This window comes from Cylindrospermum stagnale PCC 7417 (assembly GCF_000317535.1).
GTDB lineage: Bacteria > Cyanobacteriota > Cyanobacteriia > Cyanobacteriales > Nostocaceae > Cylindrospermum > Cylindrospermum stagnale.
Genome location: NC_019744.1, coordinates 1 through 115343 on the forward strand (window position 1 = coordinate 1; position 115343 = coordinate 115343).

The following is a 115343-nucleotide window of genomic DNA, read 5'->3' on the forward strand; positions in this document are numbered from 1 at the left end:
TCCATTGAATCACACAATGAATTGTAATAAATTATAGGACTTACGCAAAATATCTCTCAAACTCTCATTTCTCTGTGTCGCGCCAGTTGCTACAACGGGGGGAACCCCCGCAACGCACTGGCTTCTCTGTGCCTCTGCGGTTCATTCCTCCGTAACTTGTGCGTAAGTTCTAAATTACCAATTAATACCATTTCTTTCTGAGGCTGCGCTAAATTTTCTTGACTTCTTATTTGTTTCTTTCTTTGTGTTCTTTGCGCCCTTTGCGGTTCGTTCCTCATATATAGCGCGTCTTCATAGAGAATTGGTATAAACCAAAACAGATGACTAAAAAACGTAAGAATTTAGGTCATACTAAAATCGCCAAAACTGTTTATATTCATGGTTTTTAGCGACGCAAGATAATTACCAAACATTAATTCCAGAAAATAACTGCCTTCTGTACGAGACACAAAGTGAATAAAGGTGCTTGGTTTGCCACTAAGCACCTCTTCTTTCGTTGATTTACTGACATTACATGGCATTACGTGGACTTTACATTATGAAATTCGCAATTTCTCAAAAAGACCTCACTGATACACTTTATTTGGTTAGTTCCGCTGTACCGAACAAACCTCATCACCCCATCCTCAACAATATATTGTTGATTGCAGATAAACAGGAACAACACATTTTAGTTACTGCTTTTGATTTTAGTTTAGGTATTAGAGTCCAATGCAAATCTAAAATAGAGATAGAAGGTAAAGTTGCCTTACCTGCCAAATTATTCACCCAAGTTATTTCTAGTCTTCCCAAACAAGAGATTACCCTGGAGATTGTAGATAATGCCGCCATTATCACTCACTCCTCTGGTAAATGTCGTATTCAAACAGTTAATCCTCAAGAGTTTCCATCACTGCCAGAAATTGAAGGCAAGAATATTACACTACCAGCAATCAAGTTGTTACAAGCATTAGAAGCAACATTATTTGCTGCTAGTCATGATGAAAATAAGCAAGTTTTAGCTGGAGTACATTTCCAGTTTACTAAAAGCAGTTGGGAAGCAGCAGCAACAGATGGACATCGGTTAGCAGTTGCTTCTGGCACGATAGAAATAGATAAACAATTGACAGAAAATGCACAAAGTGAGGCTGGGTTAGATGCAGTAGAAATCACAATTCCTCAGCAAACACTAACAGAATTACAAAAGATTTTAGGTACTGTAGGAGATAACAGCGAATGTACTATTAGCATTACCAATGGCATTGCGGTGTTTACATTACCCAATATCCAAATTACTACCAGATTATTAGAAGGAGATTATCCCAAATATTCATCTCTAATTCCCCAACAGTTCCAATATCAATTTACTATTGACAGAAAATTGTTTGATAATGCCATAAAACGGGTAGGAATTGTTGCCGACCAAAGGAATAAGATTGTCAAGATTACCTGCGACTACAAGCATCAACAAGCAACATTATCTACAGACTCTTCAGATATAGGTGGTGCTGTGGAATCTTTAAACATTAAGCCACAAGGTGATTATCAGCAAAAATTAGTGATTGCTTTCAATATCAAATATGTGGATCAGGCTCTTAAATTCATACCCACAAATGAGGTATTGATTAATGTCAACCAACCAACAACTCCTGTAATTATTACTCCTGTTGACGGCATTCTCAATCAATTAATTCTGGTGATGCCAGTTGAACTTATTGGTAATAGTGAGGTAATTGCTGATGTGGATGTAGCTGCTGATGAAGATGTCATGGAAGAAACTGTTAATGAGGAAAATAGTGAATTAGCAGCAAATCCTTCTTTACCTAAAACCGTAGGGAAAACTATGGTCAATCCGATACCTCCTGCAAATTCTACTCCTAAAGCTAGAGGCAGAAAAAAGAAAGTCGCAGCTGCATAGGTTGACTGCATTAACAATTACAGAGGGTTGCTTTTGCATTAACCACACCTCCCATCAGTCAGGTCTATTTTACTCCAACTCAAAACTACTTATTACACCCCAAGCTTGTTGCTAATACATGAGCTTGGGGAATTCAACATATCTGCATTTGAAAAACATGGCATATCAACCACTTCACCTTAAATATCGCCCTCAGTCTTTTACTGAACTTGTCGGTCAACGTGCGATCGCTACTACTCTAACCAATGCTATCACATCCCAAAGAATTGCCCCGGCGTACCTATTCACTGGCCCTAGAGGTACGGGTAAAACTTCCAGCGCACGCATCCTGGCCAAATCTCTCAACTGTCAACATGGTGATTTTCCTACCCCCACACCCTGCGGCCAGTGCAATTCGTGTACCGGCATCTCCAAAGGCTTATCCCTAGATGTGGTAGAAATAGATGCTGCTAGTAACTCTGGTGTTGAAAATATCAGACAAATTATTGACCGCACCCACATCATACCTGTCAACAGCCGCTACAAGGTGTTTGTTTTGGATGAAGTGCATAGCCTCAGTTCACAAGGATTTCAAGCTTTACTCAAAACTTTGGAAGAACCACCAAAAAATGTAGTGTTTATCCTCTGCACCACAGAAATTCACAAAGTTCCTGCGACGATTATTTCTCGTTGTCAAAGGTTCGATTTCAAGAGAATTGGTGTGGAGGATATGGTACAACATCTTAACCACATTGTTACTGAGGAATTAATTAATATTACCCCAGAAGCACTACGCCTAGTCGCACAAATATCTTCTGGTTGTTTGCGGGATAGTCAATGTTTGCTGGATCAATTGAGTTTACTAAATATCACCATTGACCAAAATTGGGTGTGGGAAATGGTGGGAAATGTACCTGAATATAAATTGCTGACAATGGTGGAGAGAATTGCTGAAAATGACAGTAATTCAATAATTACTATTATTCGCAATTTATTGGAATGGGGTAAGGAACCTTTAGTAATTCTGCAAAATCTCACTAGCTTTTATCGAGATATGTTGATTGCTAAAACATCTCCTAGCAGTAAAGAAATGGTGATGCTAACTGAAGATACTTGGCAACAATTGTGCCAAATATCTAAAGATTGGGAGACTACAACTATTTTGGCAGCACAGCAACACCTGAGACAATGTGAAGTGCAGGTAAAATTATCTACTCAACCGCAGTTATGGTTAGAGGTTGGTATTTTAGGTTTACTACCTGCTACTAACTCCACAAATTCGAGTCAATTTGTTCCCATTGCTGAAGATCCACCTTGGACGAATTGGAAGACACCTGCTGATGCGATCGCTTGGGGGCAACAGAAATTACCAAATATGAGTCTTGAATCCCTGCAAGAACATTGGAATTCTTTGATTCCAGTCAATGGTAAGAAAGCTCCTATTTGGGTAGAAACGGTACAACAGTTATCATCTTCTCGATAACATTCTATCAATTGGTATAGCAATCTTATCTAATTTTTGAAGATTCATTTATGGAAATAGCCTTACCCAGAGGTGCAAAGAGAATAAATGTAAATTTTAAGAATTATTTAGAATTGCTATATAACCAGCCATTCAAGATGAATGGCTTTTAAATTTTCCATCACATACTAATTCCTAAATTAGCTAATTTCTTACACCAATCTTATGTGAAGCTGCACAGAATCCTAAAATTCATTGTTCTATCTTCATCTGTGTTTATCTGCGTTTAATTATTCCTGATAATTTATTCTATGGAGTTTCATATTAATTTGGAATTACATTATAAAATAACCACAGCAATTATTTTGAAAATCTATTTGTAACAAGCTTTTTAAATATTAGCGTCTAATGCCGTTATAGATGTAAAATCATTCATTTTTTTACAAAATCAAAAGATAAAAACCATTAGTAAATAACTCATAATCACAATGAGCATTAATTACAATCATCGTCATTTTGTCAGCAAAAGCGATAATCAAATTACTGTTGCCGAAGATAAGTTAAACATTTTCTACACAGATGATACTGTTTATCAATCCTGGCAGCCTTTACAGACTATTAAACCTTACAATGCCCTGAAGCAAATGGTTATTGACATTGAAACTTCAGGGCTGATTCCTAGTAAAGATAGAATTTTCGCTATTGGTTGTATGAATGAATTGGGCGAGTATTTTGTATTTATGGATGAAAATGAATCAAAATTACTCTGCCAATTTATTTCCTATTTTCAGTCTATTTCTCCTGATGTAGTTCTCACATACAACGGTACAGATTTTGATTTTCCATTTATCATTACTAGATGCCTAATCAATAACATATCTCACCCATTTACTATCTCTAATCAATCGAGAATTATCAAGACGGCACAGGTATTTGGCAAGCCTATGAATATTTCGGAAATATTCATCAGCACCAGCCAACATATTGATGTGTATATTTGCGTCTTGAGATGGGATTTTGTCAATAAAGCATTACATCAACATTCCCTAAAAAGTGCAGTCATAGAAATGGGATTGCGAGAATCTGCTAGATTAGTTTTAACACCCCAAGAAATTCAAAATTGTTGGGGTGAAGGTGCAGGTTCTCAAGGATGGGAAACAATCAGAAAATACCTAATTTTTGACTTAGAAGATACGAAATTAATTGCTGATAAATTAGTTCCTTCCTATTACTATGAATCGCTGATAGTACCAGGTATGAATTTACAACAACTATCGCTCACTGGTAATGGTACTAAATGGCAGCGAGTTTTAGAAAGACAATATCCAGGTTACAAACCAACAGCTGATCTGAAGTTGAAATTTGAGGGGGGACTGGTAATTTCAGTACCAGGTTTACACAAACACATTGCCAAAATTGACGTTTCCAGTCTGTATCCCAGCATTATGCTTAAATATGGTATTTGCTCCCGCAAGGATACGCGACGAGTGGGGTTAAGTATTCTCGACTATCTCACCAGGGAACGACTCAGACTCAAAGAATTAGGAAAAGCTGGAGATTTAGCAGCTAAACAAGCTGAAGCTGCTCTCAAAGTGTTAATCAACTCGTTGTTTGGCTTTTATGGGACTTCTGGTGTTGGTTTTAACGATATGGAAGCTGCTGCACTGGTTACAGCTTATGGTAGACGTATTCTGCGATTCATGATTGATGTGATTGAAAAAGCGGGAGGTATCCAGGTTGAAAGTGATACTGATGGTGTGTTCTTCTCCCACACTGAACCACTGCTGATATTTGAAAAGCTGCAAAATGCTTTACCTACTGGTATCAAAATAGAGTTGGAAATTCTTGCTAAAGCGATGTTTGTTCCCTCTAGAGGAGCTAAAAACTATATTATCTGGCATGAAGATGGTAAAATTACTACTAAGGGTTCATGGCGGAAAAGAAACCGTTCTCGTCTAGAAAAGGAGTTTCCTTTGAACTACTTGACACGATATCTTCTGTCAAAAGCTAAGGCAGAACAATATTACCAGGAATTAACAAAGGTTATTCGTTCTGGTGATTTTCCTGTGGAACAGTTACAGGTTACTCGCAAAATTAAGAAAGGTGAAAAGGCTCTTCTGGTTCTGGGTAATACTGGGGATGTTGTGACGTTTTATCAAGGAATTTTGGGACTGACTAATTCTGAAGCCTATTCTAGTGGGTATTATTTGGAGTTGATCGCTAAAAAACGAGATGAGTTACTTTCGGTTGTTGAGCCTCAAGGTGATGTGGGAAAGCAGTTGAGTCTGTTTTGAGTGGGGGATTATACTAATGATGAGAGCGATCGTCTATGGTAATGGGGCGATCGCTCTCATTTGTCAAAGTTATCACCAGAGTGGTACAGAAGAATCAAGGTTTCAGCTATGTTCTATCATATTGCAATTGAAGCTAAAAATTCAGGAAAGATAGCCTTAAAAGCGGTTTTTCAGGCAGTTTATTATTCTTATACAATTTGAGTATTATTTTTTCTGATAGTATGGCTCACTATATTCCTTTAGTAAAGAAGATATGTCAAGTTTGTGAGTAACTAACCATTGCTGAATTTTTTCATCACTAATATCTTGAATTTTATAATCCTTAAATTCCTTGAAAAAAGACCTAACATTATCTCTTAAGAGTTTAAGCTTACCTTTTCTCATTATTTCAACTTGATGAGTAAAGTTCCCTTCATTAGAAACCTTTTTAGTAGGGATAATTAATATTCTTTTTACTTTTTCTGTTTTGTATGTATCTTCAAACCACCCACAATGATTATTCATTTGACCAGTTTCAGTTTTAAATATTTCATCTCGTGAGTCTTCAACTTCACTCTTACATTCAAAAATAAAATACTGGCTATCTTCACCACACCAAAGGTTATCTGCTCCCTTCATAAATTCTCTCTCTGGTCTTTGGCTAAGAAAACCAATTGCGCTACCCAAATCTTGAAGAGCTTTTTCAAACTTCTTCGCAGGTTGTCCAAAACTCAAACTTTCAAGAATATCATCTATATTCATCATAAGTTCTTCATAATTTGCATTTAAAGATGTCCATTCCTTTATCCTTTTAATTCTATTTTCACTTATATATTGCAGTTTCTTATAATTAATACCTTCTTTTGGTTTCAAAAGATTATTATTATTTTTAAATGCACTTTTTTGTGTTTTGTTAGATTCTAATTTACTAATTCGATATTGATAACGAGCTAAAATTTGTAGATACCAACCCTTTTCCGTTGAATCTTCTTGACAGAAGGAATCAATTATTTTTTGAATACAAGTTATTGCATTTTCTAGCTCATTGATATGCAAGGAATCTTCTGCTTTTTTTTCCAATTCTAATATTTCTATAAAATCTTTACCATTACTAGATGTAATAGTAGCATCTTCATCCATTTTTTCTTTGTAGAATTCTTTCCATCCTTCATCTCTTTTTAAACATTGATTGATTAAATTCATTACAACATCTAAAGGTTGTTGTTTTTTTTCTCCTAATTCTTCCTCCGCAAACTTCCCAACCTCAATTCCTATTTCTATTTGTTTTCTTGTTTGTTCCGAGAAAAATTTATTTGAATTAATACTTTTAATAAATTTCACCAAATCGTATCCAATGATTAAGATGACACTATAATCTTTCTCCCCTCTTACACTTCTACCTAATCCCTGTTCTATTTTTTGAGCAATTTTAATATTTATCTGCTCACTATTTGATCTGCATTCTTCTTCATATTTTTCTGTTAGTGAACTTGCATACGGTATTGAATCTATTATCAAAATACGACAAGAATTATCAGGAAGGTCTATGCCATCATACCTATTTGCAAGAACAATAGTATTACTGTAATGATTATCTTTCAATTTATTAATTTCTTCAAAAATATTATCTGTATCTGTTACAATAGAACCACATTGTTTGTATGTATTAGCTTTTGGAAAACTGGGAGTTATTACGACTATCCCTACGGTACGTTTAGGGTCTTTTTTGGCAAATCTATTTATAATAGATGTTCTGTCTAAACTGCTGTGAATTAATGAAGGGATCAATATCATTTTTTCACCAGACCATTTCTCATTGTTGTAAACGAGAGGGTTTTTAACTGCTTTCGCATCCAAACCGAGTCCTTTTATAAAAAACGAATCATTTTGAGTAGTTGCTGACATTAAAATTTTATGTTTAGCTTTATTAAAAGTGCCAAATTGATATATGGGGCTTATAAAAGGTGAAATTTCTAATTTTTGCCCACTTATAAAACATTGACAATTCTCAAGACTATCCTTAATTAAATCCCAAGTAAATTGTACTTCTTTATCTTCAGTGTGTTGTGATAAAATTTCGGCAACTTCTGATTTTTTACCTTCCCAACTCCAATAAGGCACTGGGAGAAATGTACTGTATTTACCACTTTGAATTTCTAAAAAACTACCTTCACCTTGTTTTCTTAAATCATCTTCAAATAACTGAATTAGTTTTGTATAAATTTTATGCTCGTTATTTACTGTTATTTTAAAAGAGTTATTTATGTAGTCTATACAAGCATGAGAATCATCTAATAAAATTGTATTAACTTTAGTAAAGTTACCACCTATGCCAAAAATGGATTTACCATTAAAAAGTTTTTGAACATGAACTATTAATATTTTCTCTGAACTTAAAAACTCCTCTGGAAGAGAGTTATCATGATTAAGAGTTACATAGCTGATTCCAAACTTCTCTGCTTCTTGGCAAGTTTGCTGTAGTAAATATATATTGGGACAGACATATAAACATGGTTCTTTGTTTTCATTTAATTTTGATTGAAGCATTAATAATCCAATTAAAGTTTTTCCTTGTCCAGTATGTAGTTTTAAGATCAAGTCCTTGTCTTTTCTTCGATTCAGCCACCAATCTGTAAGCATTTCTTTCTGTACTGGACGAAGATCGCCAGTTTCACTTTTTCTATCTAACACATCATAAATCTCAACTGGATTTACTTTTTTCTCAATTGATTTAAGTCCTAATTTCTTTTTGAAGTCAACCATCTTACTTAGTTAATAAATATGTTTACTGTTTTGTTGATTAAGGCAGTAGAGTAAAAATTTTACAATTAGGTAACGCCTAAAGCCCTAAAAGGGGAAAAAGTGACAAACAATACCATTATAGAGCTAACGCTCATGTACGACAATACAATTGCTGTACTACTATGTCAACATATTTATACTTTGGTGAAAACGAATTCTTTCTAACTCGCACCATCAAACAACTAAAAACCCACACTCTAGATCAACAATGGGCAAACTTCAACTATACAGAATACCCCCCAGAATCTAAAGAAACCATTCCTCAAGCATTATCCGATATCATGACACCACCAGTTGGGAGTGGAGGAAGATTAGTACATTTGCCCAACAGCACATTACTGGGAGTTTGTTCAAAAGAAATTTTGTTGCAGTTGGAGTCCATTCTCCCCAAAATTCCCTCAACAAATACCGTCCTTATCACCAACACTCACAAACCTGACGCGAGAAATAAATCAGTCAAACTACTGCTGGAATACGCACAGGTAAAAGAATTTCCTCTCATTCCCCAATGGCAAACCCAAGCATTAATACAGCAAGCTCGTACTATAGCTGATGAAGTAGGTGTAACAGTCACCACCGATGCCTACACAGTATTGATTGATTACACAGGCAATAATACACGACTGATATTCACCGAACTAGAAAAGCTCAAAACCTATGCTTTGGGTAAAACAGTCAACGGGGATATGGTGAAAGAATTAGTGTCAGAAAGTGCAGCTAATAGTTTACAACTAGCCAACGCCATTCGCTTAGGTGACATTGCTCAAGCATTAGAATTTGTTGAACGCTTAATTAACTGTAACGAACCAGCTTTAAAGATTACCGCTACCCTGACTACTACCTTTCGCACTTGGCTAACAGTCAAACAGATGATCATCACCGGGTGTCAAGACGACAATACAATAACCCAACTTGCAGACGTGAAAAATCCCAAACGCTTGTATTACATCCGCCAAGAGGTTGCTAATTGTTGTGCAAACAAGCTGAAAAATAGTTTGAAAATGCTGTTGGAACTAGAGCTAATGCTCAAATCTGGTGTAGATGAAAAACTCGCCTTGCAAACTCAAATTATCAAACTTTGCTCGTAGGTATTACTTCTTGCAAATGCAATAAACACCTCGGAAATTTAACCTAAAATGCTCCGGTTGTTAGAGGGAAATTAAATTTCTGGAGATGTCTAATCAACAATTTCCAAAACTCAAAAAATGAAGCAACTTGATCTACTTGATCTCACAACAGACCTTTCTGTTTGTGAACCTTCTCAAAGTATAGATTCCGAATCTACACAGCCAATTGCAGAAAACTGGCAGTTATCAAAAATCATTGGTCAAAATTTAGCGGTATCTTTACTCAAAGGTGCAATTACACACAACCGAATTGTCCCTGCTTATTTGTTTGCTGGAGCAGACGGAGTAGGAAAGTCCTTAGCTGCTAAATGCTTTATCGCTGAAATTTTCAACATCCAAAACCTAGCTAACTGTCCTGATAGTTTATGGATTGAACCAACATACATACACCAAAAACAGTTGTTAAATGAAAGTGAAATAGCAGCTTCTGGGGTACTGCGAAAAACTCCATCCCAAATTAGAATTGAGCAGATTCGAGAAATCACCCAATTTCTGGCTACCTCCCCTCTAATTGCACCTTACAAAATTGTCGTGGTAGAAAATGCTGAAAGAATGCCACCCACTGCTGCTAATGCACTCCTGAAAACATTAGAAGAACCAATATCCGGCACAATTATCCTCATTTCATCCCAACCCCAAAGGTTACTGGCTACAATTACCAGCCGTTGTCAACTGATTCCTTTCCAGCGTCTAAACAACGCCCAAATGACCACTGTTTTAGACAATGTGGGACGTTCTGAAATTCTCAATCGCCCAAATGTTATACAGTTTGCAGGTGGTTCTCCTGGGGATGCGATCGCTTACCATGATCAACTTCAATCTATCCCAAAATCACTTTTGCAAGAACTAATTCAACCTCCTAGCAGTCTGTTAACAGCACTAAGTATCGCCAAAGATATTGAGGTTCAATTAGATTTTCATCAACAACTATGGCTGCTGGATTACCTGCAATATTGCTGGAGGGAATTTCTGAGTTATCAAAATTGGCTGTTGAAATTGGAAGATGCCAAAAACTCTCTGTTGAAAATGGCCTCTCCCCGTTTGGTATGGGAAGTTTTATTGTTTCCTGACTAATACCAAAAACTACGTTTTCAACGCAGTCTGTCTAAACTCACAAAAATACTGAACGATGTTTTTGGACAAAAGGATTGCGCTATGCGCTCTTGTGGTGAACTAAATTGAACAAAAAACCATGAGTGCCATTATAAATAATTACCGTCAATTGGATGTAGCTTTTCTCCTGCTCAACGACTTGACAACAAAACTCCGCACGGCTGGGGCAAGAATTTCAGTTAGAAAGGTGGGAAACGTACACAGAATTACTGTGTTGAAAGAACCCACTGTAGCCAGTATTGAGCAAATTCTCAGTTACACCAATGGGGAAACAGAAACCAAAACGGAAATTTCTAGCCTCAGCAGTAGTGATGCAATTACTTCATCAACATCAACTAAACCAAATAATACTCCTACTGAATCTAGTAGTGATACAGTACATACGGTAAGCGAAGAGATTGAGGAGAACTCAGTACCGATGGCGATCGCTCCTCCAACAGCACCTGAATCTACTTCCCCACTAGAAGAAACTCGTAATGAAGCTGGTGATAATACAGTATCTGTGGTGAGTGAAGAAATTGGGGAAAACTCAATAGCAGATGCGATCGCTTCACCAGAATTATTTGAATTGACATCCTCAACAGATGATACTCCTAGTGAAGCTGCTGATAGTACAGTAACTGCGGTAAGCGAAGAAATTGAGGAAAGCACACCACCGGAAGCGATCGCTATACCAGATACAATCGTAGCGATTGAGGATAACTCAGTGCCGAAGGCGATCGCACAAAGCGCACTGCCAGAAACAATCGCTCCTCCAACATCATCTGAATCTACTTCAACTCCAGATGACGGTCATAGCGTTGACAGTAATAATATGATTGCCTGCAACACAGCAGAACTCATCGTCGTTTCAAGTGATTCATCAACACCTGTTAACTCTTCATCAGAAATAACAAATATTTCCAATTCTCCAGAGTTAGCAAGTTTGGCAGATTTACAACCACTAACTCTAAAAAGACTAAAGGAGTTAGCCAAATTCCACAAAATCCCTGGTTTCTCTCGCATGAAAGAAGAGAAATTAGTAACCAAACTACATGGTTTAGCAACCAAGGAACAAATTTTGTAGTTATAAACCTCAAGTCTCAAGCAGATTTGGGGTTATTTTTTTGCAGGGTTTGCGCCCAATGCCGTAAGTAATCAGTGCGCTAGGCGCAATTAGGATTGATACTGGGCTGTTTCCAATACCAGTCCTCAAATCAGCCTGTAGCAAATCATTCATTTGGTTTCATAACTGGAAATGCGCTATCGCGCTATTACCGTGAAAAAAATTGAGTATCCAAGGAAAATATTATGACTCAGCAATACATCAATAAAGTTGATTTAGTTGGTCGCGTTGGTCAACCACCTGAAATCCGCTATTTCGAGTCAGGTGCGATGAAAACAGCCTTGACTCTTGCTGTCAAACCTCCCTACAGAAGTGAATCTCCCCTCTGGTTTGATTTAGAACTTTGGGGAAATATTGCTCAAGTAGCAGCAGACTGGGTTCAAAAAGGTTCTACTATTGGCATCACCGGTGAAATAATCTTCGATAGATGGACAGATAAAAACACAGACGAACTCAGACAAAAACCAATAATTCGTGTCAACAATCTAGAACTCATCAGTTCTGCTCAACGGAAAGATTCTAATGAAACTGGTGATGACCAAAACTCAATAATTAACTCCAACTTCTAGAAAACCAAATACATCCCGCAGCATAGCATTTGCCTGTGGGATGTTTTGGCTGGAAAGCGCAAAGCGCAGTTGTAATGAAAAATTTACAGTTCAATCACAAGGATAGACCATGATTAACTCAACCCAAACTATTCGACTGCTCACTATTGATGAAGCCTTTGACAGTCAAGGAATAAAGATTGTCTATGGTGAATGTGCTTTCTCCTTCTATTCAAAAGATGGAGTAGTAGAAGACACAATTCCTTACAGAACCAAGGGAGCAGCAGCAGTTTCCATCGCTGAATCAGGAGTGAACGCTACTGGTATCGCTATGGGATATTTGGATATTAACGTAGTGGATAGCGGTAAGGGATATAAGGAAAAGAAAACTGCCTTGGTTATCCGCACGTTCATCTGCACTACCACTGGTAATCGCACTCATACACCAACTGCTACCCCTGTTGTTCAACCAACACCACAGGAAAATACTCAACAGCTAGTTGGTGCTGGTGTAGCCACAGCATCTAACAACGGGCATTCTCGGACTACTAATATTTCTAACATTCCCTTCTAATGATCTTACTTCTGGCTGCTTTGCCAGAGGTATTTTTTTCTGTGAGAAGTCCCTTAGTTGTCGAAAAGTGGTTTAATATCCCATCTAGGGACTCACTTTATAAATAAAATATCAGTCGATATCTATATCAAGTAGAAGATTCCAAAACTTGATTGGGACATTCTAAAATTACAAGTCCCCTACCACCAACAAGATTCTAGACAATTCACGATAAACTAGAGTGCAAACAATGATCACAATCTCTTTTTGATTGTAAGATTTAGTAAAAAACCTGATTGTAAGGAGACACCGCATGATTCGCATCATTGCGCTATTTAACCAGTCTGGCGGTGTGGGGAAAAGCACTTTAACAATGAACTTGGGGTATCATTTAGCGCAACGTCATCCTAACCGTGTGCTGTTGATTGACATGGACCCCCAAGCAAGCTTGACCACATTTATGGGGCTGGAACCAGAGAATCTCACAAAAACTGTGTACGAAGCTGCCGTTGGAGAAGAAGCATTAGCCATACATCCTGAACTGATTCATGGACTGTCGTTAGTTCCCTCAAATATTAACTTAAGTGCTGCCGAGCTTGAATTGGTATCTGCCTTAATGCGAGAAATGCGCCTCAAAAATGCGATCGCTCCTGTATTGGACAAATACGATTTTATTTTGATAGATTGTCCTCCGAGTTTGGGTATTTTGAGTGTTATCAGCTTGGTGGCAGCAACCCACGTTTTAGTTCCAATTCAATGTCAATTCAAATCGTTTCAAGGAACGGACTTGCTCTTAAATACAGTAGCGACACTCCGCAAAGCTGCAAATCGTTCTTTGGCAATCGCCGGATTTATACCTACAATGTATGATGCTCGTACTGCTCAGGAAAGCAGAACTTTCAAAGCCATCTCAGAACAACTGTCACCACTTGCGACAGTCTACGACCCAATTCCCAAAGCCATTGCTTTTGCCGACGCTAGTGAGGCACGATTGCCTTTAGCATTATTCAATCGCAAACATCCAGCCGTTGATGTATTAGAAAAAATAGCTTTAGGTTTAGAGAAATTGAAGTGATTACCAATAAAAAAGACCAACCCTATACCAGTCAGTTGAAAGGCGTAGCTGCATTGCTTGGAGATAGCGTTTACCCAACTGAAGATGCTACTAGCACCCCGCATACAATTGCCATCAACTCTATAAAGCTGCCTAATTCTCAGCCCCGGCGCTACTTTGATGCAGAAAAACTAGAACAGCTGGTAATATCAGTTAAAGAACACGGTATTCTAGAGCCTCTTTTAGTCCGTCCTCTACAAGAAGGACAATATGAGTTAGTTGCAGGGGAGCGGCGGTATCGAGCAGCCCTGACGGTAGGACTAGAAGAAATACCCGTTGTTGTTAGAGAACTCAACGATAGAGAAGCCTTGCAGTTATCGCTTGTTGAAAACCTGATTCGAGAAGATTTGAACCCAATTGAAGAAACTGAAGGTATACTTCAGCTTTTAAGTTTGAGATTAAATCAGGATGTCAGTAACGTAGTTTCACTTCTCTACCGAATGCAAAATGAGACTAAAGGTAAAGTTACCCAAAACGTTTTGGGTAGTGATGATTCAGAAGCTATAGAAGCTGTATTTGATGCCTTGGGAATGATAACCTGGGAATCTTTTGTCAGCAGTCGTCTACCGTTACTGAAACTGCCGGAAGATGTACTAGATGCCTTGCGGAAAGGTGAAATTGAATATACCAAAGCCACTGCGATCGCTCGTGTCAAAGACTTATCACAACGAATCGCACTCTTAGAGGCGACAATAGCAGACAGTCTATCACTAACTCAGATTAACGAAAGAATCAAAGCAACTCGTCAGGTAAACCCAGAACCACCTTCACTAAAGATTCGTTATAAGGAAGCATCGAGCCAATTACAAAAAGCGAAGATTTGGGAAAATCCTAAAAAGCTTAAAGCTTTGGAAAAACTGCTGGCTCAGATAGAAGCACTTTTAGTTGAAGAATAAGTAGCTAGGCGCAATTAAATATAAGACGCTCAAGGGCATATCCACCCTTTAAACTTCTAGCCTCCATGCCATCAATGATTGCTATAGCTAAATCATAATTGTTGTCAAACATCTGTCCAGCGATTTCATGAGTTTTTAGTTGATGCCACTCCTCCTCAATTCGATTCATCTCGGAACAATAGGGTGGTAAGAAGAACAGGTATAGTCCTTTTTGTTGCCACTCTTGCCATCGTTGTTTTGCTTTCTTACTTGTATGCAGGGAGCCGTTGTCGTGAACAACAACAGTGATGCGACCAGTTTCAGCTAAAGTCTGTTGTGCTTTGGCTGCAACCCAATCCATAACTTCAATGTAGCGTTCTGTTTTGAAACCACCTTGAACCAAGGCATACTCGAAACTGATCTGGGGCAACCACAAACCCAAAATACTGATGCGACCACCACGACTACCGACTTGTGCCATTTGTTTTTGGCTACCAATACGGCTGTAACTATAGCTGGCTGGGCTCCAACGACAACACCCAGACTCATCAAGATACTTGAGTTCGACATAACCATCTACAGTCGCTTGTTTTAAAGTATCTAGGTCTGCCTGCTTGAGCCGTCGTTTTTCTGGGTCTTGTTTTCCTTTATGACTATGACGCGTGCGTTTCCATCGCCAATTTTTTTTTGAGCAAACGTCGCAGACGGTCTGGACTCAGTTGTACATTTCTGTGTTGAGCCAACTTTTCTGATAACTGCAAACTGTTGTAGGTGCGAGGTTCTACTTCTAAACAATACTCTAAGTATGCTAAGTCTGCCTCCTGCCATTTGCGCTTTGCCCCTCGTCCTGCGGCCTCCCACAATCCTCCCAACCCCAAGTTCTGCCAACGTCGGAGTGTCGCTCGTACTGTGTGTTCGTGACACTCAAAAATTTTGGCAATCGCTGGTACATTCCACCCTTGGGCATTTAATCGAATCATGTGGGCGCGTTAGCGAAGCTTACCGAAGGTATCTCGCGTCCGTTGAGGAACTGTTGTCGCTTCTCGCAACTCCAATAGCGTCAAATTTTCTAAATCTGTTAATGCAACTCGTAATGGAGCAGACATCTTCTAGCACCCATTTTTGGACTCCTTTTATCTTATATTTAATTGTAACCACCTACTTAAACAAGAGAGCCAATCAAACTCAGAAATACCATTTTCCATTTTAGGTACACAGCTTCTGCCCATTCTGGGTGGGAGCTACTCAATTACAGAATCAAAGAACAATACTTCTTAACAAGCGTGCAATTCCCCTATATATTCAGAATATAGTTAGATTAGACGGAAACTTTACTCATTAATGAAACTTCCAAAAAATAAAATTAGACTTGGCAATTGCCTACGGCAGATTAATTAAATCCTAATCTTGATTAAGTGCGGGATTTTATGTTTTTGAAATGCTCCTTTTCATCGAGCAGCTAACTGTGGGAGGATAATGTTAGGAACCCATTAAGTTAAAAATTTAGGTTCTTAGGTTATTTTTATGGAAAACCTGGTTCAAAATCATTAAAAGCCTTATTCTCTAGGCATTTCATTTTAAAACAAGAGCATAATCCTTTATAACCATTGTCCTGTAAGGGTTTTGTTATAATCAATCCTCAGTCACCATAAAAACAACGCAAGAGCCAAAATTTAATTGCGCCAACTTTTTCAACCATAACCTTGCCGTTGCGGCAAACTCAAACTTGAAATCAGATTTTGGGAACAAATTGTGTAGCTATCAGTTGGAAGCTAACGCTTTTTTGAAAGTGAGCAAATAATATGATTCTCACAACAATATGCTACAAACAGTCATTCCCAACTCAAATGAAACCTTCCTCAAAGACGCTGTTGTTGAAAGATACAACTTCTCCAAATTAAACAAAACGCGCATCCGGTTCAAGATTCAGTTAAAGAAAACAACCAAAAGCAATGCTCCAAAATGGGCAGATGTTCTCAAATCGTCTCAAAATGAACAAGAATCAGACTTAGTAAAAGTTACAACTTCAGAAGTTGGTTTAAAAGGCATCAAGGTTTTCAAGGCTCTAGATGAAGCAGCAAACAAATTAAGACAAGAGGTTGCCTCAGTCCAAGAATGGATGAATTATGACAATGGTGATTGGATTTGTTCCATAGACCTAGCACCCATAGTCTGGAGTCAATTAATCGAAATTCGAGATAATATTGCCCCTACTTTACGCACTCAACTGAGAGAAGAGTATGACGAGGGTTACACAGATTACCAAGAACGGATTGATAAATTCCTCTCACTTAATGCTTGGCAGTTATCTGTAGAACAACAAGAAGAAGTTAAGCAAAACTTAGTAAAAGCTTTTCCCTGTTTAGAGGAACTAGAAGACTATTTACAAGTAGTAATTGGTCGTCCTGTGATTATTCCCGCTATCAGTGAGCAATTGTCAGAACAACAAGCTGAATGTTTGGAGCAAATAACTCGATTTATCGAGCATTATGACAGAAATTTAGAACAAACACTTAGAGAATCTGCGATCGCAGGCGGTGAACAACTAGCAGCCCAGTTGCTGGAGGATTTGAGCAATTGGGAACCAGGACGCAAGCCAGTCAACTTCAAGAAGAAGATGGAACGTCATTTCAAGAAAGTTCAAATGCTTTTGGGTAATGCCAGTTTTGAAGCAGGTAGCAGCCTAGAACAAATGATGACTCATCTAGAAAATATTCTCGAAAACGCTTCTGTGGATGCCAAAAAGCTTGATTCACAGGGGCGTTCTCAATTGGAGGAAAAAATGGATGAAATTTACTCCAAGCTTCTGGATGAACAACGTCATCTTCAACGATTAGCAAGTGATGAGGGTATGGGGTTAACCAAAGCTACAGCCATGTCTCTCAAACTTCGGTAGGAAAAAAAACCAAGAGCCTGTCTGTATCATCTTTGAGCAAACGCGAGGTGTGAGGTGTAGATGAAAACAATACACCTCCCCATCTTGCTACGCAATTGAGAGGGGACGTGAGAGAAATATTGGCTCTTTTGTCCATCACTATAAACCGTATTAATTTACCAATTCACAGTAATCAGAGGTAATAGATGTCACATTTCTCAACTGTCACCACAAAATTAACTAATCGTGAATGTTTAGTTGATGCACTACAAGATTTGCAGCTTACCGTGCAAGTTTATGAAAAACCACAATTGCTGAGAGGTTATTACGACGACTCAGAAGGAAAAAGTGCTGAAATTGTTGTTCCTGGTCGTACTTTAAATGTCCGCGCAGATATCGGGTTTATGTGGGATCAAGAAGCTGGGGTGTATGAAATCATTCATGATGCCTATGAAACCGTACCCCGACTGGGAGAAAACTTCTTTTCTCACACCCTAATGCAAGCTTACGGCAAAAACATGGTTCGCGCTAAAGCAGCCCAGTTACAAGAGCAGCTAGGAGAATGCACCATCACTGAAGAAACCAACGGTCAGGTACATACCTTGCGTCTTGCATTCTCAGCACATCAACAAACTCAACAAGTACGGAGGTAACTTATGGAACGGGCAATATTGATACATTTTGACGCTGCTACAGGTGAAGTAAAAATAGAAGCTGAGGGTTTTGATGGATTGTTCTGTGTAGAAGCAACCCAACCTTTTGAGGAAGCTTTAGGGATGGTACAGGGCGAACGCACCTACAAGCCCGAATCTCACCAACAGCTTCGTAGCACCAATACTCATCAACATCGACTGCATCAATAAACTCAAACCAGGGAGGGGGAAACTATCTTCAACATTCCTCCCTCTCCTCATTATCCTTCACGTAAACAAGCTTTGCTATTTCATCAATAAATTTTCACCGGGGAGTTACCAAAATTCCTTATTCACAACCATGAAACTATCAAACCTAATTACCACCATTGATTCTCAAATACCCATCGTGGCTTTAGAGGTTCTATCCCCTGAAGAAGCAACCATTATTCAATGGTTAACTACTGAAGTTATGGACAAACTCAACAGTCCTATGTATTTCTGGAATTTAGGAGTATCCAGCTTAGAACAATGTCTGATTGCTGACGATGGTGGACTGGTATTCAAATCAGTTGAGACTTATAAAAAGCCTCCTCACATAGACCCTCTAATATATGTATTCGAGTACATCAATAATTTCGAGGGGAATGGGGTTTTCATCCTGGGAGATGTTCACCCTTTTGTGGGTAAAAACTCACTGCAATTGAGTTGGGAAGTCCTCACCAGAGTCAAAAACTTGTACCATCGTCTCAAACCAACTGAAAAGCGCATTGTACTTCTGGGTCAAAACATTCAACTGCATGAATCTTTGCTGAGGCTAATTCCTTGCTGTGAAGTGCCTTTACCCAGCATTGAGCAAATTCAAGACCACTTAGAATCATATTTGCTGTATTTGCAAGAATCTGCCAGTGAGCAAGAGGTGAATTTTACAGTTTCTCTGACCACTGAAGATAAAGAAACCTTGGCAAGAGCAGCATTAGGCTTGACACTAGAAGAAATCAGTGACTTCCTGCGGTTGACTGTGAAAGAACGATTAACTTCTCAAGGCATTGTAATTGATGCAACAGTGATTTCCTTGGTTGTCGAATACAAGACCCGGCTATTGGCTCAGATGGGTATTGAATTGGGTAAACCAACGACAATACCTTTTGGCGGTTTGGATTTACTACGGGATTGGCTGCAACGCCGTCGTCGGTTATTTTCCCAAGAAGCGCGATCGCTAAATTTACCCCAACCAAAAGGGGTGCTACTGGCAGGGCCACCAGGGACAGGTAAATCAATAGTAGCGAAGAACATTGCAACTATACTCAATCTTCCACTGTTGCAACTAGATATTGCCTCAATGCTGGGTAGCCTAGTGGGAGAATCTGAAGGCAATGTCCGCCGCGCACTGAGTACGGCTGAAGCGATCGCACCCTGTGTCTTGTGGATTGATGAAGTAGAGAAAGCACTTTCAGCTAATGGCGATACTTCTGGAGTTTCACAAAGGATTCTGGGGAATATCCTCACTTTCATGTCGGAGTGTACGGCAGGGGTGTTTGTGGTGGCAACCTGTAATGACCCAACAGCTTTGCCCATCGAATTCAAGAGGAAAGGACGGTTTGATGAGAATTTCTTTGTTGACCTACCCACAGAACCAGAACGTTGTCAAATTCTCAAGATTCATCTGGAGCGATACGGTATAGAAGTTCCGCAAGAGTATCTGGAAGCGATCGCTGCTAGTACCAACAAGTTTAGCGGTGCTGAATTGGAAACTCTGGCATCAGAAGCCGCACTACTAGCTTTTGATGAGGGAAGGCCGCAGCAGGTGACACTAGCTGACTTAGAAAATTGCCAACAAAATATTACACCTTTAGCTGTTCAGGATGCTGCTGCTGTTGAGCGAATGCAGTCTTGGTCAAAGGTTGCGCGACCAGCTTCTAGTTCTGTGCAGGTTTCTAAGAGAAGTCTTCGTACTTCTAGGTTCCGTACCAATTAGGGGCAGTGTTACGGAAGCTGTCACCAAGTGCAAAGTAATAAGAGAAGTACCGAATTTTATTCAGGAGTCGGAACTTTATGTGTTTTGAGTTCAATTTAGTTAGTTTTAAGGGTTGAACAACGCGGAATTTTCGTCCCCAAGTGCCGACTCCATTGTAATTCGGAACTTTTTAGAAATCGCTATCCCTCATTATCATAAAGGCTGAAACGTTTGTATCGTAGTAATCACAGGCTACGAAAGCCCCCTGTGACAGCTTCCGTAACTATACCCCAATTAGTACGCAAGCGATCGCTATGCGGGTGGGTAGGCCATCTCTTTACTTCAGGACTTACGCAAAGTCTTCCATTTCTTGGCGTCTTGGCGGTATGCCTCCGGCTCCCGAAGGGATACGTAAAAGTCCTATTTCTTCGTACCCTGTGCGTAATTCCTGTACTTGCCACAGACATCTCAGGACAAAGAAGCGATCGCTATCTAATCACCAATTCAATAGGACTTACGCAAGATATGACTGAAAACTTTATTCTTACGTAGCGGTAATTCATGTAGCCATAGACTTCCCGTAGGGTATTACCGCTACTTTCGTTCTGCTTTGCGTAAGTCCTGTTCAACTTTTTAGCTGATTGTTACCATGAAATCTCGCTGTATTAATTATGGAAATATACTTAGTATTTGTAGATGCTGCTCAAAACAGTAACAAATTCTGGAGTGCAAAGGTTGAGCAAGGTAATCTAACTGTTGAGTGGGGTAGAGTAGGCTACAAATCTCAGCAGAAAGTTCACTATTTCGGTAATTCTCAACAAGCAGTTTCTAAATTTCACAATCTTGTTGCTGAAAAGAAAATGAAAGGATACGGAGAAAGCCAACCTCAAATTGATAGCACTTCTGATTCTCTGGAAATCAAAAGAGCTATCCAATTACTGGAAATTTTGCGTCCTTATGTAGCAGGAAGGCAATTTGCAAATAGTAATTATCTAGACTCTTTAAACCAATATCTAAAAATAGTTCCTACACCTTTAGGAATGAAAATAGACCCTTCTTTAATATACCGTAATGTAGGGGATGTTGATCACCAGCTATCACTGCTGAACTCTTTGTTGAAAACTGATTATGTGCTGGCTGATAACGCTACAGAGGAATCTGTTAATAACAGAGTTATCAGTCTCAAAAGTATTGGTAAGAACTTTTGGAGGCATATATAAAACCATTGAGTATAGCTTACTTATAAATGTAAGCTATACTCTTCATTTTTTTATCTCAACGTCAAAGTACAAACAAAAATTATATTATGACGAGTAGCTAGTTAAATTATTAATTTGCGCTATCGCGCCCATTCCCAAAGCTAATTTTTGGAGAATGGGATATGTTGACAATCAACTCAACAATTGAAACCGAATTAAAAACAACTCCCAAACAAAGGTGGGAGAACAACAAACAAGCAATTATCACCCTGCAAACCCTCAGCGGCTCCCCCAACCAAGAGCAACTGCAAATATTAGCCAAATTCAATGGATGGGGCTGCCTACCAGAAATATTTAGCTTAAACCCACAAAGTGGCTGGGTTGCCAAAGCGCAACAAGAACTGAAAAGCCTACTGGGTGAAGATGAATTTAATCATGCCGCCAGCAGCATATTAAATGCCCATTATACAGAACCCACAATTATCCGCAGTATTTGGGAAATGCTATCACAAATCGGATTTACCGGAGGCAGAATCTTAGAACCAGCCTGCGGTACCGGCTTATTCTTTGGATTAATGCCAGAACAAATACGCCGCAACTCAAAGTTATTTGGCATTGAATTAGATAAAATACCCGCTACCATAGCCAAACATCTATATCCTGAAGCTCAATTCTACAATCAGGGATTTGAAGAAGTAAGCTTCCCGGACGCATATTTTGATCTGGTATGTGGGAATTTTCCCTTTGGTGACTATGGAGTAAATGACCCAAAATATAACTTTCTAGGAGTTAGCATCCATAACTACTTCCTCGCCAAATCTGCCGACCTTGTGAGAGAGGGAGGATTAATAGCAGTGATTACTTCTGCATACACCCTAGATGCGCCTAGTTCTCAAAAGTTCCGAGGTTGGTTAGGACAAAAACTAGAACTTGTGACAGCAGTAAGACTTCCCAATGGAGTATTTAACGCAATAGCTAGAACTCAAGTAAGCCCAATTTTGCTGATATTCCAAAGAGTGAAATATCCTAGTCAGTCCAACATATCAAAATGGATGAATACTCAAAAAATCCAAATTGTTTCTCAAGATTGGGGTAATGAAGGTGAAAAAGCTAAAGCCCATCTCAACGAGTATTTCTTAAGTGAATTTCAAGGGAGAAGCTTTGATAAATATTATCAAGAGCATTTGTGGAAATATCCCCAATCTACACATTTCCAACAGAGAATTTATCCTCATGTACATCACTTACTAGGAACACCAAGCATTAACAAACTCTATGGAGAAGGTTTTGCTCTCTTAGATGACGGCAGAGAATTATCTGAAGCTCTAACCAAAATTCCTCTAAACGTTAACTACTCTCCTAAAGAACAAGAAGCAGAACTACTTTTAGTTCCACCCGAATTGCAACATATTAAAGAAATGGCTTTCTGTATTCATAAAAACCAGATTTACCAAAGAGCAAAAAGCCATTTAGCACTGGTAGAAACAGTAGAAAAAAATCGAATTGAAGACTTTTGGCAACTGCGTAGCTGCCTTACAAAAGTTATCAATGCCCAACAAAGAGTAGATGATGAAGAATTAACACAACTCCAACAAAAACTGAAATACAGCTACAACTCATTCATTCAGAGATGGGGCAGAATCAATAGCAAGTACAACCTAGAACACCTGGGGAAAGACCCCAATTATTATTTAGTAAGAACTCTAAAAAAGAGTAATTACAAACTAGCCGATATTTTCTCTAAACGAGTCTGTCGCTCATATTCTGCACCCACCAAAGTCAAATCAGCACAAGATGCTTTGACACATTCTCTCAACACAAAAGGTTGCCTAGATTTAAACTATATCTCACAAATCAGCAACCTCGTTCCAGAGAAGATCATCCAACAACTTGATGCTGATAACCTAATCTTCTACAATCCAAGTACACAGAAATGGGAACTCACTGCTCAGTATTTATCTGGTAACGTCTACAGAAAACTACAAGAAGCAATTGCTGCTAACTTGCCAAAAAACATAGAGGCACTCAAAGCAATTCAGCCATTGCCAATGTTACCAGATGCCACAGAAGATATCAAACTTGCCTGCCTAGAAACATCAAACATTGATTGGAATTCTCTTGCAGATTCCCAAAAAGACAAAATCCTGAATAAGAAGATTCACATAATGCTTGGTACAAACTGGATTAAACCAGAAATCTACCAGCAATTTGCTAGAGAAATACTGAAAATTAAAGTGACAATATCTCACATTACTTCATCCAGCACATCTTTTTGGACAATAGGAGGAAATTCTGACGATATTACAGAATATGGCACTAGTTACTTAGATAGCGCCAAACTCTTGGAAAAAGGATTAAATCGTCAAGACCCCAGAATCATTATTTACGAAAGCAAAGATACCATTAATACTCTAGCATCTAATGAAGCGACAGAAGAAGCCAGAGCTAAATTAGAAGTAATCAAATTTGCTTTTAGAAACTGGATTTGGGAGAATCAGCAAAGATGCGTTGAACTGTATACCTACTACAACACACATATCAACGTTTTCGCTGCCCGAAAATACAACGGTAGCTACCTAAAACTTCCAGGTAGTAATCCTAATGTTCACCTCAACTATTGGCAGTTAGATGCCGTTTCCAGAATTCTAGAAGAAAATGCCACCTTCCTTGCTCATGATGTAGGACTGGGTAAAACATACACCATGATTGCTGCCATCATGGAATGTCGGAGGTTGGGATTAGCTAATAAGCCAATGTTAGTAGTGTTAAATGGCACAGAAAACCAAATTGAAGCAAGCTTTCGAGATTTGTATCCAATGGCAAACTTATTAGTTCCTGATAAGCTAGATGCCGAAGGTAGAAAGATGTTCACTGCTGCCATTCAAACGGGAGATTTTGATTGCACTATCATTACACATTCCCAATTCTTCAGTTTGGCATTATCGGAAGATTATCAACTAGCTTTCCACAACCAAGAAAAAGAAATTCTCCAAAGTTTCTTGAGAAATGAGTCAAATGACAGAATCACCACTAAACAATTGAAAAAGGCATTAAAAAGCCTAGAGAATAAAATCAAGAAGGTGACAGAATCAAGCAGAAAAGACAATCACATCGACTTTGATAATCTGACAGATATGCTGGTGATAGATGAAGTTCATGAATTTAAGAACTTATCTATCATAACCAAGATGTACAACATCAGAGGCATCCCCAACAATTGGAGTCAACGCGCTAGTGATACCTACATGAAAATTCTGCATATTCTGGGAGATATGCTCACAGAAACTTGTTCCCAATTAAAAGGAAAAGTAATTGGCGCAACTGGCACAATTCTGTCAAATACTATGGCAGAATTATTCAATTGGATGCGGATGTTCCAACTTCCTAAATTACGAGAATTGGGAATAGAAACTTTCGATGAGTGGGCTAGTCAATTTGCCGAACCTACCTCCTCTGCTGAAGTTACTGCTAGTGGTAAGTATAAGGTAGTTACTCGGTTTAAGAGTTTCTGCAATATCCAAGCTCTCAGAGGACTAATGGATCAGTTTGTTGATCTCCAAACAAATGATAACATTGGCGATGTCCTGAAACGCCCAAAACCTAAATTTGTAGATGTCGTTGTAGAACCATCCCCAGCACAGCTACAATTTCTCAGGGAAGCTCTCAAAAGGTCTGAGAAAATTCATAATCGGCAAGTTGCACCCAGCATTGATAATATGCTGAAGGTGACGACAGACCTCACAAAAGCTGCTCTAACTATGCGCTTGTTGGGAGAAACGCAGGAAGCAGAGGTCAGCAAGTTGCATGAGTGCGCTTGGAACATCTGGCAAATTTGGAAGCTAACTACTACTGTCAAAGGGACTCAACTGATATTTTGTGATGCCAGTATTCCCAAACCAGACAAATACAGCACCTACTTGTATTTGAAAATGCTGCTCATGGCATTAGGTATCCCAGAATCGCAAATTGCGTTTGTCCATGATTTTAATAAATCCAAGCGCACTAAACTTTTTGAGTTAATTGATGCTGGTGAGGTGCGTGTTCTGCTGGGAAGTACGAAAAAGTTAGGTACTGGTTGCAATGTCCACCGTCGCGGATTATGGGCTATACACCACCTAGATGCCCCTTGGCGACCATCTGACCTGACTCAACGGGAGGGGAGAGGTATCAGGCAGGGAAATGGGGAATTTATGGGTTGTACGCTGCCTTTTGTTTGGATATTTAGGTATGTTACGGAACGTCTAGATGCTCTCAGATGGCAAACTTTACAGTGGAAACAGGAAATGACTGCTAAGTTCCTCAACGGTGAGGATTTAGATAATGTTGAAGATTGTGATAAAGGAATTTATTCCTATGCTCAAATTAAGTCGATGGCTACAGGAAACTCTCTGTTAATTGAGGAGTCTAATCTGCGGAGTGAGTTGAATTCTTTGCTCATTCAACAAAGGAGTCACCAAAGGCAGCAATTCAGTTTGGGGTGGAATATAGATAGCTGGAATCGGAAAATTCAAACTTTGGAGCGCCAAATTCAATTTCTTGAGGAAGACCTCAAAGCTACCAAGCCAGTTTTGACGGGAAGAGAAACGGAGCAACTCTCAAAACGAATATCTCTTGAATGCAGAGATATTATCCAACAAAAAAATATCTCTGCCAGGAAAATTGCTGCTTACCGAGGATTTGATGTGTATGCTTACTATCGTCCAGCCAATAGCAAATTAGGTCTATACATTCAATGCTGTGGTAATGAGTACTATTTTCCCTGGATGTTGAATAACAAAAGAGAAAAGCTGGAATTTCAGCGCTCAAATCCTATAATTGGTCTTGATGCACTGATAGACTCATTGCCAGAATATTTACCAGAGTTGCAAGAAGAACTTGAAAAAGCACACATTGAAAAGGTAAGACTTGAATCTCTTGTAGGACAATGTTTTCCACATTTAGAAAGAATTGATGAAATTTCACAGCGCTTGCAGGAAATTGATGCTGTTTTACAAGAGGATGAGGCGGCTTTGGATACATCAGAACCATTATCTAATGATGAAAATGGTGAGGATAGCGGAGATGATTTCTGGTTAGATGATGACAGGTGCATTCAAGAATGTTATGTTCACCCAGGAATAGTGGGTAAGTTGCTCGGCAGAAGTATTGAAGATATTCAATGGATTAGCGAGATTTCTCTAGCCGTCACCACCATTAAACCTAATACTTTTCAACTTCCTACATCTAGCACAAGTAACAAAATTCATGAGTTTCCTAGCAGTATAAGTAAGGTTGTGGCCGTTCAACTTAGTCTTTTCTGAAAGAAGTACTAGAGTTTTTGGTATTGAGAGAATCTCAGTTTTACAAAAACACTTTTGGGCTTAGTTTTAGCAACGGAAAAATTTTGAGCGTTAAGGCTGAAAAGCTCACAGCATAGTGGTTGTAACTAATCAGCCTTTGCTTTTTATCCTTACCGACTCAGCCACCAGCCGTATGGCTCCGGTAAAACTTTCGGCTCTTCGGTACTTTTTATGGAAAACCAGGTTCAAAATCGTTGAAAGCCTTATTTTGTAGGCATTTCATTCAAAATGATGGCATAATTCTTTATAACCCTTGCCCCATAAAGGTTTTGTTATAATCAATCCTCAATCACCATAAAAACAACGCAAGAGCCGAACTTTCTTGCTGCACGAACTCTGGAACTGTACGAAGCCAGGGGAGCTTACAGCGCCTGGCTCGTGGGACGCTACAGGATCTCTCACGTTAGAATGCAACCAGAGAACACATTTTTTGCCGTTCAGCGACCGGTCATTTGCTCCAGCTTTTCGGGGTATCTAGCCCCTTGCACCGTGATTTTGGCGGCGGCGTCATCGATATCACGCAGATCGTCGGGCGTGAGTTCGACTGAGACTGCCCCGATGTTTTCGTCCAAGCGATGCAGCTTCGTGGTGCCTGGAATCGGAACAATCCACGGCTTCTGGGCCAGCAGCCAGGCGATCGCAATCTGAGCAGGTGTCGCCTGCTTCCGTTGGGCGATGCTGCCGAGCAAATTAATCAAAGCTTGATTCGTCTTGAGCGCTAGGGGCGTGAAGCGAGGCAAGGTGCTGCGGAAGTCGGAACTGTCGAATGTCGTTTTCTCATCCATCTTGCCAGTGAGAAAGCCCTTGCCCAGCGGGCTGTAGGGGACAAAGCCGATGCCGAGTTCCTCAAGGGTCGGTATCACTTCCTGCTCAGGAGTCCTCGTCCACAATGAATACTCGCTCTGGAGAGCAGTAATCGGCTGGACGGCGTGGGCGCGACGAATGGTTTGCACTCCTGCTTCAGAGAGTCCAAAGTGCTTAACCTTACCTTCCTGAATCAGTTCCTTCACCGCTCCTGCCACATCTTCAATCGGCACGTTCGGGTCAACCCGGTGCTGATAGAGCAGGTCGATTGCCTCAACCTTGAGTCGCTTGAGCGAGCCTTCCACGGCTTCCTTGATATGCTCCGGCCGGCTATTCAGTCCTGGTGAACCCTTCATGCCACGGGGATCAGAATTAGGACTCAGGTCGAACCCGAATTTGGTGGCAATGACCACTTGCCCACGGAAGGGAGCGAGGGCTTCGCCCACAAGCTCTTCGTTGGTGAACGGGCCGTAGACCTCGGCAGTGTCAAAGAAAGTAACGCCGCGTTCGACAGCGGCCCCCAGAAGAGCGGTCATCTCCTGGGTGTCTTTGGGCGGGCCATAAGAAAAGCTCATTCCCATGCAGCCTAGCCCGATAGCCGAGACTTCTAAGTTGCTGTTTCCAAGTTGGCGTTTTTGCATTGTTATTCCTTCGAGGTTCCACCTCGGTTATTCAGATTTTAGTGATGCCATATCGATACAGAAGCGGTACTTGACATCGGACTTGAGCAGTCGCTCGTAAGCTTCGTTGACCTTTTGGATAGGGATAACTTCGACATCTGCGGTGATGTTATGCTCGCCACAAAAGTCGAGCATCTCCTGGGTTTCGGGAATACCGCCGATGTTTGACCCCGATAGACTGCGGCGGCCCATGATCAGGCTGAATGCCGAGACATCCAAGGGCTTCTCAGGTGCGCCGACAAGGGTGATGTTGCCGTCGCGACGGAGCAGGTTGAGATAGGCATTAATGTCGTGCTTGGCGGAGACGGTATCGAGGATGAAATCGAAGCTGCCAGCGTGCTTCTGCATTTCGTCAGCATTACGGGAGACGACCACTTCGTCAGCACCCAGGCGGAGTGCGTCTTCTTTCTTATCTGGTGAGGTGGTGAAGACGACGACCTGGGCACCGAACGCACGGGCGAACTTCACGCCCATGTGTCCCAGTCCGCCGAGACCGACCACACCAACCTTCTTGCCCTTGGTGACACCCCAGTGGCGCATGGGCGAGTATGTTGTGATTCCAGCACAAAGGAGCGGCGCAACCCCGGCAAGATCGAGGTTGGTGGGAACGCGCAGAACGAAGCGTTCATCGACGACGATGCTATCGGAGTAACCGCCCTTGGTGACGCCTCCAAGGTGCTTGTCTGGGGAGTTGTAGGTGAGGGTCTGGTTCAGGCAGAACTGCTCAAAGCCAGCTTTACACTGGGGGCAGGTTCCATCTGAATCGACCAGGCAGCCGACTGCCGCGATGTCGCCAGGCTGGTACTTGGTAACTGCCGAGCCGACTTTGGTGACGCGGCCCACGATCTCATGACCGGGAACAATTGGGTAGACAGTAGACGTGAAGCTGCTCCACTCGTTACGCACCGAATGAAGATCGGAGTGGCAGACGCCACAGAAAAGGATGGAGAGTTGCACGTCGTGTTCGGTTGGCTCGCGCCGCTCGATTGTGGTGGAGGCTAGTGGTGATGTTTCACTGACTGCGGAGTAAGCTTTGGTGTTGTACATAAATTGATGCTCCAATCTGGAAGATAAACTGGTTTCCATCTACTTGGTCTTGAATCTGCCCTGGTTAGGACTTACGCAAGAACCCTCTCAAACCCTTATTCCTTCGTGTCCTTTGCGTTCTTTGCGGTTCGTTTCTTCATGATGAAAGCGTAAGTCCTGCTGGTATTGTTCGTCGCTGACCTTGGACATCCAGTCCACGGGCTTGCCGTCGAGTACCTCCTGAGTGGCGATATGAGTCATCACCGTTGTTGCTTAAGGTGGCGATCGCGACAATGGTTTGTTGTCGTACTGGCGACGAACATCACTGCACCGTTTGGCCGCCGTCGATGATCATGGCGTGCCCAACGACGAAGGCAGCCGCGTCCGAGCACAGCCAGACGACGGCCGCAGCGATCTCCTCAGGCTTGCCCATCCGTCCGACCGGCTCCTGGGCAATCACCTTCGCGCGTCCTTCCTCCGTACCGCCTGTGAAGCGACCCATCATCGGGGTGTCGATGTAGCCGGGACAGACGGCGTTGACGCGGATGTTCTGCGCGGCGTAGTCGAGGGCTGCTGCCTTGGTCAGTCCGATCACGCCATGTTTCGCGGCGGTGTACGCGGGGCTACCCTTGATGCCGATGATTCCTGCGCCTGAGGACGTATTGACGATTGCGCCGCGTCCCTGCTTGAGGAGCAGCGGGATCTCGTGCTTCATGCACAGGAAAACGCCTCGGAGGTTGATGTCGATAATCCGGTTCCACTCCTCCTCCTCGTACTCCGCAGTCGGAGCCGCCTTCCTCGGCTCGATGCCCGCGTTGTTGAAGGCGAAGTCCAGCCGCCCGAAAGCCTCAACGGTCTTGTCCAGCGCAGCTTTCACGTCCTCGACCCGCGTCACATCGCACCTAACGGCGATCGCCCGCCCGCCGAGTTCCTCGATCATGCGCGCCGTTTCTTGATTGCCCTGTTCTGAAATATCAGCAACCACCACCCTGGCACCCTCACGGGCAAACGCCAGCGCCGTAGCTCGACCGATACCGCTCGCTGCTCCGGTCACAAACGCTACCTTTCCTATGTAGCTTCCATTCTCGTTCCTTGTCATTTTTTACTCCTTGAATTTTTCACCTAACAAGGTCTTAAAACCGCCGGATGCGGATATCAGTTGTGATATTGCTCGTCGCTGACCTGTTCCATCCAGTCCACGGGCTTGCCGTCGAGCCATTCCTGAATGGCGATGTGCGTCATAGCCGTGGTTGCTGTGGCACCGTGCCATTTGGGTGGCTGTCCCAATCGTAGAGATTGAGCACTTATCGCCTCCTCTATCAATAGGGATGCAAATTTTTTCAGAAGCAAAGTCGTTTTGATACTATATTGGTTGTCAGTAGGCGAATCTCTTACCCAATCAAAACTGAGTTTTCTCTTAAATAAAAATCCAGAATGCTTACAAGAAGCCGGAATCATTTTTCATTGCTTTAGCTTCATTCTAAGAATTCTCAAGGGCAAGCAATAAAACGATCGTCTAAAATTGTTGTACAATCCTGCTTTTCTTAGAAATGAACGCTGCCAAAACGAGTGAAAAGTCCGATATCGATTTAATGAACGACCCGCAGGCAAAGCGCGAGGCAGACAGAGCGCAAGCTAACAGAGATGAACTGACTGCCCGTATTGCACAGGTTATTCGTCGTGATGGGACGATTGAGCCGCTCAAAGGATTGCACTTCAACCGCTCCTCCTCGCCTTCTCCATGTGTTCATAGTGTTTCTATCCCTGCCTTTTGTATAATTGCCCAAGGCAGCAAAGAAGTTCTTCTGGGGTGCGATCGCTATCAGTACGACCCGATGCATTATCTGCTGGCTACGGTCGAACTGCCGATTGTCAGCCAAATTCTGGAAGCGTCCAAGGCGCAACCGTACCTTAGCCTTCGCCTCGATCTCGACCCCACTCTCGTTGGCTCAGTCATGGTTGAGGCAGGGTATCCCTCATCGCGCAGCCGTGCTGATGTGAAAGCGATTGACGTCAGTCCGTTGGATACAAATCTGTTGGACGCTGTGGTGCGGCTCGTCAGGCTTCTAGATTCCCCGAATGAAGCTCATGTTCTCGCACCACTGATTAAGCGGGAAATCATTTACCGGCTCCTGATGGGAGAGCAAGGTAATCGGCTCCGTTATATTGCAGTTCTGGGTGGCTATACTTACCACATCGCCAGAGCCGTCGCGCGACTTCGTAAAGACTTTAAGGAGCCGATCAAGATTGAAAGCATCGCCCGAGAACTGGGAATGAGTGTTTCTGGCTTCCACCATCATTTCAAGTCTGTCACTGCCATGAGTCCCTTGCAGTTCCAGAAGCAACTGCGGCTACAGGAGGCTCGCCGTCTGATGCTGGGGGAAAACCTTGACGCTAGCAGTGCTGCCTACCGTGTGGGTTATGACGATGCCTCCCACTTTAACCGGGAGTACAAGCGGCTCTTTGGTGCACCACCGATGCGCGATGTGGAGCGGCTGCGAGAAGCTGCTAGGGAGACTGCTAGTTCTATATGATGATCTCCTCAAGATGCCCTAATCTTGCCAGAAATCGCTACAACATAGCCTATTTTACCAGCAACAAATACTAAATTTGCGACATCTAAATACTGAAATTGATACAGAAAAAGCATTAATATATCGCTACGCGAAACATTTGTGAAAATCACTGTGTTTTAGGAGAGAATTATGCAATCTGTACTTAATTTCATGATTGAACTTATCTTTGTAACTTTCTTCATAACTATGTTTGTAGAATTTGTTGTAGGATTTTTGCAATTACTACAACATACAGCATCAGCTACACCAGAAAGTGTATCAAATTTAATAGCCATAGTCAATAAACCAACTATCTTTAAACAATTAGCTGACCCTTGGACAATGGAATTTGAAAGCGAAACTTTACACTGCGGAGCTATTAAGATTGAAACAATTGTCTTTCCTCTTCCTACATTGAAATTATTACCACCTGCAAAAGAAATTCAACCAGAACCAAAACGCCGAGGAAGACCTAAAAAGATTAATACAACATCAACTCCAAAAACTACCTCTACACGCAAGCGAAAATCACCTCAAAAAGCTGTTGCATAAATAAAAAAAGGGAATAAATTCCATAAATAATCCTGTTGGAGAATATATTAAAGAAGCCTAAGAGCTAAATAATGCTATTGCTAAAACCCAATTTTATGGGTTAGGTGTTAGTTAATAGGCTTTGAATTCTCCAACAGTATCCTGCTCCCTTTAGGTGGACAAAAATATTTGCCGTCATTGCGTATCCCTTACAGGAGCCGCAGGCATACGAAGCACAGCAATCTCAAACCCTTGCGTAAAGCCTTCGGCATAGCTGCGCTTACCGCGAAGCGTGTCCGCAGGACTTATACTTCATTTCGGGTTGCTTCATTTGCAATGAGATTGTGTAATTAATTATGTTTACCTACTTACGATAGACTACCAACTTTTTACAAGTTTAGTCCCAACGCAGCTTCTCCAAGATTCAATTAGATTCATATCTGATGCTAATCTCATCACTAAAAACATTAACAAAAAACAGAGAATAATAGGATATTCTTACAACCTCTTGATAGTTACAGCACTTTGCGTAACGGTTAGGTACAAGAGTTGAGGACATCAACTGGAAAATAAGATAAAACCTGTGTCAGTTAGTCGCGCAAAGTGTTGTAACAGTTATTCTTGACAAGATGTATTTACTCTGTTTATACTATCGAATATAAGATTGGTGCATTCAATATTCGTATGGTAATTGATGGATAGAAACCATACAACTTTAGTTTATTAAACGACTATAAAGTACAGTTAATATAACTCTACGACTGGAAATCAGCATAGAAAATGTAATTCATCAAAATATAACCTTCTGTAAATAACCTCTGGATAACTATGCAAATTATTTGTCCTAAATGCAAAAGTGATAATTGCCGTAAATTATCCCTAATTCATCAGGAAAATGTAATCCATAGCACAGGCATAATCAGAGGTTCTATAGGCTCAAAGTCCACTGCTGCTTATAAAAATGAAACTAAGACCACATCACTTGGCAAGACAGTAGCTCCACCAGGAAAACCAAAGTCAAATATCATCTTAATTCTTAAGACCATCTTTATTGCCTGGGGAAGCATTGTACTATGTACTGTTTTCAAAGCATTTTTTTTGCTTCAACTATTATTGTTCATCGTTTTACCTTTATATTCATTTTTGGCATTCAAGAAAAACATTTTATACTCACGTAAATATCCTAAGCTTCAGAAAAAATGGGAGGATTCCTTCATGTGTCAGCGTTGCGGAAACATCTTCGATAACATCGAAGTATAGAGTTATTTTAAATAAGTTATTTATCACATTTTTTTATAATTAAGAAGACCTAAAGCCTATCTGGCATTTCCAGAAATCCCTTAGGTTTTTGTGAAGACAAGCTGACAACCTTACTTCCTGAAACAGAAGAAGTATAGCTATTATCATCACTATCTTTCTTGATTAAATTACTCACTCCAAATAACACTTGATACAGCGCCCACACATCTGCTAATCGCACTCCCATTCCCACTTTATCCAGTCCTGGGGGAATCTCTACGCCACCATTCCAAATCAATTTAACATTGCTGTAATAAGTCTCTAACTCCGGCTTGAGGTACTTTGCAGTTCCACCGCATAAAATCATTTCGTCAGTATCACGGGGTACTTCCTGCAATAACCACCGCACCAACGCTCGAAAATATTCATCCCGACTAAGTTTGAGTGCAAATGACATCTCTTGTGCTTCCACCAAAACCTCAGCAGTATTTTTGCGCCGTGATAACGTAGCTAAAGCTTCGGGGTTACATTCAGAGCCTGCTGCTATTATCGCCGCAATTACCTGTGGGTCGTCTTTTAATAAACCACTGCACCGTCTGACAAAATCATCCAACATCCATGACATCCCAAAGGTATTCGATACTCCTGGATTTACTGCACCTTTAGTAGATATCTGCACAGAAGCATTGCGATATCCCAACATCACCACCGCAAGGTTACAATTCTTAATTTCAGCCCCTAAAATAGTACGACGGTGCAGATAAATACCTGAGCCTTCAGGCTTGACATTAAAATATAGTAACTTGACTCGCATTTCACCAGTAGGTGTCTTAAATTTTTTCAATCCCTGTCTTAGTTTCTGCTCTAGTCGCTCCTTGTCCTGATATTCTGATGGTGGCAGCAAAACGGCGATCGCTACTGTTAATTTACTCATCAGCTTTAATTTTTGACACAGCACCCACAAAATTCCGCAAATCTTTGGAACCGCACTTTCCTCTTTCAGTTGCTTCAGTAGCGAATTACCACCATATTTGTACCTTGCGAGAAAACCAACAGCATAATATTCTTCGCCAATACCCACCCAGCAGGTGTTCTCTGGATCTGTTTCACCAGATTTGGTTCTTTCATAGTTTTCCATTGATGCAGCTGATACATCAGCTATCTCTGGTTCCATACACAACAACATAGGAAAGGTATTTTGAGCAGGTACACTAGCAATAACTTTGATTTGAGAACCACCTAAATCTATAGCCAGTCTTAAATCCGGGACTACAACATTTACAGGTTTAGTCATTTTATTACTCCCTGGTAAGAAACTTTTTTGAACTCAATTCAATTACTTGTCCTCAGAGCAATCAGGCTGAGAATAAAAATTATATTTTAGAAAACAAGGTTTTATATTTCACAAATTCTAAAAAAATATGTAGTAGTCTTATAGCAAGAGTTTCGCAAGTTTAACCAGAAGAAATAATAAATTAAGTTTCAAAGATTTTTACTTATTAAAACAAGGCATCCATTTCATCTCTAATAGCCTTCTCTTCGGCAGATAATTCAAGGTCTACTTCTATATCTACGTTATCATCATCCCAAAACTCATCATCTTGTTCAACCTGTTGAGACAAATTAAATTGATTATCGCTGTTAACTGTCTCTGTCAGTCTATTTTCAGAAGCAATAGGTTGTACTTCGTCATTAGAGGTACTCAGAGCTATTTCTAAACCTTCCGTACTTTGTAAGAGTATTTTAGGTGATGGCAAATCTAGCTTTAACTCTATTTGGATATAATTCCACTGTCGTGAAAGCTCGAAAAATGACGATATCGCTAAGTTCTTTATTTTTTTCTCATCGGTACCACCTAAATTGACATATGCCATTGGCAGAAAACACATTCTGGCTGCTTCCCATAATAGTTCTTTTATGTTTTTATCATGGTACTTGAGTAAGTATTTTAATAACATCCCATCTAATGAATGTTCTCTAAACCTAAACCTAAGTCTAGTTTCTAACGATTTTTCTTCGCTCATATAATACTGTGCTTTTAAAGCGAACTAATCTATGTCTAGGGAATACATCAAGCGGCAATAATATTTTTTTGCCTTGCACCAAATATCTTGCAACATTCATCAACAAGTTGAAAACCAACAAAAAGTATAAATCGACTATATTTTTTGATAGATTGTTGCTCGGTCTTGATATAAGCTGTTGTGCTTTTGATTTGCACATCAAGGGCGGGCAAGACTTGTACTGAGCTTGTCGAACGCGAACAGCGTCTCGTAGAGAAGTATGCCCATCCCACAAGAGTTATATTAAATAATGTTATGCAAATTATAGAATTTTCAGCTTACCTTATGCTTTAGTCCTTACTACAAGACCAAAACAGAATTTTTAAGTCTCATCATGCTAAAAATATACTACAAGAGTAGTGCATGATGAGTTATCACAACTAAGTATAATTGCTTAATGTTTGGTGTGGGTCAAAAATGGTCACACAATGGGGACAAAGTGGGGACAACATGGGCAATTTATATAATTTGGGGCAATATAAAATGGTCGAAGAGGTTATTTTGATTCAAAAAATCATTTGATAGTGCCACTTTTTGGGTTCGAGATGGGGACGGCGTGGGGACGATAAATTGAGTCCACTATCTTGCGGATATCACTGTGATAAACCCTTCAAACCTTGACTAAATAAGGATTTAGCTGATGTCAAAACAATAGTATTCAATAGTATTCAATAATACAAATTTCTGCACTGAGCAAGATTCCTGGTGAGACGCAAGCCATGTTGCCTGTATGCGCTGTACGCGCATACCGCCCCCTCAAAAAGGGGCGACGGCAACGGCTTGCTCCTGCGGAGGGCTATTTTTGGAGATAGTCGTGATGTCAAATAAAACGAAGAGGACTGATGGAGTTGCCAGAAAAATTACGCATCCTGTTCGCTTTGCTGCTGATGAGTATGAGCAACTGAAGAAAAAGGCTTATGAAGCCAGGGTGAGCATTACAGAATTTATTCGACGTGCTGCACTAAGGCGGCGTGTTGTGGAATCTCCACCTCCTCCACAGTTAAACTGGAAATTGTACGAAGAACTAAATGCTATTGGGGTGAATCTTAACCAAATAGCTAAAGCGGCAAACAAAGCAGCGAAGTCTGGACAAGATGTGAATATTGATGTTGAACAGCTACAAAATTTAGTAGAATCTCTGCATACATCCATCAGGGAAACCCAGTTGCAATTACTGGAGTGTGGGGTAACAGAGGATGAGCAGGAATAGTTATTTTAGTTATTGAGCGATCGCCCTGGCAAGTCAGTGTGCTTCTCACCATCACCTTCATATCCCCATGTCACCCAATGACCAAGCGATCGCCTCGAAGGAGACTCTTTGATTGGCAAACAGTTCAAAAATCAAAGCTTTCGCTCCACCCTAGACTATGTGCTGGGTAAGGATAAAGCCACCATGATCGACAGCAACATGGGTGGCACTACACCCAGGCAACTAGCCAAGGAGTTTGGTGCAGCCAGAAGACTGCGGCCCAATCTCCAACGTGCCTGCGCTCATGTCATTCTCTCCATTCCCCACCGCGATGCATCTCATGAGAAAGGCATGTATCATGAGCATTTGGAGGATGAGCAATACACTGAAATTGCCCAGCACTGGCTTAAGGCAATGAAATTCCTGGGTGAAGAATTAAATCAAAGCCAGTATGTGGTTGCCCGTCACCATGACACCAATCATGAACACATTCATATAATTGCTTCTCGTATCCGCATGGATGGGTCGGTTGTACCAGACTCTTGGGATTACCGCCGCAGTGAGGTGGTAGTGCGACAGTTAGAAAAGGAGTTTGGCTTGGAGGCAGTATCTTGTAGCAGTGAAAGAGTGGCTACAAAGGTTAAAGAGGAATGTGGTATTGAGACAGCTGTTAGCGAACACCACGCCCAAACCCAAAAGCAGAGACATCACTCTTCCAGTAAACCACCTGTTACCCAACTCTTAGCTGACATCATTGATGAAGCGACAAAAGACCAACCAACTGTTACCCAGTTTATCAAGAGACTCCAGCAGCAAAGTGTTGTGGTTCATCCCCAGTTCAGCACCCAAGGGTTGTTTAAAAAGGCGATCGCTTTTGAGATAGATGGTGTGAAGGTAGCTGGCTACAAATTAGGTTCAGCATATAGCTTTCCTGGTCTTCAGAAAAAACGGGGCGTATCTTATGACCCAGAACGGGACTTGCCTGCAATATGTTCATGTGCTGCTGGTGAATTGGTTGAACTGCTACCACCGGCTATGGAGCAATTGATGGCAGTATCGCCCCCTGGTGAGGAAATGCCAGTAGGGATTACTTCCGATGGTGCATTCCAGACAATAGCTACAGTGAGCGGTGTGATGGGCTACGCCCCGCTGGATGCGATCGCCTCCGGCACTGCGCTCCGCGCGATCGCACCAGAAGGCATGGCACACCAGATGGTAACTGAGGAACAACACCACATTAGTACCATCAGCCCTATTATCCGGCTGTTTTGGCAGAAAGTAGCACGACCAGAAACATATTCAGGAAAATACTACGACCTTCAGCTAGAGAAAGATATTCTCAAGCTGAAACGCAAGAGTGGAGAAGAGATTGCAGAAATTACCCTTGATCCTAGTGCTGAAAGCCAAGATAAAGGGTTGACCAATGAGGATTTGACGAGAATGGAAAAACTGAAGGCGTTGCTGTTGACCCAAAGCCGACAGCAAATGCACCAAAACCAAGTGGATATGGATTAACATCCAGTTACCGTAACTGAATGTAATTCTCACTAATACTAAAAATTGTCCAACCTAATGTCCTTCCAAATATCAGAAACCTGCCACCCTGTCTTACCAACAGATAAAGTCACAGGATTATCACGCACCGGAATATAGTTAGGTTCTTTATTCTCTACATCCAGTTCTGGCTGTTCCTCAACCGCCGGTTCTTCAACATTAATTATATCGGGTTGAAAATTTTGCTCTTTTGCCTCCTCTATTGTTGTTTTTGCTTCCTGGAGCAGTCTTTCAGATTTTTTGATTAGTTTCATATCTCTTTGAATTTTGAAAACTTGTACACAGACAGGTTCAGAAGAATCTGAACATAAATTTTTAGAGAAGTTGTATAATTTTTTATACTTCACTAGCCTCATTATAAAAATTTAGCAAGAAAGCTTCTCTGAAATCTAACCCTTCATTTTTTCTTGACAAAACTTACTCGTCTAACGAGTAAATTGTTTAATAATTGTCCAGTTTTGTTTAAACTTTACCCAACTCTTACGGAAAAAACCGTAGGAATTATCAGAATACCTCAAATTGCCAAAAATATGACTAATTTGCACCATCGGTAACTCTAAATGTAGCACCCTGTGTCATGTCTGCCAAATCCATTGCCTGTTGATGTAACACTTGAATCTGACTCAACTTTTTAATTAAAAACAAATAAATAATTTATACAGCAAATTACAACTTGGTGAGGTACAAATTATCATAAGGGCGAACGGACTTAGCACTTACCCATGTACCTCATTTACCTGAAAAACGCTGTATAAGCATAATTGCTAGTAATATATAGCACTTTGATTTATACCTTTTAATATAAGGGTAGCCAAAACTATAAAACAAAAATATGATTTTTATTAGTAGCCACTTCAGATAAATAATTTATAAAATCTGGCAGGGAGTGAAATAGATATTACCCTGCACAGTTTTTGTTAGTTAGAAGTCATGATGCATTGGATTGTACCCTTGCTGCCGATAGTAATCATCTGGTTGTATATCCAGTGGGAGAGATTCAATCTCTTCACCATTGCGAATATCTTGAGACATGAGCGCTTTGCGTTGCAAATAACTTTTGCTGTCTGCAATTCTCGCTCTCATCTGCTGTTGTCCAAAATTTATGCCTTGTTCGGCATATCCAGCAGACAATTGATTGTAGCTGTCAACATCAATTTTTTTGCGGCGCTCCATTTCTGCAAGCGATTCATCAGTAATACCAATATTCAGAGCATATTCAGCATACTCCCGTTTGAGAGAACCATCAGAATTAAACTTCTGTTTCTCTTCTTCTGTAAAGAAGTCATAAGCAGTGTAATCTACCCACGTTTCTGGTTCACTTTCATCTAATAATTTCAATCGCTCATATTCTATCTTGAGTGTGGCAGCATAATCATCAATTGTTACCCGGTTGATACCTTTATCTAATCGCTCCTTTATGTAATCTTCTCTTAAAGTTCCTTCGGTGTTTACCCTTTTTTGATTCAAATAAAGCCAACGCTTTAATCTTGACATATTTAAATCCTCTTTACTTTTTTTCCACAAAGACAAAGAAATTAAATTATGGCACTCATATTAAAACATTTTGACACAAAATTAAACCAATGGTTACACACTGATGGAGATCCCAGCAATTCAGACTCAATTCTAACTGAGGAATTGGATAACACGCTGCTAGAGTTCTTCTTACCTGAGAAACAGTTCTCTTTTGGACAAATGGATGAACATACAAAAGCAGAAGACCTGAAGAACCATCCAGACAGTCACATTCTGCTATTGTCGTCCAAAACACGATTACTTTATGGGCCACCAGAATGTTTGGAGGTAATTGAAAAACTATGTCCAGATCGTAAAGATAGAGGTGCTTACGGTTCTATCTTTCTAGGTTCGTGTCAAAATGCCATCTACGAAAAGCTAAACATTCTCGTAGTTGATGATGTTACTGGGGAAAACGGGGGAATACTAAATAACGAAGATGCTTGGAAATTAGTTGGAGATTGTTACGGACAAATTACAACAGATTTATACAAAAAACTAACAAAAACACAAGAACAACAGGACAAAACTTATTGTGTTATACAGCATCGTTTTGGATGGATAGATGGAGATGGAGATAACACTAAATTTCGCTTTGGTAAAGGAACACTACGTCCCCACAATTTAACCCAGGTAGAATACGCAGATTCTAAGAACAAACCCCAAATAGACCTGATTATTCCCTTATCAAGCTTCAAGGGAACAGACAAAGATAATCCATCTACACCGATTAAACCCCAAATCAAACCAGGTTTATACAATCAAAGGATTTGGTTAGGTGAAAAATCACAGTCTCAGAAAGGAAAGACTGCTATTTCTCAACTGTTGGCTTCCTTCCCTCAAGGTATCAGAGACTTTACAGAGGAATTAGAAAACCAAGCCCAAGAACTTGCCCAAATCCAAAAAGACCCCAGAAAAGTAGCAAAACTATATTGCGAAAAATATGAAAAGCGTAAAGTATTTATTGGACAGCAACAAGCTAACCCAGAAAATGAAATTGCTCTCCAAGTAGTAAATGAAACAATAGTAAGTCCTGTGGGACTATCTGCTACTAATTCTCAAGCAGATGAGAATTTATATATAGATGATTCACAGGAAGATAATGCCAAGTCTGAGCAAGATGACTTGTTGATGTACAAAATTATTAAAGCAGACATACTTGGTCATGCTCAACTTTTAGAAACTGAAAAAGTTAAACAAGAATTAAGTCGATTTGTACAAAATGAATGGCGGGATATTGCTCTCGGTCGTGTTCTCACCTTTGACCGGGGAATGATTATTCCCTCTAAGGAACTTAAAAACGGAGAAATTTGTGTTCCTTGGATGAATAAAGAAGAAAAAATTCTCAACTTCCGCTCTCCCTTCCTCAACTCCAATGGTTTATGTGTTTCCATCAACAAACACGTTGAAGACTGTCTAGGGCCTGACGGTCAACCCCTAGAAGGTATTATTGTGGTCAATGATGAAGACCACAAACGTATCCAAGCTAGACTTGAGATATTAAAAGCACAAGGCATTAATACTGACGAATTAGAACCACTAGAAACAGAATCAGAACGGCAAGGTCGAGACTTTGATGGTGACTGTATTGGCGTGGAATTGGCAAATAAATATCCTAATTTTACAGCAGAAGCCGAGTACAGAAACCTGGCTGAAAACGCCTATACTCCTACAGTAAAGCTGAAAAAGCAATCTTTTTACAGACAAGATGGTACACAACCAGAGTTTGAAGAAATCGCCATCCACATGAGTGATGGTATCAGCGTTGGTATTATCAACAATCATGTTACAGCGCTGGAAGCTTTAGAGTCAGAAATCGACATCTTAAAAACTTACGGTAATAATGAACAACAAACAGAATATTTAGACCAAGTATCTACTTATTATAAAAAATTATTTACCTTAGAAAATAATCTAAATTATCCTCAACCAATTAGGGAAGAATATAGAGAACAGATGCAGAATTTTATTGAACTAGCATCAGTTCAAGATAAAGATTTTGAAGTAATAAAACAGGCAATGGAAATTAACCGCAATATATATCGCCACATGATTGAGGAAGCTTGTTTCCAAAATCAAATTGCGGTGGATTTATTCAAAAGTGCTAAAAAACCTGATATGGAGGTAATCGCTGAAAACAAGCGCTATCTCTATCGAGATGTCAACTATATTAAAGACAAAAAATTATCCTCTGCCTACCTTAATGAATATATTACTACCACTGGCTACTCACCAGTAGAATTGCTTATCAACCAAACCAACAAGTACTTCCAAGAATCTCATCTAGAATCACGTCCCATAATTCAATTCCAAGAGTTATTCAAAGGTGTAGAGTTTACTCCTCAACAAAAATATCAAGCCATATTAGCAAAACAAGAGTTTGATGATAAATTCAACGAAGCTACAAGACTAAATAAGCGTCGAGAAACTGAGCGAGGCCCTTATGCTATTGTCAAAACCAGCAGTGGTACACAAATTGCTATCACTAACCTCACTCGCTACCAACATCCTGGAATTTGGAAAAGCTCAACACTTAACATCCGTTTGTCAGAAATACCAGAGAAATACCGCTCTTCAGAACGTCCTCATTCACTGTTAGCAATAGCACAAATTGACGGAGAAATGGAAGATGGAGAACCCAAATATCGCCAACTGGGGACAGTTAGCCAGCAATCTATTATTGACCACAAACTCAAAGCTGGAATGACGACTGAGGGAGCAAGATTAGTCGCGCTCAAACCGGAACTCAGGGAAAGCCAAATCAAATTACTATTTCAAGATGCTTATGCTGTTGCTGAAAATTTCTATACTCTAATTCCTGAAAACCAAAAATTAGCAGCCGCAGCAGCTACTTGGAGTATATCAGCTTCTCGACAAGATGAATTAGAACAAGGTGACAATTCAGCCGCAAGTTCTCGAAAGAAAGTATCAAATTTTGTCTTTGCAACTTTTGGAGATGAAATAGTTGCTCGATTAAATGACTTGCAATTTACACAGCTTAAAGTATTAGGAATTGGCAAAGAGGGAGATAATTTTGTCGGTAGAGAATGGAATCCCCTACAAAGATATGACATCGAAATCAAAGCTAGCGAATATCTCCCTGAGCATGAAAGGCATGGTTCTAGACTGGTATTTGTCAAAAACGATGATGGAGAATACAAAGAATTTGCGGTTTTGGAGCAAAGAACTGGACAATTACCAATTGGTACTCAAGCACAAGCATATATTACGCCAGGAGAGGCTTATACTGCCACAGCAACTATTAATTTACCGTCACAAGCACCAATTAATATCACGATTAGAGAGATTAGCAAATTTTCCCATGCGGGAAAGACTTTCAATGGTGAACAAGTAAAACTCACAATTGGTAATGTTCCGGTTCCTGTTGACATAGCCAAAATTAAGTTAGATGGACAAATATTAGGAGAACTGGACGCTGATTCAATTAGAGAATTGAGAAAAATAAATTATTTAGCTAATGATAATCCACTCAAACTTAAGTTTAAATCGATTGGGAATAATAAAGAAGGAGGAGGATTTATTATTGCTGAATCACCTAATGGTAATTTATTAAAAATAAATAAAATTAATCTCTACGATTTTAAAGGGCAGACTTTTTCTGACCAGGAATATAGAACTGCTAGTTTAGAAATACCTACAATTAAAAATCGAGATGCTGTATTTTTAGATGGAGAGCTACTAGGAGTATTACACTACAAAAAAGATAAGGAATTTCTACAAAACCTGGGAGTGCTTAAACCTGGTCAGAAAGGTTCTGTAGACTGCTCGCTCCAAAGCAATTTCTCTCACACTTTTGTTAATCTTGATGCTAGCACGGTACAGTATCCCGAAACTTGGACAAAAGACTCTCAAGCTTTCAAAGACAACTCCCAAACAATTGGAGTTAATAAACAAGAGGTGATGGTTGAAAAGAGTGCGGTATTTCTTCAGAAAATAAAAGAACGTCCCACTATCCTGTTTAGGAGTCAGGAAGATGAAGTTTTGGGACTAATGGGTATGGCGGTAGACAATCACAAAACAGTATTGGTTCAAAATTGGTTAAAATCTAAAGGTGTTGAATTTAATATTTTAAAACCACAAGACGTACCGCTAGAAAGTAAAAAAGGTCTGTCTGTACTCTATTTGGTCAGCAACACAATTCAAGATGATGATATCAATGCATTTAAAACAAAGTTTGGGCAACCTTTGAATGCGAATGGAAAAAATAGTGCTTACTATAAACGTCTCAATTCCCTACCCAATAGACCCCAAATTATCAGGGAAAAATCAGAGACAATTCTGAAGTCAGTTTCAAAGACGATACCTGTTACAGTTACGTCCAATTTGTCAGATAGCAGCCTACTCACCGAAACACCCGTAGGTTCCCAACATCACCAAACGGTATCAGCTGCTAGTCAAGGGCTACTACCTGTTAATACTAGCATCGTATCCAAACCTCAAGAGCAGGATGTTGTGATATCGGGTAAACCAGTGCAGATGGTATTCCCCTTGAAAATGCATGGTGAACCCAATCCTTTACCAGTTAGGACTACTATCGATGCCATGCGGGGGTATGGAAGATGCCACACGACTAGAACATACGAACCGTATAAAGCTTATGGATTTAAAGAGGGGGATATTGCGATCGCCTCCGGCACGTTTTCTCTGCCAGACGCTACGCGAACAACGAACACCTCCAGCACATCTTCTCTAGAGGCTCCACCAACGCGAATGACAAACGCCTCTGGTACGATGAAAAGTGCGATCGCCTCCGGTGGGGCGAAGCCCATCGCTCTTTCTGTTTCCCAGCAAGTTGCCTTCCGGGTAGGTAAACAGTACCGCATCACCCAGGAAATGATTGCTGATCCCGCATACCAACAGCAGTGGGCAGCAATGGAAAAACACAGCGCCCAGGAACTTACCACTTTCAAGAACAAACTTGAAGTGTGGGGACTACAGATGGAACCACTGGGAGATTACGTTAACGGTAAAATCATACCCTTCCCCAACCAAAATGTTGAGCAGTCTTTGCCTGCACCTGCTGTATCCCCCTCTGTGTCTACAGCTACACCCCCCACAACTACCATTAGTTCTCCAGTTAACATCGGTTCCAAAAGTTCTGACCCTCTGGGAGCAGCTCTTGCTAATCCCACTGTTGAAGCCAAGAAATTAGGAAAAATCCAAGGGGACTACCCTGTATCTTTCCGTGATAACGCCGCAGTATCCGCCGGAAAAAATGGGACAGAAACTTATACCCAAGATAAATCTGCTGGAGTTCCTTTTGTCTCTGCTGAACAAGCTTACCAACACTACAAAACAACAGTACCTTTGGAAGAACAACGAATACAGTTGATGGCAGAAATCATCCAAGCCAAGTTAGAGCAACACCCAAAATTATTCGCGGCTATTACTCAAAGGGGAGGAGTGGAATGGTTGGAAAATTGTACTCACTACGTCACCTCTACTAGAGATAACTACTGGGAAGGCAAGGGTAAGGAATCTCCATTTATTCGCGCTTTGATTGAGGGATATTCTAGGGCGTTGGAAAATTCGCTCTTTGTAATGCCGCAAGTTTCCCCCGAATTACAACCAAAGGACTCTCAACAAACAATTTTCACCTCCCCGGAATCACAACCAAAGGACTCTCAACAAACAATTGTCAGTTCTCCCAAAACGTCTAATCCACTTGCTCATCTCCAACCCCTTAATGCTGCTGTAGCACCACATATGCAAAAAGATGTGGCAATGGCCGAGGTAGCTACTCAATTTATTGGCATATCATCTGCACCACCTGAAACACCCTCTAGTACCCGCAATTATCAACAAGCTTGGGGCGATTGCGCGGAGCGCACTGCCGGAGGCAATCGCGCAAACACAGGGGTGTACTCGGCTAATGACACTATTATGGTCTCAGGTTCTGGCCCTTGGCGTGGCGTTACACAGCAGCAAATCCTGGAAACCTTCAATAACCATTATGTCCCACTGATCGATAAGGCGATCGCCTCCAACAGTTCTTTTGTAGTAGGTAATGCTGCTGGCACTGACCAACTGGTACAACAATATCTACAAGCACACGGATACAAACTGGAAACTGTCAGGGATGCTTACACACGCGCAGTGAAGCTAGAACAAGATGCTGTTCTAGCCAACACACAAACACAATCGATTGCACCAGCAATCGAAGAAGTACCATTCCCACCACCTCCTACACAGCCATTTTCTGTGCTGTCACCTGACAACCTAAAATCAGCTACACATGACCCACCACTAAAATCTATAGCCACTTCCTCCCCAAGTATTCCCCAAAAAGGGGTTATGGCTGACACTACCACTCGTTATGAAGAAACAACTATTGAAAACCTGAGAAATTGGTATTCGGCTGCACAAAAGTTAGGTAAATCAGCAGAATATCTCCAGCGCATTGCCGAAGTTGGTAACGAATTTAAATCGGGTGCAGGATTAACAGGAAAAGCATTGATAGCAATGAATAGTGACCTACAAGAATTACGTTCCTTCAATCGCTTTACCCAAATTGCTCAACGAATTGGAGATATACTTGGCACTCCCAAACAAGATGGAGGAATTATTGTGCAAGGTAAAAAATATTCTATTTCCATCAACAACTCCCGTAAGGATTTAACCATTGTCCATAAAAACGGAACTGTTTTACTAGATATTCAATCAGGGCAAGTTAAAAATAATCAAGTATCCACTGAAGTTCTTGATATGTTTGAGAAAATCAATAATAGCATTAATCAATCACTAGCATCAGTTAAAAATGAGTATATTCAAGTTTAATATTTTATAAGTTTAGTTTTTATTAAATTCATTAGCATAAAGCTATGACAACCAATCCCTTAACTACACTCACTGAAGAATCAACCAAAATATCCCCTGATATTTCCCCTGCTAAAGCTGCTTATATGTTAAGTCAACTTCTCGAATATGTTGACTACGACCAATTGGAATCAATAGCGCCAACAGAACCTATAAATCCTGAAGAACAAAGTGATGCTATCAAAACACTTGCATCTATTATTGCCAGTCTTAACTCTGGGATGACAATGGAAGAATCTATTGTAACAGCAATTGAACCATTTGAGATACAGCAAGATAACCAAAAAATTATTCCTGAATTACCAGTTTTGTTAGCAGATAATTTAGCTGTGACTCCAATAGAAGAGGAACCAGAAAATCTAAATCAAATCAATAATGATTCAATTATAGTCTTGGTAGATGAACAACAAGAAAACGAAGCTGAAACATATGAAGAAGACATTATGTTATACGTAATTCCTCTCATGCTGGCAAGACTAATGAGCGTTGAAACTTTATCAGAAGACAGTGAAGATGGAGAAATAAGAATTTACCAATCAGATAAATTTACTGCTTCCCTGCAACTTACAGTAACAGAGGAGCAAATTTTAATCTTGAAAAGAAAGCAAAACCTGTATTCTGAAAACGAAGTTGCTTTAAATGCTTTTAGAATAACAAATCAGGCTCAGTTTCAAGTTACTACAAACCAATTAACGCAAGCAGAGATTGAAAAATTTAAAATGATAGCATTACTAGAGTATAATCAAAGTATAGAAATCCCTAACAACAGAGAAGAGTTAGGAGATTAAAAGGTAAGCATTCAGCCGTCAGCATTCGACTGATATAGCGATCCTAAATAAGATGTGAACATCTCTTTTTTATCTTCCTCTGCGCTCTCTGCGTCTGGAGCGGTAATGCCTCCGGCACGCTGCGCGAACGTTAAAAAAATACCGTGATGCCTACGGCACGCTCCGCGAACAAAACTCAAATACGATTGCTATATCACGCCATTCGCGTAGCGTTCCGCAGGAAAGTATATTAGCAATTTTAAAGAATTTATGAGTATTTTTGCAGAGGGACTGCTAATTGCTTTTGGTGTCAGTTTCTCCAACTCAAAACCCTTAAACTCAGTCTAAAAATTAGTTTTAGCTGATATAGAACTCATATTTGAATTTTGAAAAAGACTCGGTACACCTTAATCGTCTAGAATCCTTTTGCCTCTTGCCTGCCTACGCAAATAATTTCAGGAATCAAATATTATTCCTATAGCTGAATGCTTACATTAAAAGATAAAATAACAGAATACAATCTTCAGTAAACTATCTTAATAAAGCTCCATATTTTTATTTCAATACATGAACAACGAGCAAAACCCACAAACCGAATTCGACTCACCTTGGAAAGACATCATACAGCGATACTTCGAGGACTTTATCTTGTTCTTTTTCCCCCAAGCTCATGATGAAATTGAATGGAGTAGGGGATTTGAGTTTTTAGATCAAGAACTGCAAAAAGTTGTCCGAGATGCGGAATTAGGGAAGCGACTGGTTGATAAATTGGTAAAAATTTATCGCACTGGTGGTGAAGAAGCTTGGGTACTTGTACACATCGAAGTACAAAGTCAAGAAGAAAGCGATTTCACCGAGAGAATGTTTGTTTATAACTACCGCATTTATGATAGATATAGGCGTTCAGTGGCTTCTCTCGCAGTTCTGGGAGATGAACGCGCTAATTGGCAACCCAATCAGTTTGGCTACGAATTGTTTGGTTGTCGGGTTAATTTTCAGTTTCCTGTGGTGAAGCTGCTAGACTACAATCAGCAGTGGTCAGAACTGGAAGCCAACCGTAACCCTTTTGCAACAGTAGTCATGGCTCATTTGGTGGGAGTAAAAACTCGCAATGATAGGTTGCAACGCAAACAATGGAAATTGACTTTAACTAAAAGGTTGTATGAATTTGGTTTTGAACGAGAGGATATCATCAATCTATTTAGTTTTATTGATTGGATGATGAGCTTACCAGTGGAGTTACAACAGGAGTTTGAGCAAGAATTAAGTCAGTACGAGGAGGAAAAAAGAATGCCATATATTACCAGTATTGAGCGAAGTGGTATCAGAAAAGGACTATTAGAGGGGATTCAACTGGGATTGAAACTGAAATTTAAGGGTGAGGGATTAGCAATATTACCGGAAATTTCTCAAATTCAAGATGTCGAACAATTGAGAGCAATTCTAGTTGGACTGGAAACAATGAATAGCGTTGAGGAGTTGCGTCAAATTTATAATAAACCCGACTGAAAACTACTATAGAGTTAGCGCAGATAATCAGACGAACAATCAGGTTAGAACAGGACATTGATACCAAGCTGGATACGTTTTGCAATGTAAAGAAAATTACTAAAGATACTTTCCTAGAAGCTGCATTTATCGTCTGCTCAGAAAATGAGGAATTATTGCAAGAGGTACTAAACCAAGCTAGAAAACGTTATCAACAGCGTAAACAACGCAAATTTCAGAGATTAGCTAAGAAAATTAACGTTAACGATTAAGTTAACCCTAATCCATCCGTGAGAGGTTAAGGTAATTGCACTAATATCTGGGACGGTGCAGGAAAAGGCAGTAATTCTCATAATGAGAATTACTGGATATTTATAGTAACTTGGTGGATAATTCCTCTTAGTTAAATCCTATTGCAAACGGTGAGTTATAAAGCTTTAAATAACTGCACTGGATCTGTAGCCTCACGGCTGTTATTCACAAAAATATCAGCAATTAGTCGTAAAACTTCAGCTTGTTCTTCTGGAGGTGCTTCAGCAATCAGCGATCGCAGGCTAATTCCTGGCCTCTGACCAAATAACTCAGATAAATACCACACCCTAGCTTCTGCCGGAATAGCCAAAAGTAGCGCTATTAGTTTTGATGCTCCTAGATCCGCCTTCCCGTGACGAAAGCGGGATAACATTACTTCCGACACTTTAGCCTGTTCAGCAGTTTTCTTCGCTTCCAAATTGAAGCGATTCATCATGTCATCAAATAACTGCTGATAACTTCGAGTTTTTTCTGATACAAAACTTTGCATTGCTTTGCCAATTATACTTAAGTTTAACGGTTATACTATTTGATATTTGATTAAACAACAATGATGACGTATACCCTAATCTTACCAAACTCTTGCTAGGAGTGCTTTTTCCCATACATATCTTTAATTTTCAGACTACTAGCATAGCCATCAAATAAACGCCTTGTCACGATTGAATATAAAAATTTGTTGACTAAGTAAGTAGACTTGAGATAACCAAAATTTGTAACGATATGTAAAGTTGCCTTGATTCGTTATTCTGGTTGAGTTTTAGCCATTTTACAAAACGAAATATATTTTGTTTTTTCTCCGTCTACCTACTTAAAGCGTTAATGATGGACACCTAAGAAATTAGCCTCTATCCCAACGATCGAGGTGAAATTTTGTCTTTTCATTTGTATTAGCAAAATTGTGACACAACCAAATTCAAAAATTCAGGGACGTTTCTATCCACTTCAGCATGAAGAATGGCTGAAAGCCTGCCGTGAACTCACACCAGCACAGAGGGATGTCCTCTACTACATCCGAACCATTGACCCTTATAACCACGGGATTGACATCAATGCTGCCGAGGTAGCTCGTCAACTGTCAGCACCAGAGCGGATAGTCCATAGGCAAACTGTAAGCCGCGCTCTCAAGGAATTGGACGCAAAGGGATTCATTGATCTAGAGCTATTGCAAGTCAGAACCAAGGTGAAGCCAAAGGGATTATGGTGTGATGACGCACCGATGGTGTGTGAAGACACCGATGGTGTGATGACGCACCCAAGGTGTGATGATGCACCGAGTGCGATCGTCACGCACCACGCTGGATCACCACACACCACGATGGATCATGACGCACCATGCGTGATCGCCACGCACCATGCGGAGGCTGAAAGCCTTGTGGAGAGAGAATTACAAAACCCTAAGATCAATAAGAATTATTTAGACTTTATAAAGACTCTCTCAGAAGAGGAGCGAGCGAATTTTTGGAAATTTTGTGAGGAAAAAACTAAAAATCTTAGCCAGCCAGTGAATGACATTGAGGCTTGGTTAGCTCACCAGAACAAAGCCGGAAGAAATCGCTGGGAGGTTTATTACGAAAAATATCTGGCTTCAAAACAGGTACAAGCCAAAAAAACTGAAACAAAAAATACTCGAGACGAATTCCGCCGAGAACTCGAAGAACGAGAGCGAAAGGCTCAAAGAGCTTGGGAAGAGTCGCAAAGCCAAAATCTCGCTGAGAATACTGGAGGTGCGACATGATTGATAAGTTGCCACCCCAAAACATTGAAGCGGAAGAGGCGATTTTAGGCGGGATTATGCTTGATCCGGAAGCAATCGGTAGGGTGAGCGATCGCCTAGTTCCCGAAGCCTTTTACATTAGCACCCATAAAGATATCTATCAAGCCGCGCTGCGCCTTCATTGCTCTGGTAAACCCACTGATTTACTCACAGTTACAGCTTGGCTTACTGACCACGATTTGCTAGTCCGTATCGGCGGGAGAAATAAATTAGCAACTCTAGTAGACCGCACAGTGTCAGCTATTAACATTGACGCCTTAGCCGAGTTGGTGATGGACAAATTCGCGCGTAGACAGTTAATCAAGGCTGGAAATGAAATTGTACATCTGGGTTACGAGACAGAGACTGAGTTACCAAAAATCCTTGACCAATCAGAACAGAAAGTTTTCCAATTATCTAATCAAACCCTATCTTCAAACACTGAACATAACAGCACGATTAACGTTGCTGCTTACGAGGATTTAAATTCAGGAAACCCCATTTACCCTACAGGACTTCATGAACTCGATAATTTGATGGTGGGATTTGAAAGCGGCACACTTACCATAGTTGCGGGTAGGCCATCAATGGGGAAGTCCCAAATTGCGCTGTTTCTTGCCTTGCAAATGATACTACTCCACAATCTATCTGTGGTCGTCTTTTCTTTGGAGATGACAAAGAAACAATTGGAGTACAGGCTGTGGAGTTTAATTAGTATTACTAACGCCTATAAGCATTTAGAGTTAACACCACTAAAAAGTGATCGCATCCGCAGACATCGCTCAGGTAATAAACCCCTAGCAAACTGGGAATTTACAAGTATTGCCAAAATCGTCGGTATTGCTTCCAAACTCCCATTGTACATGAATGACTCAAGAGGCATCACCGTTTCTGGAATTGCGTCAGAATGCCGTCAAATTAAGGCCAAAGAAGGAAAACTAGGGTTAGTTATAGTTGATTACCTACAAATGATGGCAGAGGATTCTGGAGCGAACCGCAGCTATGAACTGGGAGATGTGGCCAGGGGACTTTACAAAATGGCGGGGGAACTTGATGTACCCGTGCTAGCACTATCGCAAATCTCTAGGGGAGTTGAAGGCAGACAGAATAAGCGCCCAATGATAAGTGACCTCAGCCAGTCAGGAATTTTAGAAATGGTGGCAGACAATATTATTCTCGCTTACCGGGATGAGTACTACAACCCAGACACTACAGACCAAGGAATATTAGAGCTCATCATGGCTAAAGCACGGCACGGTGAAACAGGTACAGCAACGGTGTTTTTTGACAAGTCCTATGGAATTATCCAGAATTTGCACTCCGGAAATATCTGAGTCCTCAAACTGCTGTCAAAATCATCCCCCTCCTGCGTCGGAATTTTTACTGGGGGGTATTGATAATAGCCCTAGTAAAAACTCTTCAGAAATAGAAATACCCCCTAGTAAAGACAACCCTAGTAAAAAGCGCAGAAATTGGGGTGAGGGTAACGGCACTATTCATTGGCGCACTATTACTAGGGGTGAAAAGGACTACCCCCAGGCTTATTATCATTGGCAGGAAAAAGGGAGAAAGAAGACCAAGTACATTCCCAAGCATTTACTGGGGGATATTCAAGAAGCAGAGTTCAAGAAGCGCCCAATTATAGAAATTTTGACATTACTGGGTGTTGTGCCTAGCCCTAGTAAAAACACATTACTGGGGGATATCGAAAATAGCCCTAGTAACGATGTCGAGCAGTCAGAAATACTCCCTAGTAAAAATAGCCCTAGTAACGATGTCGAGCAGTCAGAAATACCCCTCAGTAAAGATAACCCTAGTAATGATGTCGAGCAGTCAGAAATACACCTCAGTAAAGATAACCCTAGTAATGATGTCGAGCAGTCAGAAATACACCTCAGTAAAGATAACCCTAGTAAAACTAGACGACACAAAGGATTAGGTAGTGGCTCCATTCAGTGGAAAACCATTACCCTTCACGGCAAAGATTATCCCCAAGCTTGGTATCACTATGAGTTTTGGAAAGATGGCGATCGCCTGGTTAAAAAATGCAAGTATATTCCAAAACGACTATTAGACAGAATACAGAAGCTAGAAGTAGATAAAGCCCCAGTTAGAGATATTTTGTCAATATTGCAAGTAAAATTATAGAAAAGCCGTGCAAATCCTAAATTCAGGGCAAGTTTACTACAAATTTACAATAATGATTGTCAGGTTAATATCCTGTGCTCTTATATCCAATGGTGACTAATGGTGATGCTGTCATGCTTCAAAAATAGAGCATTTACGATTGCACCTGCGGAATGTCGGATATATGAGTAAAAAAAATAGAAAAATAACTCTTTAGTTAAGGAGGCAGGAGGCAGGAGGCAGAAGGAATCCCCATAAATAAATTTAGGGGCTTTAATCAGAACGCTGTATTTCTTGCACTGCGCGTCTCGAAATACATCTTTTTTTGTTTTTCATAAATAAATTTAGGGGCTTTTAACCCAGGGAGCAGAGGGCAAAAAATAGCTCTTTCAATCGCATCCCTATCAAAAGGTATAAAAAAAAGGTATAAAAATATAGATAAATTCAATACTAAGGTATATTTAAATGGTGAAGAAGTTTTTGCTACCGAGAAAAAAAATTTATCTTCTAAATGGGACTTTGAAGTTTTCTGGCATAAAAATTGCCTGAAAGCCCTGTCAGTTAAGGGATATAGATTAATATAAATAAAATCAAATAGCTCAAAGCTAATTTTTTTGACAAGGATGAGTGGTTAATCGAAGTCAAACTATTGTCAGTTCTAAGTTAAAAGCAATTTTGATCCTAGTTTCTTACGGAATTTCATCAGAGCCTCCAAGCCTTTAGGTGCAGGAGTTCTGACTAATACTTATTCAATTGGAGGTTGTATAGATATAATCCTTACTCTGCTGCGCTTTCAATTTCTTTATGATGTGTATTTTAATACAAATAGAAATAATATTTATACACAATATACTAAGACGAGCTTGTTTAAGTGTGATTCAGATCACAGTTCAAAATAAATAAATTATTGAATAATTATCAGAAGATTAAATTTGCCATCTCCCAAACTGGCAAATATAGCGGTTCTCCTTTGGATGCAAGATATTGTAGATGGCATAGATAAGATTTCTGTTTCAGTGCAGAACTTTCGGTGTCATCTGCTTCGATTCTGTATTGTATGCAATTCAACTCCGCTATAAGCTACCATTTTTCAAGATCATCACTAATAATTTTGAAAAATCAGATAATCCAACCTAAGTAGGAGGTAAATCAGATGATCAAAACAGTTATTATCGATGACCATGATCTGACTCGGTATGGTATTAGAATGTTACTTTCGGAAGAGGAGAGTATCGAAATTTGTGGGGAAGCTGAAACAGCATCAGAAGGACTAGAACTAATAAAAACTCATGCTCCAGACATAGCACTTGTTAACATCACACTTTCAGACTCCAGTGGTATTGAAATCACAAGAAAGATTAAACAAATGTCGCAATTTACCAAAGTTGTGATTTTTAATGCCCAAGCAACTGAAATTTCTGTAAAAGAAGCTTATGCGGCTGGTGCAGATTCATACTGCACTAAAACAATAGCTAAGGAGAAATTAACAGAAGCTATTTATGCAACACATAGGGGAAAAACATGGTTAGATCCAGCAATTGGTAAGATATTAATTCAAAATTTGCAACCTAAACCTGTAGAAGTGATTGTAACAAAAAAGGAGAGGGTGCAGCAATATCCACTTAGCTCTAGAGAGTTAGAAGTTTTGCAAATGATTGCTTTAGGTCATCAAAATGAGCAGATTGCAAAACAACTTTTTTTGAGTGTTGGTACTGTCAGGTCTCATGTTCATCGTATTTTAGGGAAACTCGCTTGTCAAAACCGCGCTCAAGCTGCTATGAAAGGAATTGCAGAGGGACTTATAGATAGCCCTGATATAAATCAAATTGGTTTAATGGTTTGATTTTTGTCGTTGATTTAATTGCTCCAGATAACGCTCCCGCTCGTCATTATGAACAATCCAAATCATACATCTGCCTTTTAATTGATGTTGTTTGGAGCGACAAACACTCAGGTCAAAATTGTTCCAGTTCATAATCTGACGGGCAAACTCTCCGTCTTTTGATTTAGCCCAATTCAAAGTTTCTTGTTCTGTAAAAGTCAAGCGAACTGCTTCTGTTAAGCCTCCTCCTCTCCAAATAGGAATCATATTACCAACTAGCATACCTACACCAAATACACCAGATAATACCAGAGTAGTGGCTATTAAGGGACTAAAGACGGATTTAGATTTTTTTTGCTCTATTTTATTTAACAGGGTTGACGCGGCTTTAGCGATCGCACTTTTTTGTTGAACAATGGCTACGCTTGATGCTTTATCGAGTTTGTCATCTATTTCAGTTGTCCAACCTTCCACTACAGTATCAAGTTTGCCGGGAATATCCTCCATCAACACCTCAAACTTACCAAGAGAACTCAACACCAAAAACAACGGGTCTTTGGGATTGATACCAGAACGCCTAACTACGTCGAGAACTTTCTGTTTAAAATGATCAGATTGTCCTGCTAATGTTGCATCTAAAGAAGCTTCTACAGATGTATTCATAAGCTAACGTGCCTTGTTTAAGTTTCTTGATGGAGATAAGGTGTCGTTTTTTACTAGGATTCTGAATACTTACACCAAAATTTAGAAATCGCTATATAATTGGTTTCGTAAATCCACTGCTGATGTAATGTTTAAAAAACCTAATAGTTCCCCAATGTGTTTCTTATTCTTAATTTGCTCACTAAATTCTTCCATCCAGTTAAAAATACGAGAACGGTTCAGAAAATCTATTTCAGAATTTTGGATGGCATAGCTATAAGGTAAATCCAGAGATTCTACTAATTCATAAACATCTCTCCATAACTTCCCAAAATACAACTCATCTCCTCCACTTGCTTGGATACGCTGTTGGATATCAGAACCATCATAGTAGGGAAATTCTTCACCAAAATACAGATTTTTAATGATGATATAATCTGCTTTATCGCCATAAGAATTAAAAATTTCTTGCAAATATTCTACACAATCTCTGCGATGTGAAATTGGATGCACAAAGGTTATGCGATAACCTAATTGAGCAATTGCATCCCACAGCATTACTTCTTCTACAAATTGTCGGAACTCTTCAAAACTTTGTCCTGGTAAATCACTCAGAGCTACATGAACATCAGAAAAAAGCTCTAAATCAATTAATAATTGGTCTGCACCACCTTGGTTTAATGGTAATTGAGCAATAGGTAATAGTAGCTGATACGCATACAATTTATTGCGATTACCAGTGTAGTAAGCTCGTAGATTCAGTCGTGATTCCAGATATAAATCTACTAATAAACGTGCTATTGTAGACTTACCTACCCTAGCATCACCAACTGTCATTACCAGCCGCTTAGGATAGGGGATAATCCCTTTAGTATTTTGGCTATGCGGCTTGCTCTGTGACGACTGCATTTTCTACTATCCCCAATAATTCATTAGCACCCAACACGGTTTGCTCAAATTCTTTCAACCAAGCTGAAACACGAGATTTGATGACAATGTTGGCTTCTTTGTCCTCTAAAACTTCACTAAAGGTCAAGTTTTTTTCATCAATATAGTCATAGGGTTTAAAAAATAAATCTGGCATCTTAATTTCCACCGCACCATCTGCTAAAAGTGTGGTGCGAGTATCGGAACTGTCGTAGCGTTCAAACTTATCAGCCTCACCGTGGAACAGATTTTTCACAACTACATAATCGACGCGATCGCCACAGTATTTGTGAAGAATCCGCAGAATATTCACTGAATCTTTCACCCTAGATAGTACACTTACCATAGTGACTCTGTATCCTAAGCCTTTGACAGCATCAAATACACCCAAGTCTTTCTCAAAATTCTCAAAAAACAGACCGGACTGGGCAGGTAAATCTACTAATACAAGTGGAGGAAGTTCTTTCTCTAAGTCTATTAGCAAGTCGTCTGCACCACCCCTTGTAAAAATATCGAGCAGCTTGACGCCAGGTGCTACTGAGTCGTAGTGTCTATACAATTGGGCATTGCGATGATCTGAGTCATAAGCCAAATACTTTAGCTGTCTGTTGATATATAAATGTAGCAATCCTCTAGCAAATGTGGATTTACCCACACCTCCTTTATCCCCGGTGACAATTACTATTCGTCCTGTTTGCTGAGTGGTATTTTCTACTGTTTGTTCATGTGTTGTTACCTGTTTGTTATCTGCTGTTCCTTGACTTGTCGGTATCTGTTCACTTTCATGCATGGTATTTTTCTTCCTTTTTCTAGTCATAAATTAACAGTTAAGCAATGCTTTCTTCCAGTCATGAAGATATTGGGTTAGGAAAAGAGATAATTAATTTGCTGTCCATCTAAATAATTTATGATTAACTAGGGTCAAATCTAGTTTTGTAAATATCTCGAATATTTCAGTTTTAGTTTTACAGGTTATTTACCCATTTACAAACCATCATTTGATGTAACCTAGTAGGCTTTTTGATGTATTTTTTCTGTTAATTATTCCTAAATTCAATTTGTATCTCAAGTAGTCATTGAGTAGAGTGCAGCACTAAAGTTGCAGTCAGTGAAGTAACCCTATTCCGCAAACCGATTCGTACTTGCTGAAGGAAGTAACTGGGCTAACTACTGCTGCTGTTATACCAATTCCTCATAAGGTTCAAACAAATGAGATGAGATCCCACCAACCCCCCTGGACAAGCAGGGCTAAGATAGGGTCTTGCTCACTTTTGGTGATGCGGGGTGGATAGAGACGACTCAGAAGAGCGATCGCTATTTCAAAAGCTCAGCAGATTTCTAGAAGTAACCTGCTCAGGAGAGTTCTTACACTGCCAGCAGAACCCGTTGGCTCAACAGGTCAAACTTGGCACGACCATACATCTGGCGTTTCAACATCTTCAGACGGTTGATCTGTCCTTCCACCTGTCCGTTACTCCACTCTAAAGTCACGCCCGCCTTGACCGCCTCATAGTTGGATGCCTAAGCCAGGAAGTCACCCCCCTGACTCGGCTACAAAACCGTGCATGAAACGTTAATTTCACACGGCTCCTCAATGATTTGGTGCTTGTCACGCACACCTCTAGATTCAGAGTTAAAAGGGATTACAGTTGAGATAATCCTCATCTATTTCTTGAACTGAAACAGCAATTTTCTCCGCTGCTGTTTTAGCATCATGGCAATGTCCATGAAGTAATTGAAGGTTGTCGTAACTATCCTTACCGCCTTTTGAACGGGGGATTTTATGGTCGATTTCCATCAAATCTTCATGATTGAAAAACAGCCCACAATGAGTACACTTTCCTTTCTGCATCTTCAAGAGTGTTGCCATTCTTTTTGAAGCTTCAGGATGTTTACCCATTCTCGAACTCCAGTACACCCAATCACCATCAAATGGGCTTCGGCTTCCTTGCACTTGTATGTGTCTCACGATAGGAGTTTCACGGTGCTTGAGTAAGCGAATCTTCTGATTATGGGGTTTAAATACCCAATTATCAGACCCTACGGTTTGCCAATATTTTTGACAACTCCACCAGGAAGATTTATTGGGGTGACGATGTTCTGCCCATGCTTTTAGCTGGCTGAATAATGTTGTATCAGCCTGATTAAATATGCGGAAAGCTAACGACACCTGAGTAGTAGTTTGTCCATCCACGGATGACGGGATTCAGATGAGCGATTAAATCAGATTGTGGTATTGACTTATGCCCATCAATCAATTTACCTATCTTCTGTGTGTGTGCCTTTAGCTTTGTTTTACTTGGGGTAATCAGAGTTTTGTAACCAAGTAATTTTCCGTCGCCTCTTTTTCCAGCAGCGTGCTGACAGCCTGTTCTACAAATGCTTCCCAAAACCAATTTCCAGCACCAAACATTACTACCACCGATACAAGCGACAAACAAACGAGGAACCATGACAGTGGCTCAATGCATCATGGTAGCGGTATGAACCACAGCATGGCAATGGATTTAGGCCCAGCCGATGCTAACTACGATTTGCGATTTATTGATGCGATGATTCCTCATCATGAATCAGCTGTAGTTATGGCGAAAGATGCCTTGCAAAAGTCTCAACGTCCTGAAATTAAAAACTTGGCTCAAGAAATTATCAAAGCGCAAGAAGCAGAGATTAATCAAATGAAACAGTGGCGTAAAGCTTGGTATAACAAGTAAGCCCAAGTTTCTATGTAAACCATAGTGCACTGCCCTTTAAGCGATCGCAATTCTCATACAACAACCAAATGTAAACAAACTAGTTTTACTCGAATTTAGTCATGAGAAAGCTTAAAGGTATTAAATACTATAAATGCTCTTTGAGCAAAGATATGATAGCGTCTTTTGTCGTATTTCTCGTTGCTTTTCCAATGTTGATGGGTATTGTGATCGCTTCAGGAGTTTTTCGGCTCGTGGTTTGGTGACAGAAATACTTGGTGGAGTGGTTGTTGGGGATATTTCTGGATTAGCATTGCAAGTTAGTGGGTCAGCTACTTGAATGCTAATCTCTTGTCCTAATTTCATCTCAATTTCATATTTGTATGAAAGACTATTAAGTTAAGTGGTTAATTTGGCTTCGTAAACAAATTCCAAGAGCGAAACCGCTAGCTTGCTTGCCAAAAGCGGTTCCCCAAATCCCGCTTAAAAAGTTAACCAAGTTTAAGCACAAATTTACACCACAGTAACTCAAGGACACAAAATAGCGATGGGAATCTCTAAAAGTCTCCAACCACCTACAGCAATTCGTTGTGTTTCCGGCACAGTCCTAAGCCTTTTATTGCTGACAACTCCCACAGCTGTGTTAGCTGGTGCTGGACACGACCATAGCGGTGCAAGTTCATTTCAGGGTGGTGGAAGCGAAGCAAGTGGTTCTGTCGAAGTTGATGCCGAAACCGCCCAGAGGTTGGGAATTAAAGTCGAGCCAGTGAAACGGCAACGGCTGGCTTTGGGTATTAAAAGCACTGGACAGATTGAAACCTTACCTAGCCAAAAAGTAGAAGTGAATACCCCAATTACAGGGGCAAAAGTGGTTGAATTGTTGGTGGAACCCGGTGCTGTAGTGAAAAAAGGTCAACCCCTTGCTGTTGTCACCAGTCCTGACTTGGTGGAGTTACGGGTTAGTTCCCAAGAAAAACGAGCGGAAGCTATAGCTTCTTTGCAGCAAGCGCAAGCCGATTCAAGATTAGCTCAACAAAATTATCAAAGGTATTGGCAAATATCTAACGCCGACATTGCCCAAGCACAAAGCCAGGTAGCATTTGCTGAAGAAAAATATAATAAGGATTTACAGTTAGCTAATGAAGGCGCTTTACCACGTCGCAACGCGCTCGAATCTCAAACACAATTAGCAGAAGCAAAAGCCAAACTCACCTCAGCTAACAGCAGACGAGATATCATTGAAAGCGAAGCCCAAATGAAACGCGCTCAATCTGCTGTTCAAGTAGCACAAGAGCGTTTACGTCTTAGTGATTCTGCTTATAATACTAGACTGCAACAAATAGGCAACCGTCCAAATGCCAAGGGATTGGTAACAGTGACTGCTCCCATCTCCGGTAAAGTTGCCGATCGCCAAGTTACCCTTGGTCAAACTTTTAATGATGCAGGTGGCACACTCATGACTATTGTCAATGATAGTCGGGTTTTTGCCACAGCCAATATTTATGAAAAAGATTTAGACAAAGTAAAAGTAGGTCAAAGAGTAAGTCTAAAAGTTGCTAGCTTACCAGACCGTACCTTTTCTGGAAAGGTTACACAGATTGGTGCGGTAGTACAAGGGGAAACACGGGTTATCCCAGTACAAGCTGAAGTAAATAACCCAGGCGGACAACTCAAACCCGGAATGTTCGCCGAATTGGAGGTACTAACAAACCAAGCATCTGCACCTGTATTGGCGGTTCCTAGCTCGGCTATAGTCGATGCGAATGGGAAAAAAATGGTCTACATCCAAAATGGAAATGCTTTCCAATCTGCGGAAGTGACTTTGGGTCAAACCTCTGGGGACATGGTTGAGGTGAAGACGGGTTTGTTTGAGGGAGATGCGATCGTCACCCAACGTGCGCCCCAACTTTACGCGCAATCATTGCGGGGTGGTAGTAAACCAAAAGAAGAAGAACACAATGAAGAAAGTGGTTCTCATGCAGAAGAAACTGAAGTTAAAACTAACAGTTTTTCACCACCCTTGTGGTTAACAGCAGGTGGAGGAGCAGCACTTGCGACAGTTGCTTTCATGGGAGGTGCTTTTTGGTCTAATCGTCGTACCCGTTCACGTTTAGTACCAGCAGGTAATTTAGAGTACGACGGGTTCAATTATGAAACAGAGGTTTATCTCGACAACCACAAGCAACCAACCCTGTCTACTTCTGATAAAAATGTTGAGGAGCGCGATCGCCCTCGAAATTCTGATGGTATTTAAAAATTAGTGAAGTTGCAGATAATAACTGAAGTTGGGTTCTGTTAGATTTTCTAACATCAAACCCACCTACAGCAAGACTATTTAGATTGTGAACAGAACAGTTTATAAATCTCATGCTCCAAGTGCAGAGACTATAAAAATGTAGTTTGTTCTATATCCTATTTAGGAATAGTTCGCTTTGGGCTGATTTGGGGCTTGATGTTAGCAACAGCCAAACCTAATATTCAAATTTACTTACCCGTTTATCAGAAATAAACAAACCCTTCGCCATTTTTTAACCAAAAACCAAATGATTAGTACAGTTGCTAGATGGGTAATCTCTCGACGCTGGCTTATAGTAATTGCTGCGCTCATTTCCACATTAGTCATCATCTTTAATACCATTCCCAAAATGCCACTGGATGTTTTTCCAGCCTTTGCACCTCCCCAAGTCGAAATTGAGACAGCAGCCCCTGGACTAGCACCAGAAGAAATCGAATCTTTAGTGACATTACCAATTGAAAGTGCCATTAATGGAACTCCAGGCTTAACTACCGTTCGTTCCTCTTCTTCAGCCGGACTTTCTGTAGTCAGAGTTGTTTTTGGCTGGGGAACAGATATCTTTCAAGCCCGCCAGTTGATACAAGAACGACTGCAACAAGCCGTAAGCAAGCTACCAGAAGGAGTTGAAACCCCACGAATTGCTCCCACTAGCTCTCCCATCGGTACTGTATTAAAGTACGCCTTGACTGTGGAAGGGGAAGGCAATAACCAATCTGCCACTGAAATCGACCTCATGGAAGTCCGCAGAATTGTTGATTGGCAAGTGACGAATCGCCTTTTAGCAGTTCCCGGTGTCAGTCAAGTACTTGTGTATGGCGGCGATGTGCGTCAGTATCAAGTGTTAGTAGACCTCAACAAACTACAAGCTTTTAATGTATCTTTACAACAGGTAAGTGAAGCTGTACAGGCGGCAAATGTCAATGCTCCTGGTGGCTTTTTGACTACTCCTGATAAACAAACTTTAATTCGGGGAATTGGGCGGATTGAATCCCTTGATGATCTTCAACAATCTGTCATTGTCGCCCGTCAAGGAACGCCCGTCCGCCTGGGAGATGTCGCCCAAGTGCAAATTGGTGGTGCTGTGAAAATCGGCGATGGTAGTTTAAATGGGAAAGATGCTGTTGTGGTGATGGTGAATAAACAACCCCTAGCTGATACTCCCACCGTCACCCGCGCTATTGAAGCCGCAATATCTGAGCTAAAAGCAGGTTTACCGAAAGAAATTAAAGTAAATCAAACCTTCCGCCAAGCAGATTATATCGATACTTCGGTGGAAAATGTCAGGTCAGCCTTGGTGGAAGGTAGTATCATTGCAGCAGTTATCCTCATCCCTTTTTTAATGAATTGGCGGACTCTTGGAGTTGTGCTGTTGAATTTTGCCCTGACTTTTATATTTTCATTGCAAGTATTATCTTTTTTGGGCTTAGGGCTGAATACAATGACTTTGGGAGGATTAGCGATCGCCATTGGTACAGCGATCGATGATGCCATTGTCTATGCAGAAAATGTTTTTCGTTTGTTGCGACAAAATAAATACTCTCCCAACCCGCGTCCAGTACTGGAAATTGTTTTTGAAGGAGTACAGGAAGTCCAGGAATCTTTAATTGGGGCAACTTTAATTACTATAGTCGTCTTTTCTCCAATATTTGCCCTCGCTGGTGTGGAAGGTCGGATTTTTGGTCCAATGGGTCTTAGTTATCTGGTGGTAGTTGTAGTCTCTAGCTTAGAAGCGCTGCTTGTGAGTCCGGCTTTATGTGCAATTTTATTACCTCACAATAAAATGTCAGTCAGGGAACCCTTTGTACCAAGAGTTTGTAAAAGGATTTATTACCCTTTTCTCGATTTTGCTATCAGAAATTCGATAGTTGTTATTACTGTGGCTGCGGCGGGAATGATAGCAGCAATTATAATTTTCCCAGCTTTAGGACGGGCATTTTTACCTGAATTCCAAGAAACAACTTTGGTAAATACCTTAGCACTTTACCCAGGTACATCTTTAGAAGCTACCAATAGTGCTGCTTTTGCTTTGGAAGATAAACTCAAAGACGACCCTAGATTAAAGTATATTCAATTACGCGCCGGACGCGCCCCCAATGATGCAGATGCTGCACCTGTGAATTTGGCTCACCTTGATATTGGGTTGAGTGACAAAGGAATGAAAAATCGCGCAGCTACTGTAGAATGGTTGCGCGAAGAGTTTAACAAAATACCAGGGGCTGCATCTAATATTGGTGGATTTATTGCTCACCGTATTGATGAAATTTTGTCTGGGGTCAGAAGTCAAATCGCGGTCAAAATTTTTGGTTCCGACTTGGAAGAACTTCGCAAGCTTGGAAAGCAAGTTGAAGACGCAATAAAATCTATTCCCGGAATTGTAGATTTACAGCTCGAACCACAGATCCCTATTGAACAAATTCAAATTAAGTTTGACCGTGTTGCTGCATCTCGCTACGGTTTAACTATTGGACAATTATCTAATATCATTGAAACAGCGCTCAATGGAAGAGTAGTCTCTCAAGTTTTAGAGAAGCAACAAAGCTTTGATTTGGTTGTGTGGTTGCAACCGCAGTATCGCAACAATCTACAAACTATTGAGAATTTGTTAGTTGATACCCCTGATGGGAATAAAATCCCTTTAGCTAAAGTTGCTACGGTTGCCTATGGCACTGGCCCTAATACTATCAATCGGGAAAATGTTTCACGTTTAATTGTGGTATCTGCTAATGCTAAAGGCAGAGATTTGCGCTCTGTAGTGACAGATATTCAAAATAAAGTTAAGGCACAAGTGCAACTTACTCCAGGTTATTTTATCCAATATGGAGGTCAATTTGAAGCAGAAGAACGAGCCTCACAAAATATTCTGATTTTCAGTGCTATTTCCTTTGTTGTGATTACAGTACTAATGTATCTTTCTGTAAAATCAATCGCTTCAACAGCGATGATTATGATTAACTTGCCCATTGCGTTAGTGGGTGGAGTAATTGCGGTAGCTTTTACAGGTGGAGTTGTTTCTGTAGCCTCGTTGGTGGGGTTTGTAACTTTGTTTGGTGTGGCTACTCGAAACGGATTATTATTAGTAGATAATTACACTACAAAAGTTGCGATAGGAATGTCTTTAAAAGAAGTATTAATTGCTGGGTCAATGGAACGACTCAACGCTATTTTGATGACATCTTTAACTTCAGCTTTGGGTTTAGTTCCGTTGATCATTTCAGTGGGGCCAGGGAAGGAAATTTTGCAACCTCTTTCGATTGTAGTGTTAGGTGGGTTGTTTACTTCTACGGCGTTAACTTTGTTGGTTTTACCTGCTTTGTACTCGAAGTTTGGTAGGTTTTTGTTACCTAAGCAAAGTGCGGCTGTTGTGGGAAATGGGAAGGTGGCGGAATCTGTGTTGGAAAATTGATTTTGGGGATAGGGATGAAATGCGAATTTTACAGCTTTCATCTTCTGAAACAATAAACTGCCAAAAATATTCACCCTTCCTTTGATTTGTGAAAATTAAAAATATTAAAAGCTTTGATAACTATGTCTCTTGTTTAATGAAGGTACCAGGGTAAGCTCATCTAATTTGGTATAATTCAAACTTGACAAATCAAAAAAGATAAGCATAAGCGACCGGATTAAAAACGTACTTGACAACTGAGCAGGATAAACGAGAAGACTTCAATGCTGTTGTCAAAAAATGGTCAGGAGTCAGGTTGATGTCACAAGGCTTTGAAACTAAATCTGCTGATGCTACGAAAAATTCTGGTGGTCACAGACAGCCAACACAAGTGACAGACATCGGCAGTATCCAACGGAGTTTAGTGGAGCATTTCTCAGATATCAAAGACCCAAGAGTAGAGCGAACCAAAAAACATCAACTCACAGAGATCTTAATAATTGCAATTCTGGCAGTCATAGCAGGAGCAAAAGGGTGGGAAGATATCGAGAATTACGGTATCAGTAAGCAACAGTGGTTAGAAGAATTTTTGATGCTACCAAATGGAATTCCGTCAGATGACACTTTCCGTCGGGTGTTTGAGCTGATCAACCCAGAGGCATTAAATCGATGTTTTATCAGTTGGGTAGAAACCTTGGTCATCAAGATGGGGGGAGAAATAATCCCCATCGATGGTAAGACGATTAGAGGTTCTTATGACCGCAATCTAGGTAAATCAGCACTTCATGTAATTAGCGCTTGGTCGAGTGAACAACATTTGGTGTTAGCACAGATGAAAGTAGAGGATAAATCCAATGAAATTACTGCGATTCCTGCATTATTGGAATTGCTAGATATCACAGGAGCTATCATTACTATTGATGCGATGGGAACACAAACCGAAATTGCCAAAAAGATTATCGACAAGAAAGCCGATTATGTCCTGGCGCTGAAAGCTAATCATCCTACTCTCTGTTCTCAGGTGAGCGAATGGTTTGAAATTGCTCAAGCCAATAATTTTCAAGGGATTGATGTCAGTTATGACAAACGGATTGAGAAAGGACATCATCGCACCGAAATTCGTGAAGTTTGGACTGTACCTGTAACGGCAATTGGTGCGCTTTATCAACCAAAATTATGGGCAGGATTGCAAACGCTAGTTATGGTCGTCCGCGTACGTCATCTTTGGAATAAAACTACCCGCGAGGTTCAATTTTATCTTACTTCTTTACACAGTGATGCTCAACTTATCGGTCGGGCTATCCGAAAACACTGGGGCATTGAAAACGAGGCTCATTGGACACTTGATTGTACTTTTGCGGAAGATGCTTGTCGCATTCGTTCTTTCCACAGTCCGCAAAATTTTGCTCTTTTAAGACGTATTGCTCTCAATGCTCTCAACAGTGAACAGTCTTACAAACGTAGTCTCCGTCAAAAAATGAAACGCACTGCTATGGATAACAGTTATATGCTTCAGGTTCTCAGTTGTTGTTTCCTTGACTCTACATTAGATTCTTCTGAGTCCTTGTGTCAAGCCTGATTGAGATGCTCTTACCCTGATGAAGGTACTAGAGAAATCGAAATGATTTAAAAAGTTTATATTAGCTGTTAATATGCAAACAATTTCTCAGATGAAAATCCCTTTTGATAAATTTTATATACCGTGTTTAAAACAATGTTATCAAGATTATGAAACTCATAAAGAAACGGGTGCGAGGGGTTGGGTAGTCGGTGTTATTCCTTTTCTCGGTGCTACTTAACCCTGAACATCGAAAATTTTTATCAAATTTAATTGACTCTTTAGATATTACAGAAAATATTAATTCAGGAAGAATTATCTATTTAGATAAGCATCTAGCTCTAACTTATAAACAAGATGATGCGAAAAACCAAGCATTAGGAGAACTGTTGTTTGCGGCAAGACATTCCGAGGATTTATGGTCTTTTAACCAAACAGATGTTTTTGTACCCGTAAAATCCTTACGTCAAGCTAAAATTGCTTTAGCTAATTACCACGGTAAACCCCGAAAAGGAGAATTAGTAGGAAACGACTCTACAGGTTTTTCCAGATTTTTAGGCTTAGATATTAAAGATAATGATGCCTATATGTCTGGATATGAAGAATTAGTTAATTATAGAGGAAAAGGATTCCAAAAATGATAATCGGCGTTCTTGAATCAAGAGTCATGTAGGTAGAGTGGGTATCCTAAAGCCTGGAAATAAAACACGTTATTAGAGTGCATCAAAATAGTACAAACTAAAAACACCTAATTAATAAGTGTTGAGTTGAGCTATGCTCAACCCAAACTTCTATTTTAGAAAGTGAAAGTTGTTCTCAATGTACCAATCACAGCATCATTGTTATTGTTAGCAGATTGACCAGGATTAGTTAACCAAATTACACCAGGAGTAATAGAAATGTTGTCACTAATGCGATATCTGTAAAAGCCTTCAATGTGATAGGGTTTATCTCCGTTGTTACTACCTAAATATGGTTGCGCTCCTGCAAAAATCCCTAAAAGATTGCCCTTCTTGCCAAAGTCGGGTAAAGCTACACCCAATCCATAGCTCCAAACTTCATCGTTATCGTTAGCTCCAAAGCCTGTAATATTACTGTGGAGTGCAAACCCACTAATTGACAGTTTATCGCTAGGTCTGAAAGCTGCTTCAAAGCCGTAAGAATTACTTACAAATGGATTGCCACCACCGACAAAATTAGCTTGTGAAGTCCCAACTACAGCAGCACTTACCGAACCAGCATCAAATAAAGCACTATTTGCACCATGATAACCGTGAACGTAGGTTGCAGCCAAGGTCAGGCGATCGCCAACGTTAAGATTCAACTGTGCTAAAGCTGCATAGTTACCATCTAATAAACCTGAGCCTAGACTAGGATTATTCGGTTCAGCTCCTAAATAACCCAAAGTTAATGAAGGTTTAAAAGTACTACCACCACCAAATGGGACATTAACACCAATTCCTGCACCGCCACCGATGCGATAGATAGGACTTTCGGAAGCAAAGGTAGATAAAGCACCGTTACCATTATCAAAGTCTTCAAAATAAGGGTTGACAGTGGGAACATAATCGCTTTGAATACCTCCAGTAGCAGCTACATAAACTTGAGAGTTGCCAACAGGGAAGTAATACGCCAACCAATCAATAAAAGCATTATTATTACTACCAAGAAACAAGTTAAAAGTTTGAGTACCTTCGGCAGTGCCATTGGGTAAAGATAATGGAGTAGCATTACCGGCTGCAATCCGAGTGTGTAGGGTATCTTTACCTGTAAAACTAGTTTGCAAGTCTAAACGCACCCGGTTTTGGAAAACGGTATTATTACTATCGTTGCTGCCAAAACTATCCGTAACCGCAAAAACTGCTTCACCTACTAGTTTTGTTGTAGTCGAAAATTGATTAGCTTCCAATTCAGCAGTACGTGCTTCCAACGCATCTACTCGACCTCTGAGTGTTGCAAGTTCCGCAGAAAATTCTTCTTGTAAACGCTGTAGGGTAGCTAAATCCTCTTTTGTCACCAAATCAGTAGTTGCTGTAGCAATCAGTTCATTAACTCTATCCAAACAAGCATTCAAACCTGCCGCAAATTCATAACGAGTTAAGGCACGATTACCCCGGTAAGTACCGTTGGGATAACCTGCAATACAACCGTAACGCTCCACTAAAGATTGCAAAGCTTGAAAAGCCCAGTCTGTTGGTTGTACATCCGAAAATTGGGAAACTGATGTAATTTGAGATAGTGAAGTTTGATTATTGGCTTCAAGATTGTATTGGTTTATTTGTGACAAACCGTTTTCGTCAGCGTTTGTTTGGGCAAGTAACGGCTGATGAGTTTGTGATGGCTGTTGTTGGCTGTCAGCAGCAATGGCACTAGCCGAAACAGCAAAAGTTACTCCCAAAAATGCTGGGCTGAACACCAGTGTTTTCCACAATAGATTCGACATATTATTTTTCCTCACACCCTCTTGTAACGATGACACAAACCGTAATCTTAAACTGTATTATTTCATACTTTAATGTAATCTTAATTTTATAATCTGTCGTGTCATTACACTCATTGATGGTCTTGATGCTTTAACTGTTCAGACCATTTTATCTGAGGTGGGATTAAACCCAAAACGCTTTCCTACAGTTAAGCACTTCACATCTTGGTTGGGTTTATGTCCTGGTCAAAAGGTCACTGGCGGTAAGGTTAAAAGCTCTCAAACTCGTACTGTTGTCAATCGCGCTGCCAACGCTTTTCGCATGGCGGCTTTTTCCCTGACTCACAGTCGTTCTGCTCTGGGTGCATTTTATCGCCGCTTACGTTCTCGCTTGGGGGCACCCAAAGCAATAACTGCTACTGCACACAAATTGGCTCGTTTGTTCTACCGAATCTGGACAAAGAAGGGAGAATATTCTGATCCTGGTATGGACTATTATGAGCAAAAATACCAGGAACTGATTCTCAAAAACCTCCGACAAAAAGCTCAGGCTCTTGGTTTGGAACTTATTCCTATTTCTCTCCCCACCGAATGTGTTTCTTGAAAGAGGGCTAAATTTTCTTTTTGAAGATTCTGTACTTGGGCGATGAGCCTCGGAATCTCCTGGTCGTACCGTGTAATACTCGGCAATGGTTCAGAAAAATCCTGTGAATTAAAAGTAGAAATATTTGAATTCTTCCGTGTAATACATGGAATCATGGGTTGAAAAAAATAGAACTGTCTCAAATGAACCAGGAAAGTATTGCCAGGTAAGTAGTTTAGAGATTTCCGATGAAGGGTTGAGAACCCATTTGAGAGAATTTGGATTTATCAAGTTGTTTAGGAAAGACTTGCCTTCGGCACGCTACGCGAACAAAGAGGCTCAATATATACTTCCAGTCAATATGTCCACGTACTGCATCTGCCGCCTGTCTGTCAGATAAATTCTCCATAAATTGCATTATGCACACCGATGCTAACCGCCAAGGTGCATATGCTGGCTGCCCGTTTTGTGGAAATAAGTCGGCAAATACTTCCTCCTCAAAGATACTTCCCAAGGTATCCCGGATCTTCATGTAAATATTTCCTTTGGGGAAAGATGCACGCGCCACCTCTACTGTTTGTTGAGGTATGTCGGGGATATTTTGGGGATGCATCGACATGGTAACAATTTATCTAAGCGTTCAGGATTTAATTATCCTATCGCTGCGGAAGTGATCAGAATTTTCGTGCAATATTACGTACGTTGCCAAAATTGTTAAGTAATATTTCGCCAACAGTGTCTTCGCTACTTTTACCCCTTCAAGTAAGTGAAGTATAAATGCAGGACTCAAAATCAAATATACAAACTTTCTGCCTCCTGCCTCACAACCTGTAAATTTGTACTTCATGCAAACGAAAACTGCTGTATCTTTAATTATGGCGATCGCTAATATTAATCCTCAAAAACCTTGCTTTTAAACAGCCGCATTCCATTCGCGGTCACTAATAAGGAAGTTCCCGTGTCTGCTAAAACCGCGATCGCTAACCCAACAAAACCGAAAGTTCCCAGCAGCAGAAACAAACCCTTTGTTACTAGAGAAAAGACCACATTCTGTTGAATCACAGATACAGTGCGGCGGCTTAAATCTACTGCATAGGCAAGCCGTCTCAAATCACTACTAACCAGTACGACATCTGCTGTCTCTAGGGCAATATCAATTCCACCAACTGCAAAACTAATATCCGCAGCAGCTAAGGCAGGTGCATCGTTAATACCATCCCCAACCATACCTACGACCCCGGCTTGGCGCAGTTGTTGGATTGCTTGAAGTTTATCTTCAGGTAACAGTTCTGCCTGATACTCTGTGATTCCAACTTGCCCAGCAATCTGCTGGGCAACAGTAGACCTGTCTCCTGTCAGCATCACCAACCGTTTCAGCCCAACCCGTTTCAATTGCCGTACAGCTTCTGTTGCTTCTAACCTTAATCCATCTGCCAGTGCAATCACCCCTATTAACCCGTGGGTCGTTCCAACTAGCACTGGGGTTTGACCAAGCTGTTCAATTTCAGCCAATACGGATTCAGCTTTTTGGGACAAATGAATATCTGTGTCTGCAAACAAGCGTCGATTGCCAACGAAGTACAACTGCTCACCTAAATTTGCCTGAATTCCTTTACCAGGTAGCGCTGTAAAGTTGTGAGGTGTTTCTAACTCTATGCCCAGTTCATGAGCGTTTGCCACAATTGCTCTTGCTAGTGGATGTTCTGAGTGTTGCTCCAGGGAAGCCGCAATCTGTAACACCATGTTTGCACTTACTTTTTTCAAGTCATAAATATTTTGGATAATGGGCAGCCCTTGCGTAATTGTACCAGTCTTATCAAAAGCAAGGGTGATAAGGCGTCCAGCCGTTTCCAGCGCATTACCCCCTTTGAACAAAACGCCCTTACGAGTTGCTGCACCAATGGCGCTAACAATCGAGACAGGAGTAGAAATTACTAAAGCACAGGGGCAGGCTATTACTAGCATTACCAGTGCTCGGTAAAGCCAGACGTTGAACGATTGAGCAAATGCCAAAGGCGGTATTAAAGCAATGGCGATCGCTGCTAAAATCACTACCGGTGTGTAGACCTGTGCAAACTTATCCACCCACTGCTGCGAGGGTGCGCGGCTTTCTTGGGCTTGTTCCACAAGATTAATAATTTTGGCAACAGTTGTATCGCTAGCAGTGTGAGTAACTTTGACTTCTAAAAAGCCTGTCTGATTCAGTGTCCCAGCAAAGACATTATCACCTGGAGCTTTATCTTCTGGAATTGATTCTCCTGTAATTGGAGACTGATCGATGGTGCTTGCGCCAGAAACAACTACACCATCCAACGCTACACGCTGTCCTGGTCGAATTGTCAAAGTTTCACCTAGCTGAATACTTTCGACGGAAACTGTCACCTCCTGACCATTCCGCTTGACGGTAGCAGTGGGCGGAGTCAAATCCATCAGGGAGCGAATGGCATTGCGAGTGCGACCAAAGGTGAAAACTTGCAGTGTTGTACCAAAAGTGAACAAAAAGACGACTAGCGCCCCTTCAAACCAGTCCCCTAAAATTACAGCCCCGATTACTGAAATCGTCATCAGCAGATTCATATCGGCGCGGCGCAAGCGCAATTCAAACAAACCAGCCCGTGCGATCGGATAGCCAGTAATTACTATGCCGATGCCATAGAAAGCCCGTGCTATCCAAATAGGTAGCGCTAGATTTTGAGAAATTAAGCCCAACACTAAGCCTATACCTGCAAGTATGACACTCTGCCCCCGGCGATTTTCAATCCAGAATCTCCAGCTTGCCAGGTCTGACTTTTGTTTTGGCTTGTTTATTGGCTTTTCGTGTTGGTGTTCGTACTCACGATCGCCTACGGCGGGCGTTTCGCCATCGCAAGAATCAGTATGATGATGGGAACTTGCCTCAACAACTGTATAACCCAAACTTTTAATCCGATCATAAATTGCCGTCTCATTTACCAGTTGCGGGTCATAGTTTACTTGCAATCGTTCGCTGGCAAAGCTGATCGATGCTTCTTTTACGCCTATTATCTTCTGCACCCCAGCCTCAATCGTCTTGGCACAACTGCCACAATCCATCCCGCCGATTTGTAGTTGTAGCGTTTTCACAGGAGTTACATCGACGTTATGGTCATGACTCTGTTCAACCGTATAACCCAAACTTCTAATTTGGTCATAGATAGTCTTTTCACTCAAGACTTCTGGGTTATAGGAAACCCTGGCTTTGCCTGTCGTAAAGTTTACTTTTACTTCTGTAACACCATTTAACTGCTGCAAACCGACTTCAATCGTCTTGGCGCAGCTTCCGCAGTCCATACCATCAATTTGCAAAGTTTGGGTTTTGAGGGAAGGAGTTTGAGTCATGGCATTACAACCAAAGCGAAAAAGTTAACTGCCAATATTCTAATACAACAATTGAATACATGTTCAACTGTACAATACTTTAATTTTAGTTAAAATTGAAAGTGATAACCATTGCCTATACTTAATGCCATGAACAAGCGCCAAAGCGAAGAAGAGTTGGAATTGCTTCAGAATGCAGGCGTACCACAGTGTGATACCCATTTGGTGCATCTGGATAATGTGCGGTCAATTCAAACACAAATCTTGTCTATAGACAAGGCAAAACAAATGGCAGAAGTCTTTGGAATACTTGGAGATCCGAATCGTCTGCGGCTGATATCAGCTTTGGCCTCCCAAGAATTATGTGTTTGTGATTTAGCTGCATTGATGAAAATGACGGAATCAGCTGTTTCTCATCAATTGCGATTATTAAAAGCGATGCGTTTAGTCAGTTATCGTCGAGAAGGTAAAAATGTTTATTACAGCTTGGCTGACAATCACATCATCAATTTATATTGCTCTTTGGCAGAACATTTAGATGAATGAAATAAACAAATAATGGTGTATAGAAACATACTTACTAAGTAAGTAGTATTGATGAGTGTAGAAAACCAGCCCTTTCAAGGTGATGAAATTTGGAACAAAGATTGGTGATTTCAACCTTCAAAAAACGCAAAATCTGAGCAGGGGCGCGTCGATTTGTCTCCTTCCATGTCTTGGTGCCAGGAGAATGGTCAGTCCAACAGGGTCATGCACTGTGTGAGGAGATAGAGCTAACGATTATGCGATCGCTGCCAGAAACCTATGTCCTTACCCATCTTGAACCATTGGAAGACCCAGTATCGTGGTATGACCAGAACTTAGACATGACAACTAATATTACTAAGGTTGAGCCTGAGCAGAATCCGAAGGTTAGGGAACCTACTAGAGCTTAAATTGCAACTTCCCTACAAGAAAGAAAAATTTTGCCACTAAAGATTGATGTTTAGTCCAGATTTTCTGACATTATGAGAAAAATATGAAAGAATTTCTCCAGAAAATAAATGACTCGCCCCGAAAACCGCCCCAGTCTCCCTGAAGTTCACCGCAGTATTAAAATTCCCAACAGTAAGAGCTTTTGGCGCAAGATGTTGGCTTATGCAGGGCCAGGGTATCTGGTTTCAGTCGGATATATGGACCCTGGCAACTGGGCAACAGATATCGCTGGGGGGTCTAAGTTTGGCTATACCTTGTTGACAGTAGTTATGCTGTCGAACCTGATGGCGATATTACTGCAATCGCTATGTGTGCGTTTGGGTGTTGCCACAGGACGAGACTTAGCACAGGCTTGTCGGGACTATTTCAGTCAAAGGGTGAGCTTTTGTTTGTGGGTGCTGTGTGAGATTGCTATTGCGGCTTGTGACTTGGCAGAACTACTAGGAAGTGCGATCGCCCTGCAACTTTTATTCGGTATTCCTTTGATATGGGGTGTGTGTATAACGGCGCTGGATGTCCTGGTATTGCTATTCCTGCAACATAAAGGCTTTCGCTATACAGAAGCCTTAGTAATAATGCTGGTAGCAACCGTAGGCTTCTGTTTTACAGCAGAAATTCTCTTCTCTCGACCTAATATGGGAGGGATTTTATTGGGATATCTGCCCAAGAAAGAAATTTTACAAAATCCAGAAATGCTCTACATTGCGATTGGCATTTTAGGCGCAACAGTGATGCCTCACAACTTATATTTACACTCCTCTATTGTGCAAACCCGTGATTGGCAACCTAATACTGAAAAAAGATGGGAAGCAATTAAGTTTGGCACAATTGATTCAACTTTTGCTCTATCGTTAGCACTGTTTATCAACTCAGCAATTTTAATTGTATCTGCCGCTACATTTCATTTTTCTGGGAATCAGAATGTGGCAGAAATTCAGGAAGCTTACAAACTGCTTTCACCATTGTTAGGCGTTAGTGCTGCTAGCGCCATCTTTGGGATTGCCTTACTTGCTTCTGGGCAAAGTTCGACACTAACTGCAACTCTAGCTGGGCAGATTGTGATGGAAGGCTTTTTACAATTTCGCCTTCCATCGTGGTTACGGCGTTTAGTTACCCGTCTGCTTGCTATCATTCCAGCGTTGATTACAATTATTATCTTTGGGGAACATAGTACAAGCAGTCTCATTGTTCTTAGTCAAGTTATCCTCAGTTTACAGTTACCGTTCGCAGTAATTCCATTGGTGATGTTTACGAGTAACCGTCGCTTAATGGGAGAATTTGTGAATCCTTTGTGGCTGAAATCTCTAGCTTGGCTGGTTGCTATTATTATCGTCGGGTTAAATGTTTGGTTGCTATTACAAAGTATTTTGGTTTGGTTGGGTTTCAATCTCTAAATTTCTTGAAACCGCTTAGGATGGATCTAGTCGAGAACAATCCCGTGCATCTGTCTTGATATATCTATCAGGAGAAAGTCAAGCTATGAACTATATTCGCAAAGCTGCTACCATCTTAGGAATAACAACTAGCGTACTGAGTGGAATACCTGTTGCTGTCCATGCTGCACAAGAAGCACCAACGCGCATCCAACAGATGAATTTTCAGGAATACCATAACCAGGGAGTGCAAAAGCTTGAGCAAGGTAACTTCAACGGCGCAATAGAAGATTTTAGTCGGGTAGTACAGTTAAATCCCCGATATTACGAAGGTTTTTGCCTTAGAGGTTTAGCAAAGTCTCAATTAAAAGACTTTAAAGCAGCCGTTAGCGACTTTGATCAAGCACTGCGACTCAACCCCAACCATACAGATGCTTACAACGGTCGAGGAACTGCTCATGCGGAACTAGGAAGCATTGAAGCGGCTATTACCGACTTTAACCAGGTACTTAGAATTGATCCGAAGTCTGTAGATGCTTACTACAATAGGGGCTTTTTGAATTATAGACAGGGAAATCATAAACTGGCGATCGCAGATTTTAACCAAGCACTACAAATCAACCCCAATTTAGCTGATGCCTACGGCAACCGAGGACTTGCTGAATATGCTTTAGGCGATCGCAAAAATGCCATTAATGATTTAGAGCAAGCTGCAAGTCTGTTTCAACGGCAAGGAGATACTCTTCGGTATCAGCAAACACAAGCTCTCCTTCAGCAGATTCAGCCCTAAGTAATTCAAATAATTGTCAAACCCAACTTTTCAACAAACCTTACGGAATAGTTGGGTTATTCAATTTTGTTATCGAACTGTTGAGGAAAAGATAAGCTGCTTTAGCTCAATTTTTCCAGTTTTTACTGCCATTCTGTGATTGAAAGACAATCATCTTCTGTATATTGCTGTGATTCATTCCCTGCATATTATTAATTATGAGTTGGCAGCAGCTATTTGGTTGCGATTGCCCATATTGTATGAATTCTCTACGCACCCTACGCGGTTAAGCACCAATAGTTTACTAGTATTTTGATTGTAAGGAAAGCCGGGTATATTCTACTTGTCATGTGTCTGCTGAGTTTGGCATTAATCTTTTAAGTAGTAATACTATAAAAAATTCACATTTTTTATGATCTATTGAGGTAGATTAGCGTGATCCATAGCCCACCAATCTGCAAAATTTTAATTTAAAGCCTTTGCTCTTAACCAATGAGAGAAGTGGTCAAGAAAACAACTCCTATTGAAAAAATAGCCAAACCAATAAATTGCAGTATCTTTAAGAATTACTAACCTGAAACTTCCACCTGTTGTCCCTAAAAATTTCATCTCAATTTCATCTTCATTTGGGAGAGTAGGTAAAGTACTTGATCTTTAAACTTACTTAGCTGCACAGCAAGCAGACATCCCTTAACGCGTTTAAAAATGCTTAATTCTATTGTTAAATGGTCGATCGCTCAACGCTGGCTAGTAGTTATTGCTTCCATCCTCATATCTGTTTGGGGCTTTCGTGTCCTCACACAAATGCCACTGGACGTGTTTCCCAGCTTTTCCCCGCCTCAAGTCGAAATTCAGACCGAAGCCCCTGGTTTAGCACCAGAGGAAGTGGAGTCGCTGGTGACTCGTCCTATAGAAAGTACAATAAACGGAACTCCTGGACTTGAAGCTTTACGCTCTTCCTCAGCTGTAGGTCTTTCTGCTGTAAGAGCCACCTTCAGTTGGGATACGGACATTTATCGCGCCCGCCAAGCGGTGACGGAGCGGTTGCAACAAGCACGCAGTCAGCTACCGCAAGGCGTGGAAGACCCAGAAATTCTTCCCGTCAGTTCCGCTTTAGGATGGACTGTTAAATATGCCTTCACTTCTGAAACCACGCCTCTAATGGATGTATGGCGTATTGTCAACTGGCAAGTGAAAAACCGCCTTCTGGCTGTCCGTGGTGTCAGTGATATCATCATATATGGTGGGGATGAGCGTCAGTATCAAGTACTGGTTAACCCAGATAAACTAAAAGCGTTTAATGTTACTCTCGATGATGTCACCAAAGCCGCCGCTGCCGCCAACGCTAATGCACCAGGAGGATTTTTAATTACTCCAGACCAAGAAACATTGGTTAGAGGTGTGGGGCGGATTGAGTCTATTGAACAGCTAAAGAAATCAGTAATTAAAGCCCAAAATGGCACTTCAGTATTGTTAGAACAGGTTGCTGATGTACAAATTGGCGCAGCGCTCAAACGTGGTGACGGTAGTTTTGCTGGGAAAAAGGCAATTATTCTGACAGTTAACAAGCAACCAACTGCGGATACACCGTCAGTCACGAAAGCAGTTGAGACAGCAATAGAGGAAATTAAAGCTGGTCTGCCAAAGGATGTCAAAATTACAACTACCTTTCGTCAAGAAGATTTTATTGAAGCCTCGCTCAAAAACGTTGAAGAAGCTTTGCGTGATGGCACTATCATCGTTTCCGTCATCCTGATTCTGTTTTTAATGAATTGGCGCACAGTCATCATTAGTTTGAGCGCTCTACCCGTGTCCTTATTACTGGGGATGATGATTCTCAACTGGACGGGACAAGGCATAAACACTATGACTCTGGGCGGACTAGTGGTAGCTATTGGTTCGGTGGTGGATGACGCAATCGTTGATATGGAAAACGTCTACCGCCGTCTGCGGGAAAACCAACTCGCTGGAAATCCCATCCCACCATTGCAAGTAGTCTTCAATGGTTCGGTGGAAGTGCGCGTTAGTGTTCTGTTCGCCACAATTATTATTGCCGTCGTCTTTGCACCGATTTTCGCCCTCTCTGGTGTGGAAGGCCGGATTTTTACACCGATGGGTTTAGCGTATCTACTATCAATTGCTGCTTCTACCTTGGTGGCGTTGACATTAACCCCAGCAATGTGTGCCCTACTGCTGGTGAATACAAGATTGCCAAGTACAGAAACCTGGTTAGAAAAACAAACGCATAAACTTTATAGTCCAGCTTTGAGGTTTTCTATTCGTCGCCCCAAAATTATTTTGGTAACAGCGTTCGCTGGTTTTGTGGCTTCAATGGTAATTGTACTTGGTTTAGGGCAAGTTTTTTTACCAGAGTTTCAAGATCGTGCCCTCGTAGTTGCCGCCGTTCTCATGCCTGGTGAATCTCTAGAAGCTACTAATCAAACAGGGTTGGCGATAGAAGAAGCTTTGAAAAAAAATCCCGGAGTTGAAACTGCTCAATTCCGCTCTGGACGCGCTCAAGGAGATACTGAGATAGCTGGCGTTAACGCTGGGGAACTGGATGTCCAACTGAGTGAGGAGGGAGCAAAAGATCGAGAAGAAACAATTGAAATGATTCGTAAAGAATTTGAGAAAATTCCCGGTGTAGTTCCTAATATCGGTGGTTTTATTTCTCACCGAATGGATGAGGTACTGTCGGGGGTAAGAAGTGCGATCGCCGTGAAAATCTTCGGTACCGAGTTGGAGCAACTCCGTACCCTTGGTCAACAAGTGCAATCAGCTATAAGTGATGTTTCGGGTTTAGCAGACTTGCAACTAGAACCGCAAGTACCAATGAAACAAGTGCAAATTCAGTTTGACCGGAATGCAGCTGCTCGTTATGGCCTAACGATTGGGGAATTATCAGAGACAGTAGAAACTGCACTCAATGGGCGAGTCGTTTCCCAAGTATTGGAACAGCAACAAACCTTTGACATGAATGTTTGGTTGCAAGAAAGCTACCGTAATAATATAGAAATCATCCGTAATTTATTAGTTGATACACCCAACGGACAAAAAATTCCCTTAGCTCAAGTTGCCAAAATTGAATACAGTACCGGCCCCAATACCATCAACCGCGAGAACGTCTCTCGTTACATAGTTGTATCTACCAACGTAGCTGGGCGAGATTTGGGTTCTGTAATTAAGGATATTCGAGACAGGGTTAAACAACAGGTACAATTACCCCCTGGATATTTTATTGAATACGGCGGTCAATTTGAAGCCCAAGAGGGAGCTACAAAAACTTTACTTTGGGCTGGGGTATTAGCATTTGTAGCGATCGCAGTCATACTTTACTTTGCCGTCAAGTCAATTCCAGCAACCATCATGATTTTAATTAATTTACCCTTAGCGTTAATCGGTGGTGTGGTTTCCATCGCCTTGACTAGCGGCATTGTTTCCGTAGCTTCAATGGTAGGATTTATTACTCTATTTGGTGTAGCAGCACGGAACGGACTTTTGTTGGTTGAAAACTACAATGCAAGGTTGGCAGAAGGGCAACCTTTACGGCAGGTTTTGATGGAAGGTTCGATGGAACGTTTAGTTGCTATTTTAATGACGGCATTGTCTTCAGCATTGGGTATGGTGCCACTGGTAATTGGTAGTGGAGCCGGAAAAGAAATTCTTCAGCCATTAGCTGTTGTGGTGTTAGGTGGTTTGTTTACCTCAACTGCTTTAACTCTGCTAGTGCTTCCGGCTTGCTATGTGCAGTTTCGTAAGTTTCTGGTTCCGAAAAAGACTACACCAATACAAAATATTGAAGTTACCCAAGGTTCAGCTGTATGAGGTTTTTACCTCATATTTTCTGGAGCTGATAACGCCGTATCTTTACCTGTTATTTGTTAACTGGTTTGTACCATTTCATTTTCAGGTTACTACAAATAGGCAGCAAAGGAGCAGGCGGCAAAGGAGGAATGATTTGTAGCTGTAATGCGTGTAAATTGGTATTTTGGACTATTTTTCTATGTTTTTACCAACTGTTCAAATACCAAATTGTGTTTTAATTACTAACAAGTGATGAGGAGTGAACCCATGAAATCATTAAAATTAGGTTTGGTTGCTTTTACAAGTATAGGATTACTTTTCTTGGGAGCTTGTAATGGCGGAAGCCAAGAAAATAATTCAAACAGTAACACGAAAGCTACTACAAACACAGCAGCAAATACCTCAAAAGCTGAAGCTAATAAATCAAGTGATTCATCCAAACAACATGATGAGAAAGACCATTCTCATAAACACGATGAATCACAAGAAGGTAAAGAACATTCACATGGCGGTCAAGTTGTTGAATCAGGTCAATATCATTTAGAGTTAGTCACAGAAAAAGAAGATAAAGGAACTCATTTAGATTTTTATTTGAAAAAAGGTGAAAAGCATGAGGTAGTTTCTAATGCTCAAGTGACAGCTGCAATTCAACTACCAGACGGGAAACAAAAGTCGATACCTCTTGCCTATAACGCTGATGGTAAACTTTACGAAGCAGAATTATCAGAACAAGCAACTGGTCAATATCAGGTGAAAATTACTGCGAATGTCGGCGGTGAAAAGCTAAACGGTCGGTTTAATTTTAATCAATAGCAAGTTTGTCTTGCTCGCGGGACAGTTATGTTTTAAATGAGTTTATTTCATTATTTAACTACTGTCCCTAATTCTATAAAAAACAATAGTCTACTGCTTGTATGTTAATAGGCAAAGTTAAAAACTAAGATAATTCTTTTTATTAAGATAGAAGAAAGATATAGAAATCCTATTTTATTTTTGAAAAGCTGATAGTCATGTCTCACAATCATAGTCACGGACACGATGGCGGTGGCAGTAATTACAACCGTGCTTTTGTTATCAGTGTTGCCCTAAACACTGGTTTTGTCCTCATTGAGGCAACCTATGGCATTGTTGCTAACTCCCTTGCCTTGATTGCTGATGCGGGTCACAATTTGAGTGATGTTTTGGGTTTACTACTTGCTTGGGGCGCAAGCATCCTCGTCCGTCGTCGCCCGACATCACGTCGCACCTACGGGCTGCGCCGTTCTTCAATTTTGGCTGCGCTTTTAAACGCCGCTTTTCTCCTAGTTGTTTCTGGCGGTATTGGCTGGGAAGCAATTCAACGGTTTCGTGAACCTGCTCCGGTAGCAGGGGGAACAGTAATTACAGTAGCAGCTATAGGAATTTTCATTAACACAGTAAGTGCCTTGATGTTCTTGTCGGGGCGTAAAAGTGACTTGAACATCAGAGGCGCATTTTTGCATCTAGTTGCAGATGCTGTGGTATCTGTAGGGGTTGTACTGGCTGGTATTGCAATTATTGCTACAGGTTTGTTGTGGTTTGATCCAGCGGTGAGTTTGATTGTTACTGTGGTGATTGTAGCTGGCACTTGGGGACTTTTGCAGGAATCCTTGAATTTGATTACAGATGCTGTACCAGCAGGAATAGAACCTTTAGCTGTCCGTACTTATCTAACCGAACTCCCTGGCGTGGCTCAAGTTCATGACCTACATATTTGGGCAATGAGTACCACAGAAACAGCACTCACTGTTCACCTTGTCATCCCAGCAGGTTATCCCGGTGATACTTTTTTAGCACGGGTAGTGCGTGAGCTTCACGACAATTTTAGCATTGAACACCCAACTATTCAGGTGGAGACAGGCGATCCAAGTTACCAATGTCCTTTCGCTCCTGACAACCTAGTTTAAGCCAATTGTTAGATATTTAGTAACGGCTACACTCTTAGCTAGATATACTAATAATTCGTCTTTCTCAATAAAGCTTGCCCATTCGCATCAGAACCACCAAGTATTATTCCTAGATTTGAGGGGTCTTCCAGGGAAAAACCTGTGTTCCTAATGCTACGACTCTTTATAATATTAAGCTATTCGCTTTAAACGTCAAGCTGAATATATGATCGTAACGCCAATTTAGCTATTTCTCCATCTGAGAATACCGCCCTTTACGACGCAGAAAGAGCAACAACTGGGAGACTAGCACCATGACAGGCAGTTCGATAAGTGGTTCAATAGCCAAAACAAGGGTAATCAAAGGACGATCAGGAAAAACAGATGTAGCGATCGCTAATGCAAGGGGTGAATTGCGTGCAAGTGTTGTACAACTGAAACAAGCAAAATCCTCGTAACTAAAGTTGCCGAATCGTGAGATTACTTGAGTCAGCAAAAAGGTAATTACATAGAAAATAAGGATAAGTGGTAACATTTTTAGCAGTACATCTGGACGCTGAATTAGGGTTTGCCCCTGCGAGGCAAATACCGCTGTAATTGCCAAACACAGAAATAGCGTTTGCCCTGCTGCTATTTTCAGTGGAATTTCACGCCAAAACCCGTTTACCTTTGGTATTAACCACTTAGCGATAAACGCTAAAAGCATAGGAACAACTAAAACCAGTGCAATGCTTTCGAGAAAAATCGCTGTATCAATCTGCACCAATTTTCCAACAAAAACTAACAGATAGACGGGTAGGAGAACCACTTGCAAGATCATATTCCAAGGAAGGAAAGCTGTAGCTAAAGCAACATTTCCTTTGGCAATCCCTGTAAAAATGAGATACCAGTCAGTACAAGGTGTGACCATCAGCATAATTAGCCCAACCCAAAGATCGGGAGAGTCCCGTAGGAAAATAGCTCCCAATCCCCAAACAAAAACAGGTGTCCAAATAAAGTTCATTCCCAAAATAAGTCCGGTCATCTTGTAGTTTTGAAATGCCTGACCTAAACGATTAAGTGGAATATTTAGAAATACCCCATAGAGCATGACCATCAAGGATGGAACAATCAAAGATACAGCATTTTCCTCAACCCATTTGATTTGTCCCAACATCAGCCCAATTAAGATGGCAATGATGACAAATACAGATTGAAGTTTTTCAGTCAAACTCATGTTGGTAGATCTCCATTAAATATTTGAAGAGAGCAATAAATATGCTGTAAACATTGGGCAGCAACATTGAACAATCCATTCCTAACCGGATTGCCTACAGTGCTATTGTATTGACGAATCATTTGTTGATCTGAGCAGTAAATTCTCAAATTGCTTTGGAAGCGCAATTTTAGGGTTGGGAGGAATAGGAGGAGTGTAAGTAAGTGCTAGGAAAAGCCTGTAATTCTTCCCAAACCTGCCACTGAAAAGCAATAACTTGTATATCTAAAGGTAAGTTAGGGTGCTGTTGCCAATCACCTAAAGGACTCAAAAATTCTCTTACCCATTGGTTGAGTTTAGTCTCATTTTGCTGAATAGAAGCAGTTGGATACTCGCGCCTCAGCAGCGCCTCAAGTTCGTTCTTAACGTTGCTTACACCAACAGGGAAGAGGCTACGTTTGGTAGCCGCGACTAGTACCCAGCCTAGAGGACAATCGACAGTGGTATAATCCATACGCATTCCAGCACCACCTTGTTGATAAGTCAACGGGGTCATGCCGAGATAAGGAACGGCTCGTCCATACAAGCAACTGCTAGAACCATAGCCCGCTTGATAGAGGGCTGTTGCCACGGATTGTCTCTGTTTAAGTAGCGTCTTCAACTGGCGTAAGCGGTGTGCTTCTGTAAATGCGCGTGGAGTGATACCCATAATTTGCTTGAAGGTGCGTTGCAGGTAGGACGGACTTTTATTAGTCCGTTCACTGAGAACCGTTAAGGGTAGTGGATCTTGAACATTTGCCTCTATGTATCGACAGACCTGTAAAACCAGATCGAACTGGGGATCAGGAGGCGCAGGGTCACGAGGACAACATCGCTGACAAGAGCGAAACCCAGCCTGTTCAGCCACTTCAGGCAGCACAAAAAAGACAACCTGTTTCCGTCGAGGCTGTCTAGCAGGACATCCTGGGCGGCAGTAAACGCCTGTAGATCGCACAGCATATACGAAAACGCCATTGAGGCTAGTATCTCTACTTAGCACAGCTTGCCAACAATCTTCTTCCCTTAGTGTCATCGGCTGATAAATATCACGTTCCTGATGCACCTGCTGACACCTCCTCTAGTTATTGTCCCTTCAAGTTATAAATAAGCTGGATGAGCGCAGAAATCTATCCGAATCTTGCACTTGAATTTTATGTTGTGATGTTGTGAAGAGAGACAGTATCTGGATTAATGTGAGTTCTGTTGTGGAGTAACGTAATTTCCAAAAAGTTAAAAGCGCCAAAATAATCGATATCAATTCTGCTCACTGCATTTAAGAACTATCTTTGTGTAGACATTTATCTTGCATATTTATTGGGGGAGAGAGGGAAAGACAGAGGCAACCCCTCTCTCCCTCCTTAAAATGATTATCATTTTTATTGACTGTATATTTTATTCTCTGGAAGTCCCCAAAACCTTGCGCGGCCAGTTCGCGATCAAAATCCGTTTTTTGTCCCTGGTGTAGTCGGTCTACTGCGGCGGCTGAGACTAGGCTTTCTGCACTGGCGATCAAGGCGATCGCAGTTGCCACCACCACAGCAATCAGAACACCAGGTAGCAAATTCAATTTTCGTGGTTTATTATCCCAAACTACGAGTGTGAAGATGCTAACCAGACCTATAAGCGCAGCAATTTGAAGCTCTATCCGTTATTTATTAATTCTATTTATTGTTCCTTTATTAGTAAATCTTCTGTTTAAAATATTTGTAATTAAACATTTGATTTATAAATATTGGAGTCAAAAAACATCGGAAATTTTCTTAAATTCTTCTCAGGAAGAAAGCGCCTTAACTGAATTGAAAAGATTTGAGCGTAAAATTTAATTTAATGAATAATTTTCCCAAACCAGCCAAAATTTCATCTTGATTTCATCGTGACCTGTCAAACTCATAATGTAAAGGTTCGTTCAATAAGCAAAACTATGTAGCTTATTTTACATAAAAATTACTTATAGATTCCAGATGAAGAAAACATTGATTTACACAAGTACAGTGTTTGCTCTTGCCACTACAGCTTTCATTTCCCTTAGTCATGCAAGTGCTAAGGAGACTAATATTGATAATAATTTGCAATATCCTGCTAATAGTTGGCGGCTTGTCAAACATACTTTTCGGTTAAACATCCCCCAAAACAACAACCCTCTTTCCCAACTTATTATAGAAACTCCATCTACTGTAGCAGTGAGTAATAACATTGATGTCTTCGATGCGAATGGTCAGAAAATTAATACTAATATTTCCGTCAATGGCAAACAGATTATTATAGATTTCCCTGAAAAGGTCATTTCTAACACTAAACTCTTAGTTAATTTTAATCAAGTTCAACAACCAGTCACAGGCCCAGCTTCTGTATACAACTTTTCAGCTAAGGTTGTTGGTAGTGAGATAGAGATTCCCGTTGGTATAGCTCAATTCCCTACATTTTAATCCTTAAGTTTTGAAATTCATCAAAAATTTCATCTTGATTTCATTCCGACCTGTCAAACTGATCAATAAAGGTAGTATACCTTTTGGACTTCAAACGGTAAACAAGTTAACGGTAATACTTCTAACTTCCTTTAATTAACGTGTAAGCGTATACTGACTTTTCATGGAATTTTTTGAAATTGTTGGTATTACGAGGTGTAAAAGTGTAAAAACTTAAAATCTTTACACCTAATCTTTTTTTCACATTGTGAAAAGTAAGAAACGTAGAAGGTAGTTAAATTTAGTTTTACCAGATTGTTACGTATTGATTTATCACAGGTTCATTTTGATTTGCTGACATTAATGATTAAGTGAGGAGTAAACATGAAGAAAGTGCTAGTTTACGTTGCTATATCTACTTTAGCTGCTGCACTTTTAATTCCTGCCAATTATGCAAGTGCTAATGAAGAAGATGGTAATATTCCTCATGTTGATGGTAACTCTCAATTTCCTCAGACTCGCTGGTCGGCTGTTAGACATACTTTGCGAGTACACGTTCCCAAAAATAGCAAGAGTGTTTCACAGTTAAAAATTCAAGTTCCAAATACTGTCAGGTGGAGTTATGATACTAATAATGTTGTTATAAACGAAGAGAATGGTCGAAAAATTAATACTAATGTTTCTGTAAATGGCAAAACTATACTACTAGCTTTTGCTGAACCAATTGTTCCTAATACTAAGCTAAAGATTGACATCAAGAATGTCAAACAACCATTTCTTGGTAATGGACCTGTCTACCATCTATCTGCTAATTTTGTTGGCATTAATGCAGAAATACCTATAGGTGTAGCTAGATTTCGTATAAATCCTTAAACTTAGCGCTATTCAATAAAAAAAGCTCCTGACATTTAACTTATAGATAAGTTAAATGTCAGGAGCTTTTTTTAATTTTTTAACACAATTTTCCAAGTATTATTAATTATTAATAATTTTAAATTATTGATAATTGATAACTATAGTTTAAATCTTACGTAAGATAAGAATATTTCATTTCTATTTCATCAATAGCTTTCACAATTATAGATATAGAAGTAATTAACCGATTAATAAAACAAGGAGAATATTGATGAAAAAGCTGATTTACACATTTGCTTTTACCTTAGTTTTCGCATCTTCAATTCCTACTGCTTGGGCGAAAAATCCAAATGATGCTAAATTTTCCCATCTCGGAAATAGTGCTGCTGTTCCTAATGATGCCCGTACCATAGATGCTACTCATAAGTTTGATGTTCATGTCCAAGGTAAAGCTCTTTCAGAATTGGCGATTGATTTACCAGAGGGGGTAAGTATTGATAAAGGAATTGAAGTCCAAAATAAATTAGGTCAAAAAATTCCGACAACGGTTTCCATTAACAACAGAAAAGCTACAGTAGCTTTTTCGGAACCAGTAGCCCTTGGTACAAGCATATCAATTCGTATGAAAGGAGTTAATACTCCAGGTTATGAGGAAACTTGGCATTATCCAGTATCTGTCAAAAAGGTTGATATGAAAGAAGAAATTCCACTTGGTTTAGCCCGGATTCAGACTTACGGTGGCTAGAACGACACCATCTACGTTGGTAAACTGGGTAACACTTTTGCTTTCTAAAACGGCTAGGCTAACAGATAATGGTTAATATTTATTAGCTATTAGCTATTCTCATTTGGAAAAATCTTAGCTCGCCTGCGGGCGGGCTTTTATATGGAAAAATGAGCAATTTATTGAGATTTATAATTTGATATAAACAAGGGTTGTTTTGTCTAGGGTGGTATATCAAAACTAATACTTATTTGTTAGTACATGAACGAAGTCAAAACCCTAGCTGTTTATTTGTGTATTGTGGTTTGGGTTAAGTGCAATTAGAGATTTTCTGATCTGACTTAATATTTCATCTTGATTTCATCATTATCTGTCAGAATAAAAAATAACTCAGTAGACGTATTGCAATTAGTTAGATTTTTTAACTTCTCTAACTGAGTATCACTCACACCAATTGAGCAATGAGATCTACTGAGTTTTTTTTAGAGATTATCTACTGCCAAGGCGTAGCATCTGTTTATGGTCTTAGATAGCTTGCTTGTATATATTATTTAATAAATCAGAATTTCATCCTAATTTCATAAACTTCTGTCAACCTGTTTTTAGGGAATAACCCTGTTATTAACTATGCTGATTTCACAAAATTGCCACGAACCTCTAACTTTTCAATTTGATATGCGGGTACTGTTAGTCGAAGATGAGTCAGATTTAGGCGCTGCTATTAAGCGAACGCTGAAGCAGCAAAAGTATTTAGTTGACTGGGTAATGGATGGTAATGAAGCATGGGCATATTTAGAAAATAGTTCGGCACAATATACAGTGGCGATTTTAGATTGGATGCTCCCAGGATTTACTGGTTTGGAATTGTGTAAAAAGCTGCGTTTAAAAGGAAATTCTTTGCCTGTCTTGATGCTCACAGCTAGAGATAGCATGGAAGATAAAGTTGCTGGCTTAGATGCGGGTGCTGATGATTACTTGGTGAAGCCTTTTGGAATGGCAGAATTACTGGCAAGGTTGCGGGCATTGCAGCGGCGTTATCCCCACTTACAACCTCAACAACTAACCGTTGGTAACTTTACTTTAGATTACAGCAATAGTACAGTTGTCGGTCAAAATACGACGGGGGAAAAACAGGAAATTTCTTTAACTAATAAAGAATTCCAACTGGTGGAATATTTTATGAAGCACCCCAATCAAATTGTTACCACCGAACAGATTCGCAATCAGCTTTGGGAAGTGAGTGCAGAACCTGCTAGCAATGTGGTAGCAGCGCAAGTACGTTTGTTGCGTCGCAAACTAGCCTGCTTCGACTGCGCCAACCCGATTGAAACTTTGCACGGTATGGGATATCGTCTGAATCTGACTAATGAATCAAAATAAACTGTTTCGAGGAACTCGTGTTCGTTTAGCTCTGTGGTATGCCCTCGTCATGGGTTTAATTTTAAGCGTTTGTGCTTTCGGTGTCTACAGATCTGTTTTCCGTGCCTATGTGGTAGCTTTAGACAGTGAAATTGAGTCTGTAGCGGGAACACTGCATGACAGTATTGAATTTAAGCTCAGGCAACCTGGGAGTTTGGAACCCGTTATACAGGAGCTATTTCCAAATATAAATCTATGTAAAATTGGAGCCAGCTGCACTCAACAGCAGTCAGATACTAAACGTCATTTTCTTGGTGTAGTTAATAAAGATCACTACTATGTGCGTTTTTTTGATACTTCAGGACGCTTAATTGCTACTGCTGGCAATTATCCAGAAGGACTGTCTAATGTCTTCAGCAATGAAAAATGGTTATTTCTCAAAGACAGCAAAGGCAATGATTACCACCAAAATTCCTTAGTGCTACACACCCCAGATAATGGGGATTGGGGCTATATGCAAGTGGGGCGAAGTCTTGAAGAATTTAATCGTTATCTGGATAGTGTGAAATTAAGTTTAGGTTTGGGATTGCCGATCGCAATGGGTATGGTTGCAGTTGCTAGTTGGTGGTTGGCTGGTTTAGCTATGCAACCAATTTATCAATCTTATCAACAAATTCAACAGTTTACAGCAGATGCTGCACACGAATTGCGAACGCCTTTGGCTGCAACAGGGGCAACGGTGGAATCAGCGCTTTTAATGTCGCAGATGGACGAAGAAGAAACGCGGGACATTCTGCGAACTATCCACCGTCAGAATCAGCGACTTATTACTTTGGTTGTAGATTTATTATTATTGGCTCGTTTAGATAGACAACACCTACCAGTACAACTAGAAGAATGTTGTTTAAATGATATTGTCAGCGATTTAGTCGAGGAATTTGAAGCGATGGCAATTGCGGCAGGTGTAATGCTGCAATCTAGGATACAGGTAAATGAGCCAGTAAATATTGTCGGTGATAGTGACCAGCTTTACCGTTTGGTTTCTAATTTAATTGTCAATGCAATTCAGTATACACCCAAAGGAGGGGAGGTTACGGTTTGCCTGGGTTGCAGTGACCATCATGCTGTGATTCGGGTTCATGATACGGGTATTGGTATCCCAGAGAAGGAACTGACTCGAATTTATGATCGCTTTTATCGGGTGAATAGCGATCGCTCTCGTAGCACTGGCGGTTCTGGATTAGGATTGGCGATCGCCTCTGCAATTGTTCAGGTACACCACGGTAGTTTGAATGTGCAAAGCGAATTAGGTAAAAATAGTACTTTTACCATCGAACTACCGTTTAATGTTATCCACCTAAATAGCGATCGCTCTTTTTCGCCATTTAAATGGCTGTTTCGCCGCTTACGCCAATCTAAATAAAGGTCTTACGTAGATAATAGATAGTTAATTTAACTCTTTCCAGGCCTTACCTTCATTCTGCGATTGAAAGACAGTATTGTTCTCATTCACTGCATAAAGCATTTGCGGATTTTTGGGAGCGATCGCTTCTTTTTCCAGCAGCGTTTTGACAGCCTGTTCTACACCCACTTCCCAAAACCAAAGCCAAGCACCAAACCCTACTAACACTGCTATCGATACTAGCGATAAGCAACCGATGAACCATGACGGCATGATGAATCAGGGTAGTGGCATGATGAACCACAGCATGGCAATGGATTTAGGCCCAGCCGATGCTAACTATGATTTGCGCTTTATTGATGCGATGATTCCGCACCATCAGGGAGCAACGGTAATGGCAAAAGAAGCACAGCAAAAATCGAAACGCCCACAGATCAAAAAGCTAGCAGACGAAATTATCAAAGCAGAAAACCAAGAAATTACGCAGATGAAACAGTGGCGTACAACCTGGTATCCCAAAGCGGGAGATAAACCAATGGCTTATGATACCAAAATGGGTCACATGAAGGAGATGTCACCTGATCAAATGCAAGCCATGATGATGAACATGGACTTGGGTGGAGCTGATGCAGAATTTGACCTGCGTTTTATTAACGCGATGATTCCTCACCATGAATCAGCTGTAGTTATGGCGAAAGATGCCTTGCAAAAGTCTCAGCGTCCTGAAATCAAAAACTTGACTCAAGAAATTGTCAAAGCCCAAGAATTAGAGATTAATCAAATGAAACAGTGGCGCAAAGCTTGGTATAACAAGTAGTTTCAAGTTTCAATGTATATTGAGAAACGGGTGCAAAGTTTGCCGACGCAATTGAGAATTCTGGATGTCAAAGAAAGCTAGTTTCTCAGTTTTAAATGGCAAAGTACCAAAAGCAGTTTTTGAGCAATGATGGTTGCTACAGGAACATCACAGCTATAACTAAAAAACACTACACTCCTTCGAGAAAACTTAACGTCTTTAATGCTTTCTTCACCCCAACTTACCAGGGTTAGCGCGTCTCAAACCCTATTGACAAAAGGACTTACCTGATCGGCAATCAGGTGGGAAACAAAGTGGTACCATCCGAGGTAGGGTAAGATTTAATTCATCAAGATGCTAGCTCAAAGTAATGTCAACGGGATTTGAGACTGGAGTTTAGACTAAATCGGTCATGTTCAAGAAAAAAAGGAGGTCTGATTGAATACAGCCCCCCTAGTAGCAGAAACTGAGAGAAGTACTACCAACTCTCAGCTGCTAATATGAAACGTGCCAAATTAGAAGAATTCCGTCAAGCAGCCTACAAACACTTAGGTAGAGCTAAAGACGCTACCTTTGAATTGACAGATGCCATATTGCTGACCCGAAATATTTATTGCCTAGCAGACTTGTCCTTATCACCAGTGTTTAGACGCAAGTGGACAAGCATCTATGAGGCACTACAAGATAGCAGGCCACAGCGACAGAAATTGATGCAGCTATATATCAAACAGATACCAACGGGGGAGAGACCGCTATTGGCAGGCGACCATACTAACTGGTCACGCCCAGATGCAGTCAAACTACAAGAAAGAACTTATGAACATAGTGGCACATCCATAGTGGCAATACCTTAGACTATGTTCATCCTTCTACGTCTTTCCCTCTTGCTCCTCACTGCCTGACCCTGGCAGCTACGGCTACTTTTAGCGTCTGCACTCCAACTTTTTCGTTGCCTACTCGGTTGTGACGTACCGTTATTTACGGATTTCTCTATGAGGGTCTGGGGTAGAAATCCCAGAGAGACTTCAGAGTCTCAATTTAGTTGACCTTTTCAGGTCGCACTACCTCGGTTGTCCTGTGTTACCCTACGAACCGCTAAACACTTTGCTGACCAGGAGTGCAACAACGTTTTTTGGAGTTTGCGAACTGCCTTGACATCACCACGCTGAGAGGCTTTGTAGATACGATGACAGCAACTTAAATACTTTCCGCTCTAGCTTTCGCCAAGGGATAGCATTCCATTCCACCGTAGTCTTGAAACTCGTTTTAGCCATATAAATTGCTACTAGTACCTCTACAATCCAAGTCACCGTGCCTCTGTCTGCATATCCTCCCCGTTACAAGGAGGCATTGGCTTCTGAGACAATCCCTCTCCCTAATGACTTCCGGTTGGCTACCTACTCCAAATTTCGACCAATTTGGAGAGTACATTAGGGGGTTACTTCGTTCCCAATTTTTCGTTTGATGTTGGTTTTAGGATTCTCTCTCTTCACGCCCGTTTATTGTGAGTGCTTGTTGGTCTGCCGCAAAGGACGCCAACCACTAATCTTTTCCCTTTTGGGACAAGCCTGTCAGCCTTTTGGCTTGTTTTGCATTACGATGATTCAATCGAGAGATTCGTATCACTATCCATGACCAACTATGCTAGGCGGGATTCCACTTTAGGCTAGTAGTTACCGTCATGATTAAGAGCTTCACCCCAACAAAGAACCACTTTGCTGGAATGGGGGACTTGCTGTCACTCCTGCACTTGGAGGGATGGAATTACACCATCACGAAAAATAGAGTTGTCAAGGTTCTGTCAGGATTTCTCCCGAATATTTCCCTTGCCTGTCATCCCAGAGTATTTCAACTCATTTCGACAGAACGAATCACACTAGCGAACTGCAAACATAAATCGTTAAAACTGCAAACAAGCTGATTTTGAAACCACATTATTTGCAAATAAGGGGGGTCTCAAAACCACAATAATTGCAAATGAAACCACAATCGCTGCAAACAAACCGCAAACATAACTTTGAAACCACTTTAACTGCAAATAGGCTGTAATCCTTAGCCAGTAATACTTTTGGTTTTATTACGCCTTTGGCGATGAAACTGTCCAAATTAAAAAATATTACTTTCACCCCAGTTAGAAACTTAAGAGTCTTTGCCAAGCGAGAAAAACAAGTTGGTGATACTTGCTCCCAAAAACCTAGTTCATGATTTAATTGGACGGATATCGTTCAGATTAAACCACAACATTCGGGCATAAGTGTTTGGCTAATTGGTTCATATAAATTGGACACTTTTGGAACTATAAATCCCCTAACTCAATCACCGTAGGGGTTACGGCTTATTTGCAGTAAATGTGGTTTGAAAACCCTTGTTTGCAGTTTGAAAATTATGTTTGCAGTTTCATTTGCAGTGATTGTGGTTTTGAGACCCCTCTTATTTGCAGAGAATGTGGTTTCAAAATCGCCTTGTTTGCAGTTTTATCGCTGGATGTTTGCAGTTCGCTACAATTAATCATCAAAAAATTATGATTACAGGAGGTAATGTTACCATGAGCAACAATCAAAATTATGTAGAAACTATGTCAGAGCGCAAAATAAATATCAACCAAAGTGGGGCATCAATTGGTGTTGGCTATAGTGAGAACGTTGAGGCAAATCAACTCGGTGGCACTATAAACAACTATCCTTCGGAGCGAGCGGAAGCAGACTCTTGCAGAAGCAGCCGCAGAGATACAGCAGCTTCTGCAACAGCTAGAGCAGACTTACCCCACCAACACCACAACAGGGCAGATGGTAGTAGCGACAAAAGTTATTGAGCGTATAGAAAGTGACCAAATTTGGAAACAACGGGTTGTAAACGCAGTTAAAGAAGGTGGTCTTCAAGCGTTCGAGAAAGCCATTGATAACCCTGTAGGTGCTTTTATTGTAGGAGCGATTAAAGGTTGGCAGGAAGCTGAAATTGAGTGATGTCTACTGCTAATTTAACAAACACTCCCAGGTTTTGAGCATTTGGTCAAGTTCCTCCTTTGTCGCGCGTTCAAGTAGTGTCTCGGTAAGGAGAATCGCGCATCAGCAGAATCAATTACTTAACCTCAGTCGCCGATCTTAAATTACCAGCATTATTTCATAAATTGTCCTTGTGGACGTATTCATTCTCGTTGATTAGCTCGATTCAAATGAGTATTTTATCGTTTAAAAAATAACAATATTCCATGTGGATTATCTAAAAATACATCTTTATTACTGTTGTGATTCTGCGACTCATACCCTTGTAAATCTTGATTTGAAAGTGAGTACACATCAGTTGCAACAAGCTGATATCCTTGACTATTTAAATAACCAACTAATTTATCAGGCATGACATGAGACGCGCCGTAACTTGGTAACAAATTATGTTCAATTTTCTCCTGGTCTAAAATATTTAATTGCACAACACCTGTACGACAAAATATATCAAAATCAATCGGCTCGACTAAGCCACTTGTAGTAATTTCTATTGAATCTAATTCCATCGCCAATTGCTCTATACTCGCAAAATTACACGACCACGGGTTGCCCATTAAAAATAGTCTTATCGATATTACCTCTGGCTGTACCTTCACGATATCAAGTAATGTTTTTGTAACCGTATGTGGTTGTAAGTAATCTAATACTCCATGAACTGAAACTAGCCGCAGGCTATTTCGAGCGTAAAGTTTTGTCAGTTCTAGTTCTGCTAGATTGCGATCGCAAAAATAATTTAACTGTAGGTTTGGATATTGGCTGCGTAAAGCTAAAAACTTTTCTGGCGGATTAGTAGCAATGTCGTAACAGTCGATTGTCGGAAGTTGGTAGTGCGTCAAGTCAACTCCCTCAAAACCAAAAAAAACTTCACGTTCGGCAAAACCTGCACCCAAGATAGCTGCACTGTCACCATTACCTGAAAGAATCGCTTCCCAAGTGAGGGGATAAACATTGGGGGTAAGTTCTAAAAGCCTAGCTCGACTAATTTCTAAGATATTGCCACTGCCCTTATTTTCTAGGAATCTTACTGCCATAAAACCTCGCTATATTATGAAATAACCTTGGGACGACTGATTAGGGTTATATCTTTACCTTCGCCCAAACGGTACACTTCTGTGCGATCGCCAACATCAATTTCAAAAAACCGATAGCTTGTAGTAAACCGCGCCCACGGTGCCAAAGGATTAATTTTTGGGAGATTGGTTGTTGCTTGGTAAGTAATTTCAAACCCCGCTCCCCCATCTTGCTTGAACATCCGCAAAAAACATTCGTAGTCTCTAGCGTGCCAAAAATCAGTTGTTCGGCGACGCACCACATCTTGTGAGTCAGAACTCATTGCTCGTGCTGCTGATGCGGACACGATTAATTGCAAATTGTCAGACATTCGTGTTAAGGCAAGTTTCTTGTCTGGGTTTGAGAATATTTCATCAACAATTGGTCTAAGCTCAGGGTGCAAACAAGTTTCAGCAATGTAAAACCCTGAATACTTGCTGATATCATTCTCAAATTTCCGATTAACTAGTCTTTCTGAATCACAACTAACCGACTTTCGTAAGCTCGCAAAAATCAAGTCTTCGTATAACTTCTGCTGCGATGTTGGCGTTGCTGCAATAATTTTGAATGCAGACCCACGCATCCCCTGAATTCCTATCAAAGCAGAGGTACAATCGAGGGATGCCGCCCACATTGCTAGAAATTTTCGATAGTTGGTATAAAGCATTAATGCTTCCTGGTAGTCAGGAGCTTTAATTTTGAGTAGATGCTTTACTGGGTTGGGTTTAATTTCCCATCCAGGCTTGCATAGTAAAGCCCATAACGCAGAAGAATCTTCAATGGCATCCATGCATTTATGCCCCAAGCTTATTAATGACAATTATTGGTCTGTCCGTTTTTGTCAAACCTCATGCGGGATATCAAATCCTTAAGATGCGCTGGATCTACACCAAACCTATGAGCAATGTCATACTCCTCATCTTCAGTTGGTGGTGCATTTAGTGTAAGTAAATGCTCCAAAAAAGGTTGCGACCCCCCTAAAGGCAAACCATCATCCGTAAAAGGTAACCTATGTTCGTGCATTGACTGCTCAAATACCGCAGGGCGGGTATTTTGTAGCCGACTTGAAACTCAGGCATAACTCCGATTGTAATTGATGTGTGTTTAAAGCCAAGTGCAAGAAGTTAACATTAATTAGAATCTTGATGAACTCAACAGCAACGAACAAAAAAATAGCTGTTAGCCTATTCTCCGGGGTGGGTGGATTTGATTTGGGATTTAAAGCAGCAGGATTTGAAATAGCGATCGCCATTGATAACAATCCCATCGCCCTAGCAACATACCAACATAATTTCCCCCACGCCACAGTTTTGTGCAAAGACATTCGGGAGGTGACGGGGGAAGAAATACGCGCCTGTATTCAGGCGAAGTACATAAATTGGGACGGGGAGATTCATGCCGTTTTTGGTGGGCCACCATGCCAAGGATTTAGCGTTGCCGGACTGCAAAATGTTGAAGATGAGAGAAACTCGTTGGTAGGGGAGTTTGTTCGGCTGGTGTTGGAACTCAATCCTCTTGCAGCAATCATGGAGAATGTGCCGGGGATTGAAAATCAAAAGTTTGGCTGCATTACTGCTAACCTCCAAGCAGTGCTAGAAGAACATTATTTTCTCTCAAAGTGGAACCTGAACGCTTCAGATTACGGGGTTCCGCAAGCTAGAAAAAGGGTGTTTTTTGTTGCATCTAGGTTTGGAGAAATTATACCGCCAAAGCATCAACCTCAACATACAGTTAGAGATGCGATCGCGGACTTGTCGCCAGTCCCCCTACTCCCCAAGCAAAACACTCAAGAATGGCATCCAGATTGGGTGAAGGGAGAATATGCTAAGTATCTTGAAAAAATATTCCCAAATCTTAGTATAGTAACTAACATTGAGACGGGATTCGCAGCGACAACACATACACCAGAAGTAATTCAGCAATTCATCAACACTCCCCCAGGTGCAAGGGAAGCTAAATCCAAGTCAAAAAAGCTGCAATGGGATGGATTCTGCGTGACGTTAAGAGCGGGGAGTGGCAACCGCACCGCATTACGTCCCCTCCATCCAGAACAGCCACGGGTTATATCTGTAAGAGAAGCTGCTCGCTTGCACAGCTACCCCGATTGGTTTAATTTCAGCGAGGCAATACTCCACGCCCAAAGAGAAATCGGAAATTCGGTACCCCCATTGCTTGCATATGCTGTGGGAATGCAAGTTAAAGAACATCTAGAATGCAATATCACTTATCAGATTAAGTGCCAAAATTGGCAAAACTGCCTATTTTTACCAATTTCTTGCAATTTTAAGAATATATTCGTTTTTCTCAATGAAATACTGTCTTTAAGCGGGTTAAGCAAAATCAGCAAAGAGCGATCGCCTCCACGTCTGGCTAAAAAAAAGCAAAATTTGGTTACTTGCCTTTAGGTCTGGCGGATAATAAATGATTATTTTAACCGCGAATTAATTGTGTGCGTCACTCTGGGCAAGAAGACCACCAAACAGGAGTAATCACATAGGAATTGATTGAAGGCCAAGCGTTCGCAGATTATCACGCCAAAATCAAATCCCAAGAAAAAGAGCAGTCCCAGGAAGAGACTGCTGAATCTGAAGTGGTTGAGTTGAGTATGCTTCCACAATTAGAAACATCCCCAACAGAGAGAGAAAAAGCTCTATAAGTTAATCCCAGGCTAAAACAAAACGAACAAACCAGCACCAGTAACGCTACAGAACAGCAGCCAGTTGGGCAAGAAATATTAATGCTGGCAGAAAAACTCAAATCAGCTACCAGTTATTATCAAATTAGAAGTGCTATATACAGGCATCTGGCTGTTAAAGATGAAGCTTTGAAGCAGCTTTCCCCAGAAGAACAGTTAAGAATTGAAAGATTGTTTCCCCAGGAAGTATTAGCTCTAAAAATCTCTAGAGAATCAGGTTTAGTTCTTGATTTCTATGAGTTAGAAACTGGTTGTTTTCAAATATTTATTGCAGGTCAAGATAAGCCTGTAAGCATTAGTAAATCAAATGTAATTACTTGGGTACAAGAGCAAGAAAGGCTCAACTGCGTAACGTCATAAACCACCACAATTAGCTAACGCCTCAGTTTTCAAAATAATCCTAAAAAACCATAAATGGAATTGTCAGGAAAAATCCCCTCAATTCCTTGCTGTTACCTGATTGAGCTATCTCGTCCGCTTGGTAACGAGAAACATCAAGCTCGTTATTACTTAGGTTCGTGCGCGAACCTCAAGAAAAGATTTCAGCAGCATCTACAAGGGTCTGGATCAGCATTTACTCGTGCTGCGATAGAACGCGGCATCGAATTCAAAATTGTCTATGTGTGGAAGACCTCAAGTAAACAAGAAGCCCGTCAGCTTGAAATTCAACTTAAGCGATATAAGAACCACGCACGATTATTAAGGAGAGTACAAAATGCCAAAACGAATTCGACAAAAACTAGGTAGATACCATTTAAGACGTAGATTACGTGGAAAAGTTTTGTTATCAAAGGTTACAAGCTTTAGTTGCTATCAACATAACCATCAATAAAAAACCTCTACAACTGCAAGGAAATTCATTCGTAATAACAATATTCAACCACCATATGTTATCACAGTACTCAAGATATCGGGTAGTGAAGAAAAATTTTTCTTGTCAAACAATGGACTATTTAGTTATAAATATGTCATCGAAAATCACAAATTATTCTCACCAGAAATAGCGTCTGTTGCTAGTTAAAATCAGCTATAATCTAAATCTACTATAGCCTGTCAAATATGGCAGGCTAAAAACGAAAAAGACTTACTTGACCAAGTTTATGAATATAGATGACAGTATTATTAATTTTTGATTTCATATAAAATTTTTGATTGATGATTGCCAGGATTTTATTAATTTTTGCAGTTAAACTGATTCAATTAGCCCTCTAACGAGATAAAATTCGTTTTCGCGCTCCAGTAACATTAATACGCATATTGATAACTTCCTTGCTAGCGCGGTAATATTCAACAGCCTCATCTATTGTCATTCCAGTTTGAACGATATGGAGGGCAGCTTCTTCTGAAATTAAAAGTGCCGGACCTAACCAGTTTGCTTCATCTTCATATTCTTGGTTAAAATTCCGGCATCCGCATTCGTTAAAAACTTCATCTGGCTGGTGTTGAAGGATACCATGACTTATTTCGTGAGAAACATTAGAAGCCTGACGTAGACGGCTGTGAGCGTCATTGTGAACAATTATTCTTTGCATACCATAAAACACTGTTATCGCAGAAAAACTTTTTATGTCTTTTTCTGTAAAATAGCGAACCTCTTCAGAAATTTCATTTTGAAATTCCGACAGTGGAACAATAGGAATTGCTAAATGTTCAGCAAGCTGCCAAGGGCATAAGGGAGCGTGTGGTTTTAGACCAAGCTCTGCTCGAAACTCCCTGGCATAAGCACTTGCCTCCTTCTTAAAGCCACGACGGAACTTCGCCTTACCTGGCATAAGCATTTGCCTCCTGACTAAAACCACAGCGTAATGTCATCTCATTGATCCTTGCGAAGTTTCTCGTAAGCAGCTTTGATGACAGCTTCCATTGCAGATGCAGCTTCTGGCGTTAAATGGGGATCTGCACGCAAATACGCCGTAATTTTAGCGAGTGGTTCGGATTCGGTTAGAGTATCCTGTTCGCGCTTGATGAAGGAGTCTGCGTTCAGCCCAGACCATGTTAACAAAGCCGCCATACTGTCTACATCTGGTCGTCTACCTTGCGCGATCCGAGTCAAGGTAGACGCACTAACACCAGATTTTTCGGCAACTTGTTTCCATGTCATACGCTTAGACAGCCGTTGGCTGTCTAATGCTGCATAAAAAGCTTCAACATCAAACTGTCCTTTTGCCATTTCATCTCCAATTTCACTCTTGCAATTTTAAATCATGTGTGCAATATAATGGATAAAATTTCACAAGTGAAATCAAAAGTCACTTATGCAACAACAATATGACGAACAATATCGTGGTTGAGCAGATTGAACTGGAAGCGTGGGTCAAGCAGCACGGGGCTGTACAACCACCGCTTGCAAAACACTACTTAGTGCGGATTGATGACCGAAGTTACAAAGTAGACGACCCCGTGATTACGGGAGGGCAGCTGCTTGATGAAGCAAGCAAGAGACCTGTGGATGAGTACCTTATCTTCCAAGTGCTAAACAACGGTCAGTTAGAAGAAATCCGCCTTGATGAAACCGTTGAACTCAGAAAGCCTGGTATCGAGCGATTCATTACTTGCAAGAGCGATCGCTCCTTCCGTTTTGTCATCGACGGTCGGCGATTTGAATGGGGAGCGCCAATTATCACAGGGTTAAAGCTGAAGGAACTTGCTGGCGTTGACCTTGCATCCTATGGAGTTTGGCTTGAACTACGTGGTGCAGAAGACCGCCCAATTGCCGATAACGAATCTGTCGATTTACAAGCACCAGGAGTCGAGCGATTCTTCACTGGTAAAAAGACTACAACGGAGGGTTAAGTAATGAGCTTTTTACCCTCAAACGATCGCCAATACCTGGAAAACAGGGGTTTACCTTTTGAAGAAGTGGTAGATGCCAGTCAAAAGGGCGTTATTTTACGCGAATTTCAGTTACCACTTGGCCGTTTTGATACTGAACAGGCAGATATCTTAATTCTCTTGCCGAGCGGATACCCAGATGCACCCCCCGATATGTTTTACCTGCTGCCGTGGGTAAAGCTGGTACAAGGTGCAAAATACCCAAAGGCAGCCGATCAACCACACCAATTTAATGGTCAGAAATGGCAGCGATGGTCGAGACATAATAACGAGTGGCGACCTGGTACAGATGGCATATGGACAATGCTCAAACGGATTGAAAATGCTCTGGAGGTGGCTGCTTGAATACTGTAAGCTTGACATTGCAAGAGCAACACTCAAATTACCTGCACGAATTGCTATTAACCATAGATGGTAAAGAGCGAGCGGCCTATGTCTTGTGTGGACAGGCCGTTATCAATGCCGACCCTTGGGATGGGCAGCCTCACCAAAAATTCATTTCTTATGAAGTAATACCAGTGCCAGAGGATGAAATTGTTTCTTTCTCTGCCAAACACATTACCTGGAAAACGGATTCTTTTGTTCGGGCATTGCAAGCAGCACAAGCGAAAAACCTGACACTAGCCATTTTCCACAGTCATCGAGAAGGCTTGAGAGAATTCTCTATTCAAGATGATACTAACGAACCAGACTTGATTCAACTGGCACAAAACCGCAACGGCTCAGATACACAGATTTTGAGTGTTATCCTAATGCCGGATGGAAATTTGGTTGGTCGCCTGTGGGTTAGTTCGCAAGAAGTTATCTCCTTGCGGATGATTCGTGTGATTGGGCAGAAAATCCGTTTGTATTATCCAAACCGGGGGCTGGGGGTTTCTCCTCCAGCATTCCAGCGACAGGCTTTAGCTTTTGGGGAGGCCCTCAATCAAGACTTATCGATGTTGCGTGTTGGGGTCATTGGTTGCGGCGGTACAGGAAGTGCGATCGCTATGTTGCTGCCAAAGATGGGTATTCGGAACATTGCACTTTTCGATAAAGACATTGTTGAGGATACAAATTTAAATCGGCTACACGGTGCGCGTCAGCCAGATGCTGATGCTATGAGTCCCAAAGTTGAAGTTGTTGCCAAGTCACTTATGGAACTTGGACTTGGTGTTCAAGTGAGAACATATCAAGCTTGGATTGGAGAAGCAGACTGCCGCGATCCCCTGAAAGCGTGCGACGTAATTTTTTGTTGTACTGATGATCATACGGGTCGCCTAATGCTGAATAGGTTTGCCTACTACTATGCAACACCTGTATTTGATATGGGTTTAGCAATTGAGGTTTCTCAAGGGGAAACGCCCAATTTTCAGGCTTTGGATGGTCGCGTCACGGTGCTTGCACCTGCACCAGGACACACCTGTCTATTGTGTCGTGAAGTTATAAATCCTGTTGCTGCAAGGGATGAAGCGTTGAAACGCAGTAATCCTGATGAGTACGAACGCCGCAAGGCAGAAGCCTACGTTATTGGAGAAGGAAACCCCAGCCCTGCCGTTGTTTTATTTACAACGGAGGTAGCAATTATGGCGATGCAGGAACTTGTCCACCGCCTTCAGGGTTTCCGTGGTGAGGATGGTGCAGCAGCTCACAGGGTTCGTAAATTCCATCTGACGACTGACCGTAAACCAGCAGCAATCCCTAATCCCAATTGCCCAGTTTGCGGGACAGCCGGTGCCCAGTGGTGGGGCAGAGGGGATGTTATGCCTTTCCTTAATCTGGTGGAGTAAGGGATGTTTCTTCGCGGTGTAGTTAGACAGTTATTAATCTGGCTGCGTTTTATTCGTCAGCCAGACTTATCAGCACGGATAGTTCCAACACATCCTGCACCTGAGAATATAAAACCAGGGGAGATTTTAGTCGTTGGTGATGCTGAATATCAGAAATGGGCTTGTTTTCGTTGCCCTGGAGGATGTGGTGAAAATATTTTGCTGTCTTTGAATCAAAAGCGGCATCCTTGCTGGGCGATCGCCATTGATTCGTTGGGGCGACCAACACTTAATCCTTCTGTTAGGCAGCTTAACGAATGCCACTGCCACTTTTGGGTGCGTCAGGGAGTTGTTGAATGGTGCGCTGATTCAGGACAGAAATAAACCTTATAGTCTCGTTTAGCAGAAAAATCCACTTTTTACTTACTCCTGGGTAAGCAATATTCCCATTGCATGAATTATTTGCGGAGCAACAACTCTATGACGAAGTGTACATGAATTGAGAGGAGAGCGATCGCTCCCCTTACCTTGAGTTAATCACCAGACTGAACGATAAACCGTAAAATTACTACTAACTATAGTACGGTTTTCACTAATAGTACAATTGTTCTTTTTAATCAAAAAGCATTAAAATACAGTGTAATAAAGTGCTACACACTGACATAGTGTGAGTCAATGTCGGCTGAATTCAAATGAATTTGGTTACTAACGATAGGTAATACGAGTAAGTTTTTCTGGAAGATATATTTGATTCAAATATTGATGATGGTGGCATATGAAAAGAAATTACCATAGCGCTGCGCTATGAATAGCCCAATTCAGTAAAGGTAAAAAAAATAGATGTTTCCGCTTATCACACACTTTGAAGAACTGCTCAAGAACATTCAACCACCCCAAGAACGCCTTGATGCAGCACGCGATTTGCCACCCTTAGTCCGTGAGTACATTGCCAAAAGCAAAGATTTTCCCACTGTCTACCCTCACTCTCGACTTGCAGGCTCATACGCCCAAAAAATGGCAGTAGGTGATGTTAAAGACGTAGATACCCTAATACGTGTCCCTGGCGATCCAAAGGCAAATGAACCAGAGGCTAAACGATTAATTCAAGACATGAAAAAGTTGCTTGATGGCTTGCCAAAAGCTTTGGGCTTTGAGGGATATGCAGAAGCGGAAATAGAAGTAGAGCGGGCACGCCGATCCGTCCATGTCTACTTCAAAGGCAAAGATTTCCACCTAGACTTTGTTCCTTGCATTGCACCAAATGGATTCGAGAGTGTGCTTTACGTCCCAGATCGAGGATTCAATAAGTGGATTGCATCGCACCCCATCGGGTATATCAACTTACTCAATGAGCTACAGGAAAAACACGACCACAAAGTTAAACCACTTGGCAAGCTTCTGAAGCACTTCCGTGACTGCCAAATGAAAAGCCGCAAACCCAAGAGTTACTGGCTTGGCGCTCTGCTAGTTAATCATATCCAAAAGAACACTTTAGACATGACACAGCCATTGGCAGTTCTATTTTACGAGCTTTTGGATGCTATTTACTGCCAATACGATCACCTGCTATATACTAGCAATGTTGCAACCCCAAACCTCTCCGATCCAATCCTTGGTCATAACATCTCTTGGAACTGGAGTCGCACCCACTTTGAAACCTTCATGAGACGGATTAATGAGGGACGGGATTGGGCAGCTAAAGCTTTAGAGACTGATGATCGGGAGAAGGCAATTAAATACTGGCAAAAAATCTTTAAAGAAGAATATTTTCCATCAGAGGTAGAAACCGCTGCGTCTCAATTGGCTAAAGTGGGTTTACCTGGCAAATCTTACGTCAGCTCTACTGGTTTGATTCTGCCCAGCCAACCTGCTTCTGGTTTATACACTTCAACCATTGCAACCAAGTTTCATGGGATTGACCAAGGCTGAATATTCTCAATTGAAACCCACTATCAACCTGGGGCTGCAAAACCTACACATATTGCACCGATTTCCTGGGTTCGCTTACAGGCGAGAGCGTGGGGTAGCTGTATGGCGAGGCACGCTTCAACCCCGTCAGTTTTCCCCAAAATATCGAGTAGCAATCCGCTACAAACTCAGCTCTTACCCAACCGTTAATGTCATATCTCCCTCTTTGGCATCACGACCTCCCCATGTTTGGAAAGACGGAACTTTATGCCTCTACTACCCCAAAGAAAAACCGTGGCAGAAAGATATGCTGCTTGCAAAGACTATCATCCCGTGGACTGCATTATGGTTATATTACTATGAACTGTGGCTAGATACTGGAAAATGGCTCGGACCATCATCACACGCCTCAGATTCAAAACTCCAAAGTTGGAGTTCCAATCCCGTTGAAGGGTATTCTATTTTGGAAAAACCGACTGAGCAGCAAACCGCATGACAGAGAGCGAACATTTGACTCCCTCACTCCTAGAACCACAGTCTCGTGGTGGTGATATTGCTGAAGGTGGCTTTTCCTTTCAAGAGCAAGTCATGCTTGCTCGCATTCCTGCTTGGCTAGCTCAGGATGGCTTCACAGCTATGATCCGGGAAGGAATTGGAGATGTAGAGGCAAAGTTTTTTGTACCCGGCCGTGGGTTTGCGATAGAGTTTCTTGAAGTTAAAGACCATACACTCCAACCATCTAAGTTTTTAAATGAAATTCAACGGTTCCGAGAAGTAGATGCTGGTAGTCCAAACACCTATCACCAATTTATACTTGTAGCAGGAGTTTCCAGAGACTTAGAGCCTTTGGTAAATGGATTGCGCCGCGTTCGTAATCCTCAAGATTTTTATGAAGAAAACTCTACAGTCAAAGAAAATTCTTTCAAAGAGTATACCCGCCTAGTCAAAAAAATTGGCGGCACAGAACAAGATGCCTTTTTCATTTTTGAAAAGGTGATAGTCGAGGCAGATTGGAACACCGCAAAATCTCATGGCGAAGCTCTTTTTAAGCAGTCTTTGGCTGACAATCTGAGTGAATATGAAGATTTATCTTTTAGAACTTTTGATAATATTTATAATCACTTAGGTACATTTATACGACAGCGCAAGAATCAAAATATTACCCGCAAAGAGTTAGAGACAAAACTACGGGAAAAAATTCCTCCCAGTCAACTACCAGCCCTCCGTCCCATCCTGATTTACACAGCCATTACCTCTGAAAATAACCCAGAGCATCATGGATTGTGTTTCGATTGGGCCCCTTTTTCTGGTGGTGAAACTCGTGCGATTGCCCCATCCCAAGAGTGGAATCGCTTACTCATTGAACTACAGGATACTCGAAGCTGGATTGAAAAGTATAGAAATACTAAGCGAATCAGGCTTGCTGGCAATCGTCGTCTGGCAGCATGTCTTGCAATAGGATCTGTCTTCTCAGCTGTTAGGGGCTACGCAATTGAAATGGAATACCGTGAAGAGGTATGGGCAACAGATGCTCATCCCACTCAAGAAACCCCCGTTTATCCTTTGGCTCATCAGATGATAGGCAGAACAGGAACCCGCTTGGTTGTTAGCATAGGTATTCTTCGAGATATTATTCCTGAAGTCGAAGTTAATCTGGAGAAGTATGGACTCACAGGTGAGCCACTGCTTCACATTAGAGGAGAGCATCCTATTACTTCTCCACAACATGCCAACAATGCCGTTGGAGGCATTAAAAAATTAATTGTCAATAACTTAGTGTGCATAGGCGGTAAAGAAATCCATTTATTTTTTGCTGGGCCTGCTCATCTTGCTCTATTCCTGGGACATCGCTTGGACGCTACAGCACCAGTCACTTGCTACGCATGGGTATCTAATGGTCAATACTCTAAAACATTTCAACTCTTTTCAGGAATTTCCAGCTAAATTTGCTGAAGCGCTCCTGAATGGTATGTACTGAACTACCATTGGTGTCAACTTAAGCCCAAACCCCTTTAAAATCTCGTTTCCAGCCTCTGGCTGGAAATGCTATTCATTGCGGCTCCCAATGCTGAACTACCCTCCCCTACTTTGCTATCGGGTGGGGACTGCCGCCAGTTGTTCAGACGTTGCCAGTCGCAACAACTTTAACTTTAGACATAAATTACAAAATATAATCTTTAAGCGCGAGCTTCTTCCCACGAGAAGAATAATTGAGAATGTATCGCTAAGATGCAGAAACCACCCATGCCGAAAAACTGGATTATTAAAGTAGACAACTATTTCCATGCAAACCCCAATTGCATCATCGCCACCGCCCATGTGGACACGTTTCCCACAAACCTACCCCTAGAACCCAACATCCGGGAACCCAACCGCAAAAGTGCGACATACCGACAAATCTTTGACTCTGTGACGACTCAACCAGAAAAATTTTTCTCTCGTCACAGTGGAATCGTTCTGTCAGCGAATAAAGTTAAGCCCAGCAAAAACAAAACCGAACTGGAGTTAGAAGTCTTAGAAGCTAGTGAGGGGGGTAGCGATGGCATTATCAATGGAGGTCACACAGTTTTAGCTTTTGAAAGTGCTAAAAATTACAAATATGACCTAACCCAAGCCAGAGTCAAAGTTACCATCCACATCGGACTCCAGGAAGAGGAAGCTAAAGATATCGCTCTCGCATCCAATACCACTTCTCCTGTAGATTCTCGCTCCAAAGTGAACGCTAGGGGAGATTACAAATTTATCAAGCAGTATTTAGCCCAGTTAGAAAGAGCAGAAGATAGAAAATTTAGAATAGCCTATTACCAAAACCAAAGCGGCGCTCCTAGAAATGCTCAATGTAATGTTAACCACTTGTTCAAGCTGATCAACTGCCTCGACAGAAATAGATACAATCCCGACGGCAATAAAAGAAGCAAGCACCCTACAGGTACGAATACCCCAAGCCAAATCACAGACACTGAGAGGGAAAGATTAACTCTTTTACTGCCTCTACTTCCCAAAGCTCTGTGGATAGAGCAAAGACTGTACGAAATCATCCAAGAACATATTAGCAACCCCAGAAGAAAGGGTGTCAACGACTTAGCATCAATCGATACACGCAAAAGTACCCTTCTCCCCGACAGCAAGTACTCGTTTGGGTTTGGTGCGCCAACTGACCTCGCACTACCCATCATTGCATCCTATCGGGTATTCCTAGACCAAGACTATAACTGGATTATTCCTTTTGACGAATTCGCCGAAAACTTTCTCCAACACCTGTGGGTTAACTATTACCGTAAATACTTGATATCGGAGAAAACAGCAGGAAATACAGTGGGGACTAAAATTTGTCGCAACTCAGAAATTTGGGAAAGTCTGTACATTTCAGCCCAAAGTTATCTCAATCAGCACTTGGTGAAAATTGTCAACTCCAGCAAGCATGAAGAATTAACGCTGACACCAAGCTAAAATGTCCACTTAACAATTAATTGTCATCTGAAAAGAGATTATGGGCATTTTCTAGAATGCCAGTCTCTAGGCAAAGCTTAATTGTGTTGCGATCGCCCACCGTAGGCGCTTTGTGCCATCGCAGCGCAAGGGATTTTCAAAATACAGGTTCTGTGGGTTGGTAATTACCGTCTACCCCTAAAACCTGTAGCCTTTACTAGAAAAGGATTTCCGAATTTCAATAACAAATTAGACTTGACACGATAGATTTTACGGCGTACCAAGGTAGGTAAATTGCGCTTTCACGAGAATTAAACCTCGTCCAAGTTCAAAAGGGAACTCTTAACAGGCGAAAGTATAGGATTTGGGAGTAAAACCCGATTAAGAAAAAACTATGGGTTTCAAAGTAGACGCGGTTTATCTGCACTTTATTGGTGCGATGGGCTTACGCCCCGCCTTCTTGCGATGACCTCCGGTCGGTCGGAGACCATCGCGCTCCTAAACAGTTGCTCCCGTTCACCTGCGGCGGTTTGTTCCGGAAGCTAACAGCACCAGCTTCTGGAACAAACACGGGCGGTGAATTAATATCAGAATGTCTATGACAAGAGTAGTTTTGGATACTAAGCCTGATGAAGACCCTCGCTCTTGAGTATCAGAAAACCGACTCGTGCGTTCACACAAGTTAACATTTCAATTAATTTGGCAAAACCCTTTTTGTTAGTAGTGAGTAGAGTAGCAAGGGGGAGTAGAATGAGACTAAAAATGTCTGGGAACAAACGTTATCGGACATTTTTTTGGGGCGGATAAACCCGCTTTATTCCGCGTATTATTTTGAGGCTGTGTGATGACGTTATCACGTACAGACGCAGGTGTAGATACAGAAGAATTAGGGGTTGCACTCGCTCAGTTATCACCGGAACAACTAGCGGTGATCAAAGCAACGGTCGAAGCGGTGGTACAGGCAACTGGCACGCCCAAAATCACTGGGGCGGAAACTACCAGCGAACTGTTTTCTAGTTGGCTCTTGAGTAGGGAGTCAGAGCAAACTGTGCGGGCATACCGAAATGATGTGATGCACTTTGTTCAGTGGCGGCTAGGCATTGACTATCCAGACTTAGACAATTTAAACCTCCACGCCACCACCAAAGAAGATGTGGACAATTACAAAGCTCACCTACTTAAGAAAGAGAAAACAGGAGAAATTGCCCGTGCTTCCGTCCGTCGTCGCCTTGCTTCCCTTAAAAGTTTTCTGCGCTACGCTTGCGATGTAGGCTACTTGCGGGCCAATCCGGCAATGTTGTTGAAAGTACCTCCGGAGCGCAAAAAGATTAAGGAGCGCACCCTGACTGAGACTGAAATTGAAATGCTATTCGACGCAGCCGCACAAGTTGTAGAACAAGCCCCCACTCCTCACAAAAAGATACAAGCGCTACGCAACCAACTAATTCTGGAGCTTTTTTACTACGGTGCTATTCGGGTAGGTGAGAGTGGTTTAACCTGGGCTACCATGCATTCAAATCAGTCCGGGCTACCTTATATCAAAGTGGTAGGCAAAGGAGACAAGGAGCGCGATGTTCCCATACCAACAGAACTTTACCAATACCTGCTGGCTAATCGGCAACACGCCAAAGACAAAACCGAGCCGCTTTTCACAAGCCAAAAAACGGGTGAACCCATCGGCGATCGCCATATCCGCCGCATCATCAAATCCATTGCCGAAGTAGCAGGGTTAAGTCGCATCCCCTCCCCACACTGGTTGCGGCACAGCCACGCCACCCATGCTGCTAAAAACACGCCTATTCACGTCATCACCAAAACTCTGGGACACTCGTCAGGAAAAATCACGATAGACAACTATCTACATGCGGGTGAAGATGAGGCTAGCTCTCTTAACCTCAAACGATATCGCTGATGATAGTGTCAGTGCGGGTTCGCGCAAGCGATTTCACTTTATGCGCGAATTTCGTTGCCCCAAATCCTTATAACGTTCAGTTTGGGTTGAATCCGAATCATGGTGTCAGTAACTACTACAAATTCTCTGCCTTGTTGTTGACACAGAATGTGAATGTGCCTAAACAAATTAAGATTTTCTGGTGAGTTAATTTTGCTGACAGGTTTGACTTCTACAACTTGTTGTTTATCTGGTCTGGTTACCCAGAAATCTGGGGTGTAGGTTCTGAGAATACCGTTGTCGCTATAGGTGATGCGGAATGGTTGACCTTGATAGGCAAGGACGCTTTTATCTATTTCTAGTAGGTAGATGTAATCCCGCTCAATTTGAGATTCCCACCAGATGATTGTGTTCATCTTCAAACTGGGGAATTTGCCTATAACTTTTTTGCATCAACTGTTGCTGATGCTTCTTACCCCAACTGCCAATGTGTACCTTGCCGTTTTTGTCAGGTTATGATGTATCTTACTTGACAAAGTTACTTTTTCACTGACAACGTTACAATTTTTCAATTAGTGTGCGAATTAGCGCTGTCTTGGCTGTTATAAGCTAAACTGTCTATACGTGGGTGTATAGGCGGTACAGACATGGCGATTGTGAAACGCGAATCGATTAATTTTAAACTGCCCAAAACCCTTACCAATGCACTGCGTGCTGCGGCGCGAGAACGTAATACCACTGCTACCGATTTAGTTATTCAAGGTTTACATCACGTCCTTGGGCCTGTTCCTGTTCCTGGTACTGGGAACGGTTTAGAAACTCGTTTACAGGAACTGGAGGCTCAATTTAATTCGGTTATTTCTGGGGTAGAAACGGATTTAGACGATGGTGTAGATGGGGACTTAAAACAGAGAGTTGTGCTGTTGGAGCAGAAAATTGAAGCCATTAATTTAAAATTGGCTCAAATTGAGGGGGCTATCTCGATTCTTGGCCAGCGTTCTTCTGGTGGTTCCAGGAGACAATCTTTTAATTACCACCCACCCCAACTGCAACTGCAAGCTTACAAGGGTGAAAATTTAGCTAAAAGATTGGGTATCGATATGGCAACTTTGGAGCGGGAATGCCAGAATCAGACAGGAGAGGATTTTGAAAGGTGGTGTCGGTCGAAAGATCCTGGTTCTGTTGGCTGGCGGTTTGGTGACGATGGACTTTTCCACCCCATTAAATGATCGACTGTATTGACGGGAGTAGCTCCAAATTTTCAACTTGTCTGCAACTTTTTTCAATTAGTCCGCGACGTTTTTCACTTTGTCTGCGAACCGACACCTAAAGTGAAATCGACCGTGGAGTAGGGGTTTGAGAATGGTATAGACACTAATGTAGAAACTCGTCTGCATGAACTGGAAACTCAACTTACCCAAGTCGCATATAGTATAGAGGCACGTGTAGAAAACGGTGTAGATGAGGACTTAAAACAAAGATTTTCACAGTTAGAGCAGAAGACTGAAGCGATGGCGCGGAGCGCCCGCCGATCGCTTTGAGATTAGCACAAATTGAAGAGGCAATCTCTTTACTATCCCAGCGCTCGTCAACTCCGCATCCAAGGCAATCGTACCAATATCATCCACCGCAGCTTAAGCTTAAAGCTTATTGGCAAATCCTGGATGCTGCCCCATTTTGTGTCCCATGGGTCACATTTTTACAGAACTTTGAGCAATGGGTTGCTTTTTAACAACCGTGCAGAGAATGTCAACTGGGAGCAACGCTCCAAAGTGAGATCGGGCTTTAATTCTCAATTCCACCGCTAGATTCTCAACAAAACCGGGTATTTTCGTTGCGAGCGCATCCCGAAATAGGCTATTTACGTACCCGATTTCAGCACCTCACTTTTTCGCGTTGCTCCCTGTCACCTTGGTGTCAGCGTTAATTCTTCACGTTTAGCAGAGTTGACAATCTTCACCAAATGCTGATTTAGATAACTTTGGGCACTAATGTACAGGCTTTCCCAAATTTCTTGATTGCGGCAGATTTTTGTGCTCACTGTATTTCCGGCTAATTTCTCCGATATTAAATATTTGCGGAAATAGTTACCCCACAGATGTTGGAGAAAATTTTCAGCGAATTCGTCAAAAGGCAGAATCCAGCTATACTCTTTGTCCAGGAATACCCTGTAAGATGCAATTATGGGTAATGCAAGGTCGGCTGGCGCACTAAATCCAAAAGAGTACTTGCTGTCGGGGAGAAGGGTATTTTTACGCATATCAATTGGGGTAAAGACAAGATACGCGCAAAATTTATCACGATATTAAGAAATATAAAGAACCTTAATAAATACCCCTGAATTTCGGCTATTCATTAGTTATTTTTTCATTTATCCCCTCTTTTGTAAAAATAATGTTACAGTTAGTGGTAATTGAAGCGATCGCCAAAGTCACAGCCCTTCAAATTAACTTGACCGAAAAGGGAAGTGGGTGGATCAAGGAAAAAAGCTTCAAACCCTATCATTTCATTAGATTCAATCTCAAATATTGCCTAAAATGAACCCAACTAGGCAATGTTTGAAAGACATAAATACATGACTACTTTACAAAACTTTACGTCGTGATAAATTTTGCGCGTATCTTGTCTTTACCCCCAATTGAGGCTAAATCGTTGACACCCTTTCTCCTGGGATTGCTGATATGTTCCTGGATAATTTCGTACAGTCTTTGCTCTATCCACAGAGCTTGAGGAAGTAGAGGAAGTAAAAGAGTTAATCTTTCCCTCTCAGCGTCTGTGATGTGGCTGGGGGTGTTTGTACCTGTGGGGTGCTTGCTTCTGGTGTTACCGTCGGGGTTGTATCTATTTCTGTCAAGGCTGTTTATCAGCTTGAACAGGTGGGTAATATTGCAGTGGGTATTTCTAGGAGCGCCGCTTTGGTTCTGGTAATAGGCGATTCTAAATTTTCTGTTTTCTGATACTTCTAACTGAGCTAAGTACTGCTTGATAAATTCGTAATCTCCCCTGGCGTTAACTTTGGAGCGAGAATCCACTGGCGATGTGGTATTTGAGGCCAGGGCGATATCTTTCGCCTCTTCTTCTTTGAGTCCAATCAATCAGCTAGATGGGAAAGGCACTCAAGATGCCCCGTGTCTACCCTGCGGGCGGGAACGCTCCGCAGGGTAGACCCTCAAGTGTCAAACATCACAAAAAACCCCCTAGAGGGGGCATTATTTGCTGAGTCTGGCAAAGTAACAGTGCCTATTGCACCACAATAGGTCTATTCAAAATACTCATAACCTCGTTTGGGTTAGGGCTTGGTAGCAGAGGACTCCAATCTCCAACCTCTGCATAGCCAATAACCTGTAAGTAGTGAATTGTACTGGTTACAGCTTTAGGAGAACCTATCAAGAGATGTTTGAGCGGTTCTTTAAAAGGGACTGACAACAGAGTCCCTTGACTTGCTCCGGGTGCATTTGGGTCTTCAATCTCGGATAAGAAGCTTTGGGTAATCATGATTCACCTGTGTTGAGCAGGAATAGCTATCACACAGAATAAAGTCACTGTTGTCATGGTGACAACTAAACAATGCACATGCGACAACTAATCATTACAATTTATATCGTGCTTGCGACGGCGCTTTCTCGCCCAGAGTTCTCTGAGGTGAACAGGTTCATTTTCAAATTGAGTCCACAGAGCATGAATTTCTGCCAGTCTGCGTTTATCAGCTTCTGACGGTTCCCTACGATGTTCACCTTGGGAAAACCAATGAGCTACAGTGCTTTTAGATCGTCCGCACAATTCGGCAAGTTCTTCGTAATTGACAACCCAGTGTTTTAGGAACTCTTCAGGCTCCATCTTAATAGCAACCTTAGCTTTGTAAATCTCAAACAGATCCCAGTGTCTTCTAGTGGGTGTTTTGGCTGCAATCATAGTGATGGCTATAAAGATGCACGGGTGACAACATAGATAATTATCATATCTTGCTTGGAAACAAAGCCGAGTAATTATAAACTTTGCAATGAGGGCAGGGCGCGAGTGAATTGTACAGGGGGGGTTAAAGAACGGAGGTGCGTTCGGCCTTGCCGTGCCGGAGGCAATCGCGCGGAGCGACGGAGGCGATGGTTGGGCAACAGTCCCCGCTCGCGCGATGGCTCTGACGGCGCTCTCCAGCGATGGGTTACGCCCCGCTGGAAGCGATCGCGCGGAGCGCAGCGCCAAAGGCGATAGCGAAGCGCTCCGAAGGAATCGCTTGTTTTTGATCATTAAACTCAGCAAGACTGTGTGCAGTTGCTGCAACTGCACATTTCTCAATGTTTCCAAAACTTGCTTCGCGGTTTTGTGTCCCATGGATCACATTTGGTAATCAACAGTTTTGGTTGATACATACTTAAAACAGTAATTATGCTAGTTAAATTACCTATCAAAATCAACTCAAAGGCTTATTCAGTATTTATAGGAAATAGAGTGTAGGCGGAAAACTCCCAAGGTGTTGATTGGTTTGCCAAAAAGAAACCAATCAACACCATCATTTATGTGAGAGATGTAGCGAATCGGCAATTAAAATTGCCGCCAATTTGAACCAAGAATCTGCATCTCTTTAGAGCGCCGAATGTCAATAAAACAATTTAAATATTTTAGGGCTGCGGTTAGCAACCACCGGACTTTGATCGGTGGATATTTTCTGCTAAATAAGGTGCTATGTGTCTTATAATAAGAGGTAATTAATATCCAAAAAACACGTCTGCTTAAAAACTATATTTATCTGCTAAATGAAAGCAAATTACAGGCTGATGTCTCAACTGGGGATGATGACAGATTACAAATCAGATATATATGTAAAACCTAATTTTTTCATTATGAGTCAGGGCTGATGCCCTTATTATATGTGCAAGGAGTGAATCGACCGCTTCTGTCTTCAACCAGACTCAAGTCTGGTTGTTTTTTCTCAAAAATATTTCAATTAAATTTACGGAGTTGGTCACTCTCCTAGCTATTTTCATGGCGTAGCTGACAGGTATCCTTGGCGGTACTTCTTTTTTTTCAAGGAAGCTGCTTGTCTCCTTGACCATTGCTTAATGGGAGTCAGTTGTGGAACATCTGCAAACTGGTAACTCAATGATTTATTTCCACTTAACTTTGCTAACACATTAGCAATTAAACGACAACAGCGTTCTGGCTGACTAACCACTTGTTCTTCCGCGAACCGTATCACCACCCACCCAGCTTCTACAAAACACCGATTCCTATAATCATCATCACCAATAAAGTGCGTAGGTTCTCCTGTTGAAAAACAATGGCTCTCATCCACTTCAATATCAAGATGTAGCTCAGTATTTGGCTCTATAATTACAAAATCTGCGGTGTAAGGGCGGTCGTGACTATTTGGCAGCATCTCCTGTTGCTCACGTACCCAATCACCAAAATAATATCTTAGCACTTGCCCGAACCGTTCCTCAGAAGCACCCACAGTCGCACTACCACTACCATTCGGTTTAATACAAGGAGAGAGATTTTTAGTATCAGCGAAGGTGGGAATAAAAATGATGGGATAAACCGGAGTTGATTTAGTAGCCATTGTTGCATCTGACTAACACCACCACCATCATAAAGACACCCTTTTTTATCTAAAACTGCAATCTAATCTATTTTGCTTTCAAATATCGTATCTATCAATTGATGTCAATTTTTACGTAATTTAATACTAGCCATATTATCAAACCAGAGATATCATTTTAGTAAAAGTTTATAGATATAAACCTCATCCAGGTTGAAATCTGTACCTGTAGTTTTTACAGTATTGACTGAAAAGTTCATATACCAAGGGCTACATATCTCAACTGGCTGTTGAAAAATCTCCAGTTCTCAAGATGGACATGGTTTAATATGGCCGCATATTTTTTTGACAAATTGCCAAAATTAATTACAGCAGGAGAACCTGTCATCATTTGTGAATCTCCTGTACAGGAAAGATATCGAATGCTCCGATATCTTTGCCAGTATTGCTCAAAAATGGGCATTAAGTGCTACCTATGGAATTTGGGACAAGAGATAATTAAGAAGGTTGAATACGTTAATAATGTACATCTAACTTTTGAAAGTTTTGATGAATTTACTCCCACACCAGTAGAAGAATTAAAAGACCAATTTAGAATTTTGAAATTTTGGGAATCTTTTGACGCAGCAGGTATATTAATTATTGAGAATTTGTACCCTTGGATTAGTGCCAATGTACCGCAAGAAACCCAATTTTTCCTG

The 115343-nt window shown here is 41.1% G+C and carries 96 protein-coding genes and 11 pseudogenes (1 of these 107 running past the window's edge); 69 read left to right on the forward strand and 38 right to left on the reverse strand.

Going from position 1 to position 115343, the window contains the following annotated elements:
- Positions 1 to 538 precede the first annotated feature (538 nt).
- From dnaN to CYLST_RS35010, 4 genes are all read left to right on the forward strand, one after another.
- On the forward strand, positions 539 to 1897 hold the full coding sequence (gene dnaN, locus CYLST_RS31310; protein WP_041234227.1) for a DNA polymerase III subunit beta: 1359 nt from the start codon (positions 539 to 541) through the stop codon (positions 1895 to 1897).
- Between the two features lie 157 nt (positions 1898 to 2054).
- Positions 2055 to 3359, forward strand: coding sequence for a DNA polymerase III subunit gamma/tau (locus tag CYLST_RS31315; RefSeq protein WP_041234228.1), 1305 nt, complete (start codon positions 2055 to 2057; stop codon positions 3357 to 3359).
- Positions 3360 to 3826: 467 nt separating this feature from the next.
- Entirely contained in the window at positions 3827 to 5632 is a 1806-nt protein-coding gene (locus tag CYLST_RS31320; RefSeq protein WP_015186382.1) for a DNA polymerase domain-containing protein, read from the forward strand.
- A gap of 16 nt (positions 5633 to 5648) precedes the next feature.
- Positions 5649 to 5786: a hypothetical protein gene (locus tag CYLST_RS35010; protein ID WP_157162748.1), complete on the forward strand. Its 138-nt coding sequence runs from the start codon at positions 5649 to 5651 to the stop codon at positions 5784 to 5786.
- 50 nt (positions 5787 to 5836) lie between these two features.
- Here the strand turns inward: CYLST_RS35010 and CYLST_RS31325 are convergent, their stop codons facing one another.
- Entirely contained in the window at positions 5837 to 8374 is a 2538-nt protein-coding gene (locus CYLST_RS31325) for a DEAD/DEAH box helicase (RefSeq protein WP_015186384.1), read from the reverse strand.
- A gap of 161 nt (positions 8375 to 8535) precedes the next feature.
- Here CYLST_RS31325 and holA point away from each other — a divergent pair, with 161 nt between their 5' ends.
- The 7 genes from holA (at position 8536) to CYLST_RS31360 (ending at position 14869) form a co-directional block, all read left to right on the forward strand.
- Entirely contained in the window at positions 8536 to 9501 is a 966-nt protein-coding gene (holA, locus tag CYLST_RS31330; RefSeq protein ID WP_015186385.1) for a DNA polymerase III subunit delta, read from the forward strand.
- Between the two features lie 117 nt (positions 9502 to 9618).
- Positions 9619 to 10614, forward strand: a complete 996-nt coding sequence (locus tag CYLST_RS31335; RefSeq protein ID WP_015186386.1) for a DNA polymerase III, delta prime subunit — start codon at positions 9619 to 9621, stop codon at positions 10612 to 10614.
- Positions 10615 to 10732: 118 nt separating this feature from the next.
- Complete coding sequence (locus CYLST_RS32680; protein ID WP_015186387.1) at positions 10733 to 11719, forward strand: hypothetical protein; 987 nt, start codon at positions 10733 to 10735, stop codon at positions 11717 to 11719.
- A gap of 224 nt (positions 11720 to 11943) precedes the next feature.
- Positions 11944 to 12327, forward strand: coding sequence for a single-stranded DNA-binding protein (gene ssb, locus CYLST_RS31345; RefSeq protein WP_015186388.1), 384 nt, complete (start codon positions 11944 to 11946; stop codon positions 12325 to 12327).
- A gap of 109 nt (positions 12328 to 12436) precedes the next feature.
- Positions 12437 to 12880: a hypothetical protein gene (locus tag CYLST_RS31350; protein ID WP_015186389.1), complete on the forward strand. Its 444-nt coding sequence runs from the start codon at positions 12437 to 12439 to the stop codon at positions 12878 to 12880.
- Between the two features lie 292 nt (positions 12881 to 13172).
- The gene (locus tag CYLST_RS31355) at positions 13173 to 13934 is read left to right on the forward strand and encodes a ParA family protein (protein ID WP_015186390.1); all 762 of its coding nucleotides are present in this window, start codon (positions 13173 to 13175) and stop codon (positions 13932 to 13934) included.
- Complete coding sequence (locus CYLST_RS31360) at positions 13931 to 14869, forward strand: ParB/RepB/Spo0J family partition protein (protein WP_015186391.1); 939 nt, start codon at positions 13931 to 13933, stop codon at positions 14867 to 14869. Before CYLST_RS31355 ends, CYLST_RS31360 begins: the two co-directional genes overlap by 4 nt.
- Positions 14870 to 14873: 4 nt before the next feature.
- Here CYLST_RS31360 and CYLST_RS33945 read toward each other — a convergent pair.
- Positions 14874 to 15954, reverse strand: a pseudogene (locus tag CYLST_RS33945) (IS630 family transposase).
- 713 nt (positions 15955 to 16667) lie between these two features.
- Here CYLST_RS33945 and CYLST_RS31375 point away from each other — a divergent pair.
- From CYLST_RS31375 to CYLST_RS31400, 6 genes are all read left to right on the forward strand, one after another.
- Positions 16668 to 17744 carry a hypothetical protein gene (locus CYLST_RS31375; RefSeq protein WP_015186392.1) on the forward strand — a complete coding sequence of 359 codons (1077 nt, stop codon included), beginning with the start codon at positions 16668 to 16670 and terminating at the stop codon, positions 17742 to 17744.
- A gap of 185 nt (positions 17745 to 17929) precedes the next feature.
- The gene (locus CYLST_RS31380) at positions 17930 to 18376 is read left to right on the forward strand and encodes a DUF1257 domain-containing protein (protein ID WP_015186393.1); all 447 of its coding nucleotides are present in this window, start codon (positions 17930 to 17932) and stop codon (positions 18374 to 18376) included.
- A 3-nt stretch (positions 18377 to 18379) separates the two neighbouring features.
- Positions 18380 to 18586 (forward strand): DUF2997 domain-containing protein, encoded by a 207-nt coding sequence (locus CYLST_RS31385; protein WP_015186394.1) that lies wholly within the window; start codon positions 18380 to 18382, stop codon positions 18584 to 18586.
- 130 nt (positions 18587 to 18716) lie between these two features.
- Positions 18717 to 20333 carry an AAA family ATPase gene (locus tag CYLST_RS31390; RefSeq protein ID WP_015186395.1) on the forward strand — a complete coding sequence of 539 codons (1617 nt, stop codon included), beginning with the start codon at positions 18717 to 18719 and terminating at the stop codon, positions 20331 to 20333.
- A gap of 650 nt (positions 20334 to 20983) precedes the next feature.
- Entirely contained in the window at positions 20984 to 21532 is a 549-nt protein-coding gene (locus CYLST_RS31395; RefSeq protein ID WP_015186396.1) for a WGR domain-containing protein, read from the forward strand.
- Between the two features lie 161 nt (positions 21533 to 21693).
- On the forward strand, positions 21694 to 26811 hold the full coding sequence (locus CYLST_RS31400) for a DEAD/DEAH box helicase family protein (protein ID WP_015186397.1): 5118 nt from the start codon (positions 21694 to 21696) through the stop codon (positions 26809 to 26811).
- A 476-nt stretch (positions 26812 to 27287) separates the two neighbouring features.
- Here the strand turns inward: CYLST_RS31400 and CYLST_RS31405 are convergent, their stop codons facing one another.
- The 5 genes and pseudogenes from CYLST_RS31405 to CYLST_RS35015 all read right to left on the reverse strand — a co-directional run.
- A complete protein-coding gene (locus CYLST_RS31405; RefSeq protein WP_015186398.1) occupies positions 27288 to 28295 on the reverse strand; it encodes an aldo/keto reductase in 1008 nt (335 codons plus the stop codon).
- A gap of 27 nt (positions 28296 to 28322) precedes the next feature.
- On the reverse strand, positions 28323 to 29381 hold the full coding sequence (locus CYLST_RS31410) for an NAD(P)-dependent alcohol dehydrogenase (protein ID WP_015186399.1): 1059 nt from the start codon (positions 29379 to 29381) through the stop codon (positions 28323 to 28325).
- 87 nt (positions 29382 to 29468) lie between these two features.
- A complete protein-coding gene (locus tag CYLST_RS36260; protein ID WP_245587571.1) occupies positions 29469 to 29621 on the reverse strand; it encodes a hypothetical protein in 153 nt (50 codons plus the stop codon).
- Between the two features lie 61 nt (positions 29622 to 29682).
- Positions 29683 to 30459 (reverse strand): SDR family oxidoreductase, encoded by a 777-nt coding sequence (locus tag CYLST_RS31415; RefSeq protein ID WP_015186400.1) that lies wholly within the window; start codon positions 30457 to 30459, stop codon positions 29683 to 29685.
- A gap of 56 nt (positions 30460 to 30515) precedes the next feature.
- Positions 30516 to 30629: pseudogene (locus tag CYLST_RS35015) on the reverse strand ((R)-mandelonitrile lyase); the annotation flags it as partial.
- Between the two features lie 281 nt (positions 30630 to 30910).
- Here CYLST_RS35015 and CYLST_RS31425 point away from each other — a divergent pair.
- Both CYLST_RS31425 and CYLST_RS31430 read left to right on the forward strand, forming a co-directional pair.
- Complete coding sequence (locus CYLST_RS31425; RefSeq protein ID WP_015186401.1) at positions 30911 to 31894, forward strand: AraC family transcriptional regulator; 984 nt, start codon at positions 30911 to 30913, stop codon at positions 31892 to 31894.
- A 171-nt stretch (positions 31895 to 32065) separates the two neighbouring features.
- Positions 32066 to 32467 (forward strand): hypothetical protein, encoded by a 402-nt coding sequence (locus CYLST_RS31430; protein WP_015186402.1) that lies wholly within the window; start codon positions 32066 to 32068, stop codon positions 32465 to 32467.
- Between the two features lie 1288 nt (positions 32468 to 33755).
- On the opposite strand, the gene CYLST_RS31440 is transcribed toward CYLST_RS31430, so the two are convergent.
- Positions 33756 to 34979, reverse strand: a complete 1224-nt coding sequence (locus CYLST_RS31440; protein ID WP_015186404.1) for a ParM/StbA family protein — start codon at positions 34977 to 34979, stop codon at positions 33756 to 33758.
- Positions 34980 to 35184: 205 nt separating this feature from the next.
- On the reverse strand, positions 35185 to 35709 hold the full coding sequence (locus tag CYLST_RS31445) for a hypothetical protein (RefSeq protein WP_015186405.1): 525 nt from the start codon (positions 35707 to 35709) through the stop codon (positions 35185 to 35187).
- Between the two features lie 856 nt (positions 35710 to 36565).
- Here CYLST_RS31445 and CYLST_RS31450 point away from each other — a divergent pair.
- Both CYLST_RS31450 and CYLST_RS31455 read left to right on the forward strand, forming a co-directional pair.
- A complete protein-coding gene (locus tag CYLST_RS31450) occupies positions 36566 to 36958 on the forward strand; it encodes a plasmid mobilization protein (RefSeq protein ID WP_015186406.1) in 393 nt (130 codons plus the stop codon).
- Between the two features lie 108 nt (positions 36959 to 37066).
- Positions 37067 to 38452, forward strand: a complete 1386-nt coding sequence (locus CYLST_RS31455) for a relaxase/mobilization nuclease domain-containing protein (protein ID WP_015186407.1) — start codon at positions 37067 to 37069, stop codon at positions 38450 to 38452.
- 38 nt (positions 38453 to 38490) lie between these two features.
- Here CYLST_RS31455 and CYLST_RS31460 read toward each other — a convergent pair whose 3' ends face one another.
- Both CYLST_RS31460 and CYLST_RS31465 read right to left on the reverse strand, forming a co-directional pair.
- Positions 38491 to 38745 (reverse strand): hypothetical protein, encoded by a 255-nt coding sequence (locus CYLST_RS31460; protein WP_041234253.1) that lies wholly within the window; start codon positions 38743 to 38745, stop codon positions 38491 to 38493.
- Positions 38746 to 39412: 667 nt separating this feature from the next.
- Positions 39413 to 39985, reverse strand: a complete 573-nt coding sequence (locus CYLST_RS31465; protein WP_015186409.1) for a hypothetical protein — start codon at positions 39983 to 39985, stop codon at positions 39413 to 39415.
- A gap of 48 nt (positions 39986 to 40033) precedes the next feature.
- On the opposite strand from CYLST_RS31465, the gene CYLST_RS31470 reads away from it, so the two are divergent.
- From CYLST_RS31470 to CYLST_RS36940, 4 genes are all read left to right on the forward strand, one after another.
- Entirely contained in the window at positions 40034 to 46804 is a 6771-nt protein-coding gene (locus tag CYLST_RS31470; protein ID WP_015186410.1) for a hypothetical protein, read from the forward strand.
- Positions 46805 to 46848: 44 nt separating this feature from the next.
- The gene (locus CYLST_RS31475) at positions 46849 to 47631 is read left to right on the forward strand and encodes a hypothetical protein (protein ID WP_015186411.1); all 783 of its coding nucleotides are present in this window, start codon (positions 46849 to 46851) and stop codon (positions 47629 to 47631) included.
- 546 nt (positions 47632 to 48177) lie between these two features.
- Complete coding sequence (locus CYLST_RS31480) at positions 48178 to 49119, forward strand: RpnC/YadD family protein (RefSeq protein WP_015186412.1); 942 nt, start codon at positions 48178 to 48180, stop codon at positions 49117 to 49119.
- Between the two features lie 23 nt (positions 49120 to 49142).
- The gene (locus tag CYLST_RS36940; RefSeq protein ID WP_483772852.1) at positions 49143 to 49370 is read left to right on the forward strand and encodes a carboxysome distribution maintenance protein McdB; all 228 of its coding nucleotides are present in this window, start codon (positions 49143 to 49145) and stop codon (positions 49368 to 49370) included.
- 155 nt (positions 49371 to 49525) lie between these two features.
- Here CYLST_RS36940 and CYLST_RS31485 read toward each other — a convergent pair whose 3' ends face one another.
- Positions 49526 to 49900, reverse strand: coding sequence for a hypothetical protein (locus tag CYLST_RS31485; RefSeq protein ID WP_015186413.1), 375 nt, complete (start codon positions 49898 to 49900; stop codon positions 49526 to 49528).
- Positions 49901 to 50311: 411 nt separating this feature from the next.
- On the opposite strand from CYLST_RS31485, the gene CYLST_RS31490 reads away from it, so the two are divergent.
- From CYLST_RS31490 to CYLST_RS31505, 4 genes are all read left to right on the forward strand, one after another.
- Positions 50312 to 51148: a MarR family transcriptional regulator gene (locus CYLST_RS31490; protein WP_015186414.1), complete on the forward strand. Its 837-nt coding sequence runs from the start codon at positions 50312 to 50314 to the stop codon at positions 51146 to 51148.
- Positions 51145 to 52500 carry a replicative DNA helicase gene (gene dnaB / locus CYLST_RS31495; protein WP_015186415.1) on the forward strand — a complete coding sequence of 452 codons (1356 nt, stop codon included), beginning with the start codon at positions 51145 to 51147 and terminating at the stop codon, positions 52498 to 52500. Before CYLST_RS31490 ends, dnaB begins: the two co-directional genes overlap by 4 nt.
- Entirely contained in the window at positions 52463 to 53314 is an 852-nt protein-coding gene (locus tag CYLST_RS31500; RefSeq protein ID WP_015186416.1) for a hypothetical protein, read from the forward strand. Before dnaB ends, CYLST_RS31500 begins: the two co-directional genes overlap by 38 nt.
- A gap of 1132 nt (positions 53315 to 54446) precedes the next feature.
- The gene (locus tag CYLST_RS31505; protein WP_015186417.1) at positions 54447 to 55136 is read left to right on the forward strand and encodes a response regulator transcription factor; all 690 of its coding nucleotides are present in this window, start codon (positions 54447 to 54449) and stop codon (positions 55134 to 55136) included.
- On the opposite strand, the gene CYLST_RS31510 is transcribed toward CYLST_RS31505, so the two are convergent.
- The 6 genes from CYLST_RS31510 to CYLST_RS36270 all read right to left on the reverse strand — a co-directional run bounded on the left by CYLST_RS31510 (position 55125) and on the right by CYLST_RS36270 (position 59137).
- The gene (locus CYLST_RS31510; protein ID WP_015186418.1) at positions 55125 to 55778 is read right to left on the reverse strand and encodes a DUF6753 family protein; all 654 of its coding nucleotides are present in this window, start codon (positions 55776 to 55778) and stop codon (positions 55125 to 55127) included. The two genes, CYLST_RS31505 and CYLST_RS31510, sit on opposite strands and share 12 nt — an antisense overlap.
- Positions 55779 to 55859: 81 nt before the next feature.
- On the reverse strand, positions 55860 to 56666 hold the full coding sequence (locus CYLST_RS31515; RefSeq protein ID WP_015186419.1) for a hypothetical protein: 807 nt from the start codon (positions 56664 to 56666) through the stop codon (positions 55860 to 55862).
- Positions 56638 to 57474 (reverse strand): nucleotide-binding protein, encoded by an 837-nt coding sequence (locus CYLST_RS31520; protein WP_015186420.1) that lies wholly within the window; start codon positions 57472 to 57474, stop codon positions 56638 to 56640. The genes CYLST_RS31515 and CYLST_RS31520 overlap by 29 nt, the downstream gene beginning before the upstream one ends.
- Before the next feature lie 575 nt (positions 57475 to 58049).
- Positions 58050 to 58175, reverse strand: a complete 126-nt coding sequence (locus CYLST_RS36485) for a hypothetical protein (RefSeq protein WP_281172843.1) — start codon at positions 58173 to 58175, stop codon at positions 58050 to 58052.
- 142 nt (positions 58176 to 58317) lie between these two features.
- Positions 58318 to 58878 carry an HNH endonuclease gene (locus tag CYLST_RS36490; protein WP_051056222.1) on the reverse strand — a complete coding sequence of 187 codons (561 nt, stop codon included), beginning with the start codon at positions 58876 to 58878 and terminating at the stop codon, positions 58318 to 58320.
- Positions 58829 to 59137 carry a group II intron maturase-specific domain-containing protein gene (locus CYLST_RS36270; protein WP_281172850.1) on the reverse strand — a complete coding sequence of 103 codons (309 nt, stop codon included), beginning with the start codon at positions 59135 to 59137 and terminating at the stop codon, positions 58829 to 58831. The genes CYLST_RS36490 and CYLST_RS36270 overlap by 50 nt, the downstream gene beginning before the upstream one ends.
- Here CYLST_RS36270 and CYLST_RS33955 point away from each other — a divergent pair.
- Positions 59018 to 59392: pseudogene (locus CYLST_RS33955) on the forward strand (DUF305 domain-containing protein); the annotation flags it as partial. The gene CYLST_RS36270 and the pseudogene CYLST_RS33955 sit on opposite strands and share 120 nt — an antisense overlap.
- A gap of 123 nt (positions 59393 to 59515) precedes the next feature.
- Here CYLST_RS33955 and CYLST_RS35020 read toward each other — a convergent pair.
- A complete protein-coding gene (locus CYLST_RS35020; RefSeq protein ID WP_157162750.1) occupies positions 59516 to 59740 on the reverse strand; it encodes a hypothetical protein in 225 nt (74 codons plus the stop codon).
- Between the two features lie 181 nt (positions 59741 to 59921).
- Here CYLST_RS35020 and CYLST_RS31540 point away from each other — a divergent pair, with 181 nt between their 5' ends.
- From CYLST_RS31540 to CYLST_RS31555, 4 genes are all read left to right on the forward strand, one after another.
- Positions 59922 to 61628, forward strand: coding sequence for an efflux RND transporter periplasmic adaptor subunit (locus CYLST_RS31540; RefSeq protein WP_015186421.1), 1707 nt, complete (start codon positions 59922 to 59924; stop codon positions 61626 to 61628).
- A gap of 289 nt (positions 61629 to 61917) precedes the next feature.
- Positions 61918 to 65073, forward strand: a complete 3156-nt coding sequence (locus tag CYLST_RS31545) for an efflux RND transporter permease subunit (RefSeq protein ID WP_015186422.1) — start codon at positions 61918 to 61920, stop codon at positions 65071 to 65073.
- A gap of 298 nt (positions 65074 to 65371) precedes the next feature.
- Positions 65372 to 66631 carry an ISAs1 family transposase gene (locus CYLST_RS31550; RefSeq protein ID WP_015186423.1) on the forward strand — a complete coding sequence of 420 codons (1260 nt, stop codon included), beginning with the start codon at positions 65372 to 65374 and terminating at the stop codon, positions 66629 to 66631.
- A 209-nt stretch (positions 66632 to 66840) separates the two neighbouring features.
- Entirely contained in the window at positions 66841 to 67251 is a 411-nt protein-coding gene (locus tag CYLST_RS31555; RefSeq protein ID WP_245587572.1) for a hypothetical protein, read from the forward strand.
- A gap of 155 nt (positions 67252 to 67406) precedes the next feature.
- Here CYLST_RS31555 and CYLST_RS31560 read toward each other — a convergent pair whose 3' ends face one another.
- Positions 67407 to 69053, reverse strand: coding sequence for an iron uptake porin (locus tag CYLST_RS31560; protein WP_015186426.1), 1647 nt, complete (start codon positions 69051 to 69053; stop codon positions 67407 to 67409).
- A gap of 106 nt (positions 69054 to 69159) precedes the next feature.
- Between CYLST_RS31560 and CYLST_RS31565 the strand changes: the two are divergent.
- Positions 69160 to 69636 (forward strand): annotated as a pseudogene (locus CYLST_RS31565) (transposase); the annotation flags it as partial.
- Between the two features lie 157 nt (positions 69637 to 69793).
- Positions 69794 to 69922: pseudogene (locus CYLST_RS35025) on the forward strand (IS701 family transposase); the annotation flags it as partial.
- A 27-nt stretch (positions 69923 to 69949) separates the two neighbouring features.
- Here the strand turns inward: CYLST_RS35025 and CYLST_RS32890 are convergent.
- Both CYLST_RS32890 and CYLST_RS31580 read right to left on the reverse strand, forming a co-directional pair.
- A pseudogene (locus tag CYLST_RS32890) lies at positions 69950 to 70234 on the reverse strand (transposase); the annotation flags it as partial.
- Between the two features lie 272 nt (positions 70235 to 70506).
- Positions 70507 to 72972 (reverse strand): heavy metal translocating P-type ATPase, encoded by a 2466-nt coding sequence (locus CYLST_RS31580; protein WP_015186429.1) that lies wholly within the window; start codon positions 72970 to 72972, stop codon positions 70507 to 70509.
- Between the two features lie 129 nt (positions 72973 to 73101).
- Here CYLST_RS31580 and CYLST_RS31585 point away from each other — a divergent pair, with 129 nt between their 5' ends.
- The 7 genes and pseudogenes from CYLST_RS31585 to CYLST_RS31615 all read left to right on the forward strand — a co-directional run bounded on the left by CYLST_RS31585 (position 73102) and on the right by CYLST_RS31615 (position 81797).
- Positions 73102 to 73497: an ArsR/SmtB family transcription factor gene (locus tag CYLST_RS31585; RefSeq protein WP_015186430.1), complete on the forward strand. Its 396-nt coding sequence runs from the start codon at positions 73102 to 73104 to the stop codon at positions 73495 to 73497.
- 137 nt (positions 73498 to 73634) lie between these two features.
- Positions 73635 to 73886: pseudogene (locus CYLST_RS31590) on the forward strand (cation transporter dimerization domain-containing protein); the annotation flags it as partial.
- 108 nt (positions 73887 to 73994) lie between these two features.
- A complete protein-coding gene (locus CYLST_RS31595) occupies positions 73995 to 75320 on the forward strand; it encodes an Nramp family divalent metal transporter (protein ID WP_015186431.1) in 1326 nt (441 codons plus the stop codon).
- An 85-nt stretch (positions 75321 to 75405) separates the two neighbouring features.
- A complete protein-coding gene (locus CYLST_RS31600; protein WP_015186432.1) occupies positions 75406 to 76089 on the forward strand; it encodes a tetratricopeptide repeat protein in 684 nt (227 codons plus the stop codon).
- A 684-nt stretch (positions 76090 to 76773) separates the two neighbouring features.
- A complete protein-coding gene (locus tag CYLST_RS31605; RefSeq protein WP_015186433.1) occupies positions 76774 to 79893 on the forward strand; it encodes an efflux RND transporter permease subunit in 3120 nt (1039 codons plus the stop codon).
- Between the two features lie 246 nt (positions 79894 to 80139).
- The gene (locus CYLST_RS31610) at positions 80140 to 80685 is read left to right on the forward strand and encodes a hypothetical protein (RefSeq protein WP_015186434.1); all 546 of its coding nucleotides are present in this window, start codon (positions 80140 to 80142) and stop codon (positions 80683 to 80685) included.
- Positions 80686 to 80882: 197 nt separating this feature from the next.
- Entirely contained in the window at positions 80883 to 81797 is a 915-nt protein-coding gene (locus tag CYLST_RS31615) for a cation diffusion facilitator family transporter (protein ID WP_015186435.1), read from the forward strand.
- 226 nt (positions 81798 to 82023) lie between these two features.
- On the opposite strand, the gene CYLST_RS31620 is transcribed toward CYLST_RS31615, so the two are convergent.
- From CYLST_RS31620 to CYLST_RS36920, 3 genes are all read right to left on the reverse strand, one after another.
- On the reverse strand, positions 82024 to 82992 hold the full coding sequence (locus CYLST_RS31620) for an arsenic resistance protein (RefSeq protein WP_015186436.1): 969 nt from the start codon (positions 82990 to 82992) through the stop codon (positions 82024 to 82026).
- 169 nt (positions 82993 to 83161) lie between these two features.
- Complete coding sequence (locus tag CYLST_RS31625; RefSeq protein WP_015186437.1) at positions 83162 to 84073, reverse strand: bifunctional transcriptional activator/DNA repair enzyme AdaA; 912 nt, start codon at positions 84071 to 84073, stop codon at positions 83162 to 83164.
- Positions 84074 to 84283: 210 nt separating this feature from the next.
- Positions 84284 to 84577, reverse strand: coding sequence for a SulP family inorganic anion transporter (locus tag CYLST_RS36920; protein WP_216595267.1), 294 nt, complete (start codon positions 84575 to 84577; stop codon positions 84284 to 84286).
- Between the two features lie 76 nt (positions 84578 to 84653).
- Between CYLST_RS36920 and CYLST_RS33970 the strand changes: the two genes are divergently transcribed.
- The 6 genes from CYLST_RS33970 (at position 84654) to rppB (ending at position 89776) form a co-directional block, all read left to right on the forward strand.
- Entirely contained in the window at positions 84654 to 84833 is a 180-nt protein-coding gene (locus tag CYLST_RS33970) for a hypothetical protein (protein ID WP_085960852.1), read from the forward strand.
- Positions 84834 to 84971: 138 nt separating this feature from the next.
- Positions 84972 to 85436, forward strand: a complete 465-nt coding sequence (locus CYLST_RS31635) for a DUF2808 domain-containing protein (protein ID WP_015186438.1) — start codon at positions 84972 to 84974, stop codon at positions 85434 to 85436.
- Between the two features lie 363 nt (positions 85437 to 85799).
- Positions 85800 to 86288 carry a DUF2808 domain-containing protein gene (locus CYLST_RS31640; protein WP_015186439.1) on the forward strand — a complete coding sequence of 163 codons (489 nt, stop codon included), beginning with the start codon at positions 85800 to 85802 and terminating at the stop codon, positions 86286 to 86288.
- A 253-nt stretch (positions 86289 to 86541) separates the two neighbouring features.
- Complete coding sequence (locus CYLST_RS31645; protein WP_015186440.1) at positions 86542 to 87015, forward strand: DUF2808 domain-containing protein; 474 nt, start codon at positions 86542 to 86544, stop codon at positions 87013 to 87015.
- 606 nt (positions 87016 to 87621) lie between these two features.
- Positions 87622 to 88374 (forward strand): two-component system response regulator RppA, encoded by a 753-nt coding sequence (rppA, locus tag CYLST_RS31650; protein ID WP_015186441.1) that lies wholly within the window; start codon positions 87622 to 87624, stop codon positions 88372 to 88374.
- Positions 88361 to 89776, forward strand: coding sequence for a two-component system sensor histidine kinase RppB (gene rppB, locus CYLST_RS31655; protein ID WP_015186442.1), 1416 nt, complete (start codon positions 88361 to 88363; stop codon positions 89774 to 89776). Before rppA ends, rppB begins: the two co-directional genes overlap by 14 nt.
- A gap of 24 nt (positions 89777 to 89800) precedes the next feature.
- Here the strand turns inward: rppB and CYLST_RS36280 are convergent, their stop codons facing one another.
- Positions 89801 to 90028, reverse strand: coding sequence for a hypothetical protein (locus CYLST_RS36280; protein ID WP_245587576.1), 228 nt, complete (start codon positions 90026 to 90028; stop codon positions 89801 to 89803).
- On the opposite strand from CYLST_RS36280, the gene CYLST_RS31660 reads away from it, so the two are divergent.
- Complete coding sequence (locus CYLST_RS31660) at positions 89922 to 90572, forward strand: DUF305 domain-containing protein (RefSeq protein ID WP_245587567.1); 651 nt, start codon at positions 89922 to 89924, stop codon at positions 90570 to 90572. The two genes, CYLST_RS36280 and CYLST_RS31660, sit on opposite strands and share 107 nt — an antisense overlap.
- 479 nt (positions 90573 to 91051) lie before the next feature.
- A pseudogene (locus tag CYLST_RS31665) lies at positions 91052 to 91390 on the forward strand (NF041680 family putative transposase); the annotation flags it as partial.
- A 215-nt stretch (positions 91391 to 91605) separates the two neighbouring features.
- Here CYLST_RS31665 and CYLST_RS33975 read toward each other — a convergent pair.
- Positions 91606 to 91825, reverse strand: a pseudogene (locus tag CYLST_RS33975) (reverse transcriptase N-terminal domain-containing protein); the annotation flags it as partial.
- 1271 nt (positions 91826 to 93096) lie between these two features.
- Here CYLST_RS33975 and CYLST_RS31670 point away from each other — a divergent pair.
- Both CYLST_RS31670 and CYLST_RS35030 read left to right on the forward strand, forming a co-directional pair.
- Positions 93097 to 93363: a hypothetical protein gene (locus CYLST_RS31670; RefSeq protein ID WP_157162751.1), complete on the forward strand. Its 267-nt coding sequence runs from the start codon at positions 93097 to 93099 to the stop codon at positions 93361 to 93363.
- Complete coding sequence (locus tag CYLST_RS35030) at positions 93338 to 93514, forward strand: hypothetical protein (protein WP_157162752.1); 177 nt, start codon at positions 93338 to 93340, stop codon at positions 93512 to 93514. The genes CYLST_RS31670 and CYLST_RS35030 overlap by 26 nt, the downstream gene beginning before the upstream one ends.
- A 218-nt stretch (positions 93515 to 93732) precedes the next feature.
- Here CYLST_RS35030 and CYLST_RS31675 read toward each other — a convergent pair whose 3' ends face one another.
- The 3 genes from CYLST_RS31675 to CYLST_RS31685 are packed head-to-tail and all read right to left on the reverse strand — an operon-like array spanning position 93733 to position 95626.
- Positions 93733 to 94584: a hypothetical protein gene (locus tag CYLST_RS31675; RefSeq protein WP_015186445.1), complete on the reverse strand. Its 852-nt coding sequence runs from the start codon at positions 94582 to 94584 to the stop codon at positions 93733 to 93735.
- A 14-nt stretch (positions 94585 to 94598) separates the two neighbouring features.
- Positions 94599 to 95393 carry a hypothetical protein gene (locus tag CYLST_RS31680; RefSeq protein ID WP_015186446.1) on the reverse strand — a complete coding sequence of 265 codons (795 nt, stop codon included), beginning with the start codon at positions 95391 to 95393 and terminating at the stop codon, positions 94599 to 94601.
- A 20-nt stretch (positions 95394 to 95413) separates the two neighbouring features.
- Positions 95414 to 95626 carry a hypothetical protein gene (locus CYLST_RS31685; RefSeq protein ID WP_015186447.1) on the reverse strand — a complete coding sequence of 71 codons (213 nt, stop codon included), beginning with the start codon at positions 95624 to 95626 and terminating at the stop codon, positions 95414 to 95416.
- 122 nt (positions 95627 to 95748) lie between these two features.
- Here CYLST_RS31685 and CYLST_RS31690 point away from each other — a divergent pair, with 122 nt between their 5' ends.
- The 5 genes and pseudogenes from CYLST_RS31690 to CYLST_RS36925 all read left to right on the forward strand — a co-directional run.
- Entirely contained in the window at positions 95749 to 97008 is a 1260-nt protein-coding gene (locus CYLST_RS31690; protein WP_015186448.1) for a DNA cytosine methyltransferase, read from the forward strand.
- A gap of 95 nt (positions 97009 to 97103) precedes the next feature.
- On the forward strand, positions 97104 to 97259 hold the full coding sequence (locus tag CYLST_RS36285; RefSeq protein WP_245587568.1) for a hypothetical protein: 156 nt from the start codon (positions 97104 to 97106) through the stop codon (positions 97257 to 97259).
- A gap of 81 nt (positions 97260 to 97340) precedes the next feature.
- Positions 97341 to 97658, forward strand: a complete 318-nt coding sequence (locus tag CYLST_RS36290; RefSeq protein WP_245587569.1) for a hypothetical protein — start codon at positions 97341 to 97343, stop codon at positions 97656 to 97658.
- Between the two features lie 54 nt (positions 97659 to 97712).
- Positions 97713 to 98045 carry a GIY-YIG nuclease family protein gene (locus tag CYLST_RS31700; RefSeq protein ID WP_015186449.1) on the forward strand — a complete coding sequence of 111 codons (333 nt, stop codon included), beginning with the start codon at positions 97713 to 97715 and terminating at the stop codon, positions 98043 to 98045.
- A gap of 97 nt (positions 98046 to 98142) precedes the next feature.
- Positions 98143 to 98319, forward strand: a pseudogene (locus tag CYLST_RS36925) (DUF3155 domain-containing protein); the annotation flags it as partial.
- A 187-nt stretch (positions 98320 to 98506) separates the two neighbouring features.
- Here the strand turns inward: CYLST_RS36925 and CYLST_RS31705 are convergent.
- On the reverse strand, positions 98507 to 99070 hold the full coding sequence (locus CYLST_RS31705) for an ImmA/IrrE family metallo-endopeptidase (RefSeq protein ID WP_015186450.1): 564 nt from the start codon (positions 99068 to 99070) through the stop codon (positions 98507 to 98509).
- Positions 99071 to 99111: 41 nt separating this feature from the next.
- Positions 99112 to 99468 (reverse strand): helix-turn-helix domain-containing protein, encoded by a 357-nt coding sequence (locus tag CYLST_RS31710; protein WP_015186451.1) that lies wholly within the window; start codon positions 99466 to 99468, stop codon positions 99112 to 99114.
- A gap of 98 nt (positions 99469 to 99566) precedes the next feature.
- On the opposite strand from CYLST_RS31710, the gene CYLST_RS31715 reads away from it, so the two are divergent.
- The 9 genes from CYLST_RS31715 to CYLST_RS31755 all read left to right on the forward strand — a co-directional run bounded on the left by CYLST_RS31715 (position 99567) and on the right by CYLST_RS31755 (position 109127).
- Positions 99567 to 100091, forward strand: a complete 525-nt coding sequence (locus tag CYLST_RS31715) for a multiubiquitin domain-containing protein (protein ID WP_085960854.1) — start codon at positions 99567 to 99569, stop codon at positions 100089 to 100091.
- A gap of 3 nt (positions 100092 to 100094) precedes the next feature.
- Positions 100095 to 100475, forward strand: a complete 381-nt coding sequence (locus CYLST_RS31720; RefSeq protein WP_010993831.1) for an E2/UBC family protein — start codon at positions 100095 to 100097, stop codon at positions 100473 to 100475.
- A complete protein-coding gene (locus CYLST_RS31725; RefSeq protein WP_015186452.1) occupies positions 100472 to 101899 on the forward strand; it encodes a ThiF family adenylyltransferase in 1428 nt (475 codons plus the stop codon). The genes CYLST_RS31720 and CYLST_RS31725 overlap by 4 nt, the downstream gene beginning before the upstream one ends.
- Positions 101900 to 101902: 3 nt before the next feature.
- Positions 101903 to 102262 carry a ubiquitination-like system serine protease family protein gene (locus CYLST_RS31730; RefSeq protein ID WP_015186453.1) on the forward strand — a complete coding sequence of 120 codons (360 nt, stop codon included), beginning with the start codon at positions 101903 to 101905 and terminating at the stop codon, positions 102260 to 102262.
- Between the two features lie 456 nt (positions 102263 to 102718).
- Positions 102719 to 103807 (forward strand): nucleotidyltransferase domain-containing protein, encoded by a 1089-nt coding sequence (locus tag CYLST_RS31735; protein WP_015186454.1) that lies wholly within the window; start codon positions 102719 to 102721, stop codon positions 103805 to 103807.
- Positions 103788 to 104282 carry a type II CBASS E2 protein gene (locus CYLST_RS31740; protein WP_015186455.1) on the forward strand — a complete coding sequence of 165 codons (495 nt, stop codon included), beginning with the start codon at positions 103788 to 103790 and terminating at the stop codon, positions 104280 to 104282. Before CYLST_RS31735 ends, CYLST_RS31740 begins: the two co-directional genes overlap by 20 nt.
- Positions 104279 to 105730, forward strand: a complete 1452-nt coding sequence (cap4, locus tag CYLST_RS31745) for a CD-NTase-associated endodeoxyribonuclease Cap4 (RefSeq protein WP_015186456.1) — start codon at positions 104279 to 104281, stop codon at positions 105728 to 105730. Before CYLST_RS31740 ends, cap4 begins: the two co-directional genes overlap by 4 nt.
- 300 nt (positions 105731 to 106030) lie before the next feature.
- A complete protein-coding gene (locus tag CYLST_RS31750) occupies positions 106031 to 107236 on the forward strand; it encodes an AIPR family protein (RefSeq protein WP_015186457.1) in 1206 nt (401 codons plus the stop codon).
- Positions 107237 to 108059: 823 nt separating this feature from the next.
- Positions 108060 to 109127 carry a tyrosine-type recombinase/integrase gene (locus CYLST_RS31755; protein WP_015186458.1) on the forward strand — a complete coding sequence of 356 codons (1068 nt, stop codon included), beginning with the start codon at positions 108060 to 108062 and terminating at the stop codon, positions 109125 to 109127.
- A gap of 38 nt (positions 109128 to 109165) precedes the next feature.
- Here CYLST_RS31755 and CYLST_RS31760 read toward each other — a convergent pair whose 3' ends face one another.
- Positions 109166 to 109522, reverse strand: a complete 357-nt coding sequence (locus CYLST_RS31760; RefSeq protein WP_051056224.1) for a TnsA endonuclease N-terminal domain-containing protein — start codon at positions 109520 to 109522, stop codon at positions 109166 to 109168.
- Between the two features lie 231 nt (positions 109523 to 109753).
- On the opposite strand from CYLST_RS31760, the gene CYLST_RS31765 reads away from it, so the two are divergent.
- A complete protein-coding gene (locus tag CYLST_RS31765; protein WP_015186460.1) occupies positions 109754 to 110335 on the forward strand; it encodes a hypothetical protein in 582 nt (193 codons plus the stop codon).
- A 677-nt stretch (positions 110336 to 111012) separates the two neighbouring features.
- On the opposite strand, the gene CYLST_RS31770 is transcribed toward CYLST_RS31765, so the two are convergent.
- The 5 genes and pseudogenes from CYLST_RS31770 to CYLST_RS31790 all read right to left on the reverse strand — a co-directional run bounded on the left by CYLST_RS31770 (position 111013) and on the right by CYLST_RS31790 (position 114663).
- On the reverse strand, positions 111013 to 111366 hold the full coding sequence (locus CYLST_RS31770) for a hypothetical protein (RefSeq protein WP_041234240.1): 354 nt from the start codon (positions 111364 to 111366) through the stop codon (positions 111013 to 111015).
- A gap of 376 nt (positions 111367 to 111742) precedes the next feature.
- Positions 111743 to 112198: pseudogene (locus CYLST_RS31775) on the reverse strand (AIPR family protein); the annotation flags it as partial.
- Between the two features lie 148 nt (positions 112199 to 112346).
- Positions 112347 to 112601: a hypothetical protein gene (locus tag CYLST_RS31780; RefSeq protein WP_015186461.1), complete on the reverse strand. Its 255-nt coding sequence runs from the start codon at positions 112599 to 112601 to the stop codon at positions 112347 to 112349.
- An 87-nt stretch (positions 112602 to 112688) separates the two neighbouring features.
- Entirely contained in the window at positions 112689 to 113435 is a 747-nt protein-coding gene (locus CYLST_RS36295) for a hypothetical protein (protein ID WP_015186462.1), read from the reverse strand.
- A 649-nt stretch (positions 113436 to 114084) separates the two neighbouring features.
- A complete protein-coding gene (locus CYLST_RS31790) occupies positions 114085 to 114663 on the reverse strand; it encodes a PDDEXK family nuclease (RefSeq protein ID WP_015186463.1) in 579 nt (192 codons plus the stop codon).
- A 308-nt stretch (positions 114664 to 114971) separates the two neighbouring features.
- Between CYLST_RS31790 and CYLST_RS31795 the strand changes: the two genes are divergently transcribed.
- On the forward strand, positions 114972 to 115343 hold the 5' end (the start) of the coding sequence (locus CYLST_RS31795; RefSeq protein WP_015186464.1) for an ATP-binding protein. The gene runs 1299 nt beyond the window's last position; the window shows 372 of its 1671 coding nt (coding positions 1-372); its start codon is at positions 114972 to 114974; its stop codon lies beyond the right edge, outside the window.

Coding starts and splice junctions, on each gene's coding strand:
- dnaN (WP_041234227.1), top strand. CDS start 539: ATGAAATTCGCAATTTCTCAAAAAGACCTCACTGATACACTTTATTTG.
- CYLST_RS31315 (WP_041234228.1), top strand. CDS start 2,055: ATGGCATATCAACCACTTCACCTTAAATATCGCCCTCAGTCTTTTACT.
- CYLST_RS31320 (WP_015186382.1), top strand. CDS start 3,827: ATGAGCATTAATTACAATCATCGTCATTTTGTCAGCAAAAGCGATAAT.
- CYLST_RS35010 (WP_157162748.1), top strand. CDS start 5,649: ATGATGAGAGCGATCGTCTATGGTAATGGGGCGATCGCTCTCATTTGT.
- CYLST_RS31325 (WP_015186384.1), bottom strand. CDS start 8,374: ATGGTTGACTTCAAAAAGAAATTAGGACTTAAATCAATTGAGAAAAAA.
- holA (WP_015186385.1), top strand. CDS start 8,536: ATGTCAACATATTTATACTTTGGTGAAAACGAATTCTTTCTAACTCGC.
- CYLST_RS31335 (WP_015186386.1), top strand. CDS start 9,619: ATGAAGCAACTTGATCTACTTGATCTCACAACAGACCTTTCTGTTTGT.
- CYLST_RS32680 (WP_015186387.1), top strand. CDS start 10,733: ATGAGTGCCATTATAAATAATTACCGTCAATTGGATGTAGCTTTTCTC.
- ssb (WP_015186388.1), top strand. CDS start 11,944: ATGACTCAGCAATACATCAATAAAGTTGATTTAGTTGGTCGCGTTGGT.
- CYLST_RS31350 (WP_015186389.1), top strand. CDS start 12,437: ATGATTAACTCAACCCAAACTATTCGACTGCTCACTATTGATGAAGCC.
- CYLST_RS31355 (WP_015186390.1), top strand. CDS start 13,173: ATGATTCGCATCATTGCGCTATTTAACCAGTCTGGCGGTGTGGGGAAA.
- CYLST_RS31375 (WP_015186392.1), top strand. CDS start 16,668: ATGCTACAAACAGTCATTCCCAACTCAAATGAAACCTTCCTCAAAGAC.
- CYLST_RS31380 (WP_015186393.1), top strand. CDS start 17,930: ATGTCACATTTCTCAACTGTCACCACAAAATTAACTAATCGTGAATGT.
- CYLST_RS31385 (WP_015186394.1), top strand. CDS start 18,380: ATGGAACGGGCAATATTGATACATTTTGACGCTGCTACAGGTGAAGTA.
- CYLST_RS31390 (WP_015186395.1), top strand. CDS start 18,717: ATGAAACTATCAAACCTAATTACCACCATTGATTCTCAAATACCCATC.
- CYLST_RS31395 (WP_015186396.1), top strand. CDS start 20,984: ATGGAAATATACTTAGTATTTGTAGATGCTGCTCAAAACAGTAACAAA.
- CYLST_RS31400 (WP_015186397.1), top strand. CDS start 21,694: ATGTTGACAATCAACTCAACAATTGAAACCGAATTAAAAACAACTCCC.
- CYLST_RS31405 (WP_015186398.1), bottom strand. CDS start 28,295: ATGCAAAAACGCCAACTTGGAAACAGCAACTTAGAAGTCTCGGCTATC.
- CYLST_RS31410 (WP_015186399.1), bottom strand. CDS start 29,381: ATGTACAACACCAAAGCTTACTCCGCAGTCAGTGAAACATCACCACTA.
- CYLST_RS36260 (WP_245587571.1), bottom strand. CDS start 29,621: ATGACTCATATCGCCACTCAGGAGGTACTCGACGGCAAGCCCGTGGAC.
- CYLST_RS31415 (WP_015186400.1), bottom strand. CDS start 30,459: ATGACAAGGAACGAGAATGGAAGCTACATAGGAAAGGTAGCGTTTGTG.
- CYLST_RS31425 (WP_015186401.1), top strand. CDS start 30,911: ATGAACGCTGCCAAAACGAGTGAAAAGTCCGATATCGATTTAATGAAC.
- CYLST_RS31430 (WP_015186402.1), top strand. CDS start 32,066: ATGCAATCTGTACTTAATTTCATGATTGAACTTATCTTTGTAACTTTC.
- CYLST_RS31440 (WP_015186404.1), bottom strand. CDS start 34,979: ATGACTAAACCTGTAAATGTTGTAGTCCCGGATTTAAGACTGGCTATA.
- CYLST_RS31445 (WP_015186405.1), bottom strand. CDS start 35,709: ATGAGCGAAGAAAAATCGTTAGAAACTAGACTTAGGTTTAGGTTTAGA.
- CYLST_RS31450 (WP_015186406.1), top strand. CDS start 36,566: ATGTCAAATAAAACGAAGAGGACTGATGGAGTTGCCAGAAAAATTACG.
- CYLST_RS31460 (WP_041234253.1), bottom strand. CDS start 38,745: ATGAAACTAATCAAAAAATCTGAAAGACTGCTCCAGGAAGCAAAAACA.
- CYLST_RS31465 (WP_015186409.1), bottom strand. CDS start 39,985: ATGTCAAGATTAAAGCGTTGGCTTTATTTGAATCAAAAAAGGGTAAAC.
- CYLST_RS31470 (WP_015186410.1), top strand. CDS start 40,034: ATGGCACTCATATTAAAACATTTTGACACAAAATTAAACCAATGGTTA.
- CYLST_RS31475 (WP_015186411.1), top strand. CDS start 46,849: ATGACAACCAATCCCTTAACTACACTCACTGAAGAATCAACCAAAATA.
- CYLST_RS31480 (WP_015186412.1), top strand. CDS start 48,178: ATGAACAACGAGCAAAACCCACAAACCGAATTCGACTCACCTTGGAAA.
- CYLST_RS31485 (WP_015186413.1), bottom strand. CDS start 49,900: ATGCAAAGTTTTGTATCAGAAAAAACTCGAAGTTATCAGCAGTTATTT.
- dnaB (WP_015186415.1), top strand. CDS start 51,145: ATGATTGATAAGTTGCCACCCCAAAACATTGAAGCGGAAGAGGCGATT.
- CYLST_RS31500 (WP_015186416.1), top strand. CDS start 52,463: ATGGAATTATCCAGAATTTGCACTCCGGAAATATCTGAGTCCTCAAAC.
- CYLST_RS31505 (WP_015186417.1), top strand. CDS start 54,447: ATGATCAAAACAGTTATTATCGATGACCATGATCTGACTCGGTATGGT.
- CYLST_RS31510 (WP_015186418.1), bottom strand. CDS start 55,778: ATGAATACATCTGTAGAAGCTTCTTTAGATGCAACATTAGCAGGACAA.
- CYLST_RS31515 (WP_015186419.1), bottom strand. CDS start 56,666: ATGCAGTCGTCACAGAGCAAGCCGCATAGCCAAAATACTAAAGGGATT.
- CYLST_RS31520 (WP_015186420.1), bottom strand. CDS start 57,474: ATGCATGAAAGTGAACAGATACCGACAAGTCAAGGAACAGCAGATAAC.
- CYLST_RS36270 (WP_281172850.1), bottom strand. CDS start 59,137: ATGGTTCCTCGTTTGTTTGTCGCTTGTATCGGTGGTAGTAATGTTTGG.
- CYLST_RS35020 (WP_157162750.1), bottom strand. CDS start 59,740: ATGAAATTAGGACAAGAGATTAGCATTCAAGTAGCTGACCCACTAACT.
- CYLST_RS31540 (WP_015186421.1), top strand. CDS start 59,922: ATGGGAATCTCTAAAAGTCTCCAACCACCTACAGCAATTCGTTGTGTT.
- CYLST_RS31545 (WP_015186422.1), top strand. CDS start 61,918: ATGATTAGTACAGTTGCTAGATGGGTAATCTCTCGACGCTGGCTTATA.
- CYLST_RS31550 (WP_015186423.1), top strand. CDS start 65,372: ATGTCACAAGGCTTTGAAACTAAATCTGCTGATGCTACGAAAAATTCT.
- CYLST_RS31560 (WP_015186426.1), bottom strand. CDS start 69,053: ATGTCGAATCTATTGTGGAAAACACTGGTGTTCAGCCCAGCATTTTTG.
- CYLST_RS31580 (WP_015186429.1), bottom strand. CDS start 72,972: ATGACTCAAACTCCTTCCCTCAAAACCCAAACTTTGCAAATTGATGGT.
- CYLST_RS31585 (WP_015186430.1), top strand. CDS start 73,102: ATGAACAAGCGCCAAAGCGAAGAAGAGTTGGAATTGCTTCAGAATGCA.
- CYLST_RS31595 (WP_015186431.1), top strand. CDS start 73,995: ATGACTCGCCCCGAAAACCGCCCCAGTCTCCCTGAAGTTCACCGCAGT.
- CYLST_RS31600 (WP_015186432.1), top strand. CDS start 75,406: ATGAACTATATTCGCAAAGCTGCTACCATCTTAGGAATAACAACTAGC.
- CYLST_RS31605 (WP_015186433.1), top strand. CDS start 76,774: ATGCTTAATTCTATTGTTAAATGGTCGATCGCTCAACGCTGGCTAGTA.
- CYLST_RS31610 (WP_015186434.1), top strand. CDS start 80,140: ATGAAATCATTAAAATTAGGTTTGGTTGCTTTTACAAGTATAGGATTA.
- CYLST_RS31615 (WP_015186435.1), top strand. CDS start 80,883: ATGTCTCACAATCATAGTCACGGACACGATGGCGGTGGCAGTAATTAC.
- CYLST_RS31620 (WP_015186436.1), bottom strand. CDS start 82,992: ATGAGTTTGACTGAAAAACTTCAATCTGTATTTGTCATCATTGCCATC.
- CYLST_RS31635 (WP_015186438.1), top strand. CDS start 84,972: ATGAAGAAAACATTGATTTACACAAGTACAGTGTTTGCTCTTGCCACT.
- CYLST_RS31640 (WP_015186439.1), top strand. CDS start 85,800: ATGAAGAAAGTGCTAGTTTACGTTGCTATATCTACTTTAGCTGCTGCA.
- CYLST_RS31645 (WP_015186440.1), top strand. CDS start 86,542: ATGAAAAAGCTGATTTACACATTTGCTTTTACCTTAGTTTTCGCATCT.
- rppA (WP_015186441.1), top strand. CDS start 87,622: ATGCTGATTTCACAAAATTGCCACGAACCTCTAACTTTTCAATTTGAT.
- rppB (WP_015186442.1), top strand. CDS start 88,361: ATGAATCAAAATAAACTGTTTCGAGGAACTCGTGTTCGTTTAGCTCTG.
- CYLST_RS36280 (WP_245587576.1), bottom strand. CDS start 90,028: ATGCCGTCATGGTTCATCGGTTGCTTATCGCTAGTATCGATAGCAGTG.
- CYLST_RS31670 (WP_157162751.1), top strand. CDS start 93,097: ATGAGCAACAATCAAAATTATGTAGAAACTATGTCAGAGCGCAAAATA.
- CYLST_RS35030 (WP_157162752.1), top strand. CDS start 93,338: ATGGTAGTAGCGACAAAAGTTATTGAGCGTATAGAAAGTGACCAAATT.
- CYLST_RS31675 (WP_015186445.1), bottom strand. CDS start 94,584: ATGGCAGTAAGATTCCTAGAAAATAAGGGCAGTGGCAATATCTTAGAA.
- CYLST_RS31680 (WP_015186446.1), bottom strand. CDS start 95,393: ATGGATGCCATTGAAGATTCTTCTGCGTTATGGGCTTTACTATGCAAG.
- CYLST_RS31685 (WP_015186447.1), bottom strand. CDS start 95,626: ATGCACGAACATAGGTTACCTTTTACGGATGATGGTTTGCCTTTAGGG.
- CYLST_RS31690 (WP_015186448.1), top strand. CDS start 95,749: ATGAACTCAACAGCAACGAACAAAAAAATAGCTGTTAGCCTATTCTCC.
- CYLST_RS36290 (WP_245587569.1), top strand. CDS start 97,341: ATGCTGGCAGAAAAACTCAAATCAGCTACCAGTTATTATCAAATTAGA.
- CYLST_RS31700 (WP_015186449.1), top strand. CDS start 97,713: ATGGAATTGTCAGGAAAAATCCCCTCAATTCCTTGCTGTTACCTGATT.
- CYLST_RS31705 (WP_015186450.1), bottom strand. CDS start 99,070: ATGCCAGGTAAGGCGAAGTTCCGTCGTGGCTTTAAGAAGGAGGCAAGT.
- CYLST_RS31710 (WP_015186451.1), bottom strand. CDS start 99,468: ATGGCAAAAGGACAGTTTGATGTTGAAGCTTTTTATGCAGCATTAGAC.
- CYLST_RS31715 (WP_085960854.1), top strand. CDS start 99,567: ATGACGAACAATATCGTGGTTGAGCAGATTGAACTGGAAGCGTGGGTC.
- CYLST_RS31720 (WP_010993831.1), top strand. CDS start 100,095: ATGAGCTTTTTACCCTCAAACGATCGCCAATACCTGGAAAACAGGGGT.
- CYLST_RS31730 (WP_015186453.1), top strand. CDS start 101,903: ATGTTTCTTCGCGGTGTAGTTAGACAGTTATTAATCTGGCTGCGTTTT.
- CYLST_RS31735 (WP_015186454.1), top strand. CDS start 102,719: ATGTTTCCGCTTATCACACACTTTGAAGAACTGCTCAAGAACATTCAA.
- CYLST_RS31740 (WP_015186455.1), top strand. CDS start 103,788: ATGGGATTGACCAAGGCTGAATATTCTCAATTGAAACCCACTATCAAC.
- cap4 (WP_015186456.1), top strand. CDS start 104,279: ATGACAGAGAGCGAACATTTGACTCCCTCACTCCTAGAACCACAGTCT.
- CYLST_RS31750 (WP_015186457.1), top strand. CDS start 106,031: ATGCCGAAAAACTGGATTATTAAAGTAGACAACTATTTCCATGCAAAC.
- CYLST_RS31755 (WP_015186458.1), top strand. CDS start 108,060: ATGACGTTATCACGTACAGACGCAGGTGTAGATACAGAAGAATTAGGG.
- CYLST_RS31760 (WP_051056224.1), bottom strand. CDS start 109,522: ATGAACACAATCATCTGGTGGGAATCTCAAATTGAGCGGGATTACATC.
- CYLST_RS31765 (WP_015186460.1), top strand. CDS start 109,754: ATGGCGATTGTGAAACGCGAATCGATTAATTTTAAACTGCCCAAAACC.
- CYLST_RS31770 (WP_041234240.1), bottom strand. CDS start 111,366: ATGCGTAAAAATACCCTTCTCCCCGACAGCAAGTACTCTTTTGGATTT.
- CYLST_RS31780 (WP_015186461.1), bottom strand. CDS start 112,601: ATGATTACCCAAAGCTTCTTATCCGAGATTGAAGACCCAAATGCACCC.
- CYLST_RS36295 (WP_015186462.1), bottom strand. CDS start 113,435: ATGGGACACAAAACCGCGAAGCAAGTTTTGGAAACATTGAGAAATGTG.
- CYLST_RS31790 (WP_015186463.1), bottom strand. CDS start 114,663: ATGGCTACTAAATCAACTCCGGTTTATCCCATCATTTTTATTCCCACC.